Annotated in this window: 118 protein-coding genes (2 of these 118 only partly in view); 64 read left to right on the top strand and 54 right to left on the bottom strand. The window is 69.5% G+C overall.

What is annotated here, in order from left to right; translation table 11 throughout:
* Window positions 1-468, top strand: the final stretch of a protein-coding gene (locus H4Q84_RS08845) for an MFS transporter (RefSeq protein WP_248583020.1). It extends 747 nt beyond the left edge of the window; only the last 468 of its 1,215 coding nucleotides appear in the window; its start codon lies beyond the left edge, outside the window; the stop codon is at window positions 466-468.
* Here H4Q84_RS08845 and H4Q84_RS08840 read toward each other — a convergent pair whose 3' ends face one another.
* Entirely contained in the window at window positions 469-1,113 is a 645-nt protein-coding gene (locus tag H4Q84_RS08840) for a hypothetical protein (RefSeq protein WP_248583019.1), read from the bottom strand.
* Complete coding sequence (locus H4Q84_RS08835) at window positions 1,110-1,433, bottom strand: hypothetical protein (protein WP_248583018.1); 324 nt, start codon at window positions 1,431-1,433, stop codon at window positions 1,110-1,112. Before H4Q84_RS08835 ends, H4Q84_RS08840 begins: the two co-directional genes overlap by 4 nt.
* Before the next feature lie 110 nt (window positions 1,434-1,543).
* On the opposite strand from H4Q84_RS08835, the gene H4Q84_RS23140 reads away from it, so the two are divergent.
* Entirely contained in the window at window positions 1,544-2,263 is a 720-nt protein-coding gene (locus tag H4Q84_RS23140) for a class I SAM-dependent methyltransferase (protein ID WP_282580348.1), read from the top strand.
* 150 nt (window positions 2,264-2,413) lie between these two features.
* On the opposite strand, the gene H4Q84_RS08825 is transcribed toward H4Q84_RS23140, so the two are convergent.
* Entirely contained in the window at window positions 2,414-3,688 is a 1,275-nt protein-coding gene (locus H4Q84_RS08825) for an HNH endonuclease signature motif containing protein (protein WP_248583016.1), read from the bottom strand.
* A gap of 160 nt (window positions 3,689-3,848) precedes the next feature.
* Window positions 3,849-4,127, bottom strand: a complete 279-nt coding sequence (locus tag H4Q84_RS08820) for a hypothetical protein (RefSeq protein WP_248583015.1) — start codon at window positions 4,125-4,127, stop codon at window positions 3,849-3,851.
* On the opposite strand from H4Q84_RS08820, the gene trpS reads away from it, so the two are divergent.
* The 4 genes from trpS to H4Q84_RS08800 are packed head-to-tail and all read left to right on the top strand — an operon-like array spanning window position 4,126 to window position 7,056.
* A complete protein-coding gene (gene trpS, locus H4Q84_RS08815; protein WP_248583014.1) occupies window positions 4,126-5,184 on the top strand; it encodes a tryptophan--tRNA ligase in 1,059 nt (352 codons plus the stop codon). The two genes, H4Q84_RS08820 and trpS, sit on opposite strands and share 2 nt — an antisense overlap.
* A gap of 9 nt (window positions 5,185-5,193) precedes the next feature.
* Window positions 5,194-5,733, top strand: a complete 540-nt coding sequence (locus H4Q84_RS08810) for a 2'-5' RNA ligase family protein (protein WP_248583013.1) — start codon at window positions 5,194-5,196, stop codon at window positions 5,731-5,733.
* Window positions 5,734-5,740: 7 nt separating this feature from the next.
* Window positions 5,741-6,832, top strand: a complete 1,092-nt coding sequence (locus H4Q84_RS08805; protein ID WP_248583012.1) for a YihY/virulence factor BrkB family protein — start codon at window positions 5,741-5,743, stop codon at window positions 6,830-6,832.
* A complete protein-coding gene (locus H4Q84_RS08800) occupies window positions 6,829-7,056 on the top strand; it encodes a hypothetical protein (RefSeq protein WP_248583011.1) in 228 nt (75 codons plus the stop codon). Before H4Q84_RS08805 ends, H4Q84_RS08800 begins: the two co-directional genes overlap by 4 nt.
* A gap of 69 nt (window positions 7,057-7,125) precedes the next feature.
* On the opposite strand, the gene H4Q84_RS08795 is transcribed toward H4Q84_RS08800, so the two are convergent.
* From H4Q84_RS08795 to H4Q84_RS08785, 3 genes are read right to left on the bottom strand one after another with little or no spacing between them, the layout of a single operon-like run.
* Window positions 7,126-7,869 carry a succinate dehydrogenase/fumarate reductase iron-sulfur subunit gene (locus tag H4Q84_RS08795; RefSeq protein ID WP_248583633.1) on the bottom strand — a complete coding sequence of 248 codons (744 nt, stop codon included), beginning with the start codon at window positions 7,867-7,869 and terminating at the stop codon, window positions 7,126-7,128.
* 14 nt (window positions 7,870-7,883) lie between these two features.
* Window positions 7,884-9,905 (bottom strand): fumarate reductase/succinate dehydrogenase flavoprotein subunit, encoded by a 2,022-nt coding sequence (locus tag H4Q84_RS08790; protein ID WP_248583632.1) that lies wholly within the window; start codon window positions 9,903-9,905, stop codon window positions 7,884-7,886.
* Between the two features lie 21 nt (window positions 9,906-9,926).
* Window positions 9,927-10,652 (bottom strand): succinate dehydrogenase cytochrome b subunit, encoded by a 726-nt coding sequence (locus tag H4Q84_RS08785; protein ID WP_248583010.1) that lies wholly within the window; start codon window positions 10,650-10,652, stop codon window positions 9,927-9,929.
* Window positions 10,653-10,779: 127 nt separating this feature from the next.
* Here H4Q84_RS08785 and H4Q84_RS08780 point away from each other — a divergent pair, with 127 nt between their 5' ends.
* From H4Q84_RS08780 to H4Q84_RS08750, 7 genes are all read left to right on the top strand, one after another.
* Complete coding sequence (locus H4Q84_RS08780; RefSeq protein WP_248583009.1) at window positions 10,780-12,858, top strand: phospholipase C, phosphocholine-specific; 2,079 nt, start codon at window positions 10,780-10,782, stop codon at window positions 12,856-12,858.
* Between the two features lie 112 nt (window positions 12,859-12,970).
* On the top strand, window positions 12,971-14,536 hold the full coding sequence (locus H4Q84_RS08775; protein ID WP_248583008.1) for a DUF1800 domain-containing protein: 1,566 nt from the start codon (window positions 12,971-12,973) through the stop codon (window positions 14,534-14,536).
* A 5-nt stretch (window positions 14,537-14,541) separates the two neighbouring features.
* On the top strand, window positions 14,542-15,762 hold the full coding sequence (locus tag H4Q84_RS08770) for a DUF1501 domain-containing protein (protein WP_248583007.1): 1,221 nt from the start codon (window positions 14,542-14,544) through the stop codon (window positions 15,760-15,762).
* A 102-nt stretch (window positions 15,763-15,864) separates the two neighbouring features.
* On the top strand, window positions 15,865-16,143 hold the full coding sequence (locus H4Q84_RS08765; RefSeq protein ID WP_248583006.1) for a hypothetical protein: 279 nt from the start codon (window positions 15,865-15,867) through the stop codon (window positions 16,141-16,143).
* A 102-nt stretch (window positions 16,144-16,245) separates the two neighbouring features.
* A complete protein-coding gene (locus tag H4Q84_RS08760; protein ID WP_248583005.1) occupies window positions 16,246-17,019 on the top strand; it encodes a hypothetical protein in 774 nt (257 codons plus the stop codon).
* Window positions 17,019-18,869, top strand: coding sequence for a fumarate reductase/succinate dehydrogenase flavoprotein subunit (locus tag H4Q84_RS08755; RefSeq protein WP_248583004.1), 1,851 nt, complete (start codon window positions 17,019-17,021; stop codon window positions 18,867-18,869). The genes H4Q84_RS08760 and H4Q84_RS08755 overlap by 1 nt, the downstream gene beginning before the upstream one ends.
* 1 nt (window position 18,870) lies before the next feature.
* Window positions 18,871-19,647 (top strand): succinate dehydrogenase/fumarate reductase iron-sulfur subunit, encoded by a 777-nt coding sequence (locus H4Q84_RS08750; protein WP_248583003.1) that lies wholly within the window; start codon window positions 18,871-18,873, stop codon window positions 19,645-19,647.
* On the opposite strand, the gene H4Q84_RS08745 is transcribed toward H4Q84_RS08750, so the two are convergent.
* Window positions 19,623-20,420 (bottom strand): DUF4328 domain-containing protein, encoded by a 798-nt coding sequence (locus H4Q84_RS08745; protein ID WP_248583002.1) that lies wholly within the window; start codon window positions 20,418-20,420, stop codon window positions 19,623-19,625. The two genes, H4Q84_RS08750 and H4Q84_RS08745, sit on opposite strands and share 25 nt — an antisense overlap.
* A 160-nt stretch (window positions 20,421-20,580) precedes the next feature.
* Here H4Q84_RS08745 and H4Q84_RS08740 point away from each other — a divergent pair, with 160 nt between their 5' ends.
* Window positions 20,581-20,958 (top strand): VOC family protein, encoded by a 378-nt coding sequence (locus H4Q84_RS08740; RefSeq protein ID WP_248583001.1) that lies wholly within the window; start codon window positions 20,581-20,583, stop codon window positions 20,956-20,958.
* A gap of 25 nt (window positions 20,959-20,983) precedes the next feature.
* Here H4Q84_RS08740 and H4Q84_RS08735 read toward each other — a convergent pair whose 3' ends face one another.
* Window positions 20,984-22,045 (bottom strand): glycosyltransferase, encoded by a 1,062-nt coding sequence (locus H4Q84_RS08735; RefSeq protein ID WP_248583000.1) that lies wholly within the window; start codon window positions 22,043-22,045, stop codon window positions 20,984-20,986.
* A gap of 136 nt (window positions 22,046-22,181) precedes the next feature.
* Between H4Q84_RS08735 and H4Q84_RS08730 the strand changes: the two genes are divergently transcribed.
* The 3 genes from H4Q84_RS08730 to meaB are packed head-to-tail and all read left to right on the top strand — an operon-like array spanning window position 22,182 to window position 27,048.
* Complete coding sequence (locus tag H4Q84_RS08730) at window positions 22,182-23,897, top strand: methylmalonyl-CoA mutase family protein (protein WP_248582999.1); 1,716 nt, start codon at window positions 22,182-22,184, stop codon at window positions 23,895-23,897.
* On the top strand, window positions 23,894-26,065 hold the full coding sequence (gene scpA / locus H4Q84_RS08725; protein WP_248582998.1) for a methylmalonyl-CoA mutase: 2,172 nt from the start codon (window positions 23,894-23,896) through the stop codon (window positions 26,063-26,065). The genes H4Q84_RS08730 and scpA overlap by 4 nt, the downstream gene beginning before the upstream one ends.
* A complete protein-coding gene (gene meaB, locus H4Q84_RS08720) occupies window positions 26,065-27,048 on the top strand; it encodes a methylmalonyl Co-A mutase-associated GTPase MeaB (protein WP_248582997.1) in 984 nt (327 codons plus the stop codon). The genes scpA and meaB overlap by 1 nt, the downstream gene beginning before the upstream one ends.
* Here meaB and H4Q84_RS08715 read toward each other — a convergent pair.
* A complete protein-coding gene (locus tag H4Q84_RS08715) occupies window positions 27,045-27,518 on the bottom strand; it encodes a phosphotransferase (RefSeq protein ID WP_282580347.1) in 474 nt (157 codons plus the stop codon). The genes meaB and H4Q84_RS08715 overlap by 4 nt on opposite strands.
* Window positions 27,519-27,521: 3 nt before the next feature.
* A complete protein-coding gene (locus tag H4Q84_RS08710; protein WP_248582996.1) occupies window positions 27,522-27,839 on the bottom strand; it encodes a hypothetical protein in 318 nt (105 codons plus the stop codon).
* 176 nt (window positions 27,840-28,015) lie between these two features.
* On the opposite strand from H4Q84_RS08710, the gene H4Q84_RS08705 reads away from it, so the two are divergent.
* The 8 genes from H4Q84_RS08705 to H4Q84_RS08670 all read left to right on the top strand — a co-directional run bounded on the left by H4Q84_RS08705 (window position 28,016) and on the right by H4Q84_RS08670 (window position 37,199).
* Entirely contained in the window at window positions 28,016-29,215 is a 1,200-nt protein-coding gene (locus tag H4Q84_RS08705; protein WP_248582995.1) for an amidohydrolase, read from the top strand.
* Window positions 29,216-29,345: 130 nt separating this feature from the next.
* Entirely contained in the window at window positions 29,346-30,422 is a 1,077-nt protein-coding gene (locus tag H4Q84_RS08700) for a BMP family ABC transporter substrate-binding protein (RefSeq protein WP_248582994.1), read from the top strand.
* 174 nt (window positions 30,423-30,596) lie between these two features.
* Window positions 30,597-32,117, top strand: coding sequence for an ABC transporter ATP-binding protein (locus tag H4Q84_RS08695; protein WP_248582993.1), 1,521 nt, complete (start codon window positions 30,597-30,599; stop codon window positions 32,115-32,117).
* The gene (locus H4Q84_RS08690; protein WP_248582992.1) at window positions 32,114-33,325 is read left to right on the top strand and encodes an ABC transporter permease; all 1,212 of its coding nucleotides are present in this window, start codon (window positions 32,114-32,116) and stop codon (window positions 33,323-33,325) included. The genes H4Q84_RS08695 and H4Q84_RS08690 overlap by 4 nt, the downstream gene beginning before the upstream one ends.
* 82 nt (window positions 33,326-33,407) lie before the next feature.
* Window positions 33,408-34,694 (top strand): ABC transporter permease, encoded by a 1,287-nt coding sequence (locus tag H4Q84_RS08685; RefSeq protein ID WP_248582991.1) that lies wholly within the window; start codon window positions 33,408-33,410, stop codon window positions 34,692-34,694.
* Window position 34,695: 1 nt separating this feature from the next.
* Entirely contained in the window at window positions 34,696-35,091 is a 396-nt protein-coding gene (locus tag H4Q84_RS08680) for a cytidine deaminase (protein WP_248582990.1), read from the top strand.
* Between the two features lie 7 nt (window positions 35,092-35,098).
* Window positions 35,099-36,382, top strand: a complete 1,284-nt coding sequence (locus H4Q84_RS08675; protein WP_248582989.1) for a thymidine phosphorylase — start codon at window positions 35,099-35,101, stop codon at window positions 36,380-36,382.
* Between the two features lie 16 nt (window positions 36,383-36,398).
* A complete protein-coding gene (locus H4Q84_RS08670) occupies window positions 36,399-37,199 on the top strand; it encodes a nucleotidyltransferase domain-containing protein (RefSeq protein WP_248582988.1) in 801 nt (266 codons plus the stop codon).
* Between the two features lie 62 nt (window positions 37,200-37,261).
* On the opposite strand, the gene H4Q84_RS08665 is transcribed toward H4Q84_RS08670, so the two are convergent.
* Window positions 37,262-38,218, bottom strand: a complete 957-nt coding sequence (locus tag H4Q84_RS08665; protein WP_248582987.1) for a 2-dehydropantoate 2-reductase N-terminal domain-containing protein — start codon at window positions 38,216-38,218, stop codon at window positions 37,262-37,264.
* A 2-nt stretch (window positions 38,219-38,220) separates the two neighbouring features.
* Complete coding sequence (locus H4Q84_RS08660) at window positions 38,221-38,673, bottom strand: MaoC family dehydratase (protein ID WP_248582986.1); 453 nt, start codon at window positions 38,671-38,673, stop codon at window positions 38,221-38,223.
* Between the two features lie 47 nt (window positions 38,674-38,720).
* Here H4Q84_RS08660 and H4Q84_RS08655 point away from each other — a divergent pair, with 47 nt between their 5' ends.
* Together H4Q84_RS08655 and H4Q84_RS08650 are read left to right on the top strand one after the other, a co-directional pair.
* Entirely contained in the window at window positions 38,721-39,566 is an 846-nt protein-coding gene (locus H4Q84_RS08655) for an alpha/beta fold hydrolase (protein ID WP_248582985.1), read from the top strand.
* 13 nt (window positions 39,567-39,579) lie between these two features.
* Entirely contained in the window at window positions 39,580-40,656 is a 1,077-nt protein-coding gene (locus tag H4Q84_RS08650) for an adenosine deaminase (RefSeq protein ID WP_248582984.1), read from the top strand.
* Window positions 40,657-40,759: 103 nt separating this feature from the next.
* Here the strand turns inward: H4Q84_RS08650 and H4Q84_RS08645 are convergent, their stop codons facing one another.
* The 3 genes from H4Q84_RS08645 to H4Q84_RS08635 all read right to left on the bottom strand — a co-directional run bounded on the left by H4Q84_RS08645 (window position 40,760) and on the right by H4Q84_RS08635 (window position 42,907).
* Window positions 40,760-41,236: a DUF6326 family protein gene (locus H4Q84_RS08645; protein ID WP_248582983.1), complete on the bottom strand. Its 477-nt coding sequence runs from the start codon at window positions 41,234-41,236 to the stop codon at window positions 40,760-40,762.
* A gap of 472 nt (window positions 41,237-41,708) precedes the next feature.
* The gene (locus H4Q84_RS08640; protein ID WP_248582982.1) at window positions 41,709-42,263 is read right to left on the bottom strand and encodes a hypothetical protein; all 555 of its coding nucleotides are present in this window, start codon (window positions 42,261-42,263) and stop codon (window positions 41,709-41,711) included.
* Window positions 42,260-42,907: an ATP-binding protein gene (locus tag H4Q84_RS08635; RefSeq protein WP_248582981.1), complete on the bottom strand. Its 648-nt coding sequence runs from the start codon at window positions 42,905-42,907 to the stop codon at window positions 42,260-42,262. Before H4Q84_RS08635 ends, H4Q84_RS08640 begins: the two co-directional genes overlap by 4 nt.
* A gap of 32 nt (window positions 42,908-42,939) precedes the next feature.
* Here H4Q84_RS08635 and H4Q84_RS08630 point away from each other — a divergent pair, with 32 nt between their 5' ends.
* The gene (locus tag H4Q84_RS08630) at window positions 42,940-43,230 is read left to right on the top strand and encodes a DUF1330 domain-containing protein (RefSeq protein ID WP_248582980.1); all 291 of its coding nucleotides are present in this window, start codon (window positions 42,940-42,942) and stop codon (window positions 43,228-43,230) included.
* Window positions 43,231-43,237: 7 nt separating this feature from the next.
* Here H4Q84_RS08630 and H4Q84_RS08625 read toward each other — a convergent pair whose 3' ends face one another.
* Window positions 43,238-44,197, bottom strand: a complete 960-nt coding sequence (locus H4Q84_RS08625; protein ID WP_248582979.1) for a WYL domain-containing protein — start codon at window positions 44,195-44,197, stop codon at window positions 43,238-43,240.
* A 62-nt stretch (window positions 44,198-44,259) separates the two neighbouring features.
* On the opposite strand from H4Q84_RS08625, the gene H4Q84_RS08620 reads away from it, so the two are divergent.
* Window positions 44,260-45,060, top strand: coding sequence for a DinB family protein (locus H4Q84_RS08620; protein ID WP_248582978.1), 801 nt, complete (start codon window positions 44,260-44,262; stop codon window positions 45,058-45,060).
* Between the two features lie 28 nt (window positions 45,061-45,088).
* Window positions 45,089-45,784, top strand: coding sequence for an alpha/beta hydrolase (locus H4Q84_RS08615; protein ID WP_248582977.1), 696 nt, complete (start codon window positions 45,089-45,091; stop codon window positions 45,782-45,784).
* A 19-nt stretch (window positions 45,785-45,803) separates the two neighbouring features.
* Here the strand turns inward: H4Q84_RS08615 and H4Q84_RS08610 are convergent, their stop codons facing one another.
* Genes H4Q84_RS08610 through H4Q84_RS08600 form a run of 3 tightly spaced genes read right to left on the bottom strand, consistent with a single transcriptional unit; the run spans window position 45,804 to window position 47,480 of the window.
* Window positions 45,804-46,631 (bottom strand): hypothetical protein, encoded by an 828-nt coding sequence (locus H4Q84_RS08610; protein WP_248582976.1) that lies wholly within the window; start codon window positions 46,629-46,631, stop codon window positions 45,804-45,806.
* Between the two features lies 1 nt (window position 46,632).
* Entirely contained in the window at window positions 46,633-46,953 is a 321-nt protein-coding gene (locus tag H4Q84_RS08605) for a hypothetical protein (RefSeq protein ID WP_248582975.1), read from the bottom strand.
* Complete coding sequence (locus H4Q84_RS08600; RefSeq protein WP_248582974.1) at window positions 46,953-47,480, bottom strand: hypothetical protein; 528 nt, start codon at window positions 47,478-47,480, stop codon at window positions 46,953-46,955. Before H4Q84_RS08600 ends, H4Q84_RS08605 begins: the two co-directional genes overlap by 1 nt.
* Before the next feature lie 112 nt (window positions 47,481-47,592).
* On the opposite strand from H4Q84_RS08600, the gene H4Q84_RS08595 reads away from it, so the two are divergent.
* Window positions 47,593-48,153 (top strand): hypothetical protein, encoded by a 561-nt coding sequence (locus H4Q84_RS08595; protein WP_248582973.1) that lies wholly within the window; start codon window positions 47,593-47,595, stop codon window positions 48,151-48,153.
* A gap of 13 nt (window positions 48,154-48,166) precedes the next feature.
* Here H4Q84_RS08595 and H4Q84_RS08590 read toward each other — a convergent pair whose 3' ends face one another.
* From H4Q84_RS08590 to deoC, 3 genes are read right to left on the bottom strand one after another with little or no spacing between them, the layout of a single operon-like run.
* The gene (locus H4Q84_RS08590) at window positions 48,167-49,048 is read right to left on the bottom strand and encodes an aldehyde dehydrogenase family protein (protein ID WP_248582972.1); all 882 of its coding nucleotides are present in this window, start codon (window positions 49,046-49,048) and stop codon (window positions 48,167-48,169) included.
* On the bottom strand, window positions 49,045-50,529 hold the full coding sequence (locus H4Q84_RS08585) for an aldehyde dehydrogenase family protein (protein ID WP_248582971.1): 1,485 nt from the start codon (window positions 50,527-50,529) through the stop codon (window positions 49,045-49,047). The genes H4Q84_RS08590 and H4Q84_RS08585 overlap by 4 nt, the downstream gene beginning before the upstream one ends.
* Window positions 50,530-50,543: 14 nt before the next feature.
* Window positions 50,544-51,539 (bottom strand): deoxyribose-phosphate aldolase, encoded by a 996-nt coding sequence (deoC, locus tag H4Q84_RS08580; protein WP_248582970.1) that lies wholly within the window; start codon window positions 51,537-51,539, stop codon window positions 50,544-50,546.
* A gap of 55 nt (window positions 51,540-51,594) precedes the next feature.
* Between deoC and H4Q84_RS08575 the strand changes: the two genes are divergently transcribed.
* Both H4Q84_RS08575 and H4Q84_RS08570 read left to right on the top strand, forming a co-directional pair.
* Complete coding sequence (locus H4Q84_RS08575) at window positions 51,595-52,188, top strand: hypothetical protein (RefSeq protein ID WP_248582969.1); 594 nt, start codon at window positions 51,595-51,597, stop codon at window positions 52,186-52,188.
* Between the two features lie 141 nt (window positions 52,189-52,329).
* Window positions 52,330-52,938, top strand: coding sequence for a hypothetical protein (locus H4Q84_RS08570; protein WP_248582968.1), 609 nt, complete (start codon window positions 52,330-52,332; stop codon window positions 52,936-52,938).
* Here H4Q84_RS08570 and H4Q84_RS08565 read toward each other — a convergent pair.
* Complete coding sequence (locus H4Q84_RS08565) at window positions 52,821-54,476, bottom strand: phospho-sugar mutase (RefSeq protein ID WP_248582967.1); 1,656 nt, start codon at window positions 54,474-54,476, stop codon at window positions 52,821-52,823. The genes H4Q84_RS08570 and H4Q84_RS08565 overlap by 118 nt on opposite strands.
* Window positions 54,477-54,507: 31 nt before the next feature.
* Between H4Q84_RS08565 and H4Q84_RS08560 the strand changes: the two genes are divergently transcribed.
* Window positions 54,508-55,080: a HEAT repeat domain-containing protein gene (locus H4Q84_RS08560; protein WP_248582966.1), complete on the top strand. Its 573-nt coding sequence runs from the start codon at window positions 54,508-54,510 to the stop codon at window positions 55,078-55,080.
* The gene (locus H4Q84_RS08555; protein WP_248582965.1) at window positions 55,077-55,520 is read left to right on the top strand and encodes a polyketide cyclase; all 444 of its coding nucleotides are present in this window, start codon (window positions 55,077-55,079) and stop codon (window positions 55,518-55,520) included. Before H4Q84_RS08560 ends, H4Q84_RS08555 begins: the two co-directional genes overlap by 4 nt.
* Here the strand turns inward: H4Q84_RS08555 and H4Q84_RS08550 are convergent.
* Both H4Q84_RS08550 and H4Q84_RS08545 read right to left on the bottom strand, forming a co-directional pair.
* Window positions 55,517-56,191: a phosphonatase-like hydrolase gene (locus tag H4Q84_RS08550; protein WP_248582964.1), complete on the bottom strand. Its 675-nt coding sequence runs from the start codon at window positions 56,189-56,191 to the stop codon at window positions 55,517-55,519. The genes H4Q84_RS08555 and H4Q84_RS08550 overlap by 4 nt on opposite strands.
* 28 nt (window positions 56,192-56,219) lie before the next feature.
* Entirely contained in the window at window positions 56,220-56,981 is a 762-nt protein-coding gene (locus H4Q84_RS08545; RefSeq protein WP_248582963.1) for a GntR family transcriptional regulator, read from the bottom strand.
* 144 nt (window positions 56,982-57,125) lie between these two features.
* On the opposite strand from H4Q84_RS08545, the gene H4Q84_RS08540 reads away from it, so the two are divergent.
* Genes H4Q84_RS08540 through H4Q84_RS08520 form a run of 5 tightly spaced genes read left to right on the top strand, consistent with a single transcriptional unit; the run spans window position 57,126 to window position 61,711 of the window.
* Window positions 57,126-58,295, top strand: coding sequence for a TIGR03364 family FAD-dependent oxidoreductase (locus tag H4Q84_RS08540; RefSeq protein WP_248582962.1), 1,170 nt, complete (start codon window positions 57,126-57,128; stop codon window positions 58,293-58,295).
* A gap of 18 nt (window positions 58,296-58,313) precedes the next feature.
* Window positions 58,314-59,237: a phosphate/phosphite/phosphonate ABC transporter substrate-binding protein gene (locus H4Q84_RS08535; protein ID WP_248582961.1), complete on the top strand. Its 924-nt coding sequence runs from the start codon at window positions 58,314-58,316 to the stop codon at window positions 59,235-59,237.
* 47 nt (window positions 59,238-59,284) lie between these two features.
* Window positions 59,285-60,028, top strand: coding sequence for an ATP-binding cassette domain-containing protein (locus H4Q84_RS08530; RefSeq protein ID WP_248582960.1), 744 nt, complete (start codon window positions 59,285-59,287; stop codon window positions 60,026-60,028).
* Window positions 60,025-60,879 (top strand): phosphonate ABC transporter, permease protein PhnE, encoded by an 855-nt coding sequence (phnE, locus tag H4Q84_RS08525; RefSeq protein WP_248582959.1) that lies wholly within the window; start codon window positions 60,025-60,027, stop codon window positions 60,877-60,879. Before H4Q84_RS08530 ends, phnE begins: the two co-directional genes overlap by 4 nt.
* 40 nt (window positions 60,880-60,919) lie before the next feature.
* Entirely contained in the window at window positions 60,920-61,711 is a 792-nt protein-coding gene (locus tag H4Q84_RS08520) for a class I SAM-dependent methyltransferase (RefSeq protein WP_248582958.1), read from the top strand.
* Here the strand turns inward: H4Q84_RS08520 and tpx are convergent.
* From tpx to H4Q84_RS08505, 3 genes are read right to left on the bottom strand one after another with little or no spacing between them, the layout of a single operon-like run.
* The gene (gene tpx / locus H4Q84_RS08515; protein ID WP_248582957.1) at window positions 61,681-62,178 is read right to left on the bottom strand and encodes a thiol peroxidase; all 498 of its coding nucleotides are present in this window, start codon (window positions 62,176-62,178) and stop codon (window positions 61,681-61,683) included. The genes H4Q84_RS08520 and tpx overlap by 31 nt on opposite strands.
* Before the next feature lie 56 nt (window positions 62,179-62,234).
* Window positions 62,235-63,221 (bottom strand): aldo/keto reductase, encoded by a 987-nt coding sequence (locus tag H4Q84_RS08510; RefSeq protein WP_248582956.1) that lies wholly within the window; start codon window positions 63,219-63,221, stop codon window positions 62,235-62,237.
* 43 nt (window positions 63,222-63,264) lie between these two features.
* On the bottom strand, window positions 63,265-64,278 hold the full coding sequence (locus tag H4Q84_RS08505) for an aldo/keto reductase (RefSeq protein WP_248582955.1): 1,014 nt from the start codon (window positions 64,276-64,278) through the stop codon (window positions 63,265-63,267).
* A gap of 91 nt (window positions 64,279-64,369) precedes the next feature.
* Here H4Q84_RS08505 and H4Q84_RS08500 point away from each other — a divergent pair, with 91 nt between their 5' ends.
* A complete protein-coding gene (locus H4Q84_RS08500; protein ID WP_248582954.1) occupies window positions 64,370-64,747 on the top strand; it encodes a cupin domain-containing protein in 378 nt (125 codons plus the stop codon).
* On the opposite strand, the gene H4Q84_RS08495 is transcribed toward H4Q84_RS08500, so the two are convergent.
* The 3 genes from H4Q84_RS08495 to H4Q84_RS08485 form a co-directional block, all read right to left on the bottom strand.
* Entirely contained in the window at window positions 64,744-65,112 is a 369-nt protein-coding gene (locus H4Q84_RS08495; RefSeq protein WP_248582953.1) for a MerR family transcriptional regulator, read from the bottom strand. The two genes, H4Q84_RS08500 and H4Q84_RS08495, sit on opposite strands and share 4 nt — an antisense overlap.
* 241 nt (window positions 65,113-65,353) lie before the next feature.
* The gene (locus tag H4Q84_RS08490; RefSeq protein WP_248582952.1) at window positions 65,354-66,424 is read right to left on the bottom strand and encodes an SDR family oxidoreductase; all 1,071 of its coding nucleotides are present in this window, start codon (window positions 66,422-66,424) and stop codon (window positions 65,354-65,356) included.
* On the bottom strand, window positions 66,421-67,803 hold the full coding sequence (locus H4Q84_RS08485) for an MFS transporter (RefSeq protein ID WP_248582951.1): 1,383 nt from the start codon (window positions 67,801-67,803) through the stop codon (window positions 66,421-66,423). Before H4Q84_RS08485 ends, H4Q84_RS08490 begins: the two co-directional genes overlap by 4 nt.
* A gap of 260 nt (window positions 67,804-68,063) precedes the next feature.
* Between H4Q84_RS08485 and H4Q84_RS08480 the strand changes: the two genes are divergently transcribed.
* From H4Q84_RS08480 to H4Q84_RS08470, 3 genes are all read left to right on the top strand, one after another.
* Complete coding sequence (locus H4Q84_RS08480) at window positions 68,064-68,927, top strand: helix-turn-helix transcriptional regulator (RefSeq protein ID WP_248582950.1); 864 nt, start codon at window positions 68,064-68,066, stop codon at window positions 68,925-68,927.
* Between the two features lie 500 nt (window positions 68,928-69,427).
* Entirely contained in the window at window positions 69,428-70,420 is a 993-nt protein-coding gene (locus H4Q84_RS08475) for a sigma-70 family RNA polymerase sigma factor (protein WP_248582949.1), read from the top strand.
* A gap of 113 nt (window positions 70,421-70,533) precedes the next feature.
* A complete protein-coding gene (locus H4Q84_RS08470; protein ID WP_248582948.1) occupies window positions 70,534-70,944 on the top strand; it encodes an SgcJ/EcaC family oxidoreductase in 411 nt (136 codons plus the stop codon).
* A gap of 346 nt (window positions 70,945-71,290) precedes the next feature.
* Here H4Q84_RS08470 and H4Q84_RS08465 read toward each other — a convergent pair whose 3' ends face one another.
* Window positions 71,291-72,079, bottom strand: a complete 789-nt coding sequence (locus H4Q84_RS08465; protein ID WP_248582947.1) for an NAD(P)-dependent oxidoreductase — start codon at window positions 72,077-72,079, stop codon at window positions 71,291-71,293.
* Complete coding sequence (locus H4Q84_RS08460; protein ID WP_248582946.1) at window positions 72,079-72,900, bottom strand: purine-nucleoside phosphorylase; 822 nt, start codon at window positions 72,898-72,900, stop codon at window positions 72,079-72,081. Before H4Q84_RS08460 ends, H4Q84_RS08465 begins: the two co-directional genes overlap by 1 nt.
* Before the next feature lie 52 nt (window positions 72,901-72,952).
* Here H4Q84_RS08460 and H4Q84_RS08455 point away from each other — a divergent pair, with 52 nt between their 5' ends.
* Together H4Q84_RS08455 and H4Q84_RS08450 are read left to right on the top strand one after the other, a co-directional pair.
* Window positions 72,953-74,272: a DUF2252 domain-containing protein gene (locus H4Q84_RS08455; RefSeq protein WP_248582945.1), complete on the top strand. Its 1,320-nt coding sequence runs from the start codon at window positions 72,953-72,955 to the stop codon at window positions 74,270-74,272.
* A 116-nt stretch (window positions 74,273-74,388) separates the two neighbouring features.
* Window positions 74,389-74,952 carry a GNAT family N-acetyltransferase gene (locus H4Q84_RS08450; protein ID WP_248582944.1) on the top strand — a complete coding sequence of 188 codons (564 nt, stop codon included), beginning with the start codon at window positions 74,389-74,391 and terminating at the stop codon, window positions 74,950-74,952.
* 1 nt (window position 74,953) lies between these two features.
* On the opposite strand, the gene H4Q84_RS08445 is transcribed toward H4Q84_RS08450, so the two are convergent.
* On the bottom strand, window positions 74,954-75,406 hold the full coding sequence (locus H4Q84_RS08445; protein ID WP_248582943.1) for a gamma-glutamylcyclotransferase family protein: 453 nt from the start codon (window positions 75,404-75,406) through the stop codon (window positions 74,954-74,956).
* A gap of 73 nt (window positions 75,407-75,479) precedes the next feature.
* Here H4Q84_RS08445 and lpdA point away from each other — a divergent pair, with 73 nt between their 5' ends.
* Both lpdA and H4Q84_RS08435 read left to right on the top strand, forming a co-directional pair.
* Complete coding sequence (gene lpdA, locus H4Q84_RS08440; protein WP_248582942.1) at window positions 75,480-76,883, top strand: dihydrolipoyl dehydrogenase; 1,404 nt, start codon at window positions 75,480-75,482, stop codon at window positions 76,881-76,883.
* A gap of 75 nt (window positions 76,884-76,958) precedes the next feature.
* Window positions 76,959-78,353 carry an NAD(P)H-quinone dehydrogenase gene (locus tag H4Q84_RS08435; protein WP_248582941.1) on the top strand — a complete coding sequence of 465 codons (1,395 nt, stop codon included), beginning with the start codon at window positions 76,959-76,961 and terminating at the stop codon, window positions 78,351-78,353.
* Between the two features lie 4 nt (window positions 78,354-78,357).
* On the opposite strand, the gene H4Q84_RS08430 is transcribed toward H4Q84_RS08435, so the two are convergent.
* The gene (locus tag H4Q84_RS08430) at window positions 78,358-79,026 is read right to left on the bottom strand and encodes a hypothetical protein (protein WP_248582940.1); all 669 of its coding nucleotides are present in this window, start codon (window positions 79,024-79,026) and stop codon (window positions 78,358-78,360) included.
* Window positions 79,027-79,060: 34 nt separating this feature from the next.
* Window positions 79,061-82,438, bottom strand: a complete 3,378-nt coding sequence (locus tag H4Q84_RS08425; RefSeq protein ID WP_248582939.1) for a pyruvate carboxylase — start codon at window positions 82,436-82,438, stop codon at window positions 79,061-79,063.
* A gap of 187 nt (window positions 82,439-82,625) precedes the next feature.
* Between H4Q84_RS08425 and H4Q84_RS08420 the strand changes: the two genes are divergently transcribed.
* From H4Q84_RS08420 to H4Q84_RS08410, 3 genes are all read left to right on the top strand, one after another.
* A complete protein-coding gene (locus H4Q84_RS08420) occupies window positions 82,626-83,879 on the top strand; it encodes a SpoIID/LytB domain-containing protein (protein WP_248582938.1) in 1,254 nt (417 codons plus the stop codon).
* Window positions 83,880-83,889: 10 nt separating this feature from the next.
* Entirely contained in the window at window positions 83,890-85,038 is a 1,149-nt protein-coding gene (locus H4Q84_RS08415; protein ID WP_248582937.1) for an FAD-dependent oxidoreductase, read from the top strand.
* 77 nt (window positions 85,039-85,115) lie between these two features.
* Window positions 85,116-86,408: a calcium-binding protein gene (locus tag H4Q84_RS08410; protein WP_248582936.1), complete on the top strand. Its 1,293-nt coding sequence runs from the start codon at window positions 85,116-85,118 to the stop codon at window positions 86,406-86,408.
* 116 nt (window positions 86,409-86,524) lie between these two features.
* Here H4Q84_RS08410 and H4Q84_RS08405 read toward each other — a convergent pair whose 3' ends face one another.
* Window positions 86,525-88,297 (bottom strand): biotin carboxylase N-terminal domain-containing protein, encoded by a 1,773-nt coding sequence (locus tag H4Q84_RS08405; protein ID WP_248582935.1) that lies wholly within the window; start codon window positions 88,295-88,297, stop codon window positions 86,525-86,527.
* A 92-nt stretch (window positions 88,298-88,389) separates the two neighbouring features.
* Between H4Q84_RS08405 and H4Q84_RS08400 the strand changes: the two genes are divergently transcribed.
* Window positions 88,390-89,586: an acyl-CoA dehydrogenase family protein gene (locus tag H4Q84_RS08400; RefSeq protein ID WP_248582934.1), complete on the top strand. Its 1,197-nt coding sequence runs from the start codon at window positions 88,390-88,392 to the stop codon at window positions 89,584-89,586.
* A 25-nt stretch (window positions 89,587-89,611) separates the two neighbouring features.
* Window positions 89,612-90,076, top strand: a complete 465-nt coding sequence (locus H4Q84_RS08395) for a GtrA family protein (protein ID WP_248582933.1) — start codon at window positions 89,612-89,614, stop codon at window positions 90,074-90,076.
* Here H4Q84_RS08395 and H4Q84_RS08390 read toward each other — a convergent pair.
* The 7 genes from H4Q84_RS08390 to H4Q84_RS08360 all read right to left on the bottom strand — a co-directional run bounded on the left by H4Q84_RS08390 (window position 90,053) and on the right by H4Q84_RS08360 (window position 97,361).
* Window positions 90,053-90,511 (bottom strand): VTT domain-containing protein, encoded by a 459-nt coding sequence (locus tag H4Q84_RS08390; protein ID WP_248582932.1) that lies wholly within the window; start codon window positions 90,509-90,511, stop codon window positions 90,053-90,055. The two genes, H4Q84_RS08395 and H4Q84_RS08390, sit on opposite strands and share 24 nt — an antisense overlap.
* On the bottom strand, window positions 90,508-91,116 hold the full coding sequence (locus tag H4Q84_RS08385) for a CDP-alcohol phosphatidyltransferase family protein (protein ID WP_248582931.1): 609 nt from the start codon (window positions 91,114-91,116) through the stop codon (window positions 90,508-90,510). The genes H4Q84_RS08390 and H4Q84_RS08385 overlap by 4 nt, the downstream gene beginning before the upstream one ends.
* 191 nt (window positions 91,117-91,307) lie before the next feature.
* Window positions 91,308-92,990: a DUF885 domain-containing protein gene (locus H4Q84_RS08380; protein ID WP_248582930.1), complete on the bottom strand. Its 1,683-nt coding sequence runs from the start codon at window positions 92,988-92,990 to the stop codon at window positions 91,308-91,310.
* A gap of 10 nt (window positions 92,991-93,000) precedes the next feature.
* Window positions 93,001-93,606, bottom strand: a complete 606-nt coding sequence (locus tag H4Q84_RS08375; RefSeq protein ID WP_248583630.1) for a Maf family protein — start codon at window positions 93,604-93,606, stop codon at window positions 93,001-93,003.
* A gap of 15 nt (window positions 93,607-93,621) precedes the next feature.
* Entirely contained in the window at window positions 93,622-95,340 is a 1,719-nt protein-coding gene (locus tag H4Q84_RS08370) for an alkaline phosphatase D family protein (RefSeq protein WP_248582929.1), read from the bottom strand.
* Window positions 95,341-95,532: 192 nt separating this feature from the next.
* Window positions 95,533-95,766, bottom strand: a complete 234-nt coding sequence (locus H4Q84_RS08365; protein ID WP_248582928.1) for an acyl-CoA carboxylase subunit epsilon — start codon at window positions 95,764-95,766, stop codon at window positions 95,533-95,535.
* A complete protein-coding gene (locus tag H4Q84_RS08360) occupies window positions 95,763-97,361 on the bottom strand; it encodes an acyl-CoA carboxylase subunit beta (protein WP_248582927.1) in 1,599 nt (532 codons plus the stop codon). The genes H4Q84_RS08365 and H4Q84_RS08360 overlap by 4 nt, the downstream gene beginning before the upstream one ends.
* 42 nt (window positions 97,362-97,403) lie before the next feature.
* On the opposite strand from H4Q84_RS08360, the gene H4Q84_RS08355 reads away from it, so the two are divergent.
* A complete protein-coding gene (locus H4Q84_RS08355; RefSeq protein WP_248582926.1) occupies window positions 97,404-98,192 on the top strand; it encodes a biotin--[acetyl-CoA-carboxylase] ligase in 789 nt (262 codons plus the stop codon).
* A 102-nt stretch (window positions 98,193-98,294) separates the two neighbouring features.
* On the opposite strand, the gene H4Q84_RS08350 is transcribed toward H4Q84_RS08355, so the two are convergent.
* Window positions 98,295-99,065, bottom strand: a complete 771-nt coding sequence (locus tag H4Q84_RS08350) for a hypothetical protein (protein ID WP_248582925.1) — start codon at window positions 99,063-99,065, stop codon at window positions 98,295-98,297.
* 228 nt (window positions 99,066-99,293) lie between these two features.
* Here H4Q84_RS08350 and H4Q84_RS08345 point away from each other — a divergent pair, with 228 nt between their 5' ends.
* From H4Q84_RS08345 to purE, 5 genes are all read left to right on the top strand, one after another.
* The gene (locus H4Q84_RS08345; protein WP_248582924.1) at window positions 99,294-99,812 is read left to right on the top strand and encodes a PH domain-containing protein; all 519 of its coding nucleotides are present in this window, start codon (window positions 99,294-99,296) and stop codon (window positions 99,810-99,812) included.
* Window positions 99,802-100,785: an adenylate/guanylate cyclase domain-containing protein gene (locus tag H4Q84_RS08340; RefSeq protein ID WP_248582923.1), complete on the top strand. Its 984-nt coding sequence runs from the start codon at window positions 99,802-99,804 to the stop codon at window positions 100,783-100,785. Before H4Q84_RS08345 ends, H4Q84_RS08340 begins: the two co-directional genes overlap by 11 nt.
* 84 nt (window positions 100,786-100,869) lie before the next feature.
* Complete coding sequence (locus H4Q84_RS08335; RefSeq protein ID WP_248583629.1) at window positions 100,870-101,190, top strand: winged helix-turn-helix domain-containing protein; 321 nt, start codon at window positions 100,870-100,872, stop codon at window positions 101,188-101,190.
* Between the two features lie 133 nt (window positions 101,191-101,323).
* The gene (locus H4Q84_RS08330; RefSeq protein ID WP_282580325.1) at window positions 101,324-102,481 is read left to right on the top strand and encodes a 5-(carboxyamino)imidazole ribonucleotide synthase; all 1,158 of its coding nucleotides are present in this window, start codon (window positions 101,324-101,326) and stop codon (window positions 102,479-102,481) included.
* Window positions 102,478-103,020 carry a 5-(carboxyamino)imidazole ribonucleotide mutase gene (purE, locus tag H4Q84_RS08325; RefSeq protein WP_248582922.1) on the top strand — a complete coding sequence of 181 codons (543 nt, stop codon included), beginning with the start codon at window positions 102,478-102,480 and terminating at the stop codon, window positions 103,018-103,020. Before H4Q84_RS08330 ends, purE begins: the two co-directional genes overlap by 4 nt.
* 124 nt (window positions 103,021-103,144) lie before the next feature.
* On the opposite strand, the gene arfB is transcribed toward purE, so the two are convergent.
* Both arfB and H4Q84_RS08315 read right to left on the bottom strand, forming a co-directional pair.
* Window positions 103,145-103,573, bottom strand: coding sequence for an alternative ribosome rescue aminoacyl-tRNA hydrolase ArfB (gene arfB, locus H4Q84_RS08320; protein WP_248582921.1), 429 nt, complete (start codon window positions 103,571-103,573; stop codon window positions 103,145-103,147).
* Complete coding sequence (locus H4Q84_RS08315) at window positions 103,570-103,986, bottom strand: CoA-binding protein (protein WP_248582920.1); 417 nt, start codon at window positions 103,984-103,986, stop codon at window positions 103,570-103,572. The genes arfB and H4Q84_RS08315 overlap by 4 nt, the downstream gene beginning before the upstream one ends.
* A gap of 95 nt (window positions 103,987-104,081) precedes the next feature.
* Between H4Q84_RS08315 and H4Q84_RS08310 the strand changes: the two genes are divergently transcribed.
* Window positions 104,082-105,005 (top strand): DUF6801 domain-containing protein, encoded by a 924-nt coding sequence (locus H4Q84_RS08310; RefSeq protein ID WP_248582919.1) that lies wholly within the window; start codon window positions 104,082-104,084, stop codon window positions 105,003-105,005.
* Window positions 105,006-105,063: 58 nt separating this feature from the next.
* On the opposite strand, the gene H4Q84_RS08305 is transcribed toward H4Q84_RS08310, so the two are convergent.
* Complete coding sequence (locus H4Q84_RS08305) at window positions 105,064-105,675, bottom strand: hypothetical protein (protein WP_248582918.1); 612 nt, start codon at window positions 105,673-105,675, stop codon at window positions 105,064-105,066.
* A gap of 52 nt (window positions 105,676-105,727) precedes the next feature.
* Between H4Q84_RS08305 and H4Q84_RS08300 the strand changes: the two genes are divergently transcribed.
* Both H4Q84_RS08300 and H4Q84_RS08295 read left to right on the top strand, forming a co-directional pair.
* Entirely contained in the window at window positions 105,728-106,897 is a 1,170-nt protein-coding gene (locus tag H4Q84_RS08300) for an acyl-CoA dehydrogenase family protein (RefSeq protein WP_248582917.1), read from the top strand.
* 22 nt (window positions 106,898-106,919) lie between these two features.
* Window positions 106,920-107,555: a flavin reductase family protein gene (locus H4Q84_RS08295; protein ID WP_248582916.1), complete on the top strand. Its 636-nt coding sequence runs from the start codon at window positions 106,920-106,922 to the stop codon at window positions 107,553-107,555.
* An 11-nt stretch (window positions 107,556-107,566) separates the two neighbouring features.
* Here H4Q84_RS08295 and H4Q84_RS08290 read toward each other — a convergent pair whose 3' ends face one another.
* Both H4Q84_RS08290 and H4Q84_RS08285 read right to left on the bottom strand, forming a co-directional pair.
* Window positions 107,567-107,866: a hypothetical protein gene (locus tag H4Q84_RS08290; RefSeq protein WP_248582915.1), complete on the bottom strand. Its 300-nt coding sequence runs from the start codon at window positions 107,864-107,866 to the stop codon at window positions 107,567-107,569.
* 97 nt (window positions 107,867-107,963) lie between these two features.
* A complete protein-coding gene (locus tag H4Q84_RS08285; protein WP_248582914.1) occupies window positions 107,964-108,281 on the bottom strand; it encodes a hypothetical protein in 318 nt (105 codons plus the stop codon).
* On the opposite strand from H4Q84_RS08285, the gene H4Q84_RS08280 reads away from it, so the two are divergent.
* On the top strand, window positions 108,271-108,516 hold the full coding sequence (locus H4Q84_RS08280) for a helix-turn-helix transcriptional regulator (protein WP_248582913.1): 246 nt from the start codon (window positions 108,271-108,273) through the stop codon (window positions 108,514-108,516). The genes H4Q84_RS08285 and H4Q84_RS08280 overlap by 11 nt on opposite strands.
* A 235-nt stretch (window positions 108,517-108,751) precedes the next feature.
* Window positions 108,752-109,078, top strand: coding sequence for a plasmid stabilization protein (locus H4Q84_RS08275; protein ID WP_248582912.1), 327 nt, complete (start codon window positions 108,752-108,754; stop codon window positions 109,076-109,078).
* Here the strand turns inward: H4Q84_RS08275 and H4Q84_RS08270 are convergent.
* Entirely contained in the window at window positions 109,075-109,548 is a 474-nt protein-coding gene (locus tag H4Q84_RS08270) for a DUF6328 family protein (protein ID WP_248582911.1), read from the bottom strand. The genes H4Q84_RS08275 and H4Q84_RS08270 overlap by 4 nt on opposite strands.
* A gap of 192 nt (window positions 109,549-109,740) precedes the next feature.
* Window positions 109,741-110,142 (bottom strand): DUF1707 domain-containing protein, encoded by a 402-nt coding sequence (locus H4Q84_RS08265; protein WP_248582910.1) that lies wholly within the window; start codon window positions 110,140-110,142, stop codon window positions 109,741-109,743.
* Window positions 110,139-110,142, bottom strand: partial view of a PadR family transcriptional regulator gene (locus H4Q84_RS08260; protein ID WP_248582909.1) — the 3' end only. It continues 752 nt past the right edge of the window; the window shows 4 of its 756 coding nt (coding positions 753-756); its start codon lies beyond the right edge, outside the window; the stop codon is at window positions 110,139-110,141. The genes H4Q84_RS08265 and H4Q84_RS08260 overlap by 4 nt, the downstream gene beginning before the upstream one ends.

Raw genomic sequence — 110,142 nt, 5'->3', positions numbered from 1 at the left:
GGTGGCCTGTCGAAGTCGGTGGCGCCGGTGTTCCTGCTCGCGTTCGGTCTCGGCATGGTCGCCGGCACCTGGGTGGCCGGCGAGCTCGCCCGGTGGTCGGTGTTCGGCTCGCTCTTCGTCGGCGGTATCGGTCAAGGCGTGCTGCTGCTCGTCTTCTCGTGGCTTGCGCCCACCGGCTGGTGGAACCTGCCGGTCGTCTTCGGGATCACCATCCTCGGCTCGATCCTGGTGATCAACCTGCAGCTGCGGCTGATGGACGTGGCGGGCGATGCCCAGACGATCGGCGCGGCCATGAACCACGCCTCCCTCAACATCGCCAACGCCCTCGGCGCCTGGCTCGGCGGCCTCGTGGTCGCTGCCGGCTGGGGCTACCGGGCTCCCGGTGTGGTCGGCGCCGGCCTCGCGGTCGTCGGGGTGTTCGTGCTGCTCGCGTCGTACGCCCTGCACCGGCGCAGCGAGCGCGCCTGATCACCGTTCAGCGCGGCTCCAGGCCTCGAACAGGGTCTCGTTGACACCTTTCCAGGCGATGAACATCAGCGCCACGATCGCTTCGACGGGCTGGTGGAGCGCGTTGGCGGCGTTGATGATGGCGGCGGCCACGAATCCGCCGGCGCCCTGGAAACTGTCCGTACCGGCGAGCCCACCGTCGGCCATGTCGTGGGCGGAGCTGAGGAAGAAGAGCGCCACGACTGCGCCCGCGAGCAGAGTCATCCGCCACCAGGATCCGGTCGGGTCGCCGGCCGCGTCCAGCATGCCTCGCCCAGATCTCCTGCCGGCAGCGATCACGTTGCCGAGCATCAGCGCCGCGTTGAGGATCGCGAAAAGAACGTCGCCCGGGGTCGCCTGGAGGAGGAAGTAGGCCAGCAGCAGGCCGAGCACCACCGGCCCGCCACGCATCATCGCGGCGATCAGCAGGCCGTCGTCCTTCGAGTCGTCCGTGATGGCGCGGGTGAGGTTGAAGCCCATCAGCACCAGGCACTCGATGGCATACGCCAGCACGAGACCCTCGTACGTGAGCAGCCCTGCCAGCACGAACGCGGCCGGGATCAGCTGGCCGAGGAAGACCACTGCGTACGCCGTCGGCGCCGGCTCCAGGGCATGCTTCGTCGTCATGGCAGCGTCACCTGCTCGATGGTCGCCGACTCCTCGCCGAAGGACACCCGACACTCGGCGCTGTCCTGGTGGCTTCCGTCGTCGATGTCGCGCCACGAGTACTCGACCCGCACCACCTCGCCGGAGACGACTGTCCGGTCCACGAAAGCGCTGGCGACATCGCTGCGCTCCTCCATGACCTGCTCGATCCGCAGCTCGCACGACCGGCGTGCATCGATCGACGCGATCCACGCGTCGGAAGTGCCCACGCCGACGACCCACCAGCCGCAGATGAGCACGAGGTTGAGGACCGTCAGGGTCCAGAACAGACGCCGTCGCATCCGAGCACCCTAGGTCTTGCCGCCACCGCAGTTTCAGCGCGGTGCCCGGGCATCGGCTCGGTAGCCTGCGCCAGGTGACTGAGATATCCAGAGCGTTGAGCTTCGGGCAGATGGCTGAGGAGTACGACCGGTGGCGCCCCAGCTATCCAGTTGACGCAGTTACCTGGCTGGCGCCGCCCCCTCCTGCCCGGGTGGCGGACATAGGCGCAGGAACGGGGAGGCTGACGTCGCCCCTGCTAGCGCGCGGCCTAGCCGTCGAGGCGGTTGAACCGGATCCGCGGATGCGCGCCGTGCTGGCTCGGACCAACCCTGCTGCCCGGTGCCACGGGAGCGACTCGACAGCGATTCCGACCGAGGACGGAACGTTGGATGCTGTCCTCTCCGCTGACGCCTGGCATTGGTTCGAACCCCGGGCGACCATGGAAGAAGTGCGACGCGTCCTCAAGCCCGGCGGGTGGCTGGGTCTGGTCTGGAACGTCGTCGCCGAACCGGTCGAGCCGTGGGAGTTCGAGCTTGCCGGGGCACCCGACATGTATGACCGCTCTACCAAGGGCGGGCCCGAGGGAGTCAAGCAGCGCCTCCCTCTCGCTGCCGAGGAAGAGCTCGAGTTCGCACAGTTCGACTGGGTGTGGCACCTCTCTCCCGAGCACCGGGCAGCCAATCTGGCGACCACGTCGATGGCGATCGCGATGAGCTCCTCCGAGCGCGAGGAGTACCTCGCTGCCGCCCGCTCCGAGTTGCAGCAGGTCTGCGATGCGGCCGGACAGAGCACCATGCCGATCCGGCACCGAGCCAGTTGTACGCGCTGGACGCCCGCAGCTCGGGGCTGAGAGCTGGAAGCCAGCTGGGCAAGGTGGCGTACTAGTTGGTCGACGAGGTCCTCGCCGCGACAAACGGTGAGGCCGGGCTCGACTCCTGAGCCGAACTCCGCGCCAGTGGCCCCGCCGAGTCCGTGTTCGGCGAGGTGTGGGGCGTGGTCCTCAACCCGGACTCGTGCCGTGCGGGTCGGTGTCGTAGGTGTGGCCGTGTGGGCTGGTCCAGGTGTACGTCGCGGGGCCGGTGCGTTCGTAGCGCCACTGGCCGTGGGTCTTGAGGCGGTGATGTCGTCGACAGAGCGCGGCGAGGTTGGCCGTCGACGTGGCTCCGCCCGACTCCCACGGGACGATGTGGTCGAGATCGCAGGCCCTGGCTGACCTGGTGCACCACGGGAAGACACAGGTGCGGTCGCGGAGGATCACCTGCTCGCGGAGCCGGGGCGAGGGCTGGTAGCCGTCGCAGACGAGGTGCTCGTTCAGGTCGAGGAGCGGCTTCACGACCACCTCGGTGCCGGACGCGGTGCACCACTGCTGGATCTGGTCGAGGGTGGCGAGGTTGCCGCGCTCCAGCCGGGCGATCGGGTCGTCCTCGCTCAGGTGGACGTTCAGGACGACCTGCCGGGCCGCAGCGTGGCCTTGGTTTCGAGACAGGCGCTGCGCGCCTTCCTCAACCGACGGCAAGGCGAGCTGGGACCGCGCCATCTCACCCACTGCGGACGCCCGCCGGGCCTCCAAGGACTCCTCGGACCCGAGGCTCTTCAACACCTCCGCGCCCTGGGTGACCGCGGCGCTGAAGTCGAGGGCATCGGCGAGATCGAGCTCCGCGGTGACCCGCATGGTGCCCGCGAAGGAGACCTGCTCCTCATCGATCGTGACGTGCCGCCCGTCGGCTGCCTGTCGGGCGGCCTCGGCGGCGCGGGCGGGGTCGAACCTGGCGATCGCGGCCTCGACCAGCCGGTCCACCGCCGAGGTTGAGGTGCGGTGTGCGAACGGGGCGAGCTGTTGGTCGACGTACGACGCGGCCTCGCGGGACAAGCCTGCGCGGATGGTGGTCTCCGCGACCCGCCGTGCCCGCCAGGCCGGCAGGTCACCGGACTGCACCCGGCGCCACAACCGCGGCAGCCGGTGCCGCAGCTCGAGCGCCTGACCGATCAGGTGCTTCGCCGACACCGTCGAGATGCCCAGGACGGCACCGAACTCCGCGATGCAGAATTCCGCCACCAACGGCGCACCCGGACCAGCAACCGGCTCCTCATGCTCCGAGCCAGGGATTAGGAACGCAGCGGCGTCATCGATCGAGGAGGCCGGGTGCAGGTCGGCCCACTCGCATGCCGCGACCAGCAGCTCGGCCTCGGCCCGATCGACCGCATCCCGCCGAGATCGAGCGAACGCGAGCACCGCGGACGCGGTGTCGGGGAGCTCGCTCTTCGTGGTCGCCATACATAGAAGTCAAGCAGGGACCACCGACATTTCCGGGCCGGATTCAGCCTGATCGACCGCACTGTGGACAACTATTCGGACTCCTTCTTGACTGCCAAGGGATCTTGGTTTCGAGGCTCATCGCTGGCGCTTCTCGCACCTCAACCAGCGACACGTCGGATCACTCGGAGGAAGTCCAACAGAGCCACTTGCGCTCCACCTCGGCCTCGAGGTTCATATCGTGGTGTCGGGCCACGAGCAATACGTGGGCCAGAACGTCGGCGAGCTCCGCGCGGAAGTCGGCTGCCAGCGACTCCGGGGTGGCTGTCTCCACCCGCGACCGGGCGGTGAGGCGGAGATGGGCCTGCGTCAGGCTCGCTGAGCTCCTGGTGGCCGGTGCATTCATCAGGACGACTCCCGGCACGGCCGCCAGGTTGCACGGATGGAAGAATCCGCCCATGCCGAGCATCGCAGCCGATCCCGTCACCGAGACGCAGCAGCCGGGCGGCAGCACCGCCCGGCCGCGCGTGCTGTCGGGGATTCAGCCGACCGCCGACTCCTTCCACTTCGGCAACTACCTCGGTGCGCTGCGCCAGTGGGTCGACCTGCAGGCCGAGCACGAGCCGTTCTTCTTCATCGCCGACCTGCACGCGATCACCGTCGAGCAGGACCCCAAGGTGCTGCGCGAGCGCAGCCTGCGCGCGGCCGCCCAGCTGCTCGCGATGGGCATCGACCCGCAGCGGTCGGCGATCTTCGTGCAGAGCCAGGTGCCCGAGCACGCCCAGCTCTGCTGGGTGTTGCAGTGCCTCACCGGTTTCGGCGAGGCCCGCCGGATGACGCAGTTCAAGGACAAGTCGGCCAAGGCCGGTGAGGGCGCGGCGAGTGTCGGGCTGTTCACCTACCCCGTCCTCCAGGCGGCCGACATCCTGCTCTACAGGCCGCACTACGTGCCCGTCGGTGAGGACCAGCGCCAGCACCTCGAGCTCACCCGCGACGTCGCGCAGCGCTTCAACCACCGCTACAAGAAGACGTTCCGGCTGCCCGAGCCCTACATCCTCAAGGCGACCGCCAAGATCACCGACCTGCAGGAGCCGACGGCCAAGATGTCGAAGTCGGCGTCCTCGCCCGGCGGCATCATCGAGATGCTCGACGACCCCAAGGTCAGCGCCAAGAAGATCCGCTCGGCCGTCACCGACTCCGAGTCCGAGATCCGCTTCGACCCGGAGACCAAGCCCGGCATCAGCAACCTGCTCACCATCTCGTCGGCGCTCACGGGCACGCCCGTCGCAGACCTCGAGGAGCAGTACGCCGGCCGCGGTTACGGCGACCTGAAGAAGGACCTCGCCGAGATCGTCGTCGACTTCGTCACCCCCTTCCGCGACCGCACCCTCGAGCTGATGGGCGACCGGTCCGAGCTCGAGGCGGTGCTCGCCGACGGGGCGGCGAGGGCGGGCGCGGTGGCCGAGGCCACGTTGCGTGACGTCTACGACCGAGTCGGCTTCCTCCCGGGTCGGTAGGGTCGCTGCGTGCCCGAGTCAGTGTCCGTGTCCACGATCGGTGTCGCCGTCGCCATCCCTGAACCCTGGGCGAGCGAGCTGCAGGACTACCGCGCCTCCCTGGGTGACGAGACGGCCACCAAGATCCCGACGCACATCACCCTCATCCCGCCGGTCGAGGTGGACGAGGCCGAGTTCGAGGCGTGCGAGGAGCACCTGGAGCAGGTCGCGGCCGGCATCCCCGGGTTCGCCGTACACCTACGCGGCACCGGCACCTTCCGCCCCACCTCGCCGGTGGTGTTCGTCGCGCTCGCGCGCGGCATCTCCGAGTGCGAGCGCCTCGCCGGCGACGTACGACGGGGGCCGCTGGCCGTCGACCTCAGCTTCCCGTTCCACCCGCACGTCACGATCGCCCACCACCTCGACGACGAGGCACTCGACCGGGCGTTCGACGAGCTGGCGGCGTTCGAGTGCGTCTTCGACGTGACCGAGTTCCACCTCTACTGCCACGACAACGAGACCGGCTGGCAGCCGACCCGCGCGTTCTCGCTGTTACCGGCAGGGGAGTGACGCCCACGTGGCTGCCCTGAAGGAACGTCTCGCGGCTGCGCGCGAGCGCCGGCCGATGCTCGACCACCTGCTGCGCATGAACGCGCACTACGGCCGGGTCAAGGGCAACCTCCAGGCCGGCGCGGTCACCTACTTCGCGTTCCTGTCGTTCTTCCCGATCATGGCGCTGGCCTTCTTCGTCGTCGGCTACATCGCCAAGGTCTACCCCGACGCCCAGGGCAACCTCGTCGACGCGATCGACCAGCTGCTGCCGGGCATCATCGGTACCAAGGACACGCAGCTCAACCTCGACGACATCCAGAAGGCCGCCGGCGCCGTCGGCCTGGTCGGACTCGCCGGTGTGCTCTACGCCGGCCTGGGCTGGCTCTCGGCCATGCGCGACGCGCTCGTCGTGGTCTTCGAGGTCAGGCAGGGCGAGCAGCCCAATCTCATCAAGGGCAAGCTGCGCGACCTGATGACGCTTGCGATCATCGGCCTCACGCTGCTCGTCAGCGTCGCGGTCTCGGGCTTCGTCAGCGGCTTCTCCGAGCAGATCCTCGACTGGGCGGGCCTGGGCACCGAGCTCGCCCCGCTGCTGCAGCTGATCACGGTGGTCGTCGGGCTCGGCGCCAACATGCTGCTGTTCTTCGCCCTCTTCACGCTGCTGGCCCGCCCGCACACACCGCGACGGTCGCTCTGGTCCGGAGCGCTGCTTGGCGCGATCGGCTTCGAGGTGCTCAAGCGCCTCTCCGGCCTGCTCCTCGGGACGGTCCAGGACCAGCCGGCGCTGCAGGTCTTCGGCATCGCACTGATCCTGCTGGTCTGGATCAACTACTTCTCCCGGGTCGTGATGTACGCCGCGAGCTGGGCGCACACCTCTGCGGCAGCGCGCGCCGAGGCGGCGCTCCGCAACCCGCCGGCCCTGCCCGAAGGCCCGTCCGTGGGTCCTGCAATCATCGAGGACCGGGGCACGCCACCGGCGCCGCGCCGTACACCGAGCCGCGTCCACAAGCGCACCAGCTCGACGATCGTGCACGACAACCGGGCGCGCATCGCCCTGGTCGCCGGCGGCACCGCCGCCCTGACACTGGCCGCCGTACTCAGGAGGAAGAAGCCGTGAAGCTCGAACGCAGGCACGCTGTGCTGTTGCTGGCCGTGGCCGTGTGGAACGTCGTCACCTTCGGCAACTTCGCCAAGAACCTCTACTCAGCCTACGAGTCCGGAGAGCAGCGAGCCACCGGCTACTGGGTCGCCCACTCCGTGCTCATCGTCGTGAACGTGGCCATCGCGGCCCTCCTGGGCTCCCTCGGCTGGAAGGCCTGGCGCGGCACCCGTCGCAGCTGAGGCGTTGAGGGAGCCCTCGCTCGCCCCCGTGCCGCACGCCCTCGAGGCGCCGCGCGGGGTCCCGTCAGCTCAGTGGCCGTGCCGCATCGCGGTGCGGAGGTCCTTGTTGAGCTGCGAGATCACGTCGAGCGGGATCTCCTTGGGGCAGGCCGCGGTGCACTCGCCGATGTTGGTGCAGCCACCGAAGCCCTCGTGGTCGTGCTGGGCCACCATGTTGACGACCCGGCTGTCGCGCTCGGGCTGGCCCTGCGGCAGCTCGCCGAGGTGGGTGATCTTGGCACCCATGAACAGCGACGCCGATCCGTTGGGGCACGCGGCGACGCAGGCGCCGCACCCGATGCAGGTGGCGACGTTGAAGGCGCGCACCGCGTCGTCACGCGGCACGGGCACCGAGTGGGCCTCGGGAGCCGAGCCGGTGTTGACCGAGATGTAGCCGCCCTGCTGGATCATCCGGTCGAAGGCGCTGCGGTCGACGCAGAGGTCCTTCATCACCGGGAACGCACCGGCCCGCCACGGCTCGATGGTGATCGTGTCGCCGTCCTTGAACGATCGCATGTGCAGCTGGCAGGTAGTGGTGACCTCCGGCCCGTGCGGCTCGCCGTTGATCATCAGGCCGCACATGCCGCAGATGCCCTCGCGACAGTCGGAGTCGAACGCCACCGGCTCCTCGCCGGCCGCGTTGAGCTCCTCATTGAGCACGTCGAGCATCTCGAGGAACGACATGTCGGGCGAGACGTCGTCGACCTGGTAGGTCTTCATCCCGCCCTCACTCGATGCATCGGCCTGGCGCCAGATCTCCAGGGTGATGTGCATGTTCTGTCCGTTGCTCACTTGTAGCTCCGCTGCTTCATCTCGATGGCCGTGTAGACGAGCTCTTCCTTGTGGAGCACCGGCGCCTCACCGTCACCCGCGAACTCCCACGCCGCGACGTACGCGAACTGGTCGTCGTGGCGCAGCGCCTCGCCGTCCTCGGTCGCCGACTCCGCCCGGAAGTGACCGCCGCAGGACTCGCGGCGGTTGAGGGCGTCGATGCACATCAGCTCGCCGAGCTCGAAGAAGTCGGCCACCCGACCGGCCTTCTCGAGGTTCTGGTTGAGGCTGTCGGCGCTCCCGAGCACCTTCACGTTGCGGTGGAAGTCGTCCTTGAGCGAGCGGATCAGGTCGATCGCCTTGCGCAGGCCGTCCGCGGTGCGCTCCATGCCGCAGTACTCCCACATGATGTTGCCGAGCTCGCGGTGGTAGGAGTCGACGCTGCGCGTGCCGCCAACGGTCATGAAGTGGTTGATCCGGCTCTCGACGAGCGTGCGGGCCTCGACCACGGCGGGGTGCTGCTCGTCGACGGTCTCGAACGGGCCGTCGGCGAGGTAGTCGCGGATCGTGTGCGGGAGCACGAAGTAACCGTCGGCCAGGCCCTGCATCAGCGCCGAGGCGCCGAGCCTGTTGGCGCCGTGGTCGGAGAAGTTGGCCTCACCGGTCACGAACAGCCCCTTGATCGACGACTGCAGGTCGTAGTCGACCCACAGGCCACCCATCACGTAGTGCACCGCGGGGTAGATCCGCATCGGCGTCTCGTAGGGGTTCTCGCCGGTGATGCGGGCGTACATGTCGAAGAGGTTGTCGTACTTCTCCTCGATGCCGTCGCGGCCGAGACGCGCGATCGAGTCGGCGAAGTCGAGGTAGACACCACGGCGTACGCCGTCGACCTCGGGCCCGACGCCACGACCCTCGTCGCAGACTGTCTTGGCGGCCCGGGACGCGATGTCGCGGGGCACCAGGTTGCCGAAGGAGGGGTAGATCCGCTCCAGGTAGTAGTCGCGGTCGGCCTCGGCGATCTCGCGCGGGTCCTTCGTGCAGTCGGCCTGCTTCTTCGGCACCCAGATGCGGCCGTCGTTGCGCAGCGACTCGCTCATCAGCGTCAGCTTCGACTGGTGCGAGCCCGAGACAGGGATGCAGGTCGGGTGGATCTGCGTGTAGCAGGGGTTGGCCATGTAGGCGCCCTTGCGGTGCGCGCGCCAGGTCGCGGTGACGTTGCAGCCCATCGCGTTGGTGGAGAGGTAGAAGACGTTGCCGTAGCCACCACTCGCGAGTACGACGACGTCGGCGAGGTGCGTCTCGATCGCACCGGTCACCATGTCGCGCGCGATGATGCCGCGGGCCTTGCCGTCCACCACGATCAGCTCGAGCATCTCGTGGCGGGTGAAGGTCTCGACGGTGCCGGCGTGCACCTGGCGCTCGAGTGCCTGGTAGGCGCCGAGCAGAAGCTGCTGGCCGGTCTGGCCGCGGGCGTAGAACGTGCGGGAGACCTGAACGCCACCGAAGGAACGGTTGTCGAGGAGGCCGCCGTACTCGCGGGCGAAGGGGACGCCCTGCGCGACGCACTGGTCGATGATGTTGGTCGAGACCTCGGCCAGCCGGTAGACGTTGGACTCGCGGGAGCGGTAGTCACCGCCCTTGACAGTGTCGTAGAAGAGGCGGTGGACGGAGTCGCCGTCCTCCTTGTAGTTCTTGGCGGCGTTGATGCCGCCCTGCGCGGCGATGGAGTGCGCGCGACGCGGGGAGTCCTGGTAGCAGAAGGACTTCACGACGTAGCCGGCCTCGCCGAGTGTGGCAGCGGCCGAGCCGCCGGCCAGTCCGGTGCCGACGATGATCACCGAGAGCTTGCGGCGGTTGGCCGGGTTGACCAGCCGCGCCTCGAACTTGCGGGTGCTCCAGCGTTCGTCGATCGGGCCGCCGGGGGCCTTGGTGTCGGCGATCGCGGCGCCGGGCGTGTAGTAGCCCTCGGCGTCGTCGGTCTCGCCACCGAGGGGGGCGTCCTGCGAGGGGTGGGAGGTGAGGGTGGTGTCCGGCATGTCGGTCATGGGTGCTTTGCCTTACTTCTCGATGACGCCGGCGAGGACGAAGATCGGGACCAGCGAGAACCCTCCGGCGATGAGGACCGCGAGGGTGAACGCAACCCGCTTGGCGAGGGTGCGCGAGCGCTGGGTGCCGGTGAGGCCCAGGGTCTGGCAGGCGCTCCAGAAACCGTGGTGGATGTGCGCGCCGAGCATCGCCATCGCGACCAGGTAGATGAGCGTGAGCCACCAGGTCGCGAACGAGTCGACGACGAGGTTGTAGGGGTCGTTGGTGGGGCCGCCGTCGACGTTGACCTTGCCGACGGTGAAGTTCAGCAGGTGCCACACCAAGAAGAGCAGGATCGTCACGCCGCCCCAGCGCATCAGCCGGCTGGCCGGGATCGCGCCGGTGTGCTTCTTCTTGACGTACTTGATCGGGCGGGCCAGCTGCGCGCGGCGCCACAGCGCCACCGCGGCGTACACATGGGCGACCAGCGACAGCACGAGCACGACGCGCACGATCCAGAGCAGGCCCTCGTGCGGGAGCATCGGCTCGCCGAAGGTGCGCAGGTGGTGGGCGTACTCGTTGAAGGCGTCATGGCCAGAGAAGGCCTTGAGGTTGCCGTACATGTGTAGGAGCACGTAGCCGATGAAGACGAATCCACTGATCGCCATCAAGAGCTTGAGGGCGATGGTCGAGCGCGTCGACCGGGCGTTCGTTGCCAGGCTCCCGGCCGGGGCCTTGGTTGAGGAAGTCGTTGCCACGAGGTGTCACGTTACCGTTGGCCGGGGCCTCGCGCCTCCGCCGCCGCTGTGACATATCTCTGGTCCGTTCACGCGGGTGTCGTGCTCCGTTGACCCGTGATTCGGCCGGGCCCGGTTCGCTGACGGCGTGACTGACCAGACATCTCGGCCCGCGGTCACCCGCCGGCGCGTTCTCCAGACCTCCGGCGTCGCCGCCGGCGCCACCCTGCTGCCCGCGTCACTGCACCGCGCGATGGCAGCACCGATGCGGCCCGGTGGCCCCGAAGCCGTCGAGCACGTGATCTTGCTGATGCAGGAGAACCGTTCGTTCGACCACTACTACGGCTCACTGCGGGGCGTCCGCGGGTACGGCGACCGGCACCCGCTCCGCCGCCGGGCCGGTGAGAGCGTGCTGCACCAGGCCGGGGGTCCGCACGGCGACGTACTGCCGTTCTCTCTGCGCCAGGCGGCCGCCAGCGCCGGCAGGCCAGACAGCGACATCCAATACCTCGGTGATCTCCCGCACGGCTTCACCGATGCCACCAATGCGTGGGCGGAGGGCTGGTACGACGGCTGGGTCCCGGCCAAGACGCCGGCAACGATGACCTTCTACGACCGAGCAGACATCCCGTTGCAGTACGAGCTCGCCGAGACGTTCACGACCCTGGATGCCTACCACTGCTCGGTGTTCGGCTCGACCAACCCCAACCGCAACTACTTCTGGAGTGGCAAGACCGGCAACGAGCCGGGGTCGACCGCTCGCGCGGTGACCAACGCGGCGTACTCCTACGCTCATGCGGGCTACGACTGGACGACGTACCCGGAGCGACTCGAGGCCGCGGGGGTGAGCTGGCAGATCTACCAGGAGTGGGACAACTTCACCGACAACGCCGTGGAGTACTTCCTGCCGTTCAAGGCGATCGGCCGGAAGATGCTCGCCTTCGTAGACGGAGGCGACCGCACCACGGAGGAGTTCTACGACTCACTGCACGCCAAGCCCGCGGCCGAGCAGGACCGTCTGCTCGCGCAGCTCGAGGAGGGCCGGGCCGCGCTCTCGCCGGCGGAGCGGTCGCTGTTCGACAAGGCCATGTACCGGAGTCGTCCGGGCACGCTCGTCGAGAGGATTGCCGCCGACATCGAGGCCGGCACCCTCCCGCGGGTGTCGTGGCTGGTGCCGACCGCCGCGCTCTCGGAGCACCCGGGCGCCTCGACCCCCGTCGGCAGCGCGGGCCTGATCTACGACCTGCTCGACGTGGTCGCCTCCCATGTCGAGACATGGTCTCGCAGTGCCGTACTCATCAACTTCGACGAGAACGACGGCTTCTTCGACCATGTGCCGCCGCCAGTGGCTCCCCGCCCGCCGTCCGGCCAGGGCGACGACTGGTACAACGGCCGGCCGATCGGGCTCGGCCCGCGGGTGCCGATGACCATCGTCTCCCCGTGGACCGTGGGCGGGTACGTCGACTCCGCGGTCGCCGACCACACGTCCACGCTGCGCTTCCTCGAGGCGGTCACCGGCGTGCAGGAGCCCAACATCTCAGCATGGCGCCGGTCCGTGTGCTCCGACCTGACCGGGGCGTTCGACTTCCAGCGCGGCCGGCGTGCGCCGTACCTCAGCACGCCGGAGGCTGTGCCGTCGGCCATCCAGCGGTGGCGCCCGGCTCCGCCTGCCGACCAGCAGCTCCCAGAACAGGAGCGTGGCCGCCGTGCGGCTCGCGAGACGGGCTACATGCCTGCCGCCTCGGCCGCGGTGCTCGGTGAAAGCCTGCGCGTCGAGGTGGCGAACGAGGGAGACCGCGAGGCGGCGTTCACCGTCTACCCGTTCGTCGGTGGCCTCTCGCGCCCCGAGTTCGTGACCGTGCGGCGCAACCGTCGCCAGGGCGTCGTCGTGCCCGCACGCGAGGGGCGGTGGGACGTCGTCGTGCAGGGTCCGGACCGATTCTGGTACGAAGCGGCCGGGTCGTCCGCGGGCCGGGCCCGCGGTGTGGACGTCCGCCCCGAGACCGCGCCGGGGCATGGTCAGGTGCGGCTGTCGATGGTCAACACCGGCAGCACCCCGGTGGCCGTGGTGCTGGAGTCCGACGCACCGGCCTCGCACCGTCGCATCGTGCTGCCCCCGGGAGCCCGCCAACGGGTGAACTGGCCGGCAGATCACGGGTGGTACGACGTCGAGGTCACCTCGCCCGACGACGAGACCTTCCGGCGCCGGCTGACCGGTCGCGCCTGACCCGCGGTCCAGCTCGCTCGGAGCGCGACATTCATCCGTCCGGCCCTCTACCCGGAGCACCTCTGCCGCGCTAGCGTGTCGCGACCCTCCCCCTGCTCCGGAAGCACCCCCCATGTCTTCAGCGACCTCCCCCCTCGGTCGGCGCGCGCTCGTCGGCGCCGGCCTCGGCACCGCCGCCGTCCTCTCGCCCTTCCTCTCCCCGGCCGCCGACGCGCTCAAGCCGCGTAGGCGTCGCAGCAAACAGAAGCTGCTCTCGAAGCAGGACCGTCACCTGGTCACCCGCTTCTCCTTCGGCCTGACGCCCGAGCTGGCCCGCGACGTACGACGTCGGGGCGGTGCCGAGGCCTGGTTCGAACGCCAGCTGAAGCCCTCGAAGATCCGCGACGGCAAGGCCGAAGCGGTCGCTGCCTGGTGGCCGAGCCTGCGGTTGGGCCCGGGCACGCTCTGGCAGCGGCAGATCACCGATGTCGAGGCCGGCTACCAGGTGATGAACGACTACGTGCGTGCGGTGCTGCTGCGCAACGTCCACTCCGAGCGCCAGGTGCTCGAGGTGATGACGTCGTTCTGGGAGAACCACCTGCACGTGCCCGCCGTCGGCGACCCGCACTTCACCTACCGCGCCGACTATGGCCGCGTCATCCGCAAGCACGCGCTGGGCCGCTTCGACGAGATGCTGCTCGACGCCACCACCCACCCGGCCAACCTGATGTACTTCGCGGCCGACAGGGCGACGAAGGAGCACCCCAACGAGAACCTCGGGCGCGAGCTGCTCGAGCTGCACACCGTGGGCGTGGGCAACTACACCGAGCGCGACGTGGTCGACTCCGCGCGCATCCTGACCGGCTGGACGGTCGACCGTGAGGCGTGGAAGGCGCTCTACCTCTACGACACCCACTACCGGGGCCGGGTCAAGGTCAAGGGCTTCAAGGACAAGAACAACAAGGCCGACGGCAAGTCGGTGACCCGCGACTACCTCAAGCACCTGGCCCACCACCCCGACACCGCCCGGCACCTGGCGACCAAGCTCGCGATCAAGTTCGTCAGCGACGACCCTCCGGCCTCGCTCGTCAGGCAGCTGGCCCGCGTCTACCTCGAGAACGACACCGCGATCGCACCTGTCCTGCGGGCCCTGGTGGCCTCCAAGGCCTTCAAGAAGGCAGAAGGCAAGAAGGTGCGCGACGCCGGCGAGGACGTCGTCGCCACCCTGCGCGTGCTCGCACCGACGATCAACAAGCCGCCGACGGGCGACGCGTACGACGACTCCGGCGTCGCCGCGCTGCTGTGGCAGACCAGCCAGATCGGCCCGCCGCCGCACACCTGGTCACCACCGGACGGAGCGCCGATCGACAACGACGGATGGTCGTCGCCGTCGCGCCTGCTCGGCTCGATGTCGACGCACTACGGCATGGCCGGCGGCTGGTCGGGAGGTGACGACATCGTCTTCCGCGAGCCCGTGTCGTGGTTGCCGAAGCCGCAGCTGCGCTTCGACGAGTACGTCGACTTCATGTCCGAGCGGATCCTGCACCGACCCGCGACCGGCACATTGATGTTGGCCTGCAAGCGGGCCACCGGCTACGAGGCCGACGAGCCCATCGACGTCGACCACCCGCTCGCCGACTGGATGTTCCCGCGTTTCCTCGCGACCTTCCTCGACTCGCCCGACCACTTCACCAGGTGACCGCCATGACTGACACGACCGTTCCCTGTTGCGACGAGTACGCCGCGATCTCGCGCCGCGGGCTCTTCGCCGGCGCCCTCGCCCTGGCCGGCGCCACCACCGCCGTCGGCAGCGCCGTCATCACGGCGTCCCCGGCGTCGGCCGCGAGCGCGGCCTCCGTGCTGGTCGTCGTGTCGCTGCGTGGTGCCGCCGACGGGCTGTCCCTCGTGGTGCCGCACGCCGACCCGGTCTACTACACGGCCCGCCCGCGCATCGCCGTACCTGCTGACCGGCTGCTCGCCAAGGACGCCATGTTCGGGCTGCACCCCAACATGACTGCCCTCCTGCCTCTGTGGGACGCCGGTCAGGTGGCCGCGGTGCACGCCACCGGGCTGCCGGTCGCCAACCGTTCGCACTTCGCGGCCATGGAAGAGGTCGAGGACGCTGACCCCGGGTCGAGCCAGCGCATCGGCTGGCTCAACCGGCTGGTGGGCACGACCGCGGGCACGCACCCGCTCCAGGGCTTCGGTGTCGGCACCGTGCCCACCGCCCTCTACGGGCCAGGCAAGTACATGTCGGGCAGCAGCGTGAAGAGCGTGGAGGTGCCGGGTGCCGACAAGGAGGGCCGGCGCAAGCTGTCCCTCGAGACCTTGTGGGCAAACGAGAAGGGCGGGCTCGGCACCAGCATCCGCTCCGTCTTCACCGCCATCGACGCCTTCGACCCGGCACAGGTGGCCCTCGACAACTCCAAGACCTACCCGGGCAGCGACCTGGGCCGGGCGCTCTCGACCGCCGCCCGCATCATCCGGGGCGACGTCGGCGTCGAGGTGATCACCGTCGACCAGGGTGACTGGGACATGCACACCGGCATGGGATCGGCCGACGGCGGCTGGATGGCCGACAAGGCCAAGGACCTCTCGAGCTCCATCGCTGCCTTCATGGCCGACCTCGGCCCGCAGGCGCCGAAGGTCACGCTGCTCACGATCAGCGAGTTCGGCCGCCGGGTCGTCGAGAACGACGGCAACGGCACCGACCACGGGCACGGCAACGTGATGTTCGCCGTCGGAGCCGGCGTCAAGGGTGGCTACCACGGCCGCTGGCCGGGGCTGGCCAACACCTACGACGCCGACCTCGCGGTGACCACCGACTACCGCAACGTCCTGGCCGACGTCGTCGAGGCCCGGTTCGGAGCCTCCTCCGCGACGGTGTTCCCGGGACTCAAGCGCAGTCGCGTCGGCTTCATGTAGCCCATCCCGTGGCGCGCCCCCTTCCGCTCAGGTGTGACACCAGCCATAGTCGGGGGCGTTGTCTGACCAGCGGAGGAACTTGTGGCATCGACGGACACCGGCGTGACCGGACCCACCAGGGCACAGATCCCGGAGAGGACACTCCGAGAGGACCGCTGGTGGCTCGCGCCGCTGGCGACGTTCGTGGTGTTCGCCGTCGGAGCCGGCGTCAAGGGTGGCTACCACGGCCGCTGGCCGGGGCTGGCCAACACCTACGACGCCGACCTCGCGGTGACCACCGACTACCGCAACGTCCTGGCCGACGTCGTCGAGGCCCGGTTCGGAGCCTCCTCCGCGACGGTGTTCCCGGGACTCAAGCGCAGTCGCGTCGGCTTCATGTAGCCCATCCCGTGGCGCGCCCCCTTCCGCTCAGGTGTGACACCAGCCATAGTCGGGGGCGTTGTCTGACCAGCGGAGGAACTTGTGGCATCGACGGACACCGGCGTGACCGGACCCACCAGGGCACAGATCCCGGAGAGGACACTCCGAGAGGACCGCTGGTGGCTCGCGCCGCTGGCGACGTTCGTGGTGTTCGCCGCCTTCGTGGTCTATGCGACGGTTCGCGCCTTCATGGGCCGCGACTACTACGCGTCGCCGTACCTCTCGCCGTTCTACTCGCCCTGTCTGGGCGACTGCGTGGACGGCGCGTCCGACTTCGGCCAACCCTTCAAGGCGTTCCCGCTCTCGGCGGCGCTGATCATCTTGATCTTCCCGCTGGGCTTCCGGATGACCTGCTACTACTACCGCAAGGCCTACTACCGGGCGTTCTGGTTCTCGCCGCCCGCGTGCGCAGTCGCCGAGCCGCACAAGGCCTATTCCGGTGAGACCCGCTTCCCGCTGATCCTCCAGAACATCCACCGCTGGTCCTGGTACGCCGCGATCGCGGTCGCGTTGATCCTGAGCTTCGACGTCGTGCTGGCGTTCCGCAACGAGGACCACGAGTGGGGCCACATGGGCCTCGGCACGCTGCTGATGCTCATCAACGTGGTGCTGATCTGGCTCTACACGCTCTCGTGCCACTCGTGCCGGCACGCGGTCGGCGGGCGGTTGCGGCACTTCTCCAAGCACCCGGTGCGCTACCAGCTCTGGACGTGGGTCTCGAAGCTCAACGTCCATCACGCCAGATATGCGTGGTACTCCCTGTTCTCGGTGGCACTGGTCGACCTGTACGTCTACCTGCTGGCCACCGGCGCGATCGACGACGTGAGGTTCTTCTGATGGCTCGCCACGAGATGACCGGCAACGAGATGTCCGGGAACGCGGAAGGTGGCATGGAGCGGCACCAGTACGACGTCGTGGTGATCGGCGCCGGCGGTGCCGGTCTGCGCGCCGCGATCGCCGCCCACGACGCCGGCGCCAAGGTCGTGATCGTCTGCAAGTCCCTGCTCGGCAAGGCGCACACCGTGATGGCCGAGGGCGGCATCGCTGCCTCGATGGGCAACGCCTACCCCGAGGACAACTGGGAGGTGCACTTCCGCGACACCATGCGCGGCGGCAAGATGCTGAACAACTGGCGGATGGCCCAGCTGCACGCCCAGGAAGCGCCCGAGCGGGTCATGGAGCTCGAGGACTGGGGCGCCCTCTTCGACCGCACCGACGACGGCCTGATCTCGCAGCGCGACTTCGGTGGCCACAAGTACGCCCGGCTCGCCCACGTCGGTGACCGTACCGGCCTCGAGATGATCCGAACCCTCCAGCAGCGCGCCGTACAGCTCGGCATCGACGTCTTCATGGAGTGCACCGTCACCGACCTCTTCAAGCAGGGCGACAAGATCGCCGGGGCGTTCGCCTACCGGCGGGAGACCGGCCGGTTCATCGTGTTCGACGCGCCCAGCGTGATCCTCGCGACCGGCGGCATCGGCAAGTCGTTCAAGGTGACGTCCAACTCGTGGGAGTACACCGGCGACGGCCACGCGCTGGCGATGCGGGCTGGAGCCTCGCTGATCAACATGGAGTTCGTGCAGTTCCACCCGACCGGCATGGTCTGGCCGCCTTCGGTGAAGGGGCTACTGGTCACGGAGTCGGTGCGCGGCGACGGCGGCGTCCTGAAGAACTCCGAGGACAAGCGGTTCATGTTCGACTACATCCCGGAGTTCTTCAAGAGCGAGACGGCCGACTCGATCGAGGAGGCCGACCGTTGGTACGACGACAAGAAGAACAACCGTCGACCCCCCGAGCTGCTCCCGCGCGACGAGGTCGCCCGGGCGATCAACTCCGAGATCAAGGCCGGTCGGGGCACCCCGCACGGCGGTATCTACCTCGACATCGCGTCGCGTCGTACGCCGGAGTTCATCCGCAAGCGGCTGCCGTCGATGTACCACCAGTTCAAGGAGCTGGCCGACGTCGACATCACCGCGGAGCCGATGGAGATCGGCCCGACGTGCCACTACGTGATGGGCGGCGTCGAGGTCGACGCCGACACCCAGGAGAGCGCGGTGACCGGGCTCTACGCCGTCGGCGAGTGCTCGGGCGGCATGCACGGCTCCAACCGGCTGGGCGGCAACTCGCTCGGCGACCTGCTGGTCTTCGGCAAGCGTGCAGGTGAGGCCGCGACGGCGTACACGAGCTCGCTCGGTGCTGACCGGCCGTTGGTCGACGACTCCCACGTGAAGACCGCGCAGGCGAGTGCCTTGGCGCCGTTCGAGGTTGACGGCGGCGAGAACCCGTACACGATCCAGTCCGACCTGCAGCAGTCGATGAACGACCTGGTCGGCATCATCCGCACCGCCGGCGAGCTGGAGCAGTCGCTGGAGGAGATCGAGGCGTTCAAGGTGCGGGCTGCGTCGATGGCGGTCGAGGGGAACCGGCAGTACAACCCCGGCTGGCACCTCGCGCTCGACCTGCGCAACATGCTCATCGTCAGCGAGTGCATCGCGAAGGCGGCCCTGGCCCGGGAGGAGTCGCGCGGCGGCCACACGCGTGACGACTTCCCCGGACCCGACGCCGAGTGGGGCACCAAGAACCTCATCGTGAACCTGAACGACGAGGGCACCGGCGTCGACCTGCGCGAGAAGCCTCTGCCCCTGATGCCCGACGAGCTGAAGACGTACTTCGAGGAGAAGAGCTGACATGGCCTACGACCTGAAGATGCGGATCTGGCGCGGCGACGCCGACGGCGGCGACCTCGGCGACTACACCGTCGAGGTGTCCGAGGGCGAGGTCGTGCTCGACGCGCTGCACCGGGTGCAGGCCACGCAGGCCGGCGACCTCGCGATCCGCTGGAACTGCAAGGCCGGCAAGTGCGGCTCCTGCTCGGCCGAGATCAACGGCAAGCCCCGGCTGCTGTGCATGACGCGGCTCAGCGACTTCGCGGAGACCGACACGATCACGGTCACGCCGATGCGCTCGTTCCCGGTGATCCGCGACCTCGTGACCGACGTGTCCTACAACTATGAAAAGGCCAAGGAGCTGCCGTACGCCGAGCTCGTCCCGCGCGACGCCGACGGCAAGCGCCGGATGGCGCAGATGGACGTCGAGCGCGGACAGGAGTTCCGCAAGTGCATCGAGTGCTTCCTCTGCCAGAACACCTGCCACGTCGTGCGTGACCACGAGGACAACAAGCCGGCCTTCGCGGGTCCGCGCTTCCTCCTGCGGTACGCCGAGCTCGACATGCACCCGCTCGACACCCACGACCGACGGGCACTGGCCCAGGACGCAGCCGGCCTCGGGATGTGCAACATCACCAAGTGCTGCACCGAGGTCTGCCCCGAGGGCATCAAGATCACCGACAACGCGATCATCCCGATGAAGGAGCGCGTGGCCGACCGCAAGTACGACCCGCTGGTGTGGTTGGGCAACAAGATCGGGATTCGCAACAAGGACTACGAGGGGCGCAAGGAGGTCTGAGCGTCGGCGCGCACTCCGTGCTCCGAGGCGGCCACCAGCTTCGTGATCTGGCGGACGACCAGGATCGCGAGCACGGCGCTGGCGATGACGAGGACCGAGCTCATCACCTCGGCGTCCGCGGCGGACGCGAGCTTCTCGCCGTACTCACGCGGTCCGAGGTCGGGGTCGTCGGGCCACATGCGTGCCGTGACGCGGTCGCTGATCGACGACGCCACCCACAGGACCCACCAGACGACCTGGGTGCCCGTCCCGAGGCTCAGGGGTCCTCGGACGCCCCGGCGGATGTCCGTGACCATCTGGTAGGGACGCCACAGGTTCAGGACGGGGACGAACCAGCCACCGATCGCCCATCCTGAGCTCCGCTCGAGGTACGCCGGTTCGACACGGTCGCTGCGATGGGCCTGGTAGAGCCAGGTGATGAACAACATGCCGGTCAGCAACAGCATGTCCAGGGGACCGAAGGTGCTGACGAGGATCAGAGTGTCGGAACGCTCGGCGTCCGAGAGGTCGACCTGGCGAGGAGCGTCGGCGAACTGGCGTCCGACGGAGGCGATGAAGCGGTCGGCGGCGATGACGCCCACCCACGTGATCACGCACAGTCCGAGCATCACCTGGGTGCCGGTGGCCAGCCGGAACCAGTCCTTCCCGAGTGGCGGACGCCGGACCTCGACCGCCATCGGCGTGGTCCGTTCGGTCCACCGGACGCCGTCCCACCACCGGAGCAGGCCAGGTTGCTGGTTGTCGGGGTACCACCCCGCCCGAGAGTCAGTCATCCCGGGATTATGAGGGACGAAGACCTCGTGCGACAGCCAAAGCCCGGATTCACGTGGAGCGGCAGGCTGGCGATCGTCGCCGCGGTTTCGACACCCTCGAAGCGCTCACAAGTGCGGAAACCGGTCAGGAAGTGACCGGATTGGCTCCTAGGCTGAGGTCATGGACATGAAACTGGAGCTGGTGATGGTGCCCGTGACCGACGTCGATCGGGCCAAGGAGTTCTACGTGAAGGTCGGCTTCGTGGCCGATCACGACCAGACGGTGAGCGAGGAGATCCGCTTCGTGCAGCTGACGCCGCCCGGGTCGGGCTGCTCGATCGCGATCGGCCGCGGCCTCACCGAGATGGCCCCCGGATCGCTCGACAACCTGCAGATGGTGATCGCCGACGCCGACGCCACCCTGGCCGACCTCCGCTCGCGCGGGGTCGAGGCGGAGGGCGTCGACGAGCAGGCGTGGGGCCGGTTCGTCTCGTTCGCCGACCCCGACGGCAACCGCTGGGCGTTGCAGGAGCTGCCCGACTACTCGAAGCAGGGCTGACCGGCCCGAGTGCGGTACGCAAGTGTCAGCCAGTGACCCGGAGGTGCCGCACTGAGGCGGAGTGGGGTGCGCCGAGTACCTCGTCGTAGATCGCGTCGAGCTCGGTGCAGGCGTCGGCCCAGTCGCGGGTCGCGGCAAGCTCACGCCCGCGTTCACCCAACAGTCGGCGCTGCCGGTCACCGGCCACGGACTCCACGGCCCGGCGAAGGGCGCGCGGGTCGCCCGCGTCGTACGTCAGTCCGGTCTCGAGGGAGCGGACCAGCCCGACCACGCCGCCCGCGTGCGGCGCGACGACGGGGACGCCGGATGCGGCGGCCTCGCGGTGCACGTGGCAGCAGGTCTCCTCGGTTCCGGGATGCACCAGTACGTCGAGCGAGGCGAGCGCGGTGGCGAGCTCGCCGGTCTCGAGTGCGCCGGTGAACTTCGCGCCGGGCAGGTGGGCCTGGAGCCAGGCGCGCTGCGGTCCGTCGCCGATCACCACGAGGCGGATGTCGGGCATGCCGGCGAGCTCGGCGAGGCGACGTACGCCGTGGCGCTTGTGGAGGCTGCCGGCGTAGCCCACCACGACGCGGGGGCCGGGAGCCGACTTCGACCGCGCCCACTTCTGGTGGAGCCAGTCGTCGCGCAGGCTCGGCGCGAACGCCGCTGTGTCGACACCGGGCTGCCAGACGCTGGCGTCGACGCCGAGGGCGGCCATCCGGTCGGCCATCCACCGGCTCGTCACGACGAGGCGGTCGGCGGGGCCGGGGACGTGTGACATCGGGGAGTGCTGCACGAGGAGCGTCGGCAATCCAAGCCGGCCAGCGTGGTCGAGGGCACGGCGGCCCAGCGCACCCGGGCTCGTCACGTGCACCAGGTCAGGTCCGAAGCCGGCCAGCGCATCGCGCACCTGCCGACCACGCCGGGGCGGTGCGATCCGGACCACCGGCATCGATCGGTACGACGTCAGCCCGGGTCCGGGTGCGACGAGCAGCACGTCGTGACCGGTGTCGACGAGGTGGTCGGCGACGTTCTTCAGCGTGGTGGTCGTGCCGTCGACGGCCGGGTAGAACGACTCGGTGACCAGCGCGATCCGGCGTGGCGTCATGTCGCCACCGTGCACGCGGCGTACCAACCGGACGCGGCCACCCGATGACGCCGGGATGAACACGGAACCGGCCCCCCGGTGCTGGAAACGTCACACTCGGTGGTGGCGGGGAGTGCCGCTGCCTATTGTTCGCAGCATGAGTGGCCTCAAGGAGCCCGAGGAGTTCGAGCCTGAGCAGGGTTCGCTCCGACTGGCTTCCCCCGATGACAACGCGACGACGGCCGACTGGGAGAAGGCGACGGCCGCGGTGCTCCGTAAGGCCCGCCGCCTCGGCGACGACGATCCCGACGACCTGGTCTGGCAGAAGCTGACCCGCACCACGCTCGACGGCATCGACGTGCCGCCGATCGGCAGCCGCGAGCTCGCCGGGCGTACGACGACCTCGGGGCGGCCGACGCGCGCTGGGGACTGGGACATCCGCTCGCAGGTCACGGTGGTCGAGGAGAGGGCCACCAATGAGGAGATCCTGGTCGACCTCGACCAGGGCGTGACCTCGCTCTGGCTCGACCGAGTCGACGGTGTCGACCTCGCGGCCCTGCTCGACGGCGTACTTCTCGACCTCGCTCCGGTCGTGCTCGACGGCCACGGCGACGACACGACCGCGGCCGCTCGGGCCTTCATCGAGGTGCTGGGCGACACGACGCCAGCCGACGGCACCAGCCTCGGCGCCGCATGGGACGACGACCAGCTCGTCGACGTCGCCCGTCTCGCCCTCGACGCCGGCACCCTGGCTGTGGTCATCGACGGAACGACCGTGCACGACCGCGGCGCCTCCGACGGGCAGGAGCTCGGCTGGTCGCTCGCGGCAGGCATCGCCGCGCTGCGCACCCTGACCGACGCCGGCATCGAGCTCGACGAGGCGCTGGGTCTGATGGAGTTCCGCTACGCCGCGACCGACGAGCAGTTCCCGACCATCGCCAAGCTGCGTGCGGCCCGCCGGCTCTGGGCCCGGGTCGTCGAGCTCTCGGGTTCCGAGCTCACCCAGCAGCGTCAGCACGTCGTGACGAGCCGGCCGATGATGAGCGCGTTCGACCCGTGGGTGAACATGCTGCGCACCACGGTGGCGTCCTTCGCCGCAGGGGTCGCCGGGGCCGACTCGGTAACCGTGCTGCCCTTCGACTCCCCGCTCGGGGTGCCCGACGCGCTCGGCCGCCGCGTCGCCCGCAACACCTCCAGCCTGCTGATCAGCGAGTCACACGTCGCCCACGTCGCCGACCCGGCGGGCGGCGCCTACGCGGTCGAGAAGCTGACCGACGACCTCGCCCACGCCGCCTGGGCCGAGCTCGGCCGCATCGAGGCCGACGGGCTCGATGCCCTCGACGCCCGCATCGCCGCGGTCGTCGCCGAGCGCGACGACCAGATCGCCCACCGGACCCGCCCGATCACCGGGCTCAGCGAATTCCCCAACCTCGGCGAGAAGCTGCCCGAACGTTCGGCGTACCCCACCCCTCACGACGTACGACGCTACGGCGCCGCCTTCGAGGACCTGCGCGGCCGACCGGCCGATCGCCCGGTCTTCCTCGCCACGATGGGCACCGTCGCCCAGCACACCGCGCGGGCGACGTTCGCCGCCAACCTCTTCGCGGCCGGTGGGGTGACCGCCGAGCCGGCGGGGGCCACCACCGGTGTCGACGACCTCATCGCGGCGTACGACGGCCAGCAGGTCGCCTGTCTTGCGGGCACCGACGCGGCGTACTCCGAGTGGGGCGCGCAGGCCGTGCGGGCCTTGCGTGACGCGGGTGCTGCCTGGGTCATCCTCGCGGGCAAGGGCGACGTCGGCGCCGACGACTCGTGTGCGGTCGGCGTCGATGCGCTGACGTTCCTGGCGACAACGAGGGAGAAGCTGGCATGAGCATCCCGAAGAGCTTCGCTGACCAGCCGCTGGAGAGCGAGGGTCTCGATACGGTCGCTGGCGCTCCCTACTCGACCGACGAGAACAACGCCTGGGCGGCTCCCGAGGGCATCGACATCCTCCCGGTCTACGGCCCCGAGCACCTCGAGGGCCTCGACGCGCTGGACACCTGGCCCGGGCTGAGCCCGTTCCTGCGCGGGCCCTACCCGACGATGTACACGACCCAGCCGTGGACGATCCGGCAGTACGCCGGTTTCTCGACGGCCGAGGAGTCCAACGCGTTCTACCGGCGCAACCTCGCGGCCGGCCAGAAGGGGCTCAGTGTCGCGTTCGACCTGGCCACGCACCGCGGCTACGACTCAGACCACCCGCGGGTGCGCGGCGACGTCGGCATGGCCGGCGTGGCCATCGACTCGATCTATGACACCCGGACCCTCTTCGACGGCATCCCCCTCGACGAGATGTCGGTGTCGATGACCATGAACGGCGCCGTGCTCCCGGTGATGGCGCTCTACATCGCCGCGGCCGAGGAGCAGGGGGTGAAGCCGCAACAGCTCATGGGGACGATCCAGAACGACATCCTCAAGGAGTTCATGGTCCGCAACACCTACATCTACCCGCCGCTGCCGAGCATGCGCATCATCAGCGACATCTTCTCGTTCACCGCCGAGAAGATGCCGCGCTTCAACTCCATCTCCGGCTATCACATCCAGGAGGCAGGAGCGACGGCCGATCTCGAGCTCGCCTACACGCTGGCCGACGGCGTCGAGTACCTCCGGGCCGGCCTCGACGCGGGCCTCGACATCGACCACTTCGCGCCCCGGCTGAGCTTCTTCTGGGCGGTCGGCATGAACTTCTTCATGGAGGTCGCGAAGATGCGCGCGGCCCGGGCGTTGTGGGCCCGGCTGGTGCGTGAGTTCAACCCGCAGAACCCCAAGTCGCTGAGCCTGCGCACGCACTGCCAGACCAGCGGCTGGTCGCTCACCGCGCAGGACGTCTTCAACAACGTGCAACGCACCTGCATCGAGGCGATGGCCGCCACCCAGGGCCACACCCAGAGCCTGCACACCAACGCCCTCGACGAGGCGATCGCGCTGCCCACCGACTTCAGCGCGCGCATCGCCCGCAACACCCAGCTGCTCCTCCAGCAGGAGAGCCGCACCACCGAGATCATCGATCCGTGGGCTGGCAGCTATTACGTCGAGAGGCTCACCCACGACCTCGCCGAGCGTGCGTGGGCGCACATCGTCGAGGCCGAGGAGGCCGGCGGCATGGCGAAGGCCATCGAGCAGGGCATCCCGAAGATGCGCATCGAGGAGGCTGCCGCCCGCACCCAGGCGCGCATCGACTCCGGCGCACAGGCCGTCATCGGCATCAACACCTACCGCCTCGCCACCGAGGACAAGCTCGACGTGCTCCGGGTCGACAACGACGACGTCTACCGCCAACAGATCGCCAAGCTGGAGAGGCTGCGCGCCGAGCGCGACGACGACGACGTACGACGCACGCTCGAGGCGCTGACCAACTCCGCCGACCGCGGGGCGAGCAAGGGCAGCCTCGACGGCAACCTGCTCGCGCTCGCCGTCGACGCGGCCCGGGTGAAGGCGACGGTCGGTGAGATCTCCGACGCCCTCGAGAAGGTCTACGGCCGCCACCAGGCCACGATCCGTACGATCAGCGGCGTGTACCGCGACGAGTCCCGCTCCGGCGTCGGCCACCCGCGCGTCCAGGAAGTGCTCGACGCGACCGAGAAGTTCGAGGAGGAGGAGGGCCGTCGCCCTCGCATCCTGGTCGCGAAGATGGGTCAGGACGGCCACGACCGCGGGCAGAAGGTCGTAGTGACGGCGTTCGCCGACCTCGGCTTCGACGTCGACGTCGGGCCGCTCTTCTCGACGCCCGAGGAGGTCGCCCAGCAGGCGATCGACGCCGACGTGCACATCGTCGGTGTCTCCAGCCTTGCTGCTGGTCACCTGACCCTGCTGCCCGCTCTCAAGCAGGCGCTCGCCGACCAGGGCCGGCCCGACATCATGGTCGTCATCGGCGGGGTGATCCCGCCCGACGACGTGGAGACGCTCAAGGAGATGGGCGCCGCCGCGGTGTTCCTGCCCGGCACGGTCATCGCCGACTCGGCGCTCGACCTGCTGGCGAAGCTGTCGACCCACGAGTGATGGCGCGTCCCCAGGTCGATCCTGCCGAGCTCGCCGCGGGAGTGCGTGAGCGCAACCGGGCTGCGGTCTCGCGCGCGATCACGCTGGTGGAGTCGTCGAAGGTCGAGCACCGGGTGCTGGCGCGTGAGCTGCTGGCGTCGCTCGGGTCCTCCACTCCGTCGTGCATCCGCGTCGGCATCTCCGGCGTCCCCGGCGTCGGCAAGTCGACGTTCATCGAGGCCCTCGGCACCCACCTGACCTCACAGGGGCATCGGGTCGGCGTGCTCGCGGTCGACCCCTCGAGCGTGCGCACGGGCGGCTCCGTGCTCGGCGACAAGACGCGGATGGCCAGGCTCGCCGTCGACCCCGACGCGTTCATCCGGCCCTCGCCCGCCGCGGGCACACTCGGGGGAGTGGCCCGGGCCACGGCGCAGGCGATGGCGGTGCTCGAGGCGGCGTCGTACGACGTGGTGCTGGTCGAGACCGTCGGCGTCGGCCAGTCGGAAGTCACCGTCGCCGGCATGGTCGACACGTTCCTCTTCCTCACCCTGGCCCGCACCGGCGACCAGCTGCAGGGCATCAAGAAGGGCATCCTCGAGATCGCCGACGTCATCGCGGTCAACAAGGCTGATGGCGACCGTGAGGGCGAGGCTCGGTCCGCCGCGCGCGAGCTGGCCGGTGCGTTGCGCCTCGTGCACGGCAAGGGGGAGTGGGCCCCGCCGGTCGTCACCTGCTCCGGACTCACCGGCACCGGTGTCGAAGACGTGTGGCAGCGGGTGCTCGGCCACCGCGAGCACCTGACCCTCGACGGGCTCGCGACCAAGCGAGCCGAGCAGCAGCTGGACTTCACCTGGGCGCTGGTCCGCGACGAGCTCGACCAACGCCTCCGGCGCTCCGCCGGAGTCGCGCGGGTGCGCCAGGAGGTCCGCGCCGCCGTGCTCTCCGGCGAGCTCGCCGCACCCGCGGCCGCCGACCTGATCCTCGCGGCGTACGACGAGCGCTAGGCGGCCTGGAAGAACTCGTCGAGGAGCCGGTAGAACCCGATCCGCTCCGGGTCGACCCGGTCGGCCCGCTGGTGGTTGCCCAGGAATGCTGCGGCACGGTCCGGTCCGAATGCGGGGTTGATGGGCGCCTCGAGACTCCGGGTGACTGGCGCCAGGTCCTGGTGTGTGTCGGCTACGCCGAGCCGGCCGACGTCGATGATCCCGGTGACGAGGTACGTCGCCGGATCAACCAGGACGTTCGGGAGGCATACGTCTCCGTGGCACACGACCAGGTCGCCGGCTTCGCGTCTAGCCATCTCGTCGGTCGAGGCGAGCAGCTCGGTCAGCAGGTCGGTGGCGGTGCGGCCGCGCCGTACGTCGTCGAAGTCGTCCTCATCGACGAGCCCGGCCTCCACGTGGGACCGGGCAGCGGTGATCGTCGTCGCGAGCCTTCGGTCGAAGGGACAGTCGTCGGGGTCGAGCGCATGCAGCCGTCAGATCGCGTCACGCAACGCCTCGACACCGCTGAAGGTCGCGTCGGGCGGAACGTCGCAGACCGGAACGCCCGGCACCGCACTGGTCACGAGCGTCGGCCTCTCGCCGTCAAGCCAGTCCAGCACCCGCGGAGCGGGCAAGTCGACGGCGGTCAGCCACCCCAGACGGTCACGTTCGTAGAGGAGCTCGAATGCGGCGTGGTCTGCGCGGGCCGTCTTCGCGTACGCCGTCCCGTCGGGACTGTGGCGGACATCGGTCTCGCTGCAGCCATGTTCGACTGGCGTCCCCTCGGTCAGGTCCGCGGGCCCATGAAACACGGTGTGGCCTCGCCTCTCTCTCATGTAACGCGGAGTTAGGGACACTGGGACCCCCGCAGACCGGGATCCCAGTTGACCTAACTCCGCGTTACATGGAGCCACAGCGGCACGAGCCCGAAGTCCGGTCTGCGTGCTCCTCGTCCGCTGGGAGGGCGGGGGCTCTAACCTAGAGAGCAATGTCCGCCCCTTCAGTTCAGCCCCGCGACGCCGCGCGCGTCATCGCCGAGCTCGTCGACAAGTACACCGACCAGCTGAACGGGCTGCGCCGCGACCTCCACGCCCACCCCGAGCTGTCGTGGGGCGAGGATCGCACCTGCGACCAGGTCGTCTCGCACCTCGAGGGCACCGGCTGGGACGTACGACGACTCGACGGCGGCGGCGTGATCGCCGACCTCGGCTCCGGTGACGGGCTGGTCGCACTGCGCGCCGACCTTGACGCGCTGCCGGTCGACGACCTCACCACCGACCCGTGGGCGAGCACCGTGCCCGGGGCCGCGCACGCCTGTGGCCACGACGTACACACTGCCGGCCTGGTGGGGGCCGGTCTGGCGCTGGCAGAGGTGGGCCGCGCCGGGCTGCTGTCCGGACGTGTGCGTCTGCTCTTCCAGCCCGCCGAGGAGGTCATGCCCGGCGGCGCGCTGCACGTGATGAACTCGGGCGGCCTCGACGACGTCGACCACATCTTCGGCCTGCACTGCGATCCGACGCTCGACGTCGGCCAGGTCGGCCTCCGGGTCGGGCCGCTCACCGGGGCCGCCGACGCGCTCTCGGTGCGGCTCTCCGGCAAGGGCGGCCACACCTCCCGGCCGCACCTGACCGAGGACCTCACGTTCGCCCTCGGCAAGGTCATCACCGAGCTGCCCGCGATCCTGTCCCGCCGGCTCGACCCGCGCGCCGGCGTCAGCGTGGTGTGGGGCCGGGTGCGTGCCGGGTCCGCCCACAACGTCATCCCCGGCACCGGCGAGGTTGCCGGCACCGTCCGGATGCTCGACGCGGTCGCCTGGGCCGATGCCGAGCACATCGTCCGCACCCTGATCGGCCAGATCGTCGCGCCGTACGGCGTCGTGGCGGAGACCACCTACCAGCGCGGCGTGCCGCCCGTGGTCAACGGACCGCACCCGACCAAGGTGCTGGCGACCGCTGTCGAGTCGGTGCTGGGGTCGCGGGGCCACGTCTCCACGACCCAGAGCCTCGGCGGCGAGGACTTCGGCTGGTACCTGGACCGCGTGCCCGGTGCGATGGGCCGGCTAGGCACCCGCACGCCGGGAGGTCCGACCTACGACCTGCACCAGGGCAACCTGCGCGTCGACGAAGGCGCGACGGCGATCGGCGCCCGCGTGCTCGCCGAGGCAGCCGTGCTGGCTCTGACGCGCTGACGCCGAACCGGCGGGTCACTGTGAGATAACGGTTGGCCGTGGTGCTACGCGATCGGGGTTACGGGGTATTAGATTGGCGCGACGTGCGCCGCGGTGGCGCTCTCACTAAGCACAGAGATCAGGAGGCGCCGTGAAGAAGACGGCCCGTATCGCAGCCGTGATCAGCATCGCTGCACTCACCCTCGCCGGATGTGGCGATCGTCCGTCCGACGAGGCTTCGGACAACGAAAGCCCGTCGGCGGCCGAGAGCACGTCAGCCCCGGCAGAGAGCGTTGACTTCAAGGCCTGCATGGTGTCCGACTCCGGCGGCTTCGACGACAAGTCGTTCAACCAGACCTCCTACAACGGTCTGCTCAACGCGAAGACCGACCTGGGTGTCGAGACCGGCGAGGTGGAGTCCAACTCCGACTCCGAGTACGCCGACAACATCGACGCGCTCGTTGCCCAGGGTTGCAACTCGATCACCACGGTCGGCTTCCTCCTCGGTGACGCCACCGAGGCGGCCGCCAAGGCCAACCCGGAGATCGACTTCTCGATCGTCGACTACGCCTACGAGAAGCCGAGCGACAACCTCAAGGGTCTCGTGTTCGACACCGCCCAGCCGGCGTACCTCGCGGGCTACCTGGCCGCTGCACAGTCCGAGTCGGGCGTGGTGGGCACCTTCGGTGGCCTCAACATCCCGACCGTCTCCATCTTCATGGAGGGTTTCAAGCAGGGTGTCGAGAAGTTCAACGAGGACAACGACGGCGCAGTCGAGGTCGTCGGTTGGGACGGCAAGGACGGCACGTTCGTCGGCGGCTTCGACGACAAGTCCAAGGGCCAGTCGATCGCTGAAGGCATGATCCAGCAGGGCGCCGACGTGATCATGCCGGTGGCCGGTCCGGCCGGCCTCGGTGGCCTCCAGGCCGTCAAGGACGCCGGCGTCAAGGGCATCTGGGTCGACACCGACGGCTGCGAGTCCGCCGCCGAGTACTGCGACGTGCTCCTGACCTCGGTCGTCAAGGGCATGGACGTCGCTGTCGAGGAGTCCATCAAGGCCTCCGTCGACGGCGACTTCAACAGCGAGCTGTTCAACGGGACGCTCGAGAACGAGGGCGTCGGTCTGGCCCCGTTCCACGAGGCCGAGGGCGACATCTCCGACGACGTGAAGTCGCAGATCGAGGACCTGAAGGCACAGATCGTCGACGGCTCACTCAAGGTCGGCTGACCGCAGCCTGACCATCGGACGAACCGGTGAAGGCCGGGACGGGGAATGTTCCCCGTCCCGGCTTTCGCGTCCTGCTCTCGGACCCTAGTCTCAGACTCTCAGTCTCACGCCAGGGATCCAGTCGGTGATCCGCTCGCTACCAGTCCTCACCCAAAGCAATTCCTCAGGGGAGCCATGCACCTCGAGATCCGCGGCCTGACCAAGCGGTTCGGTTCGTTCACGGCCAACGACCACATCGACCTCACCATCGAGCCCGGCGAGATCCACTGCCTGCTCGGCGAGAACGGTGCAGGCAAGTCCACGTTGATGAACATGCTCTACGGGCTGCTCGACCCGTCCGAGGGCGAGATCCTCGTCGACGGAGAACCGGTCACCTTCACCTCGCCCGGCGACGCGATCGCCGCGGGCATCGGCATGGTCCACCAGCACTTCATGCTGGTCCCGGTCTTCACGGTGGCCGAGAACGTCATGCTGGGCCGCGAGCAGACCCGCGCCCTCGGCGTACTCAACCGTGGTGCGGCCGCCGGCCTGGTCACCGATCTCTCCCGTAGGTACAACCTTGCCGTCGATCCCCAGGCGCTCGTCGAGGAGATCCCCGTCGGCGTGCAGCAGCGGGTCGAGATCATCAAGGCGCTGGCCAACGACGCGAAGGTACTGATCCTCGACGAGCCCACCGCGGTGCTCACACCGCAGGAGATCGACGAGCTCATGGAGATCATGCGTGAGCTCAAGAAGACCGGCACCTCGATCATCTTCATCACCCACAAGCTGCGCGAGGTGAAGGCGGTCGGCGACAAGATCAGCGTCATCCGGCGCGGCAAGGTCGTCGGCACCGCGCCGCCGTCGACCTCCGAGGCCGAGCTGGCCGAGATGATGGTCGGCCGCGAGGTCAAGCTCAAGGTCGACAAGCCTGAGGCCAAGCCGGGCGACGTCGTATTCTCCGCCTCGGGCCTCACGGTCGTCGACGCGCGCGGAGTGCAGGTCGTCAAGGACGTGTCGTTCGAGGCACGCGCGGGCGAGGTGCTCGGCATCGCCGGCGTGCAGGGCAACGGCCAGACCGAGCTCATCAAGTCGCTCCTCGGCGTCATGAGGCCCGACGCCGGAGTCATCGAGCTGGCCGGCAAGAACATCAGCAAGCACGGCCCGCGGCAGAGCCTCGAGGAAGGCATCGGCTACATCCCCGAGGACCGCTCCCACGACGGGTACGTCGGCCCGTTCAGCGTGCGCGAGAACCTCGTGCTCGACCTCTACCGCAACGACGAGTTCTCGCGCGGCCCGGCGCTGCGTCTCGACGAGATCGAGAAGAACGCCAAGCACCGCATCGAGGAGTTCGACATCCGCACCGAGTCGATGGAGGCGCCGGTCGCGTCGCTGTCGGGCGGCAACCAGCAGAAGGTCGTTGTGGCGCGGGAGTTCTCGCGTCCCCTCAAGGTGCTGATCGCCTCACAGCCGACCCGCGGTGTCGACGTCGGCTCGATCGAGTTCATCCACAAACGGATCATCTCCGAGCGTGACAAGGGCACGGCGGTGATCATCGTGTCGACCGAGCTCGACGAGATCTTCGCGCTCTCCGACCGGATCGCCGTCATGTTCGACGGCCGGATCGTCGGCACCGTCTCGCCGGACATCGCACGAGAGGACATTGGCCTGATGATGGCCGGAGCCCACGACGCCGACGAGTCGGTGACCGCATGAGCGACGAGAAGACACCCGCGCCGAAGCCGGGTGCCGGCAAGGCCGACGAGAAGCCGGTCGAGGCCCGGAGCGCGCGACCCGGCGCGAGCTGGCTGCCTTCGGTGACCACGACACTGGTGGCCGTCGCGATGGCGCTGGTCATCGGCGCGCTGCTCATCGTCTTCAGCTCGCGCGACGTGCTCGAGACGATGCCCTACATCTTCTCCTACCCCCAGGACTTCTTCCGCGAGGCCGGCAGCGCCATCTGGTCGTCGTACGCCGCGCTCGTGCACGGGTCGGTCGGCAGTCCAGGAGCCATCGGCACCACGCTGGTGCGGTCGGCTCCGCTGATCTGTGCCGGCCTCGGCGTGACGCTGGCGTTCCGTGCCGGCCTTTTCAACATCGGCGCCCAGGGCCAGCTGCTGGTCGGCGCTCTCGCGGCCGGCTATGTCGGTTTCTCCTGGGACCTCCCGCCGGGCATCCACCTGCTGGTGGCACTGGTCGCGGGCATCGCCGGCGGTGCCTTCTGGGGCGCGATCGCTGGTGTTCTCAAGGCCCGCACCGGTGCGCACGAGGTCATCACCACGATCATGCTCAACTATCTCGGCGGGGCGCTGCTGCTCTACGCGCTGAGCAAGAACGCCTTCCAGCGTCCCAACAGTGACAACACCCTGTCGCCGCCGCCGAACAGCTCGGCCACGTTCCCCGAGATCGGCAACTTCCACCTCGGCGTCATCGTCGCGTTCCTCGCAGCGATCCTCGTGTGGTGGATCCTCGACCGCAGCAAGCTCGGCTTCGAGCTCCGCGCGGTCGGCGCCAACGCCGATGCCTCGCGCACCGCCGGCATGAACGTGGCCAACGTCTACACCGCGGCCATGGTGATCGCCGGTGGCCTCGCCGGCCTCGCCGCGACGATGGGTGTCCTGGGCCACCAGGACTCGCTGAGCCCGACGATGGCCGGCACCATCGGCTTCGACGCGATCACCGTCGCGCTGCTCGGTCGGGCCACCCCGCTCGGCACCGTGCTCGCCGGACTGCTGTTCGGCGCATTGAGCGTCGGCGGCGTGGCCATGCAGGCCAGCGCCGCCTCAACGCCGAAGGAGCTCACCGAGGTTCTGCAGGCACTCATCGTGCTGTTCGTGGCCGCGCCGGCGCTAGTCCAGGGCATCGCCCGGATGAAGAAGGTCGACGACGGGTCGGCGGTCATGGCGAAGGGATGGGGCTCGTGAGCGCAGCGAGAGAGCGGGGCGGCCCGCAGCCGGCTCGCGACCGCGAGCTTCCGCTCGACCTGCAAGTGAACGGAGCAGCTCGATGAGCACCGCAGTCATCAGTCAGGACGACATCGTCGACGTCCGCGACCGGGCCGACGTACGCCGGCAGATCAAGCTGGTCGTGGTCTTCGCGATCATCGCCGCGCTGCTGCTGTGGTTCGCGCTCGACATCAACGACCCCACGATCAAGTACCTCCTCGGCGCACGCACCAAGGACAACACCGGCAGCGAGATCAACGGCCAGAACGTCGCGTGGGGTGGCCTCGTCGTCGTCCTGGTGTGGATGGTCCTCGCGGCGCTGAACAAGATCCCGCGCGGCGTCTGGGGCGTGGTGGCCGGCATCACGGTCGGCATCGCGTTCTTCGGCGGGTTCATCGCCTGGCAGTACGCCGACCAGACCGGCGCCGGCAACTTCGTCTTCGCCAACCCGATGCCGGGCACCATCAAGCTGGCGACGCCGCTGATCTTCGGTGCCCTCGCCGGCTGCATGTGTGAGCGAGCGGGTGTCATCAATATCGCGATCGAGGGCCAGTTCCTCACCGCGGCGTTCTTCGCCTCGGTCTTCTCGAGCGCCTTCTTCAGTGCCGAGATGGGCCTCGTCGGCGGGATCCTCGCCGGCGTCGGGATGGCTGCCCTGCTGGCGGTCTTCGCAATGCGCTACCACGTCAACCAGGTCGTGCTAGGCGTCGTGCTGATCGCGCTGGCGACAGGTCTGACCAGCTTCTTGCTGAGCCAGATCCCCAATGACCTCAAGGAATACCTCAACGAGCCGTTGATCCTCGCGCCGATCGAGATCCCGGGCCTCTCCTCGATCCCGATCGTCGGGCCGGCCTTGTTCAACCAGACACTGCTGGTCTACCTGATGTACATCTCGGTCGGGCTGGTGAGCTTCCTGCTCTTCCAGACCCGGTGGGGCCTGCGCGTGCGGTCGGTGGGCGAGCACCCGAAGGCCGCCGACACCGTCGGCATCAGGGTCAACCGCATCCGCTGGCAGGCCGTCCTGTTCGGTGGCGTGTTCGCCGGTCTCGGTGGTGCCTACTTCACCGTCGGCTCGACCGGATCGTTCGACAACAACGCCTCGGCCGGCAACGGCTTCATCGCGCTCGCCGCGGTCATCATGGGTCGCTGGCACCCGGTCTACGCGTCGCTGTCGGCGTTGTTCTTCGGGTTCGTCTGGACGCTCCAGACGCAGCTGTCTTTCCTCGGCAAGATCCCGCCGGAGCTGCTGCGCGCGTCGCCGTACCTCGCGACGATCATCGCCGTGGCAGGGTTCGTGGGCCGGGTCCGCCCGCCGGCGGCCGACGGCGAGCCCTACGTGAAGAGCTGAGATGGCGGACGTCGACTGGGACGCGTTGCGCGAGGCCGCGACCGAGATCTCGGCGCGCGCCTACGCGCCGTACAGCAAGTTCCATGTGGGTGCCGCGGCGCTGGCCGACGACGGCCGGCTGCTGGTGGGCTGCAACGTCGAGAACGCGGCGTACGGCGTGACCCTGTGCGCCGAGTGCGGGCTCGTCTCGCAGCTCCATGCGACCGGCGGTGGGCGGTTGACCCACTTCATCTGCGTCAACGGGGCGGGCGAGGTGATCATGCCGTGCGGTCGTTGCCGGCAGCTCCTCGTCGAGCACGGTGCGCGCGACCTGCAGCTGATGACCGTGTCGGGTGTGCGCAGCATGGCCGAGGTGTTGCCCGATGCGTTCGGGCCCGACTATCTGAAGGAAGTGTGAGCAACTAGTGGCAGCCCATGACGCCGTCGAGGTGATCAGTGTCAAGCGTGACAAGGCCGAGCTGAGCGACAGCCAGATCGACTGGGTGATCGACGCCTACACGCGCGGCGAGGTCGCCGACGAGCAGATGTCGGCACTGGCGATGGCGATCCTGCTCAACGGGATGAACCGTCGCGAGATCGCCACCTGGACCGCCGCGATGATCGCGTCGGGGGAGCGGATGGACTTCTCGTCGCTCTCGCGGCCAACCGCCGACAAGCACTCGACCGGTGGAGTGGGCGACAAGATCACGCTTCCGCTGGCGCCGCTCGTGGCGGCGTGCGGCGTGGCCGTGCCGCAGCTCTCCGGGCGGGGGCTGGGCCACACCGGCGGCACGCTCGACAAGCTGGAGTCGATCCCGGGCTGGCGTGCTGCGCTGTCCAACGACGAGATGTTCGCGCAGCTCGAGTCGGTGGGTGCGGTGATCTGTGCGGCCGGCGACGGGCTGGCTCCGGCCGACAAGTTGCTCTACGCGCTGCGGGACGTGACCGGCACGGTCGAGGCGATCCCGCTGATCGCGTCGTCGATCATGTCGAAGAAGATCGCCGAGGGCACCGGTGCGCTGGTGCTCGACGTGAAGGTCGGCTCGGGTGCGTTCATGAAGGACCTCGACCGGGCCCGCGAGCTGGCCTCGACGATGGTCGAGCTCGGCAAGGGTGCCGGCGTGCAGACCGTCGCTCTGCTCACCGACATGGCCACGCCGCTCGGCCTGACCGCCGGCAACGCGATCGAGGTCGCCGAGTCGGTCGAGGTGCTGGCCGGTGGTGGTCCCGCCGACGTGGTCGAGCTGACCGTCGCGCTGGCCACCGAAATGCTGGCCGGCGCGGGCGTCACCGACGTCGACCCGGCCGAGGTGCTGGCGTCGGGCCGGGCGATGGACTCCTGGAAGTCGATGATCCGCGCCCAGGGCGGCGACCCCGAGGCCGAGCTGCCGACGGCACGCGAGTCGCACGTCGTGACGGCCCCGGCTTCCGGTGTGCTCACCCGTCTCGACGCGATGGCCGTCGGCCTGGCCGCGTGGCGGCTGGGTGCCGGTCGGGCGCGCAAGGAGGACCCCGTGCAGGCGGGTGCCGGTGTGGTCTGGCACGCGCGCCCGGGTGACACCGTGCGTGAAGGTGAGGCGCTGTTCACGCTGCTGACCGACGAGCCCGACCGCTTCGAGCGCGCGCTGGCGTCGCTTGAGGGTGGCTACGACGTCGCTGACGGGGCGACCTACGAGTCGACGGCCCTGATCCTCGACCGCATCTCCTGACGCTTATCGGTTGTACATGACTAGGGATGACTGCCTCCGGGCGCTGACGGAGATCCTCGAGCGAGACCCGCGAGTCCGCGGCGCCTGGCTCGTGGGCAGCCTCGGTCGCGGGGCTGGGGATGAGCTCAGCGACCTCGATGTCCTGGTCGTCGTCGATCTCGGTGATCGCGAGACGTGGCTGGTCGACTGGGACGAAGCGATAGCGGCCAGGATCCCCGTGGTCCTGCAGCAACGCATCGAGCTCGGAGAGATGGTCGTGCTCAACCACGTAACCGAGGACTGGGTGCGGTTCGACGTGTCGGTGGTGCCGCCCGGTGATCTTGTTGAACGTGCAGCCTCGTCCGTGAAGGTCCTGTTCGACCGAGACGACCTGCAGTCGTCGATGACCGGGCAGGCTCGGCCCATCCCGCCGTCAGGTCACCGCGTCGGCGCACTGGCTCGGGAGTTCCTCCGGGTGCTCGGGCTGCTCCCGGTCGTCCTGGGCCGCGACGAGCTCGAGATCGGTGCATCCGGGTCGGGACTGCTCCGCGGGCTGCTCATCCAGCTGATGCTGGAGGACGCCTGCGTGCCGGATCGTGGCGGCGCGTTGAAGCTGCGCGGAGTGCTGCGCAACGAGCACCTCGAGCTGTTGCGCAGACTGCCGCCGATCGAGGCGACCCGGGAGTCGATCCTGGCTGTGCACCTGGCGGGTGCCGAGGGCTTCCTCCCGCTGGCGCGAGAGCTCAGCGAGAGAACCGGCGAACCGTGGCCGCAGGATCTCGAGACCGCGCTGCGGCGGCACCTCGAGCGTGAGCTCGACCTGCGCCTTGGCTCATAGTCTGGCGTCGTCGAGGTCTCGACACCTCGCCCGTTCCTCGCGAGGCATTCGACCAACGAGCGTTACAGTCGGGTGAGCAGGCCGGCGGCGGGCAAGGTGCTGGGCGTCGCGCCGCCGCGTACCTGCTCGGCCATCACGACGCGGATCAGGTCGTTGGCGGGGGTTGGTACGCCGTGGAGGCGGCCGAGCAGGGCGATCTCGCCGTTGAGGTAGTCGGTCTCGACGGTGCCCTGGCCGCGGGCGAGGCTCTGCCACGTCGAGCCACCGGAGCGGCTGCCGACCGGGCCTGCGGTGAGCAGCGAGCCGCGGCGTACCTCTTCGTCGGCCTCGCTCGTCACCGGGGTGCCCGCAGCTGCCAGCACTCGCTCGCCCTCCTCGCGCATCAGCGTGACCACGGCGTTGCGGTCGTCGCCGGGTTCGAAGCACGCCTGAGCAGCGTTGCCGAGGTTCATCAGGAGCTTGCGGTGCTTCCAGGCCATCGCGTCGTCGCGCACGACCGACTCGAAGCCGGCCGCCCGGAACGCCGCCGAGACCAGCTCGCAGCGCTCGTTGCGACCGGTGGGGAAGCGGCCGAGGTCGAGGATCCCGGGCACCGGTGAGCTGTTCTGCACGACCACGCCCGGGTCGAGGTGGGTCGTCGGCATCATCACCGTGACGGCCAGCACGTGCGGGAACCGTCGCAGGCAGGCGGCCTCGTTGGCCACGCCGTTCTGTACGCACACGATGGTGGCGTCCTGGGGCACGTGTGCGACAAGGTCGTCGAGGGCGGCAGCGGTCTGGTGGCCCTTCACAGTCAGCAGCACGACGGTGTCGGCCGAGGGTGAGAGGTCGGCGACGGTGTCGGCCGCTGGCAGGCGCACCACCTGGTCGCCGTCGACCGAGCGCAGCGTCAGGCCGTCGGCCAGGATCGCGTCGAGGTGCGCGCCGCGGGCGACCAGCGCCACGTCGTACGACGCGAGCGCGAGCCGCGCACCGAGGACCCCGCCGACAGCGCCCGCGCCGTACACGACGAAGCGCATGCTCAGGTGAGCAGCAGGACGACGGTCTCGGCGACGCAGGCGGGCTTGGCGACGCCCTCGATCTCGATCGACCACTTGAGCGTCATCTGCTTGCCGGCGGGTACGTCGACGACCCCGCCGAGCTCGGCGTGCGCGCGCACCCGCGAGCCGACGAGCACCGGGTTCGGGAAGCGGACCTTGTTGACGCCGTAGTTGAGCTTGGCGCCCGGGGTGTCGAGGGAGAAGACCTGTTGGCCGAGCATCGGGAGCAGCGACAGAGTGAGGTAGCCGTGGGCGACGGTGCCGCCGAACGGCCCGTCCTTCGAGCGCTCGACGTCGACGTGGATCCACTGGTGGTCGCCCGTCGCCTCGGCGAAGGTGTCGATCCGTTGCTGGTCGATGGTGAGCCAGTCGCTGCTGCCGAGGGACTCACCGGTGGCGGCCTCGAGCTCGTCGAGACTGGTGAACACGCGCATGAGAACTCCCGTTGGCCGGCTGAGAATGACGCTGCGAGGATGACGCCATGACGTCCGGCTCCGAACCTACCGAATCCCGGCTGCACACCATGTCGCTGGGTTCGTCCGGTCCGCGCATAGCGTTCCTGCACGGCCTGTTCGGACAGGGCCGCAACTGGACCCAGATCGCGAAGGCACTCGTCGGCCCCGACGGCGGCGGAGCACGCGCGCTGCTGGTCGACCTGCCCGACCACGGCCGCTCGCCGTGGACCACGGAGTTCTCGTTCGAGGCGTACGCCGACCGGGTCGCAGCCCAGCTGCGCGAGACGGGCGGCGTCGACCGCTGGACCGTGGTCGGTCACTCCCTCGGCGGCAAGGTCGCGATGGTGCTGGCGCTGGCCCACCCAGACCTCGTCGAGCGGCTGGCTGTCGTCGACATCGCACCCAAGGACTACGGCGACCTGTCGCGCTTCGACGGCTACATCAACGCCATGCAGGCGCTGCCGCTCGACGAGCTGGGCGACCGCGCCGACGCCGAGGCGAGGTTCGACGACGTCGACCCCGACCCCGGTGTGCGGGCCTTCCTGCTGCAGAACCTGCGCCGCGAGGGAGACCAGTGGCGTTGGCAGTCCAACGTCGACCTCTTCGCGGCCGACTCGGCGCGAGGTCACCATTCGCTGATCGCCGACTTCCCGGCCGCGGCGGCCGGGCTGCCGCCGTACGACGGTCCGGTGCTGTGGCTGGCGGGTGGCGACTCGGAGTACATCGAGACCGACGATGCCGAGCAGATGCGGGCCTACTTCCCGGGCGTGCGGCTGGTCACTGTCAAGGGCGTCGGCCACTGGGTGCACAGCCAGGCGCCGGACGTGACCGTCGAGGCGCTGCGCGGTCTGCTGGCCAAACCAGCCAGATGATTGGATGGCAGGCATGACGAGCCCCACCCGCGACCAGGTCCTTGCGGCACCCAAGGTCCTCCTGCACGACCACCTCGACGGCGGGCTGCGCCCGCAGACGATCCTCGACCTCGCCGTCGACGCCGGCCACGAGCTGCCGGCCGACGACGCCGACGACCTCGGGCGCTGGTTCGAGGAGGCCGCCGACAGCGGCAGCCTGGTGCGCTACCTCGAGACGTTCGACCACACGGTCGCGGTCATGCAGAACGGCCCGGCCATCGCCCGCGTCGCCCGCGAGTGCGTCGAGGACCTGGTCGCCGACGGCGTCGTGTACGCCGAAGTGCGCTACGCCCCCGAGCAGCACGTCGAAGGCGGGCTGACCCTCGACGAGGTGGTCGCCGCCGTCCAGGAGGGCTTCGACGAGGGCGTTGCTGCTGCCGGGGGCCGGATCGTGGTCCGCCAGCTGCTCACGGCCATGCGCCACCAGGCCCGGTCGATGGAGATCGCCGAGCTGGCCATCTCGTGGCGCGGCCGGGGCGTCGCGGGCTTCGACATCGCGGGTGCCGAGGCGGGCTTCCCTCCCACCCGTCACCTGGACGCGTTCGAGTACCTCCAGCGCCAGAACTCGCACTTCACCATCCACGCCGGTGAGGCGTTCGGCCTGCCATCCATCTGGGAGGCGATCCAGTGGTGCGGCGCCGACCGGCTCGGCCACGGCGTCCGGATCATCGACGACATCACCGTCGGCGACGACGGCTCCGTGACGCTCGGCGCGCTCGCGTCGTACGTCCGCGACAAGCGCATCCCCCTCGAGATGTGCCCGGCCTCCAACGTGCAGACCGGCGCCGCGACGTCGATCGCCGAGCACCCGATCGGCCTGCTGACCAAGTTGCGCTTCCGGGTCACCGTCAACACCGACAACCGGCTGATGAGCGGCACGTCGATGACCGACGAGATGTGGGCGCTGGTCGAGGCGTTCGGCTACACGCTCGACGACCTGCGCTGGTTCACGATCAACGCGATGAAGTCGGCGTTCCTGCCCTTCGACGAGCGCCTCGAGATCATCAACACGATCATCAAGCCGGAGTACGCCGCGCTCAGCGCGGGGTGAGTGGGGCAGCAGTTCGGTCGTGTCGGTGCGTGGGTGTCGAATCTGTCGGAGTGGCCCGTTGAGCTGCCTTTCGGCTCCGGATAGACGCGCCCGCTTGACCAGCCTATGACCGCGAGGGTGCAATCTGGGGTGGCGGCCATTTCCAGGCGGTTCTGGCGATGGCGAGCAGCAGGACAACTTCGACGGCGCTGCCTACGAGGTAGTACACCCACGTCTCGCCCCTGCAGAAGTAAACGATGGTGAGCGAGTAGAGAAGGCTGACGACGACGTTGGTCATCCGGTTGACCCGAGGTCTCAGGACGAGCGCGAGCACGGCCATCACACTCGGTATCAGGATGTAGATCAGCGCGCCGGTCAAGAACATCTGGTTGATCATGAGTGCCGTGGTCGCCACCTTGCCGTCGAGCGCAGCATCGAGAATGTCGGCGCGGTAGAAGCCGAAGATGTCCACGTAGGCGAACACGAACAGCATGGCGATCCACAGTGCGCTGAGCACGAGCTTCACATCGACTGGGGTGTCTCGTAGTTGCCTGGGTGTTGTCGTCCTCACGGGGATCTTCTCCTCTTGGGTGGCTGCCATTGCTTCACAATGACGCAGCGCGACGAGGGGAACATCGGCCTTGGGTTCCGATCTCCCCCAGCCGTCCGGACGATGTGCGGTTCGTACTTCGGCTGATTCGCCGCGCGCCCGGCTTCCCTAACGCATACCCCGACGACACGGCCTCGGTCTTCAGCTCGACGTCCAGACTCGGGATCTCCACACCACCGGCGAGTTCCACGCAGGCGGATCGCCGCCAACGCTCAATATGGGGTGCTCAGCCGCTGTAGATATGGCTTCGCGGCCAACTTGAGCCGCCGCCACAATGCCTCGGGGCTCTCCCACATAGTCGTTGGAGAAAGTCCTTGGGGCAGACAATGAAGTCCGGCCGAGACGTCGGGAACAACTTGCTTCTGAGAAGCCGGGCGCCTCTTATCGGCGCGAATGATACGAACCTCCCGGGCAATCCGTGTGTTCGACATCGAATCGGCGAACATCAAGCCGGGCGCCGCACTCAGCGCGGGCTGACCCAGAACCACGGCACCGGCCATGCGAGGTCCCTGATCCGACCGGCGGCGAACTCCTCGGCATCGACCGTGCGTGTGCGCCCGGAGGCCGGGTCGTACGTCGTGAGGTCGGCGTCGAGAACCAGCACGACATGCCGCGGGAGCACGCTCCCGACGAACAGGGGTACGGCGTCGAGCACGGCCGCCGTACGGATCTCGTCGAGCGCTTGGGTCCGTGACCACGGCAGCACCGGGTGCATCTGGTGTGGGCGACCGCGACGGGCGGTGAGCTGACGGCTGACGGCCCAGGGCGGGGTGCCGAGGAGACGGGTCCACGGCGCCTGGATGCGGCCCGCGGCGTCGATCGGCCCGGTGGCGCGCCGGTGCATCGCGAGCACCTCGTCTTCGAACCGGTCGGCGCCGCCGTTGGCCAGCCACGCGGCGTACGCCTCGTTGGTTAGCACCTCGGTCACCACGAGCACCGCGGCACCGCACGAACGCTGGTCGGGCTGGCGCAGCCGCAGACGCAGCGCGCGGCTGGCTGCGGGGCCAGGCGAGGTCATCGGACCAGGGCGCCGATCTCGGCGTACGCCTGCTCGGCCGTCACCGGCCGGGCGCCGAGCGAAGTGGCGTGGTCGACCACCCGCCGCTGGTCGCGCAGCAGCGCGAGGCCGCGGCGCAGCAGCACAAGTGGCGGCTTGCGGTGCTCGCGGAGGTCGCGGGTGAGGCGGCGCCAGAACGTGACGAGCGGGTGCTGTCTCACGCAGTACGCCGCGGCGAGCAGGCCGCGTTCGGCGCAGGCCGGCACGATCTCGGCGGCGAAGATGCCCTCGGCGATGAAGCACCGGGCAGAGCCCAGGTCGAGGTTCTGCACGCCGTGGCGGCCGTTGCGGGCGATGTCGTAGACCGGCACCTCGGCAACGCCCTCACGGCACAGCGACTCGATCGCGAACATCGCATCGTCGGGCAGCCAGGAGTCGGGGTGGTCCCAGTCGACCATGCCGTCGATCGAGCCGCCGTGGATGTGGGGGAGCGTCGGGTCGTCGCCGTCCTTGTAGAAGTCGTCGAGCCGCAGCACCGGGAGCCCGGTGCGCTCGGCGAGCCGCGACTTGCCGGCGCCCGACGGCCCGGCGAGGACGATCACCCGCCGTGACGGGTGGTCCGTGGCGTCGGCCGCCACATCTCCCTGGACCTCTCGCTCGAGCACCGGCTCATTGTGCCCGATGGCAGGATGACGCCATGACGGCGTACTGGATCAGCATCTACAAGGAGATCACCGACGAGGCCAAGCTGGCGGCGTACGCCGAGCTGGCCGGGCCGGCGCTGACGGGCGCCGGCGGGACGTTCGTCGCGCGGGGGATGCCCGAGCAGACCTACGAGGCCGGTGAGACGACCCGGACCGTGCTGATCGAGTTCGAGTCGGTCGAGGCCGCCCGAGCCGCGCATGACAGCCCGGACTACCAGGAGGCTCTCGTGGCCCTCGACGGCGGTGCGGTGCGGGACTTACGCATCGTGCCCGGCGTGGAGTAAGGCGCGATCACGTAGCAGCGCCAGCCAGTCGCGCGGCGATCTGCAGCGCTGCGGTGCGCACCTCGGGACCACCGACGATCCGATAGGTCATCGGGAGGACTACGAGCCGCTCGACGACCAGCACCGGGTTGCTGGTCGTGCCGACGATCCGGGTGGTCCTCTCGTCGACGACATCCAGTCGTCCCATGGCGCGCGGCAGGTACGTCGCCACCTCGTCGAGTGACGCGTCGACGACGACCTCCACGTCGTACTCCCAGCCCACCGCGAGGTGCTCCTCGAGGCCGGCGACAGGGTCGAGGTCGGCCGGCGGGTCGAAGGTCTGGTCGAGCACCTCGACCGCAGTGACACGGTCGATCCGGTAGGCCCGCTGCGCCCGGGCACGGTGGTCGAAGCAGAGGAGGTACCAGCGACCGTGGCGTACGACGATCGCCCACGGGTCCACCTCGACGGTCCACTCCCGGCCGGCGTCGGTGCGGTAGCCGATGCGCACCTGCCGACGCCCGGCATGGGCCTCGACCAGGGTGACGGTGGTCCCGGGATCGGGCCTGGAGGGATGCCGGTTGGGGGTTGCTGCCGCCGCGCGTCGTACGGCGTCGGCCTGCGCGGCGACCGGCTCCGGCAGGCCGCGCAGGATCTTGGCGAGCGCGCTGCCCACCGGCTCGGTCGGGTCCGCCGCGGCATGGTGCCCTTCGAGGACCGCCATCACCAGGCCCAGCGCCTCGGTCGCGGAGAAGAGGACGGGCGGCAGGCGCAGGCCGCGCCCGATCCGGTAGCCGCCGTACGGCCCGCGCACCGACTCGATGGGGATGTCCGCCTCGCGCAGGATGGCGACGTACCTCCGGGCGGCTCGCTCGGAGACGCCCAGCTGTACGGCGAGCTGGCCGGCCGTCACGCCCGGGTTGCCCTGCAACAGCTCCAGCGCCATCAGGGCTCGCGCGGTGGGGCTCGCATCGTCGGATCGGGGCACCTGGCGAGTCTAGGACCAGTACAGGCAGCAGAACGTCCGGAATGCCGTCTACGGTCCCTGTCATGAGCGAAACCCGGACCCAGACCTCCTCGCCGCAGCACTTCGCGGACGCCGACCTGACCGGTTCGACGTTCGAGAACGTGGAGATGCGAGGCAGCCGCTTCCACCACGTCGACCTGCGGGAGGCCGACATCCGCAACGTCGACCTCACTGGCGCCACGCTGCACGAGGTCGACCTGGTCGACGTCCGCATCAACGGCGACATCGACCGGGTCGTGATCAACGGCGTCGACGTGGGGCCCCTGCTCGAGGCCGAGCTGGACAGGCAGCAGCCCGGCCGGGCGAAGATGCGGCCGACCGACCCGGCCGGGTTCCGCGAGGCCTGGGACCTCCTCGAGCAGCTGTGGGCCGACACCGTCGACCGCGCCCGCGCACTGCCCCCGGAGCGGCTTCACGAGCAGGTCGACGGCGAGTGGTCGTTCATCGAGACCCTGCGCCACCTCGCCTTCGCCACCGACGCGTGGGTACGCCGCGCCATCGAGGGCGACCCCAACCCGTGGCACCCGCTCGACCTGCCGTGGGACGGCATGCCCGACCTGGCCGGCATCCCCCGCGACCGCGAGGTGCGGCCGACCCTCGACGAGGCCCTCGCGGTGCGCCACGACCGCGCCGCCACCGTCCGACGGATCGTCGACGAGCTCACCGACGAGCAGCTCGACTCCGAAACCGAGCCTGTTGAAGGGGAGAGCTGGCCGCCGCCGAGGTCGTTCCCAGTGCGGGAGTGCCTGCTGACCGTGCTCAACGAGGAGTGGGAGCACCGGCGCTACGCCGAGCGCGATCTCGACGCACTTCTCGACTCCTGAATCCACCACACCAACGAAGAGGAACCCCATGGACATCGTGCTCGTGCCCGGACTCTGGCTCAACGCCTCCACCTGGGACCAGGTGACACCCACGCTCGAGGCAGCCGGCCATCGCACCCACGCCCTGACCCTGCCGGGCATGGAGTCGAAGGAGAGCGACCGCGCCGGCATCACCCTCGACGACCACGTGGCCGCCGTCGTCGCGGCGATCGATGCCGCCGAGGGGCCGGTGCTCCTCGTCGGACACTCGGCCGGTTGCGGCATCGCCCACCTGGCGCTCGACGCCCGACCCGAGCGGGTGGCGCGCGTCGTACACGTCGGCGGGTTCCCGGCATCCGACGGTGAGGAGCTGCTCGGTGGCTTCGACGCGATCGACGGCGAGATCGCCATGCCCGACTGGGCCGAGAAGGGGGAGGACGACAACGTGATCGGCTTCTCCGAAGCAGAGCTCGCCGATTTCTACGCCGCGGCCATCCCCGTGCCGGAAGGCGTCATGAATGGCGTCATCCATCTGAAGGACACGCGTCGGTACGACGTCCCGGTCACGATGGTCTGTCCCGAGTACACCGCCGACCAGTTGCGTGAGTGGGTCGCGGACGGACACGTGCCCGAGCTGGCTGCGATCTCGGACGTGACCTACGTCGACGTGCCCACCGGGCACTGGCCCCAGCTCACCCGGCCCGACGACCTGGCGAAAGCGATCCTGGGGGCCGTGCCCGGCTAGGCCCGCCCTCGGACACTCGTCAGGCTGACTGCGGCGTCCAGTGGCCCGGGTTGTTCATGGCGTCGCTGTTGGCTTCCTCGACCATCGGCCACTTGTTGCCCGGCAGGCCGCGTGCCCCGCTGGCCAGCTGCTGCCACGACGTCGAGGCCGTGGTGGCCTGGTCGATCAAGAACTCCACGAGGAGATCGGCGATGTCGATGATGTTCTGCCAGATCACCTTGGCCAGCTCGAAGGCGGCCGGCAGCTCGAAGGAGATGATCGAGTCGGCTTCGGTCGCCTTCTCGAAGCAACCGATGAGATCGGCGGTCCAGCCGAGGAACTTGGCAGCCAGCTCGCGCCACAGCGTCAGGATCTTGTTGGCTGCGCTGGTTGTGAGGGTGGCCCCGGCGTCGAGAGCCAGGCTGAGGTCGCGCAGGCCGCCGTCCTCGGTGGTGGCGACTGCCTTGTAGTTGTCTGCGGCGTAGCCCTTCCAGTCGTGGTTGAAGATCACCATCTTCTGGGTGAGGTCCCCGGGCACGTAGATCTTGGCCTTGACCGACGAGTAATGGTCGGCGTACTCGAGCAACGACATGGGCCGGCCGGCCAGGTCGCCCACTGCATCCCAGACGTTCGTCTGGATCGTGTCCCACGTGTCCATGATCCACGGGTGGATCTCGTTGTTCCACCTGTCGATGGCGTCGTCGACCTTGTCGGAGAAGACGTCTGCGACCCAGGCGCCGAAGCCGCTCGCGGCATCGTTCAGCATGTTGACGATCCGCGTGATCTGGTCGCCGAGCTCCTTGCAGAACGCCTCCATGTCGTCCCCGATGCCGTCGGTCAGGTCCTCGTAGAACTCGATGCTGCTCACGTCATTCTCCGATCATCTTGTCGAGCTGGGTCGAGTTGGTGGCGGCGGTGGCGTCGCTGTCGTCGTACTCGTTGGCCGCGGAGTTCAGGGCGGCATCGAGGTACTTGAAGCAGTTAGCGGCGTCCGTCAGCGCCTGGTCCATGGCATGCGACCAGGTGTTGTAGTTGTCCGCGACGTCATTGAGTCCGGCGAGGTAGCCGAAGTCGTCGCCCATCCCGATGCCCGGCGAGACCGTCGTCTGGGCGCTCTGGACGTCAGTGGCGTGACCAGCCCACAGCTTGGCGTGGGTGCGTAGCGTTTCGCTCTGGACCTGGAAGCTCATTACTTGTCCCTCTCTGTGTACGCGTTCTGGAATGCTTCGGTGATTGCTGAGGCGAGATTGTCGGGGCTCGCGTTGGCGAGCCAACCGGCATCGGCGGTGACGGGTCCGACGGGTTGGGCCGGGATGAGGGTCACCGTCACGCACTCGTTGGACGAGATGCCCACGGCATCGCCCGGAGTGGCCCGCGGGATGTTGCGTGACTCCTCACGGATGCGGTGACGCGACAGCTGCTCCCTGGTGGGCCGCCGGAATGTCGGCAGGGTGGCCACGGGCTTCGGGCGCTGTCCCGGGTCGCGCCGCGGACGCTCCCGCCTCGACGCCTCCAGCTGAGCCGTGAGCGCAGCGGAGTAGGCCTCGGCCAGGGTCTGCGCGAGGCCGTCGGGCGTGCGGATCGTCGCGTTCTCGGAGACACGCACCGCGGAGACCCGACGCGTAGCGCCGATCGTCACGGTGATCGCCCCGGTCGGGTCGGCGCCTTCCGCCGGCTCGACGTTGGCGGATGCCCTTGCGGCGCTTCCCTGTTCCATGCTCTCCCTCACGTTGTCGGACGCTTGCGTGTCCAAGACCTTCCCGCACGTTGCCTGGTTCAAACCGGGTCTGCCGCGGTTTCGGAGCCGACGCGCTGGGTACGGTGGAGTCATGGTGAGAATGACGGCAGTCGTCGTGTGCGCCGCGGTCGCGAGCTTGGTTGCCTGCTCCGCAGAGACCGCCGAGAGCGATCGACCCTCCGCCACGGCGGCCCCGAGCTCGGCTGGTTCATCGGCCGGTGATCAGTGCGCGGCGCTGCTGGACGACGACGCCCTCACCGCCCTGGGCTGGGCCGCGGACTCCACTGCCGAAGAGCACGCCGGCCGGTGCGAGCGCCGGGCCGGCGGCTCGGGTGCCGTGACCGTGCTGACCCGAGCTGTGACGGGAGAGGGACCGGATGCGGCTCGCGACGCCCTTGACGCACAGTGTGAGGAGCTGCGGTCGGGTGGGGGTTACGTCGACCAGCCGGTCGCCTGGCTCGATCCGGAGTCGGACGCCAGCTGCTTCACGAGCCTGGCCGACACCCGCACGGGCGTGGCGGAGCTCTATCTGGTCAACACCATGGACGAGCTGATCCAGGTCCGCGTCGAGGCTCTCACGCCGGTTGCGCCCGAGCGGGTCCAGGAAGCGATGTCCAACGTGGCTGCGGCCGCTTCGGATCTCGCTTCCTGAGAGGTGTGACGGGCTAGATCCCGATCGGGTGCCAGACGGTCTTGGTCTCCAGGAACGTAGTCATCCGGTCGATGCCGGGCTGGACGTGCCAGTCGGGCTCGGTGATCGGCGGACGGAGCACCCGCTTGAGGTTCTCGGCGGCGGCTTCCTCGAACGCGGTCGCCTGCTCGGTGAGGCCGGCCGCGCCGGTGAGGTCGATGGCGTTGACGTCCATGTGCGAGGCCAGCCAGGGCGCCGTGTTGGCGATCGGGCCGGTGAGGATGTTGACCACACCACCCGGCAGGTCGGAGGTGGCCAGCACCTCGGCGAACGTCACGGCAGGCAGCGGTCGCTCGTGAGAGCTCATCACGACCGCGGTGTTGCCGGTGACGACAACCGGGGCGATGACGCTGATCAGGCCGAGCAGGGAGGACTCCTGCGGAGCGATCACGGCCACGACGCCGGTGGGCTCGGGGCTCGAGATGTTGAAGAACGGACCGGCCACGGGGTTGGCGCTGCCGACGACCTGGGTGATCTTGTCGGCCCACCCGGCGTACCAGACGAGACGGTCGATCGACTCGTCGACGACCTTGTCGGCCTGGCGCGCGGTGAGGCCCTCCGACTGCTTGACGGCCTCGACGAACTGCGGACGACGGTCCTCCATCATCTCGGCGACGCGGTAGAGGATCTGGGCCCGGTTGTACGCCGTACGCGAGGACCAGCCGCCGAAGGCCTTGCGGGCGGCGCCGACGGCGTCGCGGGCGTCCTTGCGCGAGGCCATGGCAGCGTTGGCCACGAAGGCCCCCTTCGAGTCGTTGACGACGTAGGAGTAGCCCGACTCGGACCGCGGGAAGGCGCCACCGATGAAGAGCTTGTAGGTCTTGCGGACGCTCTGCCGTCCCTGGGCGCGACTCATGCGGAGGCTCCCTTCAGGTAGGCCTCGAGGCCGTGCCGTCCGCCCTCGCGGCCGTAACCGGACTCCTTGTAGCCGCCGAAGGGCGACGTGGGGTCGAACTTGTTGAACGTGTTGGCCCAGACCACGCCGGCGCGGAGGTGGTTGGCCATCCATAGGATGCGCGAGCCCTTCTCGGTCCACACACCAGCGGACAGCCCGAACGGCGTGTTATTGGCCTTCTCGATCGCTTCGGCGGGCGTGCGGAAGGTGAGCACCGACAGGACGGGGCCGAAGACCTCTTCGCGGGCGATGCGGTGGGCCTGGGTGACGCCGGTGAAGACGGTCGGCGGGAACCAGAAGCCGGTCTTGGGCAGGTCGCAGACGGGAGCCCACCTCTGGCCGGCGCCCCCTGAAATCTCCTGCTCGCCGATGTCGGCGAGCTCCTTGATCTTTTCGAGCTGCTCCGCGGAGTTGATGGCACCGATGTCGGTGTTCTTGTCGAGCGGGTCGCCCACGCGCAGTGTCGACATCCGACGCTTGAGCTTCTCGAGCACCTCGTCCGCGACGCTCTCCTGCACGAGCAGGCGGCTGCCGGCGCAGCAGACGTGACCCTGGTTGAAGAAGATGCCGTTGACGACACCCTCGACGGCCTGGTCGACCGGGGCGTCGTCGAACACGATGTTGGCGGCCTTGCCGCCGAGCTCGAGGGTGACCTTCTTGGTGGTGCCGGCGACGGCCTTGGCGATGGCCCGGCCCACGTCGGTCGAGCCCGTGAACGCCACCTTGTCGATGTCAGGGTGCGACACGATCGCGCGGCCGGTCTCGCCGGCGCCCGTGACGATGTTGACGACACCCGGCGGCAGGTCGGCCTGCTGGCAGATCTCGGCGAAGAGCAGCGCCGTCAGCGGCGTGGTCTCGGCGGGCTTGAGCACCACGGTGTTGCCCGCGGCGAGCGCGGGCGCGATCTTCCAGGCAAGCATCATCAGTGGGAAGTTCCACGGGATGACCTGGCCCGCGACGCCGAGCGCCTTCGGGTCGGGGCCGAGACCGGCGTAGTCGAGCTTGTCGGCCCAGCCCGCGTAGTAGAAGAAGTGCGCCGCGACGATCGGGATGTCGACGTCGCGCGACTCCTTGATCGGCTTGCCGTTGTCGATCGACTCGAGCACGGCGAGCTCGCGGCCGCGCTCCTGGATGATCCGGGCGATGCGGTAGAGGTACTTGGCGCGCTCGCGTCCGCTCAGGCGCGACCAGACCCGTGTGTAGGCGCGGCGAGCGGCCTTCACGGCCAGGTCGACGTCGGCCTCGCTGGCCTCGGCGATCTCGGCCAGCACCTCCTCTGTCGCGGGGTTGATCGTCTTGAACGACTTGCCGGCACCGTCGACGAACTCGCCGTCGATGAACAGGCCGTACGACGGCGCGATGTCGACGATGCTGCGCGACTCGGGCGCGGGGGCGTAGTCGAACGCCGGCGTCGGCGTCGCTGCGTCGGGAACCTTGACCATGTGGCGGCTCTCTCTCAGTCCAGCGTGAAGTAGTCGGGGCCGGAGTAGCGGCCGGTGCGCATCTTGGTGCGCTGCATGAGCAGGTCGTTGAGAAGCGTGGACGCGCCGAAGCGGAACCACTCGGGCGCGAGCCAGTCGGGGCCGGCGACCTCGTTGACCATCACGAGGTACTTGATGGCGTCCTTGCTCGTGCGGATGCCGCCGGCCGGCTTCACGCCGATCATCTGGCCCGTGGCCTCGCGGAAGTCGCGCACGGCCTCGAGCATGATCATGGTGACCGGCAGGGTCGCCGCCGGCTGCACCTTGCCGGTGGAGGTCTTGATGAAGTGCGCGCCGGCCATCATCGCGAGCCACGAGACGCGTCGTACGTTGTCGTAGGTCTGCAGCTCGCCGGTCTCGAAGATCACCTTGAGGTGGGCGCTCTCCCCGTTTGGTCTGGTGCACGCTTCGCGGGTCGCGACGATCTCGTCGAACACCTGCAGGTAACGGCCCGAGAGGAACGCACCACGGTCGATGACCATGTCGATCTCGTCGGCACCGGCCTCGACGGCGTCGCGGGTGTCGGCCAGCTTGATGTCGAGGGCCGCCCGGCCACTGGGGAAGGCGGTCGCGACGGCAGCCACCTTGACTGGCGAGTCGCCGAGCACCTCCTTGGCGGTGGCCACCATGTCGGGATAGACGCAGACAGCCGCGGCCGACGGGCAGGTCTGGTCGGCCGGGTCGGGATGCATCGCCTTCGCGGCCAGTGCCCGGACCTTGCCCGGGGTGTCCATGCCCTCCAGCGTGGTCAGGTCGACCATCCGGATGGCAAGGTCGATCGCGTGGTCCTTGGCGGTGGTCTTGATGGAGCGGGTGCCGAGGCTCGCGGCCCGGGCCTCCGCACCGACCTGGTCGACGCCGGGGAGACCGTGGAGGAAGCGGCGCAGGGAGGCATCCGAACCGGCGATGTCGGAGTGGTCCCAGCCGGTCTCCGCAGCGCTGGGCGCGTTGGCGCTGGAGGTGGTCGTCACCGGCCCAGCATAGGGTTGGCTGAGGAGTGGGTGGCAATCAGAGGAGGACGGATTCGTGGCTGGCGCAGGCGAGGTCGAGCGGTTCGCCGCGACGGGTGGTCGCGTCATCGGCGTCTTCACCGTCGTGATGGCCGCCGGCCTCGTGATCCTGGCCGTTGCCGAGCGCGACGAGTCGTGGGCGCTGTCCCTCGGCCTGGCTGGTCTGGCGCTCGGCGCGATCGCCTGGGCCTCCATGCTGCGTCCGGCGCTGGCGATCGACGACGACCGGCTGGTGATGCGCAACATGGTCGACACGGTGCACGTCCCGCTGGCGGCCATCGAGCAGATCGCCGTGCGCCAGGTGCTCGCCGTACGCGCGGGCGAGAAGCGCTACGTCTCGCCCGTGGTCGGCAAGACCCGCCGCAAGATGAGGCGTGCCGAGAAGGGCGCCAAGAGCGAGCAGCCGAAGCAGGGTGAGATCGCCTACCCCGACTTCGTCGAGGAGCGCATCCGCCGCCGTGCCGAGGACGCGCGTGCCGAGCGCGGCATCGCGATGCTGTCCGACGAGCAGTTGGTGCTGGCTGCCGACGTACGCCGCGAGTGGGCGTGGCCGGTCATTGCGCTGATGGCAGTGCCGATGGTGCTGTTCGTGGTGACGCTGCTCCTCTGAGGCGACCCCGTGGCCGGTCGGTGCGATCCACCACACAGAGCGCATCGACCGCGTTCGATCGCCGGCACCCGGGATAACTCAGGGACGTGTCGGGGGTCTGCCCGATGACGACCGGCCGATGGTGGTCCTAGCGTGGAGATCATGAACATCGTATCGGGTACCCCTCGCTGGGCCGTATGGGCGGCGTACGGCGCAATCCTCTCCGTGGTGCCGTCCGCCGTCTGGCGCTCGCTGACCGGCTTCGGGCTCCACCTCGGCACGACCCAGGCGTGGCGCGACGCCCAGCACCTGCCCGGGTCGGGCACGGTCTACGTGCTGTCGCTGAGCGTACTGTCGATCGGTGCCGCGGCCCTGACGCTCGGGCTGGTGCAGCCCTGGGGAGAAAGGCTGCCGCGGTGGCTCGGCGGCCTGAGGGTGCCGACCTGGTTCGCCGTGGCGACTGCGACGCTCGGCGCCGCCTGCGTGATCCTCATCTGCGCGGTCAGCGTCGCCAGATGGGAGCACATCATCGGCTACGAGGGACTGCCGGCTCCGGGCTGGTACGAGCTCGTGACCGCGGCGTACCTGCCCGCTGTCCTGTGGGGGCCGCTGCTGCTCGCGGTGACCTGGGCCTACCGCCGGCGGCGGACGGCTCAGATGCCGGCGGCGGCCTTGATGTCGGCCCTCAGCGAGTCGAGCCTGCCCGCCGCGGAGATGCGGGCGGCATCGACGCCGTCCTCCGGGTTCACCGGCACGACGACCTCGAGGTAGCACTTGATCTTCGGCTCCGTGCCGCTCGGCCGGACGATGACCCGGGCGCCTTCGGCCAGCCGGTAGCGCACCCCGTCGGTGGGCGGCAGGTCGGGGGAGCCCTGCGAGAGGTCATCGATCGTCTCGACGGCCAGGCCGCCCAGCACCGTCGGCGGCGTCGTACGCAGCCGCTCCATTGCCGCACCGATCTCGGCCAGGTCGGTGACGCGCGCCGAGAGCTGGTCGGTCGCGTGCAGGCCGAACTCGGCCGCGATCTCGTCGAGCAGGTCGGTGAGCTCCTTGCCGTCGGCCTTGGCCTGCGCGGCGATCTCACACATCAGCAGCAGCGCCGAGACGCCGTCCTTGTCGGCCACATGCTCGGGGTCGACGCAGTAGCCCAGCGCCTCCTCGTAGCCGAACGCGAGACCGTCGACCCGGCCGATCCACTTGAAGCCGGTGAGGGTCTCGACGTAGGGCTGGCCGGACTTCGCGGCCATCCGCGACAACAGCGACGACGACACGATGGTGGTGGCGTAGACGCCCTTGCGGCCGGACTTCAGCAGGCGCGAGCCGAGCAGTGCGCCCACCTCGTCGCCGCTCAGCATCCGCCAGCCGTGCGGACCCGGCACCGCTACGGCGCACCGGTCGGCGTCGGGGTCGTTGGCCACGACGATGTCGGCGTTCTTCTCGGCCGCGAGCGCCATCGCTAGGTCCATCGCGCCGGGCTCCTCGGGGTTGGGGAACGCCACCGTCGGGAAGTCGGGGTCCGGCTCCTCCTGCTCGGGCACGACGTGCGGGGCGTCGAAGCCGGCGGTCTCGAGCACCTCCACCACCGACGTGCCACCGACGCCGTGCAGCGGTGTGTAGACGATCGTCAGGTCGCGCGGCCCGTCGCCCGCGAGGTCGGCTGCGGTGTCGAGGTAGCGGTCGACGATGTTGGCGCCGACGACGGTGCCGCCGTCACCGCGGGGTACGTCGGCCAGCGCGCCGACCGCCCCGATCTGCTCGGCGATCTCCGTGTCGGCCGGCGGCACGATCTGGCTGCCGTCGGCGAGGTAGACCTTGTAGCCGTTGTCCTCGGGCGGGTTGTGGCTCGCGGTGACCATGATGCCGGCGACGCAGCCGAGCTCGCGGATCGCGTAGGCCAGGATCGGCGTCGGCAGGGGACGCGGCATGGTCAGCGCCTTGATGCCCGCACCGGTCATCACCTCGGCGGTGTCGCGCGCGAAGACGTCGGAGTTGTAGCGGGCGTCGTACCCGATCACCACACTGGCGTCGTGGCCCGCGCCGTTGGCCTTGAGGTACGCCGCGAGGCCGGCCGCGGCGCGCAGCACCACGGCGCGGTTCATCCGGTTGGATCCCGCACCGAGCGCGCCCCGAAGTCCCGCCGTACCGAACTCCAGGGTGCCGTCGAAGCGGTCGGCCAGATCGGTCGCGTCGCCCCCGGCGACGACGTCGGCGATGACTGCCTCGAGCTCGGCACGGGTGACGTCGTCGGGGTCCTCGGCTGCCCAGGCGCGGGCCCGGTCGAGGAGTGCTGGGTTGGCGGTCTCGGTCATGAGGGCACGGTAGCGCGGCAGACTGGTCGCCATGAGCCCCTCCCTGCCGCCCCCGCGCAACCTCGAGGCCCCCGTGCGGGAGCTGGTGCTGGAGCTCGCGTCGCACGTCGGTGAACGCGGGGTGGTCGACCTGTGCGTCGACCTGATGACCGGGGCGGTCCGCGAGGACCACGTGGCCGAGCTGCCGTACCTCTCCGGCCATGCGTGGGAGCCCGGCGACGCGGTGCTCGACGGCTCGTCCTGGAAGGACTACTGGGTGCGCACGTGGGGAGCGCGCGGGCTGTTGTACGCCTGGGACGACTCCGCTGCTCCAGCCGTCGTCGCCGGCCTGGCCGACGAGGACTGGCGGCCGGCCGAGATGTGTCTCAAGGTCGCGACGAAGCGCGAGGTCGGGGGAGCAGGCGACGGCGCGGCCGCGCTGTCGACGCACGAGCTGCCGCGGGTGCGGACGCAGGCGATGCGGACCCTCGGGGTCGTCGGCGACACAGAGCACGTCGTCGCGGTGGTCGCCCGGCTCGACGACGGTGACGAGGCCGTACGGCGAGCCGCCCTGCGAGCGGTAGACCGGCTGGAGCTCCGACTCGACGTGCAGGTGTCGCGGTGAACACGTTCGAGTTCAGCGAGGACTGGTGGCTGCCGTACCCGCGGGCCGATGTGGCCGGCGTACTGCTGGACCTGGCGATGTATCCCACGTGGTGGCCGCAGGTCGTCGCCGTCGCGTCGCTCGGGCCTGATGACGCGCGGGTGCTGTGCCGGTCGATGCTGCCCTACACCCTCGACCTGGTGCTGCATGCACAGAGCCGCGACGACCACGTGCTCGAGACGCTGGTCTCCGGCGACCTCTCCGGTGTCGCCCGGTGGCGGCTGCTGGACGAGGGACCGGGCACCCGGATGCTCTTCGAGCAGGAGGTGCGGGTGGCCGGCCGCTGGCAGGCGCTCGGGGCTGCCCTCGCGCGGCCGGCGGTGCGCTGGAACCACCAGCGGATGATGGCCGGCTGCCGCGCCGGACTCTCCCGGCGGTTGGCGGGCTCGGTCGCGGACTAGGTCTGCCGGATCAAGGCGGGCAGGTCGGCGACCGAGGCAAGCAGGTGCGTATGCCGCGCGGTGCCCAGCACCTCCGCCGGCAAAGCACCCGTCAGCACACCGGCGACGATCGCAGCTCCCGCGTTGCTGCCGGCCAGCACATCGACGTGGGTGTCGCCGGCCACGGCGACGCGGGTGGGACTCAGGACGCCGGCCAGCTCCATCGCCCGGAAGATCATGTACGGCGCGGGGCGACCGGCCGCGACGTCGTCCGCACACACGAGCGCGTCGACCGGAGCGCCGGCCAGGCCGGGTGTCCAGCCGATGGCGGCCAGCAGCGGGTCGGCCACGTCGTGTGCGAAGCCGGTGGTGAGCACGACCTTGACTCCGCTGGCGCGTAGCTCCGCGAGGGCCTCGGGGACGCCGGGGATCGGTGTCGGTGGCCGGGCGAGATAGGACGTCTCCAGTCGGCTCGAGAAGTCGGCGTAGGTCTTCTCGACCAGGTCCGGTGTCGCCAGGTCGCCGAGCAGGGCGTCGATGGCGGTCCGCTTGTCCGTACCCATCCAGGCCTGCAGGCGCTCGTCCGTCACCGTGACACCGTGCGCCTCCACGCACTCGCGCAGGGCGACGTAGACGGCGCCGCCGTCGTCGATGGTGGTTCCGGCCATGTCCAGGACAGCGAGCTCGATCATGCGATGCGTCTCCTCGGGAAGGCGTGGGTCAGCCAGCGATGGTGCGCTGCCATGCGGTGGCGGTGCCCTGCTGGCGGGTGTTCACGATGGTGAAGCTGACGAGGTGGGGCAGGTAGCGGTCGTCGCCGTACTCCAGAGGTCGGCCGTCGCGGGTGCTGGCCCGTCGGCGTTCGCGCAGCAGCGGTGAACCGGGCGTGACCTCCAACAGTCGGGCATCGGTGTCGTCGGCGGCGACGGCGTCGAACGTGTGCCGGCCGGTGTAGAGGTCCACGCCGAGCTCGGTCAGCGACGCGTAGATGGAGGTCTTGTCGGTGTCGATGTCGAAGAGCAGCCGGCCGATGTCCTCCACGAAGGCCGACCGTTCCAGCATCGCGGGCATTCCGTCGAGCAACCGGAGCCGCAGGACCTCGACGACCGGGTCGCCCTCCTCGACGTCGAGCGCGTCGGCTGCGCGCGGGTCCGCACCTCGACGCGCCACCTCGATGGTGCGCTGACCGGGGACGCGCCCTGCCTGCTCGGCCCAGGAGGTGAACGACAAGAAGGTCTCGAACGGTTGGGCGAGCGACGCGGACCGGACCACTGGCGGCTTGCCTTGACCGCCGCCGATCAGGCCCTCCGAACGGAGCGCTGCGAGAGCCTGGCGCATGGTGCCCCGGGAGACCTCGAACTCGGCAGTCAGGGTCGCCTCCGACGGCACCAGCCCGTCGATCGGATAGACGCCCTTGGCGATGCGCCGACGGAGCTCTGCGGCCACCTGGGCATGCATCGGACCGTGGTCAGACTTGTTCATGCAGGTGACTTTAGACTGGCCCCAGCCCCTGCGCAAGAATCAGGATTCGCCTTCAACAGAGCGGGTTAACAGTCGGTTAACTTGTGCATACAAGTGATGGTGAACTCTTGCGCCAGCTCGGGTTGGCACGGCACCGTCGTCGTCATGAGCAGCGCCAACCACTCCGATCTCCTGGTCGTCGGCAGCGGCATCGTCGGTCTCGGCCACGCGGTCGAGGCCGTACGCAGGGGCCTCACCGTGACGCTCGTCGAGCGCGAGGACCGCGTCGTCGGCGCGTCGGTCCGCAACTTCGGCCACAGCTGCGCCACGGCCCAGGCCGGCGTCGCCCTCGACCTTGCCCGGGCGAGCCGCGAGCGCTGGCTCGAGCTCGGCCGCCACGCCGGCTTCTGGGTCGGCACCACCGGCACGGTCGTGGTGGCACGTGCCGACGACGAACTGGTGCTGCTGCGGGAGTTCGCCGACGCGCGACCCGGCGAGGCCTGCCTCCTCGACGCCGCTGAGACGGCCGCCAGGGCAGGCAGCGGCGCCACCGACGTCGTCGGCGGCGCCTTCCTCGACCGCGACCTCCGGGTCGACCCGCGCACCGCCGCACCGGCCATTGCCCGCTGGCTCGCAGCGCAGCCCGGAGTGACCTTCCGCTGGTCCACCAACGTCCAGGGGGTCGAGCCCGGCCGGGTGCGGACCTCACGCGGTGACCTCACTGCCGACCAGGTCGTGGTCTGCCTCGGCCACGACGTCGACCGCCTCTTCCCCGACCTCGCCGAGGCCGCCGGTGTACGCCGCTGCCGGCTCCACATGCTGCGCGTCGAAGCGCCCGGTGGCCGAACGATCACCCCCGCCGTGCTCACCGGCCTGTCGATGCTGCGCTACTCCGGCCTGGCCGACCAGTCATCCGCGGCCCCCGTGCGCGCCAGGTTCGCCGAGCAGCACCCCGAGCTGCTCGACCTGCACGTCAACCTGATGCTCACCCAGCGCCCTGACGGCGACCTGCTGATCGGCGACACCCACGAGTACGTCGCGTCCGTCGATCCCTTCTCCGACGAACGCGTCGACGAGCTGCTCCTCGACCAGACTGCCGCTCTGCTCGGCGTGTCCCACCTCCGGGTGAAAGAGCGCTGGATGGGCGTCTACGCCTCAGCCCGCGAGGAGTTCCTCGTCGCCCAGCCCTACGCCGGCACCACCGTCGTCAGTGTCACGTCGGGCATCGGCATGACCACCGGTCTCGGTCTCTCGGCGCACGTCCTCGGCCAGCTCGTCGAAGGCGCAGTACCCACCGTTCCTGCTCCGCACCTCGTCCCGCACCCCGTCCCCTGACCGAACAGGACCACAGCCATGAAGAACCAGCCCCGCAAGCGTCAGTCCCTCGCCGCCCTGGCCGTGACCGCCTTGCTCGCCCTTCCGCTCACCGCCTGCGGAGACGACGCCACCGCTGACGCGGAGTCCGCTACCTGTCCTGACGGAAGGATCCGGTTCGGCATCGAGCCCTATGAGGACCCGGTCAAGCTGACCCCGGCGTACGAGGCCGTGGCGGCTGCCCTCTCCGAGAAGCTCGACTGCCCGGTCGAGGTGACCGTCGTGGAGGACTACTCCGCCGAGGTGCTGGCCATACAGAACGGCCAGCTCGAGATCGCACAGTACGGACCGCTCGGCTTCGTGTTCGCCAGTGATGTCGCGGGTGCCGAGCCGCTCGCTTCGTTCGGCACGGCCGACGGAGAGCTGAGCTCGTACACCGCCGGGATCTGGGTGCCGAAGGACTCCGACATCGAGGCCGTCGGCGATCTCACCGGACGTTCCCTCGCACTCGGAGGCATCGGCTCGACCTCCGGGGACGCCCTGCCTCGCGAGGCCCTCAAGCAGGCCGGGATCGCTGAGTCAGACCTGAAGATGGAGTACGCCGGCGGCCACCCCGAGGCCCTGCTCGCCCTCACCAACGGCAAGGTCGACGCCGCCCAGATCAACAGCCAGACCCTGGCCACCGCCGAGGCGGAGGGCACCTTCGACGCTGCCGCCCACCGGCAGATCTGGACGTCGGATCCGATCCCGAACGACCCGATCACCGTGCGTTCGGACCTGTCGCAGGAGTTCAAGGACGCTGTTCTCGAGGCGCTGACGATGCTGCCGCTCGAGACCGTCGGCGAGGTCGGCGCCTTCCTCGACGTGACTCCTCCCGGCCCGATGGTCCCCGTCACCAAGGAGACCTACGCCCCGCTGTTCCAACTTGCCGAGGACCTCGGCCTGACCGAGGACGACGTGTGAGTGCGATGGTCGCGCCGGCTCCCGTCCCGAGGCCGAGGACCGAGCCGGTGCGCCCGGGCCTGGCCATCGCCGGGCTCACCAAGTCGTACGGCGGCCGCGCGGTGCTGCACGATCTCGATCTCGAGGTCGCGTCGGGTGAGCTGCTGACCGTGCTCGGCGCCAATGGATCGGGGAAGTCCACCATGCTGCGCAGCGCAGCCGGCCTGGAGACTCCCGACGCGGGCACCGTCCTGGTGGGTGGTCAGCCTCGCCAGCGTCGGCCCACCTCGGTCGCGATGGTCTTCCAGCGCATCGACCTGGTCGGCCGCTACACGGCGCTCGACAACGTGTGCAGCGGCGCCCTCGGACGTCTTCCACTGCGCCGCTCCCTCTCGGCGCGGCTCTTCCCGCGCGACGTCCGCGAGGAGGCCATGGCCTGCCTGGAGGAGGTGGGCCTGGCCGACCGTGCGCACGACCCGGTACGCCGCCTCTCCGGCGGTCAGCAGCAGCGGGTCGCCGTCGCCCGGGCGCTGTGCCAGCGGCCCACGGTGCTGTTGGCCGATGAGCCGGTGTCGGCGCTCGACCCGGCCGCTGCCGAGCAGGTGATGAGTCTGCTCGCCCGGCTCGCGCACCGTTCAGATCTGGCCGTGCTCGCCGTACTCCACCAACCCGACATTGCGCGTCGGCACTCCGACCGGATCGCCGGCCTGCGGCACGGCCGGATGGAGTTCGACGCCGAGACGGACGACGTACGCCTCGACCAGATCGACTCCCTCTACGCACTTGCGGACCGGGAGGGCGACGAGCGATGACCACGCTGCTCTCGCCGGTCGAGCCCTCCGGCCCGTGCTCTGAGGTGCGTCGGGTCGCCGTACCGCCGCGTCAGCGTCGCGGCCGCAGAGGCCTCGTCACTGCTGGTCTGACGGTCGCCGTCGTGGTCGCCCACCTGGTCGCGATTCGCGAGACCGACGTCTCCCCGGCTGCCCTGGTGACCGGCTGGGACGGCATGGTCCGCTTCGGGTCCAACGCGGTGCCGCCCGACCTGGACTGGGACCTCGTGGTCCGGCCTGGCATCGAGGCCGCCATGACGACCTTCTGGATCGGTCTCCTTGGCACGACCTTGTCGATCCCCGTCGCCCTGTTGCTCACCGTGCTCGGGGCACGCAACACGACGCCCAACGTGATCGTCTACCAGGCCACCCGGTCGGTGATGTCCTTCCTGCGGGCCGTGCCCGACATCGTGTTCGCGCTGATCTTCGTGACCGCCGTCGGTCTCGGCCCGTTCCCGGGCGTTCTCGCGATCCTGCTCCACAACGCCGGTGTGATGGGCAAACTCTGGTCCGAGACTCTCGAGGAGATGGACCAGGGGCCGGTCACCGCACTGCGCACCAACGGCGCGGGTCGCGTGCAGGTCATCGCCCATGCCGTCCTGCCCTCGGTCGTGCCGCAGCTGGTCGGACTGCTCCTCTACCGCCTCGACGTCAACGTCCGCAGCTCACTCGTACTCGGCCTCGTGGGCGCCGGCGGAATCGGCTTCCTCATCAACAAGTCCATCAAGCTGTTCCAGTTCGACGAGATGGCGACGTACATCGTCATCGTGCTGGTCCTCATCATCGCCGTCGACCAGGTGTCAGGCGCCGTGCGCCGTCGCCTCGCGCGCTAGTGCTCCGCCCGGCTGACGTTCGCGGCGGTAGCGTCGTGCCGTGAGCTTCGAGGTCGCCGCGAGCATGTACGGCCGGTTCATGGGGCGGTACGCCGACCCGCTGGCCGTGGAGTTCGCGCGCTGGGTCGACGTACAGCCCGGCCAGCGTGCGCTGGACGTCGGCTGCGGGCCGGGCACGCTGACCGCCGTACTCGTCGATCTGCTGGGTGCCGACCAGGTGGCGGCGTTCGACCCGTCACCGCCGTTCGTCGAGGCGACGCGCGCGCGCTTCCCCGACATCGACGTGCGCGAGGGGGTTGCCGAGCAGACGTCGTACGCCGACGGTGAGTTCGACGTCGCGCTGGCCCAGCTGGTCGTGCACTTCATGTCGGACCCGGTCGCCGGGTTGCGCGAGATGGTGCGGGTGACACGGCCCGGCGGCGTGGTCGCGGCCTGCGTCTGGGACTTCGGCGGCGGCCGCAGCCCGCTGAACACGTTCTGGCAGGCCGTGCACGAGCTCGACCCCACGCATCCCGGTGAGACCGAGCTGCCTGGAACGCGTGAGGGGCACCTGGCCGAGCTCGCCGCCGTCGCCGGCCTCGGCGAGATCGAGTCGACGGCGCTGGTGGTGAAGGTGCCGCACGCGTCGTTCGACGAGTGGTGGGAGCCGTACACGTTCGGGGTCGGGCCGGCCGGGAGCTACGTCAACGGGCTGGGCGACGCTGCCCGGTCAGCGCTTCGGGGACGGTGCGAGGAGCTGTGCCCGCCCGCGCCGTTCGAGGTCAGCGCTGCGGCGTGGGCGGTGCGGGCACGGCCCCCGGCTCAGGCGAGGGCTGCGAGCGCCGCGTCGTAGTCGGGCTCGGTGCTGATCTCTGGCACCACCTGGGTGTAGGTCACCGCGCCGGACTCGTCGAGTACGACGACCGACCGAGCGAGCAGGCCTTCGAACCCGCCACTCAGCAGCGTCATTCCGTAGTCCTCGCCGAAAGTGGAACGGAACGCCGAGAGTGGGGTGACGTTCTCGATGCCCTCCGCACCGCAGAACGCGGTCAGCGCGAACGGCAGGTCCTTGGAGACGCAGATGACGGTGGTGTTCTCGAGACCGGCGGCCAGCTCGTTGAACTTCCGCACGCTGGCGGCGCAGACGCCGGTGCCGACGCTAGGGAAGATGTTGAGGACGACGTGCTTGCCGTCGGTGGAGGACGACGTGACCTCGCCGAGGTCGGTGCCGACGAGGGTCCAGGAGGGGGCGGCCGAGCCGACGGCCGGCAGCTCGCCGACGGTGTTGGCGGGGGTGCCCTTGAGTGCAGTGGTTGCCATGCCACTTGTCTACACGGTGCCGTCGAGCCCGGACTCGCCCGCCCACCTGTCGGTCATCACCGGTCGATGGATGACATGTCCCCGTAGCGGGCACCGGCGACCGCATCGCGCGGCACTGCAGCGTCGAGCGCGGCCAGGTCGTCGGCGGTCAGCGTGACGTCGGCGGCGGCGACGTTCTCCTCGAGGTACTTCACCCGCTTGGTGCCCGGTATCGGCACCACGTCGTCGCCCTGCGCAAGCACCCACGCCAGCGCCAGCTGCCCGGGCGTGCAGCCCTTCGCCGTCGCGATCTCGCCGATCCTGTCGACCAGCGCGAGGTTGGCGTCGAGGTTCTCGCCGTTGAGGCGCGGGAAGTACGCCGAGTTGCGCGCGTCGCCGTTCTCCAGTGAGCCCGCGGTGATCGCGCCCGTCAGGAGGCCCCGGCCCAGCGGCGAGTACGGCACCAGGCCGATGCCGAGCTCGCGGATGGTGGGCAGGATCTCGTCCTCGAGGTCGCGGGTGAACAGCGAGTACTCCGTCTGCAGCGCGGTGATCGGGTGCACGGCGTGCGCCTTGCGGATGTTGGCGGCGCTGGCCTCGGACAGCCCGAGGTGGCGCACCTTGCCGGCCTCGACGAGCTCCTTCATCGCCCCGACGGTCTCCTCGATCGGGACGGTCTGGTCGACGCGGTGCTGGTAGTAGAGGTCGATGTGGTCGACCCCGAGCCGGTGCAGCGACGCGTCGCACGCCTTGCGGACGTACTCCGGCGAGCCGTTGATGCCGACCCGGGTGCCGTCCGGGAGCCGCTCGTTGCCGAACTTCGTGGCCAGCTGAACCTCGTCGCGCCGACCGCCGATCGACTTGCCGACCAGCTGTTCGTTGGTGAACGGGCCGTACATGTCTGCGGTGTCGAGGAACGTCACGCCGAGGTCGAGCGCGCGGTGGATGGTGTCGATGCCCTGCGACTCGTCGGCCGTGCCGTAGAACTCGCTCATCCCCATGCAGCCGAGGCCGAGCGCGGAGACGGTGAGGTCGGTGCCGAGGGTGCGTCGTGAAATCGTCATGTCCCCGAGTCTTCGCCTTCGAGTGCGCTCGAAGTCAATCCGGTCACTCGGTGCCGGCCGCGTCGAGCCTGGCCCGCTGGTCCGCGGAGAGCTCGAGCGTGGCCGCCGCCAGCGTCTCGTCGAGCTGCGCAACCGATGACGCCCCGACCAGCGGGACCACCGGGGTTCTGCCGCCGATCAGCCAGCTCAGCACCACCTGGTTGGGCGTCGCGCCAGTCTCCGCGGCGACCTCGTCGAGCGCCGTACGACGGGCAGGGGTGCCGACGTGGTCGAACCGGGAGCCGAGCGGCCTGTCGTCACGCACGTAGCCGCCGCTGAGCAAGGGTGAGTAGGCGACAAGCGTCAGGCCCGGGTTCGTGCGGACGTAGCTCAGCACGCTGCCGTCGGCAATGCCGATCTGGCCGTCGGGGGAGCGCAGTGTCGGCTGGTCGGTGCGCGAGGCGAGGTACGTGTGGGCGTACTGGAGCACGTCGTACGACGGCAGCCCGCGCTGGGCGGCCAGGTTGCGCGCTCGCTCGACCGCCCAGGTCCAGTGGTTGCTCACGCCGAGGAGGTGCACGAGGCCGTCGGCCACGAGCGCGGCGAAACCCTCGACCTGCTCCTCGATCTCGACCCGGTCGTCGGGGACATGGGAGTAGTAGAGGTCGATCCGCTCGCGGCCGAGGCGCTCGAGGCTCTGCTCGGCAGCCGCACGGATGCCCGCCGCCGACTGCACCTCGATGTCGAGGGAGAACGTCTTGGTCGGTGCGTTCGGCTGGCCGCCCAGCTTGGTGGCGATCGTCATCTCGTCACCGATGCCGCGGCTCCTCAGCCAGCGACCGAGCAGTGCCTCGCTCTCGCCGCCCCGGGTGCCGTCGACCCAGAACGCGTAGTTGTTGGACGTGTCGATGAACGAGCCGCCGGCCTCGACGAACCGGTCGAGGATCGCGAACGACGTGTCCTCATCGGTGCGGGTGCCCATCAGCATCGCGCCCAGCGCGATGGTGCTGACGGTGCGGGTGCGGGCGGGGTCGGTGCCCAGGGTGCGGGTGGCCAGGGGAGTGGTCTGCGTCGTCATGCCGCCGAGTCTGGGAGTTCGAGCGCGCTCGCAGTCAAGGACTGCTGGCACACTCGGGGGCACCGACACCAGCAAGCTGAGGGGACAAGCGATGACCGCAACGGAGCCGTTCCACATCATCGACACCCGGGCCTCGGCCCAGCCGGACGGCAAGGTCCTCGACAACATCCAGGGCTTCGCGTACGGCGCCGGCGTCTCGATCATCATCGAGGAGACCGACGTGGAGGGTGCCGGCCCGTTCCTCCACCAGCATCCCTACTCGGAGACGTTCGTGATCCACAGCGGCAAGGCGCTGTTCACCGTCGCGGGCGAGCAGCTCGTCGGTGAAGGCGGGATGCTCCTCGTCGTACCGGAGCTCACGCCCCACAAGTTCGAGGTCATGGGACCCGACCGGTACCGCGCGACCCACATCCACGCCAGCGACCGGTTCATCACGGACTGGCTCGAGGGCCCACGGGCCGCGGGCTAGCCGCAGGACTCCGTGCGGCCGGCGTACCAGTCGATCTTGCGGTCGATCAGCGCCAGGTGCTGCCGGGTCTCCTCGAGCTGCGCGCGCACCTGCTCGCGGTGCCTCCGCAGGATCTCCATGCGTTCGTTTTCGGTGCCGTCGCCGGCGCGCACCAGCTCGGCGTAGCGGCGTACGTCGCGGATCGGCATGCCCGTACGACGCAGCCGGGTGATCATCGCGATCCACTCGAGGTCGCCCTCGTTGTAGCGCCGGTGCCCGGTGGCCGAGCGGTCGACGGAGAGCATCAGCCCGTCCCGCTCGTAGTAGCGCAGCGTGTGCGCGGTCAGCCCGGTGCGCTCGGCCGTCTCGGCGATGGTGAGGCTCATGCCGTGATTGTCACTCTTCGAGCGCACTCGAAGTCAATGAGATTCTGCTCCTATCTGCGTCGGTGGAGTCTGATGTCGCAGTTGGGAAGCCGGCGTTCGGAGTAAGCACCTGGTTCGCGGCGGGATGACACGGAGTGGAACCCCTCGCTCCGGCGCCGGTGCCAGTCCACTCGTCGCCCTGACGTGTCCGTCCGGGGACGCGCGCCACGCAGGGTGGTGGCCTCTGCGGGACGCGTGCAGCTCAGGGAAGGTAGCGATGTTCACGCAGCCGCTGGAGATGGCCTACGACGCTCGTGTGGGTGTCCACGCAGCCGTGGAACCCGGCCTGGCGGATCTTGATCGTGCTCTGGACCATGTCGAAGTCGGTGGCCAGCACGGCGTCGGCGAACCTCCAGGCCGACACCTGGTCGTAGGTGGTGACCACGAGCCTGTGCCGATGCACCAGCGCATCCCACACGTGGCCCTTGTCGGCCATCTGCTCGGTCAGGGACATGGGCTGAGGAGCTGCGGTGGGCATGTCGAAGACACCCGCCATGTCGTCCCACAGGTGCTGCCACCGGAAGTTGTCGCCGTTGGTGACGTTGAAGACCTCACCGACCGCGTTCGGGCTGTCCAGCGCCCACTCGACGGCCGCAGCGAGCACGTCCGCGTCGGTGAACTGGTGCAGCGCCGTCCACGCGGTCGGGGTGCCGGGGAAGCGGAGCGGGACGCCGGCGTCTTTGCAGAGCGACGCGTAGACGCCGAGAGCCATGAGCATGTTCATCGGTGATCCGAGCGCGAACCCCAGCACCAGGTCTGGGCGCAGCACCGTCCAGGTGAAGCCCTGGCGACTGGACATCTCGTGCAGCAAATCCTCTTGGTCGTTGTAGAAGATCCGGCCTAGGAAGCGCGGGTCGGTCTCTTTCGCCGGAGTCTTGTACGCGCCCAGATGTTCGCCGTAGGACTTGCCGCCTCCGATCAGGACGACGTGCTCGAGCCGTGCGCCGGCCGCGATCAGCCCGTCAAGGGTGTTGCGCAGCATGGCCACGTTGGGCTCGACCATCTCGGCCATCGTGGGCCGTTCGGTGTAGCCCGCAAACACGACATGGGTCACGTCCGCCAACTCGACGAACGATCCGGCGACGGTCGAGGTGTCGAGCAGGTCGACGCTGACCGCCCGGACCGCACTCGTCTGCCCGGGCTCGGCCGGTCGTCGTGAGGCGGTCGCCAGGTCCCAGGCCGCGTTCCCGTTGAGTCGCTGTTTGACCGCCCCGCCGACCACGCCGTGAGGACCGATGATCAGGACCCGCCCAGGGCTGGTCAGTCCGTTCATGCGGTGACCCCCGCGGTGTCGGTGGCGGCCTCGGTCGCACCCTCGGTGCCCACGAAGACGTGGACGAGCGCGGCCGTGAGCAGGCACAGGGCTGCGTTGACACCGATCGCGACGGTGACGCCTGTGAGGATGCTGGCTTGGGTGGTCACGTCGAGCCGGTTGCTGGTGGTGGCCGCGATCGCGGACATCACTGGGATGCCCATGGTGATGCCGACCTGCTGACTCATGGTGGCGATGCCGGTCGCGAGGCCCTGTTCGTGGTCGGGGACACCGGTGGTCACGGTGACCATGAAGCCGACGATGGCCACCAGGTTCGCCACGCCGCCGGTGAAGGTCGCCACCAGCAGAAGGGCAAGAGAGGCGGGCGAGGTGCCGAGGAACACCAGGGAGCCGGTGGCCGCGGCCTGGACGATGAGGCCGACGACGATGGCGCGCTTGGTGCCGAGCGCGGCGATGACCTTCGGGGCGACGAGGCCGCCGATGACCGTGCCGGTGCCCAGGACGGCGAAGGCCAAGCCCGCGGCGAGCGGGGAGTACCCGAGTACTTCTTGCAGGTACAGGGTCAGCAGGAACACCAGCGATGTCTCGGTGACGAACGCCATCAGACCTGCGAAGTTGCCCCACCCGATGGTGCGACGACCCAGCACGGAGAACGGCACCAGCGGCTCGCTGACGCGCCTCTCCACGACCCAGAACACGAGCAGCGACACGACGCCGGCCACGAGCGCGAGAATCGCGGGCGGGTGCTGCCAGGACTGTTCGCCCGCGACGGTGAGGCCGTAGACGACGGCGAGCAATCCGAAGGTGACGGTGACGGCGCCGGGAATGTCGAGTCGGGGGCGACGCTCGGGACGGCTCTCGGTCAGCACCGCCGGGGCGATGGCAAGGACGACGACGGCGACGGCGACGTTGATGTAGAACGCCCACCGCCAGCTCAGCAGGTCGGTGAGGACTCCACCGAGGATCGCTCCGGTGGTGAACCCGGCAGCCATGAGTGCACCGTTGAGGCCCAGTGCCCGGGCGCGACGCGGCCCTTCGGGGAAGGCGGTGGTGAGCAGCGACAGCGCCGCGGGAGTGACGACGGCGGTGGCGAGGCCCTGCGCCACCCGGGCGGTGATGAGGAGCGTCGGCGTGTTTGCCAAGCCTCCCACTAGCGAAGACGCACCGAGCAGCAGCATGCCGAACAGGAAGAGCCGGCGCCGCCCGAAGAGGTCCGCGATGCGTCCGAACAGGAGCGTGAAGCCGGCGGCGCACAACGCAAACGAGGTCGCCACCCACTGGAGGTTCTCCAGCGAGAATCCCAGGTCGGTGCCGATGGCAGGCAATGCCACGTTGAGGATCGAGAAGTCGACCGCAAGGGTGAAGCTGGCGGTCAGCAAGACCGCAAGGATGAGCCGTTCCCGCGTGCTCAGCGCAACCTCCGACGGTGGGGCAGCGGGCGAGGGGGGCGGCATGACGCCCTCGTCGAGGTGAGTCACGAGTGATTGTCCTTCCAGACGGAAATGGGGAGATGGCTGGTCTGCGGTGAAGCCTCGAGGAACCCTTGACGCGCAACCAGACCTCGGTAATGCCTAGGCACTCGCTGCCTATCCCTGACAGGGACAGGCACAGCTGCCCCGCGTCGGGAGACAATGAGCGGGTGGAAGCTGACGTGCAGACCCGGACCGGATCCTTGGGCGACTTCTTGAAGTCTCGGCGCGCCCGGGTGACCCCCGACGATGCGGGAATCGTGTCCTACGGTGCGCGACGAGTCCCGGGGCTGCGGCGTGAGGAGCTGGCGCTGCTGGCTGGGGTCAGCGTCACGTACTACACCCGCCTCGAGCAGGGCCAGAGCACGAACGCCTCCCCTTCCGTCATCGACGCGTTGGCGCGCGCACTCGACCTCACCGAAGACGAACGCGCTCACCTGCACGACCTCGCGCGCCCCGCCCCGGCGAAGCCGCGTCCCAGCAGCACCCCAGACCGAGTGCGCAACGGCACCAAGACCCTCATCGACGCCATGACAGAGGTCCCGGCCGTCGTCCTGGGACGCGCGACCGAGGTGCTGGCCTGGAACCGGCTAGGTCATGCGCTGATCGCCGGGCATTACGACTACGCCTCACCCGAACGACCCGCGACACGGCCGAACCTGACGCGGATGCTGTTCCTGGACCCGCACACGCGTGAGTTGTACGCAAACTGGGACGAGGAAGCCTCCCGCGCCGTCGCGTCACTGCGCCTCGTGGCCGGCCGGTACGCCGACGACGCTGCTCTCACCGACCTGATCGGCGAGCTGTGCATCGCCAGCGACGGCTTCGCCGAGTTGTGGGCGCACAAGCCCGTCCACAACTGCATGAGCGGCACGAAGCAGCTCAACCACCCCGAGATCGGAACTGTGGAGGTCGGGTTCGAGGTGCTGCACCTGCCCGACAACCCCGGCCACCGGATCATGACCTACACAGCCTCGGACAGTCCCGCCCGACACTCGCTGCTGCTTCTAGCCACTATCGTGCAGGGCGGCTAGTTCCGGCTCGCCTAGCGTCTCGGTGACGCGTTCTCATCGAGGATCCGGTCGCTTCAACGCCGACAGGCGGCTACCAGACGATTCCGGTAGGGCCGACGTCTGGCCAGACTCGGTCCAGGTGTCCGGCGGGAGGCTCTCTATGCGGCTGCCCACTGTCGACCGGGTGTGGCTCACTATCGGTCTGCGTCCCGCCGGGCACCGCTGACGAGGCGTGGCTCAAGAAGGGACTGCCCTGCTCGTAGTAGCAATGCCCAGCTCGCCCTCCCATCGGATCGAGTACAGGCGGGAGCAGCACATGGAGCACGTCATCATTCGGGGTCGATCGCTTTGAACGCGCGACCAGTGACCAAGTGACCGGACCGTGCAGCGGTGTCGGTGGTCTCGGCAATGCTGCCGTTCATGGACATATGGGTAGCCTCCATCAGTGCTGTGGGAGCCCGCCATGGTGTCGCTGCCCTCGGGCATGGCGGTCTTGGTAGGAGCAGAGAAGGGGCACGGGCGTGACGGTAAGAGAAGAAGGCTTCGATCGCCTGGTCGAACCGTTCCGAACGGAGCTGCTGGCGTACTGCTACCGGATGCTCGGCTCGGCTCACGACGCCGAGGACTTGGTCCAGGACACGTACCTGAGGGCGTGGCGGGCGCGGGAGCAGTACGACGACACGCGCAGCTCACTGCGCACCTGGCTCTACCGGATCGCGACGAACGCCTGCCTGACCGCCTTGGAGATTCGCGGCCGTCGACCGCTGCCGTCGGGGCTGGTGGCCGCGTCGGACCCGCTCGGGCCGCTCGTCCAGGGAGAGAACGCCGCCTGGCTCCAGCCCTTGCCGGACTCGTTGCTGGACGCAGGCGATCCGGCTAGAGCCGTGATCGACCGCAGCAGCCTGCGCTTGGCGTTCGCAGCCGCCCTGCAGCACCTGTCGGCGCGTCAGCGCGGTGCGCTGATCCTGCGTGACGTGCTCAGCTTCTCCGCGTCCGAGGCAGCGGAAATCCTCGGCACTACCGCCGTGTCGGTGAACAGCTCCCTGCAACGGGCGCGTACCCGGCTGAAGGAAGTCGAGGTCCGGCAAGAACCTCTCAGCGAGCCGTCCGCAGCCGAGCAGCGCGCCTGGGTCGATCGCTACATGAAAGCGTTCGAGCACGCCGACGTCGAGGGTCTCAAGCGGCTGCTCACCGAGGACGTGCTCATGGAGATGCCGCCGGTGCTCAACTGGTTCGTCGGCCGCGGCAACTACGGACTGTTCATGGAGTGGGTCTTCGAGAAGGCCGGAACGGATTGGTGTCTGAAGGCGGTCTCGGCCAACGGCCAGCCCGGGTTCGCTGCCTACCGGCGCGTCGGTGGCGGTTACGAGCTGCACACGCTTCAGATCTTCACCGTCACCGCCGAGGGCATCAGCCGGAATTCGGTGTTCCAGGAGTCCGAGGTCTTCGCGTCGTTCGGTCTGGCGGCCGGACTCGACGCCCAGGGACATGTCCACGTCGGGGATGGTGTGTAGCCGAGCACGCCTACATCTCTTTCCGCCGGTGCGATGAGTTTCGACTCCACCGCGGGTATGTATTGGCGAGTTCGCCGGATACCCCGGGCGAACCGCTCACAAGGGAGAACTTGATGTCAGACAGTCGTGCAGAAGACCAGGCCGCAATCAAGGCCGTACTGGTTGACTCCTACAAGGCGTGGGAGGCCGGCGACGCCGACGGCATGGTCGCCAACTACACCGCGGACGCGACCGCAATCATGACCGGCTCGCTCCGTGACAGCCGTGAGGTGATCCGCAAGAACATGGCCCTGGGCTTCGAGGGGCCACTCAAGGGCAGCTCGACCCACAACAAGCAGCTCAGCATCCGCTTCGTCGGCCGGGACGGCGCGATCGTCGTCAGCGAATCCGGCATCCTGTTCGTCGGTCAGACCGAGGTGCCGGACACGGGCAAGGTGAACTGCACCTGGGTTTTCGAGAAGCGAGACGGCCAGTGGCTGATCGCCGCCTATCACAACAGCCCGGTGCTGGCGCCTGGGCAGTGAGCCGCGGCTGCGCGGCGCGAAGTGAGCCCCGGGACGTTCGATACCGAGCTGGTCTTTGAGCGTTTCGATAACCGATTCCACACGCTGGCGCAGCAGCCACTGGAGAGCATCCGTTTGCTGGGCGAGACCGAGGGCCCAGCGTGGTGTCGGAGTCGGAGTCGGACTCTATCTCGGTGATCGGTTACGCCGACGACGCGGTGATCGTCGCGGTCCTGCCGGCTGAGGGCGACCGCGTCCAACTGGGCGAAGTGCCACGGCCACTGTCTCCCGGGGCCCAAGCTACTGCTGACCAAACACGCGCCTGTCGGCAGGAATCCAACGCTGAACCAAGAGAGACACGACCCGTCTAGAAGGCCGGGCGCTCGAACGACCGCCCGGCGAAGGCGCCGCCCACATGGGCGGCCGCGTCCTGGTCGCCCTCGACGGCCGGGACGGAGGCGGCGTACTGCTCGGCGTCGTCGAGAGGCTCGTAGCCCAGCAGCCGGCCGGGCTCGAGGTCCCACCAGGCACGCGTGTTGGCGCTGATCCCGTAGAGCACGGCGTAGCCGGGGGCGGGCGTGGTGAGTGCTGCGTCGACCATCCGGACGCAGTCGTCGTGGGAGAGCCAGGTCGATAGGGCGCGGGTGTCCTCCGGCGTCTCGGTGAACGAGCCGATGCGACAGCTCACGGCGTCGAGGGCGTAGCGGTCGGAGTACAGGCTGAGCAGTGCCTCGGCGGCGACCTTGCCGACGCCGTAGAACGTGTCGGGTCGCGGCCGGTGGTCGACGGTGACGAGGTCTTCGCGGGGCGTGCGGCCGACGGCGTGGTTGGAGGAGGCGTAGACGATCCGCGTGACCCGGTGGTCGACCATCGCGTCGAGCAGCGCGGCGGTGGTGACGGCATGCGAGGTCAGCGAGTCCTGAAGCCCCTGCTCGCCGGGGAAGCCCGCGAAGTGCGCGACCGCGTCGAGGTGCTCGTCGGCGAAGACGGCCGCGACGGCGTCGGGGTCGGCACAGTCGGCGACGTGCCAGGCGCCGGTGACGCCTTCGGGCGCCGGCACGAGATCGAGTCCGACGACCTCGTGGCCTCGGTCGGCGAGGCCTTCGCAGAGGATCCGGCCGATGCTGCCGCCGGCGCCGGTGAGCAGGACGCGCATCAGATGCGGGGGACGACGCTGCCGAGCAGCTCGCCCATCCGGCTGGCGGCGGCCTTGCCGGCCTCCAGCACCTCGGCGTGGTTGAGGGGCTCGCCGCTGATGCCGGCGGCGAGGTTGGTGACCAGGCTGATGCCGAGCACCTCCATGCCGGCCTCGCGGGCCGCGATCGCCTCGAGAGTGGTGCTCATGCCGACCAGGTGGCCCCCGATCGCGCGCACCATGCCGATCTCGGCGGGCGTCTCGTAGTGCGGCCCGGGGAACTGCACGTAGATGCCCTCGTCGAGGCTCGGGTCGGCCTCCTTGCACAGCGCACGCAGCCGACTCGAGTAGAGGTCGGTCAGGTCGACGAAGTTGGCACCCTCGATCGGGGAGGTCGCGGTCAGGTTGATGTGGTCGCTGATGAGCACGGGCGTGCCGGGCGACCACGTCTCCCTGAGCCCGCCGCAGCCGTTGGTCAAGACGATGGCACGACAGCCCGCGGCGGCCGCCGTACGCACCGGGTGGACGACGGGGCGCACGCCCTTGCCCTCGTAGAAGTGGGTGCGGCTGAGGAACACCAGCAGATTCTTGTCGCCCGTCCGGATGCTGCGGATCTTGCCACTGTGACCGGCAACCGCGGCGGCCGAGAAGCCCGGCAGGTCGGTGGTCGCGATCTCGGCGGTGGCCTCTCCCAGCGCGTCGACGGCGGGCAGCCAGCCCGAGCCGAGCACGAGGGCGACGTCGTGCCGCTCGACCCCGGTGAGGTCGGCGAGGACGTGGGCGGCCTCAGCAGCGAGCTCGGACGGCGAGGCGGTGCCAGGGGTGGGATCTGTGTCGGTCACGCGCCGACTCTAGAACCGCGCCCACCAAATCGCCCAACGTAGGGTCGCAAGCGTGACTGACGCCGATGCCCGTGCCCGCGCCGACCTGATCGTGGGGTCGCTCGGCGACGCCTTCGCGCCCCTCATGGAGGCCGACCCGGTCGCCTTCCGGACGAAGTACCGCAAGATGGCCGCCGACCCGCACGCCTTCTACCGCGGCTCGGCCTGCCTGTTCTATGCCGACGTGAGTGAGGAGCCCGACGAGTACGTCGACGACACGTGCTCGCGCATCTGGATCCATGGCGACCTGCACGTCGAGAACTTCGGTACCTACCTCAACTCCGACGGCTTCCTCGTCTTCGACGTCAACGACTTCGACGAGGCCTACCTCGGCCACTACACGTGGGATCTCCAACGCTTTGCCGCCAGCCTCGCACTCGTCGGCTGGCAGAAGGCGCTGCCAGAGGAGACCGTGCGACAGCTGATCGCCCGCTACGTACGCGCCTACCTCACCCAGATCAACCACTACCGCGAGAGCGTGGACGACGACGACTTCGCCCTCCAGCTCGACAACAGCACCGGTGCGGTGCTCGAGGCCCTGGTCGCGGCCCGCCACATCAAGCGGGCCGACCTGCTCGACGGCATGACCGAGCTCCACGACGGCGTGCGTCGCTTCTCCGGCGACGCGTCCGTACGCAGCCTCGGCAGGGCCGAGCGCGCCAAGGTCGTGAAGGCGTTCGAGGGCTACCTCGAGACCATCCCGGAGTCGAAGCGCTTCGACCGTGAGCTGTTCTACGAGCTGCGTGACGTCGTCGGGAAATCCGGGTTCGGCATCGGCAGCGCCGGGCTGCCGGCGTACAACGTGCTCGTCGAGGGCTACAGCCAGGCCCTCGACAACGACGTAGTGCTCTCGATCAAGCAGGCCAACATCCCGGCGCTGAGCCGGTTCGTCGACTCGAAGGCCTTCGACGGCTACTTCGAGCACGAGGGCCACCGCACCGTCGTCAGCCAGCGGGCGCTGCAGGTGCACACCGACCCGCTGCTGGGGCACACCAGCCTCGACGGTGTCGGGTACGTCGTCGCCGAGGTGTCGCCGTACGAGGTGGATCTCGACTGGGGCGGCCTCAACGACCCGTCCGACATCGCGACCGTCGTGGACCAGCTCGGCCGGGCGACCGCGAAGATCCACTGCGCCTCCGACGAGGACAGCAGCCAGGACCTCGTCGACTTCCAGGTCGAGGAGGTCATCGCGCAGACGCTCGAGGGCCGCCGCAAGGAGTTCACCGAGTACGTCGTGGAGTGGGGGCTCGCCTACGCCGACCGCGTGCGCGACGACCACGCGCTCTTCGTCGGCGCCTTCCGTGAAGGCGACATCGGCATCAGCGCGACATGAGGCCCCGTCGCCCCGTCGCCCCGTCGCCTCTCCGCCGACATCGACGCTCCGTTGCGGGAGATCTACGAGAGGGAGAAGGTCAGCCGGGGTGGAGCCCCGCCCCTAGGGTGGCGGCCGTGACCTTCACCGCACCCACGCTGCCGATCACCACCGAGCGCCTCGTGCTGCGTGCCACCCGCCCGGACGACGCGGAGCCGCTGCACTCCTACTTCTCCGACGCGGAGGTGTGCCGCTACCTCCTGCACGAGCCCGTGTCGCTCGAGGACTGCCGAACCAGGGTCGAAGGGTGGGCGACCCGCGTCGACCCGCAAGAGGACGGCCAGCCGCTCTGGCTGATCGCCGAGCTCGACGGCCGCCACGTCGGCCACGTGCTGCTGATCCTGCGCGGCCGCGAGGTGTCCAAGGCCGAGATCGGTTGGGTCTTCCACCCCGACGTTGCCGGTCGTGGCCTGGCCACCGAGGCGGCGCGCGCCATGGTCGACGTCGGCTTCGACCACTACGGGCTGCACCGCATCACGGCCCAGCTCGACCCGCGCAACGCGGCCTCCGCGCGCCTGTGCGAGCGGCTGGGGCTGCGCCAGGAGGCGCACCTGCGTCAGGACTGGTTGAACAAGGGTGAGTGGACCGACACCGCGGTCTTCGGGATCCTGCGCGACGAGTGGGCTCCCGCGCAGGCGTGACCTACAGCCCCGTCGAGCGGCAGGTACGACGCCGCAACCCGGCGACGTAGTCGACCGGTGCGTCGGCCGCCTCGGCGGCGTTGGCCAGCAGCCCGAGCAGCGAGGCCGACGGCAGGCCACCCTCGTAGGCGTCGAGCACGTAGGCCCACACCAGCAGCTCGCCGTTCATCGTCGAGACGCGCACCTTGGTCTTGCGGTAGAGCCCGGTGTCGGCGCTCTCCCAGCCGTCCAGCGCGGTCTCGTCCTCCGGCGTGACGTCGTACACGGCGACGAAGACCTGGTCGATCGGGTCCTCGACGATGGTCGGCAGCGCGCCGTCCCAGCCGTGCTCCTCGCCGCCGAACGTCAGCCGCCAGCCGGTCAGCCACCCCGTGGTGTGCAATGGCGAGTGCGGGCAGCGGTCGCTCATCTGGGCGGGGTCGAGGTTCGTCCCGTATGCGGCGTAGAGCGTCACGGGGTGAGGGTATCCGTCGCCTCGCCCGCAGACCGGCTCGCGGGTCTGCCCCGGCGGGCAATAGGCTGCAGTGGTGAGCGAATCCCACTTCGATGTCATCGTCCTCGGCGCCGGACCCGGAGGGTACGTCGCCGCTATCCGCGCCGCCCAGCTCGGCAAGTCGGTCGCCGTGATCGAGGACAAGTACTGGGGCGGTGTCTGCCTCAACGTCGGCTGCATCCCGTCGAAGGCCCTTCTCAAGAACGCCGAGCTCGCGCACGTGCTCGCGCACGAGAAGGAGAAGTTCGGCATCGAGGGCGACGCCACGATGGCGTTCGGGCCGACGCACAAGCGGTCGCGCCAGGTCAGCGCGGGCATCGTCAAGGGCGTCCACTTCCTGATGAAGAAGAACAAGATCACCGAGATCGACGGCTGGGGCACGCTCACCAGCGGCACGAGCGTCGACGTGAAGAAGTCCGACGGTGAGACCGCGTCGTACACCTTCACCGACCTCATCATCGCGACTGGCGCCACGGTGCGGATGCTCCCGGGCATGTCGGTCAGCGACAACGTCGTGACCTACGAGGAGCAGATCCTCGACGAGAACCTCCCCGGCTCGATCATCATCGGCGGCTCCGGCGCGATCGGCGTCGAGTTCGCCTACGTGATGAAGAACTTCGGCGTCGACGTGACGATCGTGGAGTTCCTCGACCGGATGGTGCCCACCGAGGACGCCGACGTGTCCAAGGAGCTGCTGAAGCACTACAAGAAGCTCGGCGTGAAGGTCATGCTCAAGACAAAGGTCGACCAGGTCGAGGACACCGGCTCCGGTGTCCGGGTCACCGTCAGCCCCGCCGACGGTGGCGACGCGCAGGTCATCGAGGCCGACAAGATGCTGGCCGCGTTCGGCTTCTCACCGCGCATCGAGGGCTACGGCCTCGACGCGCTCGGCGTCAAGGTCACCGACCGCGGTGCCATCGAGGTCGACGCCCGCGGCCGCACCAACGTCGCCAACGTCTACGCCATCGGTGACGTCACCGGCAAGATGATGCTGGCCCACGCCGCCGAGGCGATGGGCATCGTCACCGCCGAGACCATCGCCGGTGAGGACACCCAGGAGATCAACTTCGACATGATCCCGCGGGCCACGTTCTGCCAGCCGCAGATCGGCTCGTTCGGCTACTCCGAGCAGCAGGCCAAGGACAAGGGGTACGACGTCAAGACGGCCACGTTCCCCTTCTCGGCCAACGGCAAGGCGCAGGGGCTCGGCGACGCGGTCGGCTTCGTGAAGGTGGTCGCCGACGCGACGTACAACGAGATCCTCGGTGCCCACATGATCGGCCCCGACGTCACCGAGCTGTTGCCGGTGCTCACCCTGGCCCAGCAGTGGGACCTCACCGCCGACGAGGTTGCGCGCAACATCTTCGCCCACCCGACGCTGGCCGAGGCCGTCAAGGAATCCGTGCACGGCATTGCCGGCCACATGATCAACTTCTGAGACGAGCAGTCGGCGTGGCTGAGGGATGAAGCCGTGGTCCGACATGTCGAGACCCGTTGACCTGAGAGGATGCCCATGAGTGAGCACGTCGTCATCGTCGGGGGCGGCCCGGGCGGCTACGAGTCGGCCCTGGTCGCGGCTCAGCTGGGCGCGCGGGTCACCGTCGTCGACAGCGATGGCATCGGTGGCTCCGCCGTGCTCACCGACTGCGTGCCGAGCAAGACCCTGATCGCAACCGCCGAGCTGATGACCGAGGTGGCCTCGGCCGCCGAGCTCGGGGTCAACTTCCGCGACCACGAGGGCGACGCCGCCACGACCATCCAGGTCGATCTGGCGCGAGTCAACGCCCGGGTCAAGCAGCTCGCCGCCGACCAGTCGTCCGACATCGCCCGCCGACTCGAGAAGGAAGACGTCCGGGTCGTCCGCGGCCGCGGTCGCCTGGCCGGCGCCGACCGAGTGCACGTCACGCTGAACGACGGTGGCGAAGAGACCATCGAGGCCGACGCCGTACTCCTCGCGACCGGCGCCGCGCCCCGCACCCTGCCCTCGGCCCAGCCCGACGGCGAGCGGATCCTGACCTGGGAACAGGTGTACGACGTCGACGACGTGCCCGAGAATCTGATCGTCGTCGGGTCCGGTGTCACCGGCGCTGAGTTCGCCTCCGCCTACCTCGCGCTCGGCATCGACGTCACCCTCGTCTCCTCGCGCGACCGGGTGCTGCCCGGCGAGGACGCCGACGCGTCCGCCGTGCTCGAGGAGGTCTCGACCCGGCGCGGCATGAAGGTGCTCTCGAAGTCGCGGATGGAGTCGGTCACCCGCGACGGCGACACCGTGACCGTCACGCTCACCGACGGCCGCACCGTGCAGGGCTCGCACTGCATCCTCGCCCTCGGCTCGGTGCCCAAGACCGCCGACCTCGGCCTCGAGGAGGCCGGCGTCGAGGTCGACGAGGGCGGCTTCATCACGGTCGACCGCGTCTCACGCACCTCCGCACGGGGTGTGTACGCCGCGGGCGACTGCACCGGAGTGCTCATGCTCGCCTCCGTCGCCGCCATGCAGGGCCGGATCGCGATGTGGCACTTCCTCGGCGACGCCGTGGCGCCGTTGGACCTGAAGAAGGTCTCCTCCAACGTCTTCACCGCCCCCGAGATCGCGACCGTCGGCTGGTCGCAGAAGGCCGTCGAGGCAGGCGAGATCGTGTGCGAGACGGTGATGCTGCCGATGGCCGGCAACCCGCGCGCCAAGATGCAGGGCGTGCGCGACGGCTTCGTGAAGCTCTTCTGCCGACCCGGCACCGGCGTCGTGGTGGGCGGCGTCGTCGTCGGCCCGCGCGCCTCGGAGCTGATCCACCCGGTCTCGATCGCGGTGGCCGAGTCGCTGACCGCAGACCAGTTGGCGCATGCGTTCACTGTCTACCCGTCGATGAGCGGCTCGATCGCCGAGGCCGCGCGCAGGATGCACCGGGTCTGAGGGACTAGCCCCCGCCGCCGAATCCCGCTGTGTTGCCACCCAGGCCAGCACCCTCGCCACCGGTCGGCATCCAGCCGCACCTCATCGCCTGACCTCGGGCGTGCCCGGCGCCGTTGTTGATCGCATCGGGGTCCACCAGCACCGGGAAGTACGAGCTCCGGTGGCCGCCGAAGAACGGCACCCACCGGTCGCCGACCCGCACCATGCGCACCGCCGGATCCTCGCCGCGGGCCAGCCGGTTGGCATCGGACGCGCAGACGGCTACCTCGCGCTCGGTGCCGCCGGGCGGGGTCCAGCGCACCGTGATGCTCGATGGCCCGTGCTGCGGGTTGAAGAAGCACTCGGGCAGTCGCTGGGGCATCGGGCCGCCGACCGACGTCGCCAGCACGCACGCGGCCTGGTAGCGGCCCTCGACGAGGGCGGTGACCACGAGCCCGAGGCCGTCGGCGTCCTCGGCCGCCCTCAAGGCAGCCTTGGCTCGCTCGTACGACTCCAGGGCGTGGCGGTAGACGTCCTGGGTGTCCCCGTCGAGGGGCGTCGTCAGCGTGTCGACGTGGAGCTCGCTGAGCTGCTCGCCGAAGGCCGTGACGTCGTCGCGCAGGTAGTGCCGCCTGGCGCGAAAGAGCTCGATCGCCGCCTGCTTGGCGGCCTTGCGCCGTCCGAAGATCCCCATGCCGAACCCCCCCGAAGCGGTCTGACGGGCCAACCTACTCCAGGACGAGCACCAGGTCGCCACCCTCGACGCCCTGCGTGGAGGTGATGGCGAGCCGCTTCACCGTGCCGGCGATCGGGGCGGTGATGGCGGCCTCCATCTTCATCGCCTCGATGGTCGCGACGGTGTCACCGATCGCGACGGTGTCACCCTCGGCCACCACGGGCGTCACCGCGCCCTGGAACGGCGCGGCGACCTGGCCGGGCACCGACGGGTCGGCCCTCTCTGCCGTGGTGACCTGCGAGGCGACCGACGTGTCGCGCACCGAGACCGGGCGCAGTTGGCCGTTGATGGTGGCCATCAGGGTGCGGTAGCCGCGCTCGTCGGGCTCGCTGATCGCCTGTACGCCGAACAGGATGCGCTTGCCCTCGGCGATCTCGACCTCGATCTCCTCGCCCTGGCGCAGCCCGTAGAGGTAGGTGAGCGTCGGCAGGGCCGACACGTCGCCGTACGTCGCGCGGGACTCGCGGAACTCCTTGGTCGGGCCGGGGAACAGCAGCTCGTTGAGCGTCTCGCGGGGGTGGGTGGCGAGCCGGGCCGACTGCTCCTCGGTCAGCTCGGACGCCGGCGGCTTCCAGGTGCGCCCCGCCAGCGCCTTGGTGCGGAACGGCTCCGGCCAGCCGCCGGGCGGGTCGCCCAGCTCGCCGTTGAGGAAGCCGATGACCGAGTCGGGGATGTCGAACTTCTCGGGGTTCTCGGCGAAGACCTCCGGGTCGGCGCCGACCGCCACCAGGTGCAGGGCGAGGTCGCCGACCACCTTGGACGACGGCGTCACCTTCACGACGTTGCCGAGGATGTCGTTGGCCGCGGCGTACATGTCCTCGATCTGCTCGAACTTCTCGCCGAGCCCCAGCGCGATCGCCTGCTGCCGCAGGTTGGAGAGCTGCCCGCCCGGGATCTCGTGGGTGTAGACGCGGCCGGTCGGTGAGGGGAGTCCGGACTCGAACGGCGCGTAGACGCGGCGGGTCGCCTCCCAGTAGGGCTCGAGCGCGCAGATCGCGTCGAGCGAGAGGCCGGTCTCGCGGTCGGAGTGGTCGGTCGCCGAGACGAGCGCCGACAGCGGAGGCTGCGAGGTGGTGCCGGCCATCGGGGCGGTTGCGGCGTCGACCGCGTCTACCCCGGCGTCGATCGCCGCGAGCAGGGTCGCGAGCTGGCCCCCGGCGGTGTCGTGGGTGTGCAGGTGCACGGGCAGGTCGAAGCGCTCGCGCAGTGCGGTGACGAGCGTGCGCGCGGCGGGCGCCCGCAGCAGACCGGCCATGTCCTTGATCGCCAGCACGTGCGCGCCGGCGTCGACGATGCGCTCGGCCAGGGTCAGATAGTAGTCCAGCGTGTAGAGCGTCTCGTCGGGGCTCGACAGGTCGCCGGTGTAGCAGAGCGCGACCTCCGCGACCGTGCTGCCGGTGGCCCGCACCGCCTCGATCGCCGGGCGCATCTGCTCGACATCGTTGAGGGCGTCGAAGATGCGGAACACGTCGATGCCGGAGGTCGCCGCCTCCTGCACGAAGGCATGTGTGACCTCCGTCGGGTACGGCGTGTAGCCGACCGTGTTGCGCCCGCGCAGCAGCATCTGGAGGCAGATGTTGGGCACGGCCTGGCGCAGCGCGACCAGACGGGCCCATGGGTCCTCGGCCAGGAAGCGCAACGCGACGTCGTACGTCGCCCCGCCCCAGGCCTCGACGGACCACAGCTGCGGCGTCGTACGCGCCACGTGGCCGGCGACCTGCAGGAGGTCACGCGTGCGGACGCGCGTCGCGAGCAGTGACTGGTGGGCGTCGCGGAAGGTCGTGTCGGTGACGGCCACCTGATTCTGCTCCCGCAGGCGGCGGGCGAAATCCTCGGGCCCGACCGCCAGGAGCAGCTGGCGGGTGCCGTCTGGCGCGGGCACGGCCAGGTCGACGGGCGGCAGCTTGCTCGCCGGATCGACGCTGACCGGTGCGGGACCGTGTGGCTGGTTGACGGTGACGTGCGCGAGGTGGGCCAGCAGCTTGGTGCCGCGATCGCCGGACGTACGCGTCGCCAGCAGTTGCGGGTGTTCCTCGATGAACGACGTGGTGACCCGGCCGGCCACGAAGTCCTTGTCGTCGAGCACGGCCTGGAGGAACGCGATGTTGGTCGAGACGCCCCGGATGCGGAACTCCGCGAGCGCGCGCCGGGCCTTCTGCACCGCGAGCTCGTGCGTGCGGCCGCGACAGGTGAGCTTGGCCAGCATGGAGTCGAAGTGTGCGCTGACCTCGGCGCCGGTGTACGTCGTACCGCCGTCGATGCGGACCCCTGCGCCACCGGGGGAGCGGTACGTCGTGATCTTGCCGGTGTCGGGGCGGAAGCTGTTGGCGGGGTCCTCGGTGGTGATCCGGCACTGGAGTGCGGCGCCTCGGATGACCAGCTTGTCCTGCGAGAGGCCGAGGTCGGCGAGCGTCTCGCCGGAGGCGATCCGCATCTGGCTCTGCACCAGGTCGACGTCGGTGATCTCCTCGGTGACAGTGTGCTCGACCTGGATGCGCGGGTTCATCTCGATGAAGACGTAGTTGCCGGCCGGGTCGAGCAGGAACTCGACCGTGCCGGCGTTGCGGTAGCCGATCTCGCCGGCGAAGCGCACGGCATCGGCGCACATGCGATCGCGGAGCTCGGGGTCGAGGTGCGGCGCGGGCGCGATCTCGACGACCTTCTGGTGGCGGCGCTGCACCGAGCAGTCGCGCTCGAAGAGGTGCATGACGTGGCCGTCACCGTCGGCCAGGATCTGCACCTCGATGTGTCGGGGCTCGACGACGGCCTGCTCGATGAATACGGTCGGGTCGCCGAACGCGGCCTCGCCCTCGCGCATACACGTGTCGATCGCCTCGCGCAGCTGGGCCGGGTCGTCGACGCGCCGCATGCCACGGCCGCCACCTCCCGCGACGGCCTTGACGAAGACGGGGAACGGCAGCGTCTCGGCTGCTTCGACGAGCGCGTCGACGTCGGTGGAGGGCTCGACGCTCTTGAGAGTCGGCACGCCGGCCGCGCGGGCGGCCGCGATTGCGCGGGCCTTGTTGCCGGTGAGTGTCAGCACCTCGGCGGTCGGACCGATGAACGTGATGCCGGCGTTGGCGCACGCCTCGGCGAGGCCGGGGTTCTCGGACAGGAAGCCGTAGCCGGGGTAGATGGCGTCGGCGCCGGCGCGCACCGCGACGGCGACGATCGCGTCGGGGTCGAGGTAGGCCCGTACCGGGTGGCCCCGCTCGCCGATCTCGTAGGCCTCGTCGGCGCGCAGCCGGTGCTCGGAGAGCCGGTCCTCGTACGGGAAGACCGCGACCGTGCTGGCGCCGAGCTCGTAGGCGGCACGGAACGCGCGGATGGCGATCTCGCCGCGGTTGGCGACCAGGACCTTGGAGAACATGCGCCGCAGGCTATCGAGCCGGGACGGCCGCACCCGTATTCCCGGTTACCGGTCCGTACTCCGGTCAGGCGCGTGCCGATCGAACACGAATTACACGACTGTAATTGTCGACATTCCGTTGTGACGCCTGTGACGCACGTGGTCCCATCGAGCCACAGTCGTCACATCAGACCCAGGAAGAGCGCCGATGAGCCCGGTTCGACCCCCCACTCGCAAGCTGCTCATGGCCGCCACCGCGGCGCTGACGCTGCAGCTCGGGTTCTTGCTGCACTCGCCCTCGGTTGCCCAGAGCATCGCCGTCAACGAGATCTTCGCCGTGCCACCGACGGCGTCGATCACGGTCTCCGGTCACGGCTACGGCCACGGCCACGGCATGTCGCAGTACGGCGCCGAGGGCGCCGCTCGCACCGGGCTCGGCTACCGCGACATCATCGGCTTCTACTACGCGGGCACCGAGTGGGGCACGGCCTCCGGCCCGATCAAGGTGCTGGTCAGCGGTGACACGACCGACGACGTCGTGGTCCTCACCCGCAAGGGACTCAGCGTCCGCAACACCTCGACGCAGGAGAAGTGGCTGCTGCCCGCCAACGGCGCCACCCAGTGGCGGCTGATCGCCAACAAGGCCAACAAGACGGTCGTCTCGCACCGCGCCGGCACAGGAGGCTGGCAGCAGCTGATGGCGTTCGCGGGCGACGGCGAGTTCTTCGCCAAGGGTGCCCCGATCGCGCTGGTCACGCCGTCCCGCACCGTCGCCTACCGCGGCAAGCTTCGCGCCGCGGCGCCCTCGCCGGGCAGCGTTGCCCGCGACACCGTCAACATCCTCGGCCTCGACCGCTACGTGCGCGGCGTGGTGCCGCTCGAGATCCCGGCGTCGTGGAGCCCCGAGGCGGTGCGCGCCCAGGCCGTCGCCGCGCGCACCTACGCGTCGTACGAACGAGCACACCCGCGGGCCGGCCACTACCAGGTCTGCGACACCACCTCCTGCCAGGTCTACGGCGGCCGCTCGGCCGAGAACCCCTTGTCCGACGAGGCCGTGGCGGCGACCGCCGGGCAGGCGCTGACAGTCGCGGGGGAGCCGGCGTTCGCGCAGTTCGCCTCCAGCAGCGGCGGGTGGACCGCGGCAGGTTCCGTGCCTTACCTCGCCGCCCGCGAGGACCCCTACGACGGCTGGGCCGGCAACCCGGTCCATGCCTGGACCAAGGAGCTGACCGACGCCACCTTCGAGGCGAAGTGGCCGAAGATCGGCAACCTCACCCAGCTCGTGGTCGACACCCGCGACGGCAACGGCGAGTGGGGCGGCCGCGTCGCCGACCTCACCATCGTCGGCGACCAGGGCACGGTCACCGTGTCCGGCGACACCGTGCGCTCGGTGCTGGGGCTGCGCTCGACGTGGTTCACCTTCACCGCGGTGACAGCACCTGTGGCGGCCCGCGCGGAGTAACGTCGCCGTCATGCGCATCGTCATCGTCGGCGGAGGGCTCGCAGCAGCCACCGCAGCAACGGAACTGCGTGACACCGGCTTCGAGGGTGAGGTCGCAGTGTTTGCGGCGGAGCCACACGAGCCGTACGAACGGCCGCCACTGTCCAAGGCCGTGCTGATGGGCGACAAGGAGCCCGCGTCCGTCTACTGCCACGACCGCCAGTGGTACGCCGACAACGACGTCGACCTCCACACCGGCGAGCGCGTCGTTGCCGTCGACCGCGAGGCCCGCACCATCACCACCGACAGCGGCGCGACCACGTCGTACGACGCATTGCTGCTCGCCACCGGGGCACAACCGCGACACCTGCCGGATGCCGACGCGGCCGGTGCGGTCTACCTCCGCACGATCGACGACAGCGCGCAGCTGAAGTCACGCCTCAACTCCGGCACCCGGGTCATCGTCATCGGCGGTGGCTGGATCGGCCTCGAGGTGACGTCGGCCGCCCGCAACGCCGGTGCGGAGGTGACCGTCATCGAGATGGCCGACCTGCCCCTGCAAGGCGTGCTGGGCGACGAGATCGCCGCCGTCTTCGCCGACCTGCACCGCGAGCACGACGTCGACCTTCGCCTCGGCGCGACGATCACCGGCTTCGACCGGGTGGGCGAATCGGTCGTCGTACACACCGACGGCGGTGACGTCGAGGGCGACCTGCTGGTCGTCGGCATCGGCGTGGTGCCTGACTCCACGCTCGCCGAGGAGGCCGGGCTCGACGTCGACAACGGCGTGCTGGTCGACGCCACCCTGCGCACCAGCGACGAGCACATCTGGGCCGTCGGCGACCTGGCATCGCACGACCACCCGGTGCTGGGCCGGCTGCGCGTCGAGCACTGGGACAACGCCATCGAGCAGGCCAAGGTGGCCGCCCACAACCTGGCCGGCGGGTCCGAGACCTACGACCGGGCGCCGTACTTCTTCACCGACCAGTACGACCTCGGCATGGAGTACGTCGGCCGCGCCGGCCGCGGCGACGAGGTCGTCACCCGGGGTGATGTTCCGGGCCGCGTGTTCCAGGCCTACTGGCTGCACGACGGCATCGTCTCGGCCGCGATGCAGGTCAACGACTGGGACTCCTCCGACGTGATCCGCGCCGCCGTCGGGAAGCCTTTCACCGGCTGACCGAAACGCGCGGGCACCCCACCTGTCCGTGTTCTTTACTTCTGTCACGTACGGTGGGTCGTCGCGAAGGGGGTGCCATGAAGAAGCGATTCATTCTCCTGGCCGGGGCCGTGACGATCACGACTTTGTGGGGTGCGCCGGGAACGGCGGAGCTCTCCACGGGCCAAGGACTGTCCACGTCGACCGCACAGGCCGGGTTCAAGCTCGCCCGCGCCGCAGAGAGCTGCGGGGCCGCGGCGGCCACGATCGTCGGCACCGAGGGCCCCGACAAGCTCACCGGCACCCCTGGGCCTGACGTCATCTCGTCGGGCAACGGCGACGACACCATCGACGCACTCGACGGCAACGACGTGATCTGCGGCGGCCCCGGTGCCGACACGATCCTGGCCGGAGCCGGTGACGACACCGTCTATGCCGGTGCCGACGCGTTCTGGATCGACGGCCGTGGCGACCACAAGGTCGGCGACCTGATCGACCCAGGCCCCGGCAACGACCTCATCGACCCGGTCGCCGACGCGCGGAACAGCCGCGACGAGACCATCCCCGACCGGGTCACCTACGCCACGTCCTCGGTGCCGGTGACGGTCAACCTCAGTGCCGCGGGCGCCAGCGGCACGGCAGTGGGCGACGGCACCGACACCGTCGCGACGGCCGGCCCGGTCGGCATCATCGGCTCGCAGTTCGCCGACACGATCAACGGCTCTCCGCGCGACGACTACCTCGAGGGCGGTGGCGGTGGCGACACCATCAATGGCCTCGGCGGCAACGACGTGCTGTGGGCCGAAGGGCCCGTGCCAGGCGGCGACGACAACGACACGCTGTCGGGCGGCGAGGGAGTCGACTACCTCTACAGCTTCAAGGGCCAGGACAGCCTCTCGGGTGGCCCCGAGGTCGACTCGATCTACGCCCGGTCGCCCGAGCCGGCCAACGTCAGCGCCGGCGGCGGCAACGACGCCCTGTTCGTCAGCGTGGTCCGCGGCGGCGGCGCCAAGATCGACGGCGCCTCGGGTGTCGACATCCTCACCCTCACCACGACCTTCGGCGACCCCGGCAGCCGGCCGGGCATCCGCGTCAACCTCGCGAGCGGGGTCATCGACTCCGGTGTCGGCGGGTCGGCCAAGGTCAGCGGCATCGAGCAGGTGATCGTCAACGACTACGTCTCGGTCGACTTCAACGGCACCAACTCCGGCGAGCTCGTCGGGGTTGCCCGCGGTGGCGCGCTCGACGCCAAGATGAACGGCGGCAGCGACTGGGCCTACGGCAGCTTCTTCAACGACAAGCTCGACGGCGGCAAGGGCAAGGACACCAGCTGGGGGATGGGCGGCACCGACTCCTGCTCGGCCGCGGAGTACCCGCGCCTCTGCGAGTAGCCGGCCCGCCCGATCTCGGGAGACTGGGCGGGGTTTCCCTGAACTTGACGTGGCGTGCACGCGCCGACAAGTTCAGGAATCCCCGGTCGGCCGGGGATTCCGAACGGGAACGGAAATCAGTCCTTGAGCTCGCAGATGACCGCGCCCTGGGTGACCGTCGCGCCGACCTCGGCCTGGAGACCGGTGACGGTGCCGGCCTTGTGGGCCTTGATGGGCTGCTCCATCTTCATGGCCTCCATGACGACCACGACGTCGCCCTCGGCGACCTCCTGGCCGTCGGTGACGGCGACCTTGACGATGGTGCCCTGCATCGGACTGGTGACGGAGTCGCCGGACGCGGCGGCGCCGGCCTTCTTGCCGGCACTGCGCTTGGGCTTCTTTGCGCCCGCGCTCCCACCGGCGGCCAGGCCGCCGAGCCCACCGGGGATGACGACCTCGAGGCGGCGACCGCCGACCTCGACGGTGACCTTCTGGCGCTCGGCTGGCTCGTCGGCCTCGGCCGAGTCACCGGCGTACGGCGCGATCTGGTTGTCGAAGTCGGTCTCGATCCAGGTGGTGTAGACGCGGAACTTCTCGCCGTCACCGACGTACGCCGGGTCGGAGACGACCGCGCGGTGGAACGGGATGACGGTGGGCATGCCGTCGACGACGAACTCGTCGAGCGCCCGGCGAGAGCGCTCCAGCGCCTGGGTGCGGTCGCGCCCGGTCACGATGAGCTTGGCGATCAGCGAGTCGAACGAGCCCGGGATGGTCTCGCCGTTCTCGTAGCCGCCGTCGAGGCGGACGCCCGGGCCGCCCGGCGGGCTCCAGGCCGAGAGGGTGCCGGGGGCGGGCATGAAGTTGCGGCCGCCGTCCTCGGCGTTGATCCGGAACTCGATGGAGTGGCCGCGCACCACGGGGTCGTCGTACCCGAGCTCCTCGCCGGCGGCGATGCGGAACATCTCCCGCACGAGGTCGATGCCGGTGACCTCCTCGGAGACACAGTGCTCGACCTGGAGCCGGGTGTTGACCTCCAGGAAGGAGATGGTGCCGTCCTGGCCGATCAGGAACTCGCAGGTGCCGGCGCCGACGTACTCCGCCTCACGCAGGATCGCCTTGGACGACTCGTAGAGCAAGGTGGTCTGCTCGTCGGTGAGGTACGGCGCGGGCGCCTCCTCGACGAGCTTCTGGTGGCGGCGCTGGAGCGAGCAGTCGCGGGTCGAGACGACCACGACGTTGCCGTGCTGGTCGGCCAGGCACTGGGTCTCGACGTGGCGTGGCTTGTCGAGGAACTTCTCCACGAAGCACTCGCCGCGGCCGAACGCGCTCACGGCCTCGCGGACCGCGGACTCGAACGCCTCGGCGACCTCGGACATCTCCCGCGCGACCTTGAGTCCGCGGCCACCGCCACCGAAGGCGGCCTTGATCGCGATCGGGAGACCGTTCTCCTTGGCGAAGGCGACGGCCTCCTCGGCGTTGGCGAGCGGGTCCTTGGTGCCCGGGGCCAGGGGGGCGCCGACGCGCTCGGCGATGTGGCGTGCCTTGACCTTGTCGCCGAGGTTCTCGATCGCGGCGGGCGGCGGGCCGATCCAGACGAGCCCGGCGTCGAGGACGGCCTGGGCGAACGCGGCGTTCTCGGCGAGGAAGCCGTAGCCGGGGTGCACCGAATCAGCACCAGAGTCGGCGGCGACCTTGATGATCTTCTCGATGTCGAGGTAGGAGTCCGCCGGCGTCGCGCCGCCCAGCGAGTAGGCCTCGTCGGCCAGGCGCACGAACTGTGCGTCCCGGTCGGGATCGGCGTAGACCGCCACGGAGCCGATGCCGGCGTCCTTGCAGGCGCGGATCACGCGAACGGCGATCTCGCCACGGTTGGCGATGAGGACCTTCTGCAGCGGCTTGATGTCAGGCACGGAGCCGACCATATCGCCCGCGCGGCCGACGCCGGCCGAAGGTCCGGGCCCGAAGGTTAGCGATCGCTAACCTGTCCGGCTAACATTGGAGCATGGCCTACGAGTTGTCGCCCGAGCACGAGATGTTCCGCCGCAGCGTCCGCGAGTTCGCGGAGGCCGAGATCGCGCCGTACGCCGCGCAGTGGGACCGTGACCACCACTTCCCGATCGACGTCGTGAAGAAGATGGGTGCGCTGGGCCTGATGGGCCTCACCGCTCCCGAGGAGTACGGCGGCGCCGGCCTGGCTGGTGAGGACGGCGGCTTCACCAGCCTCTGCCTGGCCATCGAGGAGATCGGTCGCGTCGACCAGTCGATGGGCATCACGCTCGAGGCGGCGGTCGGCCTGGGCATCAACCCGATCCTGACCTACGGCACCGACGAGCAGAAGCAGACGTGGCTGCCCGAGCTGGTCAGTGGCGACAAGCTCGCGGGCTTCGGCCTCACCGAGCCGGGTGCCGGCTCCGACGCAGGCGCGACCCGCACCAAGGCCGTGCTGACCGACGGCGAGTGGGTCGTCAACGGCGCCAAGCAGTTCATCACCAACTCCGGCTCCGAGATCACCAGCCTGGTCACCGTCACCGCGCGCACCGGCGAGCGCGACGGCGGCCGGCCCGAGCTCAGCACGATCATCGTGCCCGGCGGCACGCCCGGCTTCACCGCCGAGAAGGCCTACGACAAGCTCGGCTGGCACGCCTCCGACACCCACCCGCTGAGCTTCGAGGACGTCCGCGTGCCCGAGGCCAACCTGCTTGGTGACCGGGGCCGCGGCTACGCGCAGTTCCTCGCCACCCTCGACGACGGCCGCGTCGCGATCGCCGCACTGGCGGTCGGTTGCATCCAGGCCTGCCTCGACCTGTCGCTGCAGTACGCAGGCGAGCGGCAGACGTTCGGTGGCCCGATCGGCCGCAAGCAGGGCGTCGCGTTCCAGATCTCCGACCTCCAGGTGATGCTCGACGCCTCGCGCCTGCTGACCTACAAGGCCGCCGACATGAAGGACCAGATGGAGGCCGGCAACGCGGTCTCCACCAAGGACTTCAAGCAGGCGGCCGCGGTCGCCAAGCTCTACGCCACCGAGTCGGCCGTCACCGCCACCCGCATCGCGACCCAGGTCTTCGGTGGCTACGGCTTCATGGAGGAGTACCCCGTCGCGCGGTTCTACCGCGACGCCAAGGTGCTCGAGATCGGCGAGGGCACCTCCGAGGTCCAGCGGATGCTCATCGCTCGAGGCCTCGGCCTCCCCGTGGAGTAGCGGCCACCCCGCTAGCCTTCACCTCATGGATGCACGCCGACTGCTGGGCGAGGTCAGCAGATTCATCACCGTGGGCATGGCCGCCACCCTCGTGGCGTTCGTGATCTTCAACTACCTGCTGCACGGCTGGGGCGCCCTCGACGCGCCCATGGCCGACCACGCCATCGGCGCCTACATCCTCGCCAACACCATCGGCATGCTGGTCAGCTACCGCGGCACCCGCTCGTGGGCCTTCCGGCACCGCCCGCCGGTGCATGCCGACGGCGGCCGGTCGGCGTACGTCCTGATCAACGTCGTCACGATGGCGATCCCGGTCGTGCTGCTCTGGCTGACCCGAGACGGACTCGGCATCGAGAACGCCGTCGCCGACAACGTCTCGGCCAATGTCATCGGCCTGGGGCTGGGGTTCGCCGCGCGCTTCTGGCTCTTCCGCAGGTACGTCTTCCGATCGGAGCCGGCACTCGTGTCAGCGCAGCAGATCGAACAGTGACGTCGCCGCCGCGGCGACGATCCAGAACCGCAGGAACCGGCCGACCAGGCCGGTGAGCAGGAAGACCAGGAAGTTCACCCGCAGCACGCCGGCCAGCGCGGCCATCACGGCGTACGGCGGGATGCCCGCCCAGGCTGAGGCGAAGAGCAGCGCAGCGGTGAACCACGGCCGGCCCTGGGTGCGCTCCTGCCACTTCTCCATGCTGGCGCGCGACTTGGGCTTGTCCATCCTGGCGTGGATCCACGGGAGCTTCTCGGCGTTGGCGCCCGCGTAGTACCACAGCGTCTTGCCGACCATCTGACCGACGGCGGCGACGGAGGCGATCAGGATCGCCGGGTAGGTGTTGGCCGCGACCGCGACGTAGGCCTCGGCGTTGAGGATCGGGATGAGGGCCGAGCCGAAAGAGAAGAAGAACGTCCCGATCAGCAGCTTCACGAGACGACTCGCTCCGGCACCGGCAGCTTGAGCTTCATCAGCCAGCCGAGAGACACGCACTTGAGCACGAGCAGGGCGGTGGCGATGGCGAGCCCGAGCCACATCCAGCCGGTCACCAGCAGGAGCACGGCGAAGAGCGCGGAGTTGGTGGCCTTGCCGGGCTTCGACCAGTTCCAGAGCCAGATGCGGCGGTCGATCTCGTAGAAGTAGTTGGGGCTGCGGATCGGCCAGGCCAGGAAGGCGATCGAGATGAAGCAGTCGATGACCATGAACTCCGCCAGGTAGACGAAGATCGCCGGCGAGAGGTGCGGCTCGAGCCAGGCCAGCCCGATGTAGAACGCGCCGGCACAGAACCGGTCGCTGAAAATGTCCATCACCGCGCCGATGCGGGTCTCCTCGTCGCGCAGCCGCGCCACGAAGCCGTCGAGCATGTCGCCGACCCAATAGACGACCAGTGCGATGACCAGCAGGGTCTTGTCACCGTCGTACGCCGCCCACGCGGCGAGCGAGACCGCGATCGCCGTGCGTACGAAGGTGATGACGGTGGCCGACGTCCACAACCGCTCGGCGGCCGGATCGGCAGCGGTCTCCCTGATGGCCCCCATGGGGAAAGGCTAGCGGGCGACCGGTGCTCGACAGTGTCGCCACCCGGCTGCTGATGGAGGCGCCGTGTCGGGTGATGGCCGTCGAGCCGTGAGGTGACTCGTCGATGGTCCCCCGCCTAGGCGGGGGACCGTGAACTTCGAGGGCCGTGCAAACCCCACGAACCTCACGACACGCCCACGACCCTTGCCCGTCAGAGGCGCGCCAGCGCCGCCTTCAGCGGGTCGAGACCGATCGAGCCGAGGTCCAGCGCGGCCCGGTGGAACGCCTTGAGGTCGAAGGTGTCGCCCGCCCGTGCTCTTGCCTCGTCGCGCGCCTCCAGCCAGATCCGCTCGCCCACCTTGTACGACGGCGCCTGGCCCGGCCAGCCGAGGTAGCGCTTCACCTCGAAGTCGATGACGGCGTCCTCCATCGAGCAGTGCTGGCCGATGAACTCCCGACCGAGAGCCGGAGTCCATGTCTCGCCCGGGTGGAAACCGAAGGGGTTGTCGCGGGGGATCTCCAGCTCGAGGTGCATGCCGATGTCGACGATGACACGGGCGGCCCGGAACGACTGGGCTTCGAGCATGCCGAGCCGGTCGGCGGGGTCGGCGAGGTGCCCGAGGTCGTCCATCAGCCGCTCGGCGTACAGCGCCCAGCCCTCGCCGTGGCCGCTGACCCAGCACATCAGCCGCTGCCAGCGGTTGAGGGATTCCTTGCGGTACGCCGTCTGACCGATCTGGAGGTGATGGCCGGGCACGCCCTCGTGGAAGACGGTGGTCACCTCTCGCCAGGGGGAGAAGGTCTCGATGCCGTCGGGCACCGACCACCACATGCGTCCCGGACGGCTGAAGTCCTCCGACGGGCCGGTGTAGTAGATGCCGCCGTCGTTGGTGGGCGCGAGGCGGCACTCGATACGGCGGATCGGGTCGGGGATGTCGAAGTAGCTGTCGGCCAGCTCGTCGATGGTGCGGTCGGCGAGCTCCTGCATCCACGCACGGAAGTCCTCGCGCCCCTCGACGGTGCGCGTGGGATCCGCGTCCAGCGCTGCGACGGCCTCTGACACGGATGCGCCCGGCACGATGCGCTCAGCCGTCGCCGCCATGTCGTCGGCGAGCCGCTTCAACTCCGCCCAGCCCCACGCGTAGGTCTCGTCGAGGTCGACGGCGGCACCCAGGAAGTAGCGGGAGGCCAGCTCGTAGTGCTCCCGGCCGACCGCCTCGTTCTCGCGCCCGCGCGGCGCCATCTCGTCCTCGAGGAACAGGCCGAAGTCGGCGAACGAGCGCGAGGCCCCGGCGGCGTGTTGCTCGAGGGAGGAGCGCAGCTCGCCGTCCATGTCACTGCGCGCGACCAGGCCGACGAAGAAGTCGCCCGACTCGCCCTCCTGGCCGCTCCAGCGGCGCACCTGCTCGGCCACCTCGACGTACTGGCGGGTGGCGACCACGTTGCCCTTGGCCGCCTCCTCGGCGAGGGTGACTCGGTAACCCTCGATAGCCCGGGGTATGGCGGCCAGTCGCCGGTCGAGGGTGGCCCAGTCGTCGGCGGTGTCGGTGGCCATCAGGTCGAAGACCGAGCGGACGCCGTGCAGGCCGCTGCTGATGACGTTGAACTCCGAGCGGGCGTAGCCGGCCGCCGTCATCTCTCGCTCGAGGCCGAGCCGCTCGAGGAAGGCATCGCGGGCGACGGCCTCGCGCTCGTCGACTGGACTCGCGGCCGCCATGTCGGCGTAAGCCCTGTCGGTGAGTGCCTCGCGGGCGTCGTTGCCGGCGGGCGAGAGGTCTGGCAGCTGGTCGTCGTAGCCGGCGACGCCGATGAAGGTGGCTGTCAACGGGTCGAGGGCGCAGTAGTCCTCGACGTAGGCGTTGCAGATGGCGTCGACGGTGCGTTCGTTGGTCACGCCACCGACCCTAACCAGCCGGGGCCACCCACAGCGAGGTCCATTCGTGGCCGAGCTCACGCACCAGGTCGCGCAGCAGGGGCAGGCTGACGCCGACGACATTGTGGTGGTCGCCGTCGATGCGGGTGACGAAACCACCCCCGAGACCGTCGACTGTGAAGGCGCCGGCGACGTGGAGGGGCTCGCCGGTGGCGACGTACGCCGCGATCTCGTCGTCGGTCACGTCGGCGAAGTGCACCGTCGTCGACGCGGTGGCCGCGGCGACCGCGCCTGAGCCCGTGTCGCGGAGGCAGTGTCCGGTGTGCAGCACCCCCGACCGCCCGCGCATGGCCTGCCAGCGACGCGTCGCATCGTCGGCGTCGTGGGGCTTGCCGAGGGCTGCTCCGTCGAGCTCGAGAACCGAGTCGCAGCCCAGCACCAACGCCTGGTCGGGCACGTCGTCGCGCTCGGCGACGGTCGCGCACTTCAGCTCGGCCAGCTGAAGCGCGAGCTCGACCGGCGGCAGGTCGACCAGCTGCGACTCGTCGACGCCGCTGACGACGACGTGTGGTTCGAGGCCGGCGCTGCGCAACGTCGCGAGGCGGGCGGGGGAGGCGGAGGCGAGGACGAACGGCACGGACACGCGGCGACCCTATCGGCGGTCGTCGATGTCGAGCGTCGCGACCTCGACGAAGGACGGGCGATCGTGGGCCCCGTCGTGCACCTCGCCACGTGCCCACCACAGGTGCAGCCCGCCGGGTGTGACCTCGAGCGTCGCGAGGTTGTTGTCGAACCACGGACCGTTCAGGAGCCGCCAGCGCACCGGAGCCTTGGGCACCTTGGCTGACCGCGCGACGACGTGGCCCAGCGGGCCCGCGACGCCGTACGACAGGGCAGCCGTGGCGAAGCGCATCCGCCGTGGCAGCGGGTTTCGGATCGGGGAGCAGACGGCCTGCACGACGCGGCTCTTCAGTGGTGGCTGGCCGCGTCCGGCCCGTCGGGTGATGCGGGCTTCCGACACGTAGCTGTGGTGGACGTCGCCCGACAGGAACGTCACGGTGGCCGGGGCGCGGCCGCGGATGCCGCGCGCCACCTCCAGTGCCATTGCGGCGACCGTCTGGAAGCCCTCCTGGAATGCGGCCCAGTGCTCGAGGTCGACGGTCGTGCGCAGCTTCTCGCCCAGCGCGGCGCCGCGGCGACCCCACGCTCCGCCGGCCAGCGCTTCGCTGAACGCCTCGACATAGTGCAGCCCTGGCGCAAGCAGGAACGGGAGCGACGTACCGATCAAGAGGTGGTCGACGTCGCCGCGCATGCGTTCGTCGAGCCAGGCCAGCTCGTTGTCGTCGAGGATGGAGCGCTGTTCCGGATCGAGGACACGCGCAGCGCGAGAGTCGAGGACGATCAGCCTGGCCTGGTCACCGAAGTCTCGGGAGTGGCTCCAGCGGTAGGTCTCCGGCTCCTGGTCAGCCTTTTCGACCATCGCGTCGAGAAGCGCCGATGCGTCGTACTCACCCTCGCCGTCGTGGCTAGTGATCTGCTGCCAGATCTCGTCCGCCTTGCGTTCGGCGGGCGAGAGGTTGCCGAGGTGCTGGTAGACCCAGTACGACGCTAGGCCGGCCACGATCCGGCCGTGCCACCACTCGGTGGCTTCCATCTCATCCTTCCAGGCCTGGGAGGTGTTCCAGTCGTCTCGGATGTCGTGGTCGTCGAAGATCATGGCGGTCGGCACGGTCGAGAGCAGCCAGCGATTGGCGGGGTCGGTCCAGGCGAGCTCGTAGAGCTGGGTGTACTCCTCGTAGTCCTTGAGCTCGGTCCACGGCGGCTCCTCGATGTCGCGCCGCGACTCGATGAACGCCCGCATCTCGGCGGTGGTCTCGTCGGCGTACACCTGATCGCCGAGGAACAGCACAAGGTCGGGCCAGCGCACCTCGTCGTCCGGATCTGGGTCGTGCTCGGCGCTGCTGTCGGTCATGCCGGCCATCCGGAGCGCATAGGCCCGCAGCGCGTCGACACCGTGTGTCTCGTTGCCTTCGGCGTCGTGTGCGACCGACGTACGGCATGAGCCGAAGGCCATGCGCAGTGGCTTTGAGTGGTCGAGCGTGACGATCCGTGACGGCGGGTACGACGAGTCAGAGGTCGGCCACACGAGCTCGTCGTCCACCATCACCTCGTAGTCGAGGTGCGTTCCGGACGGTAGCCCTGCCAGCTCGACCAGGGCGTAGTGGTGGTCGTGGACGCGGAAGGTGCGGGCAGAGGCCCGATGCTTGCCGGCCCGCACCGCCACCATGGCGGCGGACGCCGTCTTCACCCACACCGACGCGCTCTCCTCGTCGACGTAGCGCAGCAGTGGACCGAGGAGGAGTGCGCTCATGCGCCCACCCTCACATCCGCGGTGAAATCAGGGAACGGCAAGGTGTCCCGACTCGTCAGTTTGCTGAACGAGCGACCTGAGCCCTGACCGTCGCTGCACGAGAGCTACACCAAGTTGGGGTCGGAGCGCGGCCTGACGACCGCTCTGCCACGTCGTGTCGCCGTCGTGTCACGGCCCCCGCCGCACCCCCGGTCAGTGCGGCAGCGCGCTGGAGCGCCAGCCACCCGGACCGTGCGGGAGAGTACGACGCACCTTGCGGTGGTGGGAGGCCCACTCCGACACCGGCTCGGCCGGAGCCGAGGCCGAGGCCGGCAGAGCGGAGAACACCGCGACGAGCGCGGCGATCTCCTCGGGCGTCGCATCGGCGTTGACGATGCTTAGCACCGACTTCGGCTGCTCGGCCGACTCCTCGTCGGACTCGCTCACAGCGGGATGTTCCCGTGCTTCTTGGCCGGCAGCGTCTCCCGTTTCGAGCGGAGGAGTCGCAGCGCTCGGACGACCTCGACCCGCGTCTCGTGCGGGGTGATGACGGCGTCGACGTAGCCCCGCTCGGCCGCCTGGTAGGGGTTGGCCAGGTGGTCGTCGTACTCCTGCACCAGCTCGGCGCGACGGGCCTCGGGGTCCTCGGCGTTCTTGAGCTCGTTGCGGTAGAGGATGTTGACCGCGCCCTGCGCACCCATCACGGCGATCTGTGCGGTGGGCCAGGCGAGGTTGAGATCGGCACCGAGGTGCTTGGACCCCATCACGTCGTAGGCGCCGCCGTAGGCCTTGCGGGTGATGATCGTGACGAGCGGCACCGTCGCCTCGGCGTAGGCGTAGATGAGCTTCGCGCCGCGACGGATGATGCCGTTCCACTCCTGGTCGGTGCCGGGCAGGAAGCCGGGCACGTCGACGAACGTCAGCACCGGGATGTTGAAGGCGTCACAGGTGCGCACGAAGCGGGCGGCCTTCTCGGACGCGTCGATGTCGAGGGTGCCGGCGAACTGCATCGGCTGGTTGGCGACGACGCCGACCGAGCGGCCCTCGACGCGGCCGTAGCCGACGATGATGTTGGGTGCGAACATCGCCTGGACCTCGAGGAACTCCTCGTCGTCCACGACCGCCGTGATGACCTCGTGCATGTCGTAGGGCTGGTTGGGCGAGTCGGGGATCAGCGTGTCGAGCGTGCGGTCGAGGTCGGAGAAGTCCGTGTCGGCCGGACTGTCGTACGTCGGCGGCTCGTCGAGGTTGTTCTGCGGAAGGTACGACAGCAGCGCCTTGACGTAGTCGATGGCGTCCTGCTCGTCGGAGCCCATGTAGTGGGCGTTGCCCGACTTGGTGTTGTGCGTGCGCGCGCCGCCGAGCTCCTCCATCGTGACGTCCTCGCCGGTGACGGTCTTGATGACGTCGGGTCCGGTGATGAACATGTTGGAGGTGCCGTCGACCATGATCGTGAAGTCGGTGACGGCGGGGGAGTAGACGTGCCCGCCGGCGCAGGAGCCCATGATCATGCTGATCTGCGGGATGACTCCCGAGGCGTGCACGTTGCGCTTGAAGATCTCACCGTAGAGGCCCAGCGAGACGACACCCTCCTGGATTCGCGCGCCGGCGCCCTCGTTGATGCCGATGATCGGGGAGCCGGTCTTGACCGCAAGGTCCATGACCTTGCAGATCTTCTCGCCGTATACCTGGCCGAGGGACCCGCCGAAGATCGTGAAGTCCTGCGAGAACACGCACACCTGGCGGCCGTCGACCGTGCCGTAGCCGGTGATGACGCCGTCGCCGTAGGGCCGGTTCTTCTCCAGGCCGAAGTTGGTGGAGCGGTGCCGCGCGAGCTCGTCGAGCTCGACGAACGAGCCCTCGTCGAACAGCAGTGCGATGCGCTCGCGGGCGGTGCCGCGACCCTTCGCGTGCTGCTTCTCGACGGCCTTCGCGGAAGCCGCGTGCACGGCCTCGTCGAGGCGGAGCTCCAGGTCGGCGAGCTTGCCGGCCGTGGTGTGAATATCGGGCTGGGCGTCGGGCTGGGTTGCGTCTGCACTCACCGGTGTGGCCTCCTCGGATGTCCGTAAGCCAATCTAGTGCCCATGAGTGAGCCCCTCGCACCTCGCCCGCCCCTGGACCCCGACCGCCTCGCCGCACTGGCCGGACCGTGGCGCGTCGAGGTCGTCGACACGACGCCGTCGACCAACGCGGTGGTCGCCGAACGCGCCCGTGCCGGCGAGGAGGCTGGCCTGGTCGTCACCACCGAGCACCAGACCGCGGGTCGAGGCCGTCTCGACCGCGTGTGGGAGACGCCGCGCGGCGTGGCACTGACCTTCTCGGTGCTGCTGCGTCCCGACATCCCGGCAACGGAGTGGACCTGGCTACCGCTGCTCACCGGGTACGCCGTCCAGGCTGCGCTCGCCGACCGGGTGCCCGAGATCTCGCTCAAGTGGCCCAACGACGTGATGGTCGAGGAACACAAGATCGCCGGCATCCTGGTCGAGCGGATCGAGACACCCGACGGTCCGGTCGCCGTCATCGGGATCGGCATCAACGTCAACCAGACGATCGACGACCTGCCCGTCGCGCTGGCCACGTCACTGGCCCTCGAGCTGGGCGAGAGCTTCGACCGGACCGACCTGCTGGTCCACGTCCTCGGCTCGCTGCACGGGTTGATGCCGCTGCTCGACACGCCCGCTGCGCTGCGCGCGGCGTACCTCGACGCCTGCTCGACGATCGGTCGCGAGGTCGACGTACACCTTCCCGGAGGCGACGTACGCCGCGGCGAGGCGATCGGCATCGACGCCAACGGAGCCCTCGTGGTGAGCTCGGCCGACGGAGCGCTCACGGTCGGGGCTGGTGACGTCATCCACGTGCGCGCCACCAGCTGACCCGACTGCGCACTGAGTTCCAAGTGCGAAATCGGCGGCGGCAAGGCACCAGACCCCTGTCTGGAACCTTGCCGCCGCGGTCGTGCAGCTGAAATCGTCGAATCAGGCGGCCGGAGCCACGTAGTCCGACGAGTCGCCGGTGAGGACGACGTAGAACCGCTTGCGGTTGTTGGCGCCGTTCAGACCGGTGGCCTGACCGTCGCTCAGCCGCGGGCTGACCACGAAGTGGTTCGGCGTGGCGGTGCCCGGAGGGGCGCAGGCGGTGCCGGGGAGACCGCACTGGCTGACTGCGATCTCACCGGAGAACTCCGCGTTGGCGTCCGCGCCGGCTGTCCGGCCGCCCATGCCGCCACCGTCTTGGTCGATGGTGTTCTGAAGGGCGATCGTGGCGACGATGCCGTTGTTGCTGAGCGGCTCGTTGGCGTTGATGTAGACATTGCCGTTGGCGCGCAGTGAGTTGTCGGGCGCCGGGGCGACCGCGGTGTTGCCCAGCGTCGGGTATGCAGCGGTCACGGTGAACCCGCCCGACTGTGCCTCGATCTGGCCGGCGGCGTTGATGAGCGCCCAGCGACCGGGCAGCTCGCCGTCGCGGAAGTCGTCGGCCAGGAGCGACTTGTCCCTGACGTCCTCGGTAGTGAGGCTGTTGTTCTTGACGTCCTTGCTCTTGAGGCTGTTGTTCTTGACGTCCTTGCTCTTGACGGTGTTGTTGCGGATGTCCTTGGAGGTCACCGTGCCGTTCTTGATGTCCTGGCCGGTGATCATCACTGCGGCGTACGACGTGCCGCCGGTGGCGACGACGAGGGCCAGGCTGGAGATGATCAGGGCAGGGGAGGGCCTCTTGCCCTTGAGAATTCGAGGCGTGTTCAGACGCATAAGATTGGGTTCCCTTCGCTGGGTCGTCACTAAGACGCTGTGTGTGTGGTTCGTCACCGCGAGACGATCGGATTGGTCCATTCCATGGCCAGTTCGCAGCGCAACGCCCGGGATTCCGCGCGTCACCTGCACATGCACGCAGACGCTCAGGCGTTACCAACCGACTTGGCGGCCGTTCCTCCACGCGGGAACCTGTCCGCGAGGCTGGACGGATGACATGATCGCTTCGTGGCATACCCGACCAAGTTGCTCAACGACGGCGAGCATGTAGTCGTCTCGACACGCACCCACCCCAAGGCCCTGATCGGCCCGTTCCTGCTGTTGGTCGTGATCCTCGTGGTCGCGCTGCTGCTCGGCCGGATCGGCGACAGCGACGCGGCCGGCATCTTCCACCTGGTGGTCTGGATCGTGGCCGCGCTCGGCATGGTCTGGTTCGTGGTGCGGCCGTTCGTCGACTGGCTGACGACGACGTACACATTCACCAACCGCCGCTTCATCAAGCGCTCCGGGCTGATCGCCAAGGAGGGCCGCACGATCCCGCTCAACCGCATCAGCGGCGTCGACTTCGACATCGGCGTGATCGACCGGATCTTCGGCTGCGGCACCCTGATCGTCTCCGACGCCAGCACCAATGGTCGGGTCGAGCTCGATGACATCCCTCGGGTCGAGCAGGTGCAGCTCCAGGTCGCCCAGGAGCTCCACCGACTCGCGGGTGGAGACCCGGTGCGATCCGACGATGGCACCTGAGGAGTCCTCGCCCAGCGAGCGCCTCGAACGCGCGATCCTCGGTGAGGGGCGGGTCTTCAACGCCGTCGAGGTGGCGTCCGAGACGGGTGTGACGATCGACCAGACCCGCCGACTTTGGCGGGCGCTCGGCTTCCCCGAGCACGTCGCCGAGGTGGCGTTCACGCAGTCCGACGTCGACGCGGTGTCCACCGTGATCTCGATCGTCGACTCCGGCGCCGTCGACTTCGACATGGCCGTCAACCTGACCCGGGCAGTGGGCCAGACGATGGCCCGGCTCGCCGACTGGGAGGTCGCGACGCTGGTCAACCGGGTCGAGGAGCTGGCCCGTTCCGACGAGGAGTCCGGCAGCCGCGTGACGTCGGCGATCCGGCTGGTCGACCAGGTCATCGAGCCGTTCGAGAGCCTGCTGGTCTTCGCCTGGCGCCGCCACCTCGCCGCCGCCGTGTCGCGGATGGAGGCGCTCGGCGCCAACGAGGAGGACCTCCACACGACCCAGGTGACGGCGGGCTTCGCCGACATCGTCGCCTTCACCCAGCTCAGCAACGAGATCGAGGCCAACCGGATCGGTGACCTCGTCGAGGTCTTCGAGAGTCGCTGCGCCGACGTGGTCGCGGCGCAGGGTGGGCGGGTGATCAAGAGCATCGGCGACTCGGTGCTCTTCGTCTGCGACGACGCCGAGCGCGGCGTCGCGATCGCCGAGGGCATCATCAACGTCATCGGCCGCGACACCCGGATGCCCGACGTACGCCTCGGCCTGGCCACCGGATCGGTCGTCATGCGGATGGGCGACGTGTTCGGGCCGCCGGTCAACATGGCCGCCCGGCTCACCGCCGTGGCCCGCCGCAACCGGGTGATCATCGACCAGGCGACCGCCGACCTGCTGCCGCCGGACGTGTTCGACACGCGCCGGCTGCCGGCCCGTCCGGTGCGCGGATTCGGCCTCGTCGAGCCCGTCGCCGTACGTCGTCACTGAGGTCGCTGGTCTGGACCACCGGCTACGGGTGCGGGCGTTTCCGGCGTGGCGAGCCCCGCTCATTCCTAACGTTGGCTCGTGATCATGGTCCAGGACGTGCGAGTCGACCCCGAGGATCGGCGCTGTTGGCGCGGCGCCGAGGAGGTCCGGCTGTCGCGCAAGGAGTTCGACCTGGTGCTGGCACTGATCGTCCGCGCGGGTGAGGTCGTGACCCGCGACGAGCTGATGGACCGGGTCTGGCAGACCCGGTTCTACACGTCGTCGAAGACGATCGACGTCCATCTGGGGTGGGTACGCCGCAAGCTCGGTGACGACACCCGCAACCCCACTCTGATCACCACCCATCGCGGCCGTGGCCTGCGGTTCGAGGTGGCTGCGCCGGTCGAGGTGGCCGCAGCGAACTGAAGGTCAGGCGGCCAGCGGTGCTGTGCGCGGTGTTCTTGACTCTGAGTGCCCCGCAGGCGCCTTGTTCAGCGTCCATAACTCCGCGCTACAGGGCGAACCGAGGCAGCCCCGGTCGGTGGCCTAGGCTTCCCGCGTGCCGCAGCCCCTTGCTCCGACCCTGGCCGTCATCGGTGGTGGGCAGCTGGCGCGGATGATGGCGCAGCCGGCCATCGCGCTCGGTCTGCCGCTGCGTCTGCTCGCCGAAGGGCCCGACGTCTCCGCGGCCCAGGTGATCCCCGACCACGTGGTGGGCGACTACCGCGACCTCGACACCCTGCGTGCGGTCACGGCGGGCTGCGCCGTCGTCACGTTCGACCACGAGCACGTGCCGACCGAGCACCTCCACGCGCTCGAGGCCGACCTGGCGGTGCGGCCCGGCCCCGAGGCCCTCGTGCATGCCCAGGACAAGGCCGTCATGCGCGCCAGGCTGGCCGAGCTCGGCGTGCCCTGCCCGCGCAACGCGGTGGTGACGACCGTGGCCGAGGTCGAGGAGTTCGGCTTCCCGTGCGTGCTCAAGACCACCCGTGGTGGCTACGACGGCAAGGGTGTGTGGGTCGTCCGCGCTGCGGCCGAGGCCGACGTCGCCTTCGAGGCGGCTGCCGCAGCGGGTGTCGGCCTGCTCGCGGAGGAGCTCGTGGACTTCCGGCGCGAGCTGTCGGCGCTCGTCGCACGCTCGCCGAGCGGCCAGGCCGCGGCGTACCCGATCGTCGCCTCGACCCAGCTCGAGGGGATCTGCCACGAGGTCATCGCGCCCGCCCCCGACCTGTCGCCGGAGCTGGCCGGGCAGGCGCAGGGGATCGCGCTGAAGATCGCAGGCGAGCTCGACGTGACGGGCATCCTGGCGGTCGAGCTCTTCGAGACCACGGACGGCCGGGTGCTCGTCAACGAGCTGGCCATGCGGCCGCACAACACCGGCCACTGGACCCAGGACGGCGCGGTCACCTCGCAGTTCGAGAACCACCTGCGCGCGGTGATGGACCTGCCCCTCGGCTCTCCCGCGCCGCGCGAACGCTGGACCGTGATGGTCAACATCCTCGGTGGGCCCGACGACACCGGACGCCTGTACGACGGCTTCCCGCACGCCATGGCCCGCGACCCGTTCCTGCGGGTGCACCTGTACGGCAAGGCCCTGCGGCCCGGTCGCAAGGTCGGCCACGTCAACGCCTACGGCGACGACCTCGACGACTGTCTGGTGCGGGCGCGGCATGCTGCCGCATGGTTCCGCGGAGATCTGGGAGATGAGAGCGAATGAGTGATCTCGACAAGCTCGATCAGCGAGTGAGAGTCGGCATCGTGATGGGTTCGGACTCCGACTGGCCGGTGATGCAGGCCGCTGCCGAGATCCTGGACGAGTTCGGTGTCACCTGGGAGGCGGACGTGCAGTCCGCGCACCGGATGCCCCAGGAGATGCTCGACTACGGCAAGGCGGCAGCCGGCCGTGGCCTGTCGGTGATCATCGCCGGCGCCGGTGGGGCAGCCGCGCTCCCGGGGATGCTCGCCTCGGTCACGCCGCTGCCGGTGATCGGCGTGCCCGTGCCGCTGAAGTACCTCGACGGCATGGACTCACTGATGTCCATCGTGCAGATGCCGGCCGGCATCCCGGTAGCGACCGTGGCCATCGGCAATGCCAAGAACGCGGGCATCCTCGCGGCGAGGATCCTGGCCACCTCCGACGACGCGCTGCAGCAACAGCTGGTCGACTACGAAGCCTCGCTCGCCGAGACTGCCCGGGCGAAGGGTGCCGTCGTGCGCCGGGAGTCGGGGCGCGGGGCTCGCAAGCTCGGATTCTGAGGCTGCGTCTCATTTCTGCAGTGTTCCCCGGCCAGGCACAGAGCGCGCTCGTGCTCAGGGTTGGGCGAGAGGCTGTCCTCGCCGACGAGGCCGGCCTGCGTCGTACGGGACGGAGATCGTGACGTCAGTCGGGGGTGACCCGGCCGCGCAGGCGCTTCACGTCGGACCGGCGCCTCTTGGCGTCGGCGCGGCGGCGCTTGGAGCCGCGGGTCGGTTTGGTCGGGACCCGGGGGAGCGGTGGCGGAGCGAGCAGAGCGCGAATGCGCTCCGCCATCCGCTCCCTCGCGGCCACCCGGTTGCGATGCTGCGAGCGGTGCTCATGTGCGACGACGGCGAGCGGACCGCTGACCTGCGAGGCGGCGCGGGCTCGTTGCGCCTCGTCGAGCGCCAACGACGTCGCGGGATCCCAGACCAGCTCGACCCGTGAGTCGGTGGTGTTGACCGACTGACCGCCCGGACCCGGTGACCGCGAGAACCGCTCGACCAGCTCGTCGGCGGGGATCACCACGCCACTGGGGATCCCCGGTCCGCTCTCGACCCTCAGCTCCCTCACCTTGCCGGCTTGGCCCACTCGATGGCCGGGCAGGTGTCCATGACCATCGGTACGCCGGCCGCGACGGTGCGCTCGAACGCCGGCTCGTCGATCACGCCGAGCTGGAACCACACCGCCTTCGCCCCGACCGCAACCGCCTGGTCGGCGAACTCGCCGGCCGCGTCCGAGCGGCGGAACACGTCGACCACGTCGATCGGGAACGGCACGTCGGCGAGCGTGGCGAAGCCCTGCTCGCCCAGCACCGTGGGGGCATCGGGGTGAATCGGGACGATGCGCTTGCCGCGCTGCTGCAGCAGCGCCGCGATGGGGTACGCCGTCCGGCTGGTATCGCCGGACAGCCCCACGACTGCCCAGGTCTCCAGGTCGTCGAGCATGAGCCGGACGGACGTGGGGTCCTGCCAGGGGGTCGTCATGTACCGAACGGTAACGCGGACCATGTGGCTAGTGGTACTGGTGAGTCGCATGTGGTTAGGTGGGGCCTGAAATCTTCAACGGAGGGAAATATCTGATGCTTCACACCACGTCCCGGCGGCTCGCTGCCACCGTCGCCGCCACCGCGCTCGGCGCCGGCGCCCTCGTCGCCATGGCCGCTCCCGCGGCCAACGCTGCGACCCTGGACACCAGCTACACGTGCACCTTCCCGATCGTCGGCGCCCAGCCGGTCGTCGTGAAGATCGACGCGCCGCTGCTGCCGCCCACCGCTCCGGCCGGCCTCGACGCCCCGGCGCTGCCCCTGAGCCTGACGGCCACCCTGAACAAGCCGGTTGTCGACCTGCTCCGCAACCTTGGCTACACCACCGTCAGTGCCACCTCGACCGACATGAAGGCCACCGTTGTCGAGACCGGCTCGACGACCTCGTCGGCCGACGTACTCCTCGAGAACGTCGTCACCGTGCCTGCTGCGATCCCCGCCGCCAACACCGGCGACGGCAGCCTGAAGGTCGTCACCCCGGCCGCCGGTGGCACGGCCAAGTCGGCCAGCACCGCCGCGTTCAACATGCCTGACGCCGGCAGTTACGCGATCAACGCTCCGGCGTCGTTCTCGTTGACCGCCATCAAGCAGGACGGCACCCAGGCCGGTGGCATCGCCTGCGCGCTGACTGCCGGCGCCAAGAACACCATCGCCAGCCTCACCCTGGCCAAGAACGAGTCCGCCACCACCGGCAAGACCGCCAAGAAGGTCACCCCGGTCGGCAAGTTGGCCAAGCTCAAGGTCGCGGTCGCCGCTGACAACGAGATCCCCAGCGGCACTGTCAAGGTGCTCAAGGGCAAGAAGGTGCTCGGCAAGGGCACGCTGAACAGCAACGGCAAGGTCAGCGTCAAGCTCAAGAAGACGCTGCCTGTCGGCGTCACGAAGGTGACCGTCTCCTACCTGGGCGACGGCTACACCGAGGTCTCCACCTCGAAGAAGGTCAAGATCAAGGTCGGCTGACCCACTCAGTCACTCGTTCGCCCGGTCGGTGCTTCGGCACCGGCCGGGCGTTCGTGCGTCACGACCCGTCGCGAGCCTCCCGCACGAACGACCGCACCCGTGTCAGTGACGGGGTCGCCGGGGCGCTGGAGAAGCCGAAGCGCACGGCCGGCCTCAGCGGCGCCAGGTCGCCCAGTGGCTGGTCCTCGAACGTGCCGGCCAGTGAGTCGATGTGCTGCACCCGGCGGGCGGCGTACCACTCGACCCTGTCGGTGCCGGCCGACCCGTGGGTGCGTACGCCGGGCATCAGCACCCGCGCGAACGGGTTGCACAGCCGCGCCCACGTCTCCCGATCCCGTACGACGCCCGGCACGAGCCGCAGCGCACGTGACACCGGGTGCGGGCGACCGACGGCGAACGTGACGTCGAGACTGGGAGTGCGGACCTGCCAGACGGGGCCGGCGGTCACCTCCACCGGCTCGATGCGCATCTCGTCGAACACGTAGGTGCCGGCCACGAACGCGGCGACCCGCTCCGTGGGCGCGAGGAGGATGCGATGCCCGGCAGCCGTCTCGATCATCACGTCGGCGAACGGCCCTAACGAGCTGGTGGTCCAGCTGCCCACCACCAGCCGGAGTCCCGAGGTGGTGCCGAGACCGGCGATCGAGCCGTCGAAGACGCGGGTGTTCATCCTTCGACCCTAGGGCGCGGTGGTCCGGTTACCCGGAAGTAGAGTTGGGCCCGTGAGCGAGTACCCCCTCTTTGCCCTGTCCGAGGAGCACCAGGCGATCCGCGAGGCGGTGCGCGCGGTCTGCGACGCCAAGGTCGCGCCGTACGCCGCCGTCGTCGACGAGGAGGCGCGCTACCCGCAGGAGGCTGCGGACGCGTTGCTCGCCGCCGACTTTCACGCGCCGCACGTGCCCGAGCAGTACGGCGGCGCCGGGGCCGACGCGCTCGCGACCGTCCTGGTGATCGAGGAGGTCGCGCGTGCGTGCGTCGCGTCGTCGCTCATCCCCGCGGTCAACAAGCTCGGGTCGCTGCCGGTGATGATCAGCGGCTCGGAGCAGCTCAAGCAGAAGTACCTCACCAAGCTTGCCGCGGGCGAGGGCGGCTTCTCCTACTGCCTCTCCGAGCCCGACGCAGGCTCCGACGCGGTGGGCATGAAGACCCGGGCCGTGCGCGACGGCGACGAGTGGGTGATCGACGGCGTGAAGAGGTGGATCACCAACGCCGGCGTGAGCGAGTTCTACACCGTCATGGCCGTCACCGACGCCGAGAAGCGCGGCCACGGCATCTCCGCGTTCGTCGTCGAGAAGTCCGACGAAGGCGTGTCCTTCGGGGCGCCGGAGAAGAAGCTGGGCATCAAGGGCTCGCCCACCCGCGAGGTCTACTTCGACAAGGTCCGCATCCCCGCCGACCGCATCATCGGCGCCGAGGGCACGGGCTTCGAGACCGCGATGAGGACCCTCGACCACACCCGCGTCACCATCGCCGCCCAGGCCGTCGGTGTCGCTCAGGGTGCCCTCGACTACGCGCTGGAGTACGCCAGGGAGCGCAAGCAGTTCGGCAAGCCGATCGCCGACTTCCAGGGACTGCAGTTCATGCTCGCGGACATGGGCATGAAGGTCGAAGCAGCCCGCCAGATGACGTACGCCGCGGCGGGACGCTCCGAGCGCGGCGACAAGGACCTGACGTTCTTCGGCGCCGCCGCCAAGTGCTTCGCATCCGACGTGGCCATGCAGGTCACCGTCGACGCCGTGCAGGTGCTCGGTGGCTACGGTTACACCCGCGACTACCCCGTCGAGCGGATGATGCGCGACGCCAAGATCACCCAGATCTACGAAGGCACCAACCAGGTGCAACGCATCGTGATCGCGCGCCAGCTGCTGGCCGGGGTGCAGTCCGAGCTGTAGGGCGACCGGGCAGGATCGGTGCATGACGTCCTCCGCCGCCGGGTTTCGCCGCGTGTTCGCGGCCGACGACCCGGACCTCGACCCGTACCCGCTGCTCAACTCGCTGGTCGTGCCTCGGCCGATCGCCTGGATCGCAACGCGCTCGGCCGACGGCGTACTCAATCTCGCACCCCACTCGTTCTTCACCGTGGCGTGCGCTCATCCGCCGATCGTGCAGTTCACCTCGGTCGGGAAGAAGGACACCCTGCGCAACATCCAGCAGACGGGTGAGGCCGTCGTCAACGTGGTCTCGCGCTCGCTGGCCGACGTGGTCAACGCGACCAGCGCCCCCTTCGACGCCACGGTGGACGAGGCCGACTGGCTGGGCATCGAGATGGAGGCGAGCGTCCGGGTGTCCGTGCCGCGGGTGGCCGCGTCGCCCGCATCGCTGGAGTGCACCCTGCACTCGACCGTCGAGCTCGGTGACTCGACGGTGGTCTTCCTCGACGTGGTCGCGTTCACGGTGCAGGAGGACGCCCTCGACGGTGACCATCCAGCCATGGAGCACCTTCAGCCGCTGTCGCGCCTCGGCCGCAACGAGTGGGGCCTGCCGCCCGAGGTGTTCGCCCTCGATCGACCCAGACGGACTGAGGACGTGGCGCCCAGCCGGGAGTCGTGAGCGCAGCCTGCTCAGGCCGCCGCGAACAGCCAGCGCCGCAGGGCCTCGCCGACGACGGCGGCAGTGATCTGCGGGATCGGCACGATGACTCGTGGCGGGGCACCCGCTTCGTCGAGGACCAGGACGTTGCCGTGCAGCCACGCATCCGTCGCCAGGAAGCGCAGCTCACCCGTGACGCAGTGGGCGGTGTCGTCGACGGTGGACAGATCCACCTGGCGCCCGTCCGAGAGGTGTCCGTCGAGATCGACCGAGCGCGAGCTCCACGGGTGGTGAGGATGGAACGACAGGTTGTTCTTGATGCGGATGTCCATCGCTCTTCCTTCCGCTTCCGGGGGTCGTGGCTACACCCGTTTCATCGGCCGACCAGGCGGCGGACTTGAGTGATTCCCCTCGAGGGAAACGCTGCGACTACCGCTCGCCCGCAGCGACCAGGCGGCGTACGGCGTCCACAGTGCCGGCGACATTGGTGCCGATGTGCGGAGAGCCGAAGACCATCGGGCTGCCGAGGTCGCGCACCTGCACGGTTGCGCCGCGTGCCCGGAGTCGGCGCGCGCACGCGCCGGTGTTGGCGGCGACCGCCTGCTCGTCGTATTGGGTGACCAACAGGTCGACCCGCCCGCTGGGCGCCCAGCGGCAGACGGCATCCGCCTGCCGCAGCCCGGCACGCATGGCCGGCGTCGGATGACGCAACAGTCGAAGGCCCGAGGTCGTCTCGGTGCTCTTCACGCATCGTCGGCAACGTGACCGGGTCCGTGACCTGACCGATCGTGAGCGTGAGGTGCCGGCGCTGATGGCGGAAGGGCGCAGCAACGCGGGCATCGCCCGTCAGCTCTTCATCACGCCCGGGGTCGTCGAGAAGCACATCGCGTCGATCCTGAACAAGCTCGCGCTCGAGCTGTCGTCCGACGACAACCGCCGCACGCTGGCGGTGCTCGCGTGGCTGGAGTCCGGCGGGCGATGAGCTTCGGCGGGCTCGTCCGAACGGGTGTTGCCCCGGCCGCGGCCGGGGCGGCAGAGTCGGGCCCAGCGCTCGTGGCGGTGCAGGAGCCACGAGCCCGTCTCTCAAGGATGGCCATGGCCAGGAGCTCCCGCCGCAGCCCGGCTGACTGACGTTGTCGTCGCGGGCCGCGTGTACTCACGCAGGGGCGGGGCCCGCGACGGCACGCGACACCCGTTGACGACGCGAGGAGGACGTCATGCCGCAGAAGGCGTGGAGCAAGAAGCGTGAGCGCCAGTACGAGCACATCAAGGAAGGCCTCCAGGACAAGGGCCGCAGCGAGGACACCGCCGAGGAGATCGCGGCGCGCACCGTGAACAAGGAGCGCGCCCGCGCCGGCGAGGCCGCCGAGAGCAGTGACCTGTCGAAGGACGACATCTCGTCGGGTCGCCGCGGAGGCCTGCGCTCGCACAGCGGGTCGGGTGGCCGCACCCGGGACCAGCTCTACAACGAGGCGAAGGCCAAGAACATCAAGGGCCGCTCGAAGATGACGAAGGCCGAGCTCGAGAAGGCAGTCGGGCGTTAGGACTCCGGATATTCCTCCTGGCGCTCCCCGATGAGCGGTACGACGGCCCAGCAGATCGCGAAGAACGCCAGTGCCAGGCCGAGCGCGGCCAGGCCGGGCGCAGTACCGAGCACGACGTCGAAGACCAAGAACAGCACGCCGGAGCTCGTGAGAGCGAGCAGGACGAGACCGGCGCGGGCGCACTGGTTGGCAGCCTCGACCAGCCAGCGGCGCTGCCGGTGCCGGAACAGGATGCGGTGGAAGGCCACCGGCGCGAGGACCAGGCCGGTGGTGAGCACGCCCCCGGAGACCACGGTCAGGTAGGCGGCGACCTGCAGCCGGTCGAGGTCGCCGAACCGCTCGGTGAAGGGCACCGTGAGCAGGAAGCCGGTCAGGATCTGCACGCCGGTCTGCGTGACGCGCAGCTCTTGCAGAAGCTCGTCCCAGTTGCGGTCGAGGGTCTTGCGGTCGTTGGGGTCATCCGCGTCCATCGCCTCACCGTACGGCCGCAGCGGCCGGTGCGCATGACCCGAAACCGGTGAAGGCGTGCCGGCCTCTACCACCACGAACTGAGGTAGGCGCGCGGCAACGGACGGAGCAATCGCAGGTCTGGCTCGGAGTCGTGAGCCTGGATCTCCGCTGGAACGGGCTGATTGGTCCGCTGGTTGACGAACAGCCGCGCCTCAGCGCTGACCGGCGGTCGAGCAGCCCCATCCGGCGTGGTGGTGCCGCGCGCCATGACGCTTCCCGGCGAACACGAGGAAGAAGATGAGCACCCAGAACGGGAAGCCGGTGACCACGCTCAGCACGATCAGGAGCGCGAGCGCCGGGAAGAACGGCACCGCGCGCAGCCGGGACCATGAGAATCCCGTTCGCGGCTGACGACGCTGCGGGACCGGCGCTGGCTGCTGACGCGGCAGGTCCTCGAAGAGGGGAGCCAGGTCGGCCGCCGTGCGGGCGGTCCAGATGGCGTCGAGACGCTCGTCGTACTCGTCGTTGGTCAGCCGGCCGTGCGCGAAGTGCTCGGCCAGGTCGCCGGCAGCGCGCTCGCGGTCGGCGTCGCCGATGCGCAGTGCGGGGCTCAT

Source organism: Nocardioides sp. InS609-2 (genome assembly GCF_023208195.1).
Lineage (GTDB): Bacteria > Actinomycetota > Actinomycetes > Propionibacteriales > Nocardioidaceae > Nocardioides.
Note: the sequence above shows the minus strand (reverse complement) of the source record. Positions and strands in the feature narration are given on the sequence as shown.

Excerpts from the sequence above, each read along its gene's own strand:
- H4Q84_RS08840 (WP_248583019.1), bottom strand. The coding sequence starts at position 1,113 with ATGACGACGAAGCATGCCCTGGAGCCGGCGCCGACGGCGTACGCAGTG.
- H4Q84_RS08835 (WP_248583018.1), bottom strand. The coding sequence starts at position 1,433 with ATGCGACGGCGTCTGTTCTGGACCCTGACGGTCCTCAACCTCGTGCTC.
- H4Q84_RS23140 (WP_282580348.1), top strand. The coding sequence starts at position 1,544 with ATGGCTGAGGAGTACGACCGGTGGCGCCCCAGCTATCCAGTTGACGCA.
- H4Q84_RS08825 (WP_248583016.1), bottom strand. The coding sequence starts at position 3,688 with ATGGCGACCACGAAGAGCGAGCTCCCCGACACCGCGTCCGCGGTGCTC.
- trpS (WP_248583014.1), top strand. The coding sequence starts at position 4,126 with ATGCCGAGCATCGCAGCCGATCCCGTCACCGAGACGCAGCAGCCGGGC.
- H4Q84_RS08820 (WP_248583015.1), bottom strand. The coding sequence starts at position 4,127 with ATGGGCGGATTCTTCCATCCGTGCAACCTGGCGGCCGTGCCGGGAGTC.
- H4Q84_RS08795 (WP_248583633.1), bottom strand. The coding sequence starts at position 7,869 with ATGCACATCACCCTGGAGATCTGGCGCCAGGCCGATGCATCGAGTGAG.
- H4Q84_RS08790 (WP_248583632.1), bottom strand. The coding sequence starts at position 9,905 with ATGCCGGACACCACCCTCACCTCCCACCCCTCGCAGGACGCCCCCCTC.
- H4Q84_RS08775 (WP_248583008.1), top strand. The coding sequence starts at position 12,971 with ATGTCTTCAGCGACCTCCCCCCTCGGTCGGCGCGCGCTCGTCGGCGCC.
- H4Q84_RS08770 (WP_248583007.1), top strand. The coding sequence starts at position 14,542 with ATGACTGACACGACCGTTCCCTGTTGCGACGAGTACGCCGCGATCTCG.
- H4Q84_RS08755 (WP_248583004.1), top strand. The coding sequence starts at position 17,019 with ATGGCTCGCCACGAGATGACCGGCAACGAGATGTCCGGGAACGCGGAA.
- H4Q84_RS08750 (WP_248583003.1), top strand. The coding sequence starts at position 18,871 with ATGGCCTACGACCTGAAGATGCGGATCTGGCGCGGCGACGCCGACGGC.
- H4Q84_RS08745 (WP_248583002.1), bottom strand. The coding sequence starts at position 20,420 with ATGACTGACTCTCGGGCGGGGTGGTACCCCGACAACCAGCAACCTGGC.
- H4Q84_RS08740 (WP_248583001.1), top strand. The coding sequence starts at position 20,581 with ATGGACATGAAACTGGAGCTGGTGATGGTGCCCGTGACCGACGTCGAT.
- H4Q84_RS08735 (WP_248583000.1), bottom strand. The coding sequence starts at position 22,045 with ATGACGCCACGCCGGATCGCGCTGGTCACCGAGTCGTTCTACCCGGCC.
- H4Q84_RS08730 (WP_248582999.1), top strand. The coding sequence starts at position 22,182 with ATGAGTGGCCTCAAGGAGCCCGAGGAGTTCGAGCCTGAGCAGGGTTCG.
- scpA (WP_248582998.1), top strand. The coding sequence starts at position 23,894 with ATGAGCATCCCGAAGAGCTTCGCTGACCAGCCGCTGGAGAGCGAGGGT.
- meaB (WP_248582997.1), top strand. The coding sequence starts at position 26,065 with ATGGCGCGTCCCCAGGTCGATCCTGCCGAGCTCGCCGCGGGAGTGCGT.
- H4Q84_RS08705 (WP_248582995.1), top strand. The coding sequence starts at position 28,016 with ATGTCCGCCCCTTCAGTTCAGCCCCGCGACGCCGCGCGCGTCATCGCC.
- H4Q84_RS08695 (WP_248582993.1), top strand. The coding sequence starts at position 30,597 with ATGCACCTCGAGATCCGCGGCCTGACCAAGCGGTTCGGTTCGTTCACG.
- H4Q84_RS08690 (WP_248582992.1), top strand. The coding sequence starts at position 32,114 with ATGAGCGACGAGAAGACACCCGCGCCGAAGCCGGGTGCCGGCAAGGCC.
- H4Q84_RS08685 (WP_248582991.1), top strand. The coding sequence starts at position 33,408 with ATGAGCACCGCAGTCATCAGTCAGGACGACATCGTCGACGTCCGCGAC.
- H4Q84_RS08680 (WP_248582990.1), top strand. The coding sequence starts at position 34,696 with ATGGCGGACGTCGACTGGGACGCGTTGCGCGAGGCCGCGACCGAGATC.
- H4Q84_RS08670 (WP_248582988.1), top strand. The coding sequence starts at position 36,399 with ATGACTAGGGATGACTGCCTCCGGGCGCTGACGGAGATCCTCGAGCGA.
- H4Q84_RS08665 (WP_248582987.1), bottom strand. The coding sequence starts at position 38,218 with ATGCGCTTCGTCGTGTACGGCGCGGGCGCTGTCGGCGGGGTCCTCGGT.
- H4Q84_RS08660 (WP_248582986.1), bottom strand. The coding sequence starts at position 38,673 with ATGCGCGTGTTCACCAGTCTCGACGAGCTCGAGGCCGCCACCGGTGAG.
- H4Q84_RS08655 (WP_248582985.1), top strand. The coding sequence starts at position 38,721 with ATGACGTCCGGCTCCGAACCTACCGAATCCCGGCTGCACACCATGTCG.
- H4Q84_RS08650 (WP_248582984.1), top strand. The coding sequence starts at position 39,580 with ATGACGAGCCCCACCCGCGACCAGGTCCTTGCGGCACCCAAGGTCCTC.
- H4Q84_RS08645 (WP_248582983.1), bottom strand. The coding sequence starts at position 41,236 with ATGGCAGCCACCCAAGAGGAGAAGATCCCCGTGAGGACGACAACACCC.
- H4Q84_RS08640 (WP_248582982.1), bottom strand. The coding sequence starts at position 42,263 with ATGACCTCGCCTGGCCCCGCAGCCAGCCGCGCGCTGCGTCTGCGGCTG.
- H4Q84_RS08630 (WP_248582980.1), top strand. The coding sequence starts at position 42,940 with ATGACGGCGTACTGGATCAGCATCTACAAGGAGATCACCGACGAGGCC.
- H4Q84_RS08620 (WP_248582978.1), top strand. The coding sequence starts at position 44,260 with ATGAGCGAAACCCGGACCCAGACCTCCTCGCCGCAGCACTTCGCGGAC.
- H4Q84_RS08615 (WP_248582977.1), top strand. The coding sequence starts at position 45,089 with ATGGACATCGTGCTCGTGCCCGGACTCTGGCTCAACGCCTCCACCTGG.
- H4Q84_RS08605 (WP_248582975.1), bottom strand. The coding sequence starts at position 46,953 with ATGAGCTTCCAGGTCCAGAGCGAAACGCTACGCACCCACGCCAAGCTG.
- H4Q84_RS08600 (WP_248582974.1), bottom strand. The coding sequence starts at position 47,480 with ATGGAACAGGGAAGCGCCGCAAGGGCATCCGCCAACGTCGAGCCGGCG.
- H4Q84_RS08595 (WP_248582973.1), top strand. The coding sequence starts at position 47,593 with ATGGTGAGAATGACGGCAGTCGTCGTGTGCGCCGCGGTCGCGAGCTTG.
- H4Q84_RS08590 (WP_248582972.1), bottom strand. The coding sequence starts at position 49,048 with ATGAGTCGCGCCCAGGGACGGCAGAGCGTCCGCAAGACCTACAAGCTC.
- H4Q84_RS08585 (WP_248582971.1), bottom strand. The coding sequence starts at position 50,529 with ATGGTCAAGGTTCCCGACGCAGCGACGCCGACGCCGGCGTTCGACTAC.
- H4Q84_RS08570 (WP_248582968.1), top strand. The coding sequence starts at position 52,330 with ATGAACATCGTATCGGGTACCCCTCGCTGGGCCGTATGGGCGGCGTAC.
- H4Q84_RS08565 (WP_248582967.1), bottom strand. The coding sequence starts at position 54,476 with ATGACCGAGACCGCCAACCCAGCACTCCTCGACCGGGCCCGCGCCTGG.
- H4Q84_RS08560 (WP_248582966.1), top strand. The coding sequence starts at position 54,508 with ATGAGCCCCTCCCTGCCGCCCCCGCGCAACCTCGAGGCCCCCGTGCGG.
- H4Q84_RS08550 (WP_248582964.1), bottom strand. The coding sequence starts at position 56,191 with ATGATCGAGCTCGCTGTCCTGGACATGGCCGGAACCACCATCGACGAC.
- H4Q84_RS08545 (WP_248582963.1), bottom strand. The coding sequence starts at position 56,981 with ATGAACAAGTCTGACCACGGTCCGATGCATGCCCAGGTGGCCGCAGAG.
- H4Q84_RS08540 (WP_248582962.1), top strand. The coding sequence starts at position 57,126 with ATGAGCAGCGCCAACCACTCCGATCTCCTGGTCGTCGGCAGCGGCATC.
- H4Q84_RS08535 (WP_248582961.1), top strand. The coding sequence starts at position 58,314 with ATGAAGAACCAGCCCCGCAAGCGTCAGTCCCTCGCCGCCCTGGCCGTG.
- phnE (WP_248582959.1), top strand. The coding sequence starts at position 60,025 with ATGACCACGCTGCTCTCGCCGGTCGAGCCCTCCGGCCCGTGCTCTGAG.
- tpx (WP_248582957.1), bottom strand. The coding sequence starts at position 62,178 with ATGGCAACCACTGCACTCAAGGGCACCCCCGCCAACACCGTCGGCGAG.
- H4Q84_RS08510 (WP_248582956.1), bottom strand. The coding sequence starts at position 63,221 with ATGACGATTTCACGACGCACCCTCGGCACCGACCTCACCGTCTCCGCG.
- H4Q84_RS08505 (WP_248582955.1), bottom strand. The coding sequence starts at position 64,278 with ATGACGACGCAGACCACTCCCCTGGCCACCCGCACCCTGGGCACCGAC.
- H4Q84_RS08500 (WP_248582954.1), top strand. The coding sequence starts at position 64,370 with ATGACCGCAACGGAGCCGTTCCACATCATCGACACCCGGGCCTCGGCC.
- H4Q84_RS08495 (WP_248582953.1), bottom strand. The coding sequence starts at position 65,112 with ATGAGCCTCACCATCGCCGAGACGGCCGAGCGCACCGGGCTGACCGCG.
- H4Q84_RS08490 (WP_248582952.1), bottom strand. The coding sequence starts at position 66,424 with ATGAACGGACTGACCAGCCCTGGGCGGGTCCTGATCATCGGTCCTCAC.
- H4Q84_RS08470 (WP_248582948.1), top strand. The coding sequence starts at position 70,534 with ATGTCAGACAGTCGTGCAGAAGACCAGGCCGCAATCAAGGCCGTACTG.
- H4Q84_RS08465 (WP_248582947.1), bottom strand. The coding sequence starts at position 72,079 with ATGCGCGTCCTGCTCACCGGCGCCGGCGGCAGCATCGGCCGGATCCTC.
- H4Q84_RS08435 (WP_248582941.1), top strand. The coding sequence starts at position 76,959 with ATGAGTGAGCACGTCGTCATCGTCGGGGGCGGCCCGGGCGGCTACGAG.
- H4Q84_RS08430 (WP_248582940.1), bottom strand. The coding sequence starts at position 79,026 with ATGGGGATCTTCGGACGGCGCAAGGCCGCCAAGCAGGCGGCGATCGAG.
- H4Q84_RS08425 (WP_248582939.1), bottom strand. The coding sequence starts at position 82,438 with ATGTTCTCCAAGGTCCTGGTCGCCAACCGCGGCGAGATCGCCATCCGC.
- H4Q84_RS08420 (WP_248582938.1), top strand. The coding sequence starts at position 82,626 with ATGAGCCCGGTTCGACCCCCCACTCGCAAGCTGCTCATGGCCGCCACC.
- H4Q84_RS08415 (WP_248582937.1), top strand. The coding sequence starts at position 83,890 with ATGCGCATCGTCATCGTCGGCGGAGGGCTCGCAGCAGCCACCGCAGCA.
- H4Q84_RS08410 (WP_248582936.1), top strand. The coding sequence starts at position 85,116 with ATGAAGAAGCGATTCATTCTCCTGGCCGGGGCCGTGACGATCACGACT.
- H4Q84_RS08400 (WP_248582934.1), top strand. The coding sequence starts at position 88,390 with ATGGCCTACGAGTTGTCGCCCGAGCACGAGATGTTCCGCCGCAGCGTC.
- H4Q84_RS08395 (WP_248582933.1), top strand. The coding sequence starts at position 89,612 with ATGGATGCACGCCGACTGCTGGGCGAGGTCAGCAGATTCATCACCGTG.
- H4Q84_RS08385 (WP_248582931.1), bottom strand. The coding sequence starts at position 91,116 with ATGGGGGCCATCAGGGAGACCGCTGCCGATCCGGCCGCCGAGCGGTTG.
- H4Q84_RS08370 (WP_248582929.1), bottom strand. The coding sequence starts at position 95,340 with ATGAGCGCACTCCTCCTCGGTCCACTGCTGCGCTACGTCGACGAGGAG.
- H4Q84_RS08355 (WP_248582926.1), top strand. The coding sequence starts at position 97,404 with ATGAGTGAGCCCCTCGCACCTCGCCCGCCCCTGGACCCCGACCGCCTC.
- H4Q84_RS08350 (WP_248582925.1), bottom strand. The coding sequence starts at position 99,065 with ATGCGTCTGAACACGCCTCGAATTCTCAAGGGCAAGAGGCCCTCCCCT.
- H4Q84_RS08340 (WP_248582923.1), top strand. The coding sequence starts at position 99,802 with ATGGCACCTGAGGAGTCCTCGCCCAGCGAGCGCCTCGAACGCGCGATC.
- H4Q84_RS08335 (WP_248583629.1), top strand. The coding sequence starts at position 100,870 with ATGGTCCAGGACGTGCGAGTCGACCCCGAGGATCGGCGCTGTTGGCGC.
- purE (WP_248582922.1), top strand. The coding sequence starts at position 102,478 with ATGAGTGATCTCGACAAGCTCGATCAGCGAGTGAGAGTCGGCATCGTG.
- H4Q84_RS08315 (WP_248582920.1), bottom strand. The coding sequence starts at position 103,986 with ATGACGACCCCCTGGCAGGACCCCACGTCCGTCCGGCTCATGCTCGAC.
- H4Q84_RS08310 (WP_248582919.1), top strand. The coding sequence starts at position 104,082 with ATGCTTCACACCACGTCCCGGCGGCTCGCTGCCACCGTCGCCGCCACC.
- H4Q84_RS08305 (WP_248582918.1), bottom strand. The coding sequence starts at position 105,675 with ATGAACACCCGCGTCTTCGACGGCTCGATCGCCGGTCTCGGCACCACC.
- H4Q84_RS08295 (WP_248582916.1), top strand. The coding sequence starts at position 106,920 with ATGACGTCCTCCGCCGCCGGGTTTCGCCGCGTGTTCGCGGCCGACGAC.
- H4Q84_RS08290 (WP_248582915.1), bottom strand. The coding sequence starts at position 107,866 with ATGGACATCCGCATCAAGAACAACCTGTCGTTCCATCCTCACCACCCG.
- H4Q84_RS08275 (WP_248582912.1), top strand. The coding sequence starts at position 108,752 with ATGCCGCAGAAGGCGTGGAGCAAGAAGCGTGAGCGCCAGTACGAGCAC.
- H4Q84_RS08270 (WP_248582911.1), bottom strand. The coding sequence starts at position 109,548 with ATGGACGCGGATGACCCCAACGACCGCAAGACCCTCGACCGCAACTGG.
- H4Q84_RS08265 (WP_248582910.1), bottom strand. The coding sequence starts at position 110,142 with ATGAGCCCCGCACTGCGCATCGGCGACGCCGACCGCGAGCGCGCTGCC.